The organism is Idiomarina aquatica, from assembly GCF_004362895.1.
Classification (GTDB): Bacteria; Pseudomonadota; Gammaproteobacteria; order Enterobacterales; family Alteromonadaceae; genus Idiomarina.
Genome location: NZ_SNXI01000004.1, coordinates 57672 through 173014, shown reverse-complemented (window position 1 = coordinate 173014; position 115343 = coordinate 57672). Strand labels below are relative to the sequence as shown.

Here is a 115343-nt window from a genome sequence, read left to right as displayed (position 1 = left end):
CGAAGCGCTACAACGCTTACACAGCTACCGTCCACAACACAAAGGTTAACTCATCATGGGATTTCGCTGTGGTATTGTTGGCTTACCCAATGTTGGTAAATCAACGCTTTTTAACGCACTAACCAAAGCCGGCATCGAAGCCGCTAACTTCCCGTTTTGTACCATCGAGCCCAACACCGGGGTGGTACCGGTACCCGATCCACGCTTAGATAAGCTCGCCGAAATTGTTAACCCTCAGCGGGTGCTGCCAACAACGATGGAGTTTGTCGACATCGCTGGTCTGGTAAAAGGCGCCTCCCAGGGTGAAGGGCTGGGCAACCAGTTTTTGGCTAACATCCGCGAAACCGATGCAATTGGCCACGTGGTACGCTGCTTCGAAGACGATAACATCGTGCATGTTGCCGGTGGCGTAAACCCGGCTGATGATATCGATACCATTAATACCGAGTTAGCACTGGCGGACTTGGATTCGGTAGAGAAATCACTCCACCGTTTAGGTAAAAAAGCCAAAGGCGGCGATGCGCAGGCAAAAGCCGAAATCGCGGTACTGGAAAAATTAAAGCCGGCACTTGATGAAGGCGAAATGGCACGCTCGGTCGATTTAAGCAAAGACGACCTGGCCACCATCCGTTCATATAACCTGCTGACGTTAAAGCCGACCATGTATATCGCTAACGTTAACGAAGACGGTTTTGAAAACAACCCGTATCTGGATAAAGTTCGCGATATCGCAAGTAAGGAAAACGCAGTAGTGGTAGCGGTTTGCGCAGCGATAGAATCTGAAATTGCGGAACTCGACGATGCCGATAAAGAAGAGTTTTTATCTGAGATTGGTCAGGACGAACCGGGTTTAAACCGCGTAATCCGCGCTGGTTATGAACTACTTAACCTGCAAACGTATTTTACCGCAGGACCTAAGGAAGTCAGAGCCTGGACCGTTAAAGTGGGTTCAACGGCACCGCAGGCAGCGGGTCGCATCCATACTGACTTCGAAAAAGGTTTTATCCGTGCCGAGATTGTTGGTTATGACGATTTTGTTACCCACAACGGCGAACAGGGTGCCAAAGATGCCGGTAAGTGGCGTTTAGAAGGCAAGGAATATATCGTTAAAGACGGTGATGTGATTCACTTCCGTTTTAACGTATAAACCCCAACCGCAAACAAAAGCTGCTCATGGCTAATCACCAGAGCAGCTTTTTTGCTTTTACTGGTTGCTTATTCTTGCACGATATCTTCGTACATGGGTGCCAGAGCCGCTAACAATTGATTTTGTGCAGCAACCGGTACCTCGTGTTTCTCCATCGCTGCAATCAGGTGTTCCACCAATGCATTGAAGTCCGCGTGCGTCACGCCCATGCCTTCGTGCGAAACCTGCATTGTTTCCCCTTTGTACTCACAGGGGCCACCAACCACGTCACAAACTTGCAGGGTGATTTGCTCGTGGACGTGGACAATATCGACGCCATCAAAATGGTGCACAATCCGCTCATCGCCGCCCACGCGGTAGAGCATCTCTTCGACTATTGCCGATATCCCCTCTTTTTCACCGAGTTGTTGATAAACGCTTTCTCCCGCCGCCAGCGGCGCGGTTAACAGTAACAACGAAAATAATAACGTTTTCATCATCATTCCTTAAAATGCGGCCTGCACTGACAGGTACCAGCCGCTTTGATTATCAAGTCCGGCAATGCTGCCAAGATCGGTATAGGCGCCAACCAACGACACACGCTTAGAAGGAAAATAAGCGACAAAAATATCACGCCAGTCTTGTTCCTCAGCAAATGTCAGGTTATCAGGCTTTTGCCGGTACTCTGCACCGACAGCCCAGTAGCGATTAATAAACATTGCCACAGACGCTTCAGCTACCCACCTCGAGTCAGCCTCATCATCGCCGCCAAAACCCAGTAACCCAAGTTGGTTTGCGCGGGTATTGCGCGCTGTCACATTGGCCACCCAGGTGCGGTGAAACGGGCCATCTAACCAGGCCTTGGCCGCGCTCACGTACCAGTCTGTATCACTATCATCTAAAGCGCCGACGGCGCTCGGCAGCGCGAAGCTCTGATTAATCTTATGTTGCGCGCCGACACTGATCTGGGGCAAATCACCGTAAACAAGGTCGCCGACAACACGTACCTTGGCACCAACAATATTTTGCTCCAGCTCACCGCCAATGGTGGATAAATCAAAGGTCTGGCGCGCGTAAGATACTTCGATGCGATTGTTCCAGGAGGCACTTATTCCCTTAACGCTTAAACGAAAATCGTCAACACTAACTTCGCTTAGATTAACCGTAGCGCCCCACTCGCCGGTATCAGCGTACGAACTCAGTGTAGCCCAAGGCACAATTCCCCCGCCTCCGGCGCCCTCGATGGTCGATGCACCACCGGTTGCCAAAAGCTTAGAGCCCGGCGTCTTGGCATGCACACTGCTGGTCAGTGCCACCGCCATGGCGCACGCACAGGCTGCTACCGACAACTTAGTTTTCATTCGCTTCATCCTCTAATCGCTGTTTAAATTCAGCCACGGCTATCGGCTTGCTAAAATAAAATCCCTGCAGTACATCGCAGCCTTGTTGTTGTAGAAGCCGCCAGCTGGACTCGTCTTCGACGCCCTCTGCAACGACTGATAGATTAAGTTCATGGGCAAGCTGAATAGTCGAACGCACAATCGACTGATCAACTACACTGTTCGCTAACGGTTGCACAAAGGCACGATCAATCTTCAACTCGTTTACCGGCAGGTTGCGCATCTGTGCCAGCGACGAGTAGCCAGTTCCGTAATCATCAATGGACACCCTAAAGCCCCGCTCTCTTAGCCAGTTTAAACGACTAATTGCGGCCTCCGGGTCGGTTACAATCGCACTTTCGGTGACCTCAAGTATTAAGTACTGATGAATGTCGCTTTGTAGCTGTTTGAGATCATCAAATAATCGCAATATCTCATCGCTAAGCAAATCCACTGCAGACAGATTGACACTTAGGCTGAACGCACCATCCCGCAGCGTTAGCGACTGTATGATCTCGAGCGCTGTTTCACACACCCAGCGGGTCAGCTGCTTTATCAGTCCGGACTGCTCTGCCAACGGAATAAACTCATCGGGTCCAACAAAGCCGAGCACCTGACTATGCCAGCGCAACAGTGCTTCTGCGCCGATTGTTTTGCCTGTTTGGCAGTCAATTTTTGGCTGCAGCAGAAGCTTTAATTCATTGCCGTCACAGGCCTGCTGTAACTGCTCGAGGATAGTTAACTGACGCAGATGTTGTTCATCCATTCCATGTCGGTAAAAGCTGACAAACGCGTGCTCCGACTTCGCCCGCTGGACAGCCACTTGCGCCCGCCGCAGCAACGTATCGAAGCCGTCTCCGTGCTCCGGAAAAACGACCGCTGCGCAATTAAATGCGATCGGATAATCACTTTCACCAACTTTTACCGGCGCCGCCAACTGACGGGACAATTCATTGACCTGACTACTGTCCTCAGTCAATAACGGGGAATATAACAAGGCAAATTCATCCCCCCCGACACGGGCTACGAACTCGATGCCACTTTGTTCTGATAAGCGCTGAGCAATTTGCGCTAACACCTGGTCGCCAACTTTTTGCCCGAGGCTGTCATTCAACGTTCTGAATTGATAGATATTTACCAGTAGTAAGGTGCCGCTACGTTGTTCCTTTAACCACTGCCCCAGATAATCAGCAAAATAACGGCGATTGGGCAAGCCTGTTAATTGATCGTGCATGGCCTGAAACGAGATTCTTTGCTCACGTTCGGATATCGCGGTGCGCATCGAATCAAAGGTCACCGCCAATTGACCAAATTCATCATCACGCTGCTCTAAACGCAGTTGACCATAATCACCGCGTTGTAATTGTTGTGCTGCCTTAATCAATCGCTCCAGCGGTCGCGAGACACTGCGCGACATCAATATCGCCACGACCCCAGCCAGTAACATCGCAATTAATGCGATGACGGCAATATGCCATTGCAGTTGATTAAACTCCTGCAGGGCTTTTTCTATCGATGCCGACAGCAATACGTGAACCTGTTCATCCGAATCGGTGCTGAGTAATGCCTCTTTACCCACCAGCGATTGTGTTTCGAGCCATGTTGACAGGTCTTCGCCGTTCTTTAATAACTGACTTAAAGCCTGCTGTTCGCGAGCCGACAGACTTGATGCCAACACACTGCTATTAGATTCTTGCCAAAGGCTAATATCGGCGTTGGCCAAGCTCTGCAATTCAGTAGCCAGCGATGAGTCGATAGTAAACCCCAGGGTCGCATAGGCAATCAGTTGTGGCGCCCGTACCGGCACCGTAATTAATTGAAACAACTCGCCTCCAACCAACGCTAATTGCTGGCCCGCATTAGCCGAGTCGATTGTATTTGTGGACGCTGGCAAACTGTGAGTTGCAGCAATTTCAGCGCCGTCGGGACCCCGTAATACCATTAACTCTGTGCCAATACGGTCACCATGATTAACCAGTGCAGAAACTATCGTCTCACGGTCGCCGGTAGCCACTGCACGCTTAAAGCCAAAGTCATCAGTCAGTACTTCCGCTGCCTGTTTTAACAATTGGCTGCGGTTATCCAGTAGCTCCCTAAACACCCGATCACTGACCACCAGCTCCTGACTCACCGAGCGCTCGACCTGCTCCTTTACCGCTACGCCCATGGCCGCCAGGGATATCGTCAGAGCGCCTGCGACCAACAATAATAAAATAATCAGTAAGCGTGTCCTGAAAGTGCGGATCATAGCGAACCTGTGCGATTAAACCGTTGTTGCAGGCGAGATTTCGGTTTTTCTTCGCGCTGCGGCGGCGTCACTTCAAGGGTTAGCGTGTTGCTGGTGCCAGGTTCGATTTTGATAGTTCTTGCAGTAGCCAGGTCAGTGCCCATCCAGGGGTGCCAAATGGTGACTGCTACCGATCCGTTGGCGGCCACTAACGGCAGCTCAACGACGCCGGCTGCGTTACTTATCCACGCCGATTCGCGTTCGGTGATAACGATATGCGCTATCATTTGATCATGAATATTGCATCCCAGCGTGACTAAACCGGCTTGTTCGAAAGCCAAAGTCGGTCGCTCTTCATTGGCATATAACTTAATTTCGAACGGTTTAGGCTCAGAAAATGAATAAACGTGATGGCGAATATTGTCACTATTAGGGAAAGTTACTTCGCTGCCTTTGCGAATAACCGTCATAAACGGCGTAAACTGACGGTTAACCTGGTCAATATTAACCTGCTGCGGGGTCATCCGCGCCCCCGATTTAACAGCATCGTCAGCAGCCCAAACCACAGCATTGGGTAGTTCGTTACCGGCGCTGTCGCGTAACTTAATTGTTGTTTGTGCCTGAGCTTGCAATGCAAACGGCAACAACAGAGTAGCAATAATGGTTAAAATTAACTTCACAGAACTATCCAATTTATTGATTAATAATTCTAGATTACTTGATGTCGCCATTTCTGCAACCATGATGTGATCTTGGCAATCGACTTCGCGTAATCTGTTATAACCACTGCTATAACTACAGCAACGCTGATAAAAGAAGGAGTTTTGGTATGAGTAACGGATATCGCACCGAGCAAGACAGCATGGGCGAGATACAAGTACCTGCTGATGCGCTGTACGCGGCGCAAACCCAACGCGCTGTTAATAACTTTACGATCAGTGGCCTGACTCTGCCATTGCCCATGATCAAAGCCATCGCCCGGGTAAAAGCAGCAGCGGCCACGGCTAATGCCGAGGTCACCGGTTTAACCGCACAACAACGGGACGCGATCCGCGCCGCCGCGGAGCAAATAATTGATGGCCAACACCAGCAGCAGTTCCCCGTGGATGTATTCCAGACAGGTTCGGGCACCAGCTCTAATATGAATGTTAACGAGGTCATAGCTAATCTCTGCCAACAACAAGGCGTAGAGGTTCATCCTAACGACCATGTTAATCAAAGCCAGTCCAGCAATGATGTTATTCCGACGGCGCTGCAGATAGCCAGCGTGCTGATGATTGAACAACAACTGCAGCCGGCGCTCAAGCACCTTATCGATGTTACCCGCAACAAAGCGATAGCGTTACGTGACGTGGTTAAAACCGGTCGTACACATTTGATGGATGCCATGCCAATGACTATGGTGCAGGAGCTTGATGCCTGGGCCGGGCAGCTGGATCAAAGCGCCGGCCAATTGCCGCAGTTACTGCAACACAGCAAGGTCCTGCCACAAGGCGGTACCGCCATCGGTACCGGTATTAACGCACCGAAAGCATTTGCCGATGCCTTCGCCCGCGCATTGTCAAATGATTGTGGTAGTGATTTTAAAGCCTCGCCCAATCCATTTACCGGCATTGCCGGCCAGGAATTAAATTTACAGTTGCACGGGCAACTCAACACGCTCGCAACCACCCTGCTCAAAATCAGCAACGATCTGCGTTGGATGAACAGCGGACCGTTGGCGGGCTTGGGCGAAATTCAGTTAACAGCACTGCAGCCGGGCAGTAGCATCATGCCGGGCAAGGTCAATCCGGTCATTCCCGAGGCAATTGCTATGGTGGCGGCGCAAGTTAATGGCAACCACACAACCATAACCACCGCGGCGCAACAGGGCAACTTCCAGCTTAACGTGATGTTACCGGTGATTGCTTATAACCTATTACAATCCATCGAATTACTCAGTAACAGTTGCCTCAGCCTTGCTGACAAGGCGATTAAAGACTTTGAAGTTAACCATGATCGGTTGAACGAAGCGCTGGCTAAAAACCCAATTCTGGTAACCGCACTAAACCCGGTGATTGGTTACAATAAAGCCGCAGAAATTGCCAAAAGAGCCTATCAAGAGGGGCGCGCCATTATAGACGTGGCCGATGAAATGACTGATTTGGGGCGCGATAAGTTGCAACACTTGTTAGATCCTAAAAAATTAACCGAAGGTGGCATCAGCGATTAACCGCCACCGCAGCAAACTGAGGTATAAAATGAAACACGTCGTTATTACAGGGGCTAATCGCGGTATCGGCTTTCAATTTGCGAAGCAATACAGCAAAGCCGGCTATAAAGTCACCGCGGTCTGTCGCAATAATTCCAAACAACTCACCGCACTGGACGTTGATATTATTGAAGGCATTGACGTGACCAAGGAGTCAGACCTGCTGCGCATGAAAGAATCCATAGGCAGCAAGCCAATTAATATCCTGATTAACAATGCCGGACTGCTTAACAATGATCAGCTTGGCGATATTGATGGCGGCAGTCTGCGCGCGCAGTACGAAGTCAACGCCATCGCGCCACTACGGGTGACTGATGCATTGCTGGATAATTTATCCGACGGCAGTAAAGTCGGCTTGATTACCAGCCGCATGGGGTCAATTGCTGATAATGGCTCCGGCAGTCGTTATGGCTACCGTATGTCTAAAGCCGCACTCAACGCTGCCGGTAAGTCACTGGCGCTGGACTTAAAAGACCAGGGCATTGCGGTGGTATTGTTGCATCCGGGCTACGTACAAACCGACATGGTTGGAAATCGAGGCGATATCACTGCCGAAGAGGCAGCTGGACGTTTAATTAAACGTATTGCCGAATTGACGCTGGAAAAAACCGGACATTTTTACCACAGCAATGGTGAAGAATTACCCTGGTAAGCCTCGGTGCCGAGCAAAAGCGTGTGATTATTCAGCGTTTTTGCCGTTTTTTAACCAGTTAAGCTCAAAAGCGTGTTTTTTTCTCAAAAAGAGGTTGACGGTTAGCGAAGCGATTTGCATAATACGCGCCGCACTCACAGAGAGATGCGCAATAAAAAGTTAGGTAGTGGCTACGTAGCTCAGCTGGTTAGAGCACAGCACTCATAATGCTGGGGTCGCAAGTTCGAATCTCGCCGTAGCCACCAAACTTAGCCTCCTTGTTGTGCGGACGTGGTGGAATTGGTAGACACGCTGGATTTAGGTTCCAGTGCCTCACGGCGTGAGAGTTCAAGTCTCTCCGTCCGCACCAATCTCTCTTTTCAACTGACAATTGGGGCATAGCCAAGCGGTAAGGCAGCGGGTTTTGATCCCGCGATTCCCAGGTTCGATCCCTGGTGCCCCAGCCATCAGTTGTTCGCTGTTACAGTGGTGAGTCGGTCCAAAGTTGGATGGGGCATAGCCAAGCGGTAAGGCAGCGGGTTTTGATCCCGCGATTCCCAGGTTCGATCCCTGGTGCCCCAGCCACACTTTCCCAGTCTGCGGTGGTGGCGGAATTGGTAGACGCGCTAGCTTCAGGTGCTAGTGTCCGAAAGGACGTGAGGGTTCAAGTCCCTCCCTCCGCACCATTGATTAAATGCTTGATGATTAAATCATGGTGCCCACGCAGATTAAATTAACCACCTTAATGGTGGTTTTTTTATGCCTGCAATTTATGTCTGCATCGCCCGCGCTATAACCTGTTGCTTTAGTCCCAGTACCTCAAAGCCTTTAAAAGCCGCCCGCAAACCCAGTTTTAGCAATGGGTTCTGTGATCGAAAGCCCCAGTTAATCATATCCATTGCCCGCATCATGCGCTGATTCTCAGTTTTGCGCGCCTGTTCATAAGCCGCTATATCGCTATTGCAGTTAAGCCAACTGCGAATATCGGCAAAGCCCAGGTTCACGCCCTGCCCCGCTAACGGGTGAATGGTATGTGCCGCATCCCCCATCAATACGACCGACTGACCGTCGCTATAATTAAGCGCGTGTTTGCGCTGCAACGGAAAGCTCGCATGAGACAACAGCTCAAACGCACCAATACGATCAGCAAAGGTGTGATGCAAGGCTTTAACCAGGGTGTTTTCATCGCGGCTGATGCAGTTAATCTCGCCGCTGCTGCGATAATCAATTAAACAGGCTTGTTGGTCGGTTAATGGTAATAACGCAAACGGTCCCTGCGGCCTGAACACTTCCCAGGTTGCAGCCGCCTGCGGCTGCGACAATCGTACATTTGCCAGCAAACAGCGTTGGCCGTAATCCCAACCGCGATAACTGATATTAATCGCCTGAGCAACCTGCGAGTTGGCACCGTCGGCGCCAATCAAAACATCATAATCACAGGCTTCGCCACTTGCTAAAACCAACCGTTGCTGAGCAAGATCGAATTCTGTAATACGTTCGGGGACTTTTAGGCTAACTCGCGGATGTTCGGATAGTAATTCCCACAGTGCCCGCTGCAGCGTATTGTTCTCGACCATAACGCCCAGTTGCGGCAGGTTAACGTCAGTAGCACCAAAGCGTAGCGTATCGCCGGACTGGGTGGTAACCGACAAATCCGTATAAGGCATCACTTTTTGAGTATCTATGGTTTGCTCAAGACCCAGGCTGTTTAACCACAACCAGTGATGCTGATTAACCGAGGAGATGCGTAAATCCCAGGCGGGCCGTGCAGCACCCGGGGGTTGCAGATCAACCAGGGTTACCTGATGACCCTGCTCTGCCAGCGCCAATGCCGCCGCCGCACCAACCATGCCACCACCGTTAATCACATACTGCTTCATGTCCGACTCCATAACTTGCCATGCTCTTGCCTGCTATCGCGTTACAAATACCACAATTTACATGCAATTTCCGTTATCATAGTCATATCATACCAGCGTTAGAGCGAGTAATGGGCAACCGATTAAGTGATACATCTCCTCATGCCGTCGTTTGGGCATCACTATTACTGCTATCGGCAGAAGCCAGTTTTGCCGGCGTTAGTGCGCTGGTTAAACACCTTTCGGCAAGCCAGAACTTTGAACAACTGGTGTTTTTCCGCAATGTGCTAGCTTTTCTGGTACTTGCTCCCTGGCTTTGGCGCAGAGGTGCCGGCGCCCTCAAAACCCGGCGGCTTAAACTACATCTGATCCGTGGTGTAGCCGGTATCAGCGCGATGTATTTGTTTTTTTACGCCATTGCCACTATCCCGTTGGCGCAAGCCACGCTGGTGCTGCTGTTGTCGCCGTTTTTAATTCCTGTCATTGGTTGGTTGTGGTTAAACGAATACGTGGCCCGACAAACCTGGCTGGCGATTGCGCTGGGTTTCGTCGGCGTGTTTATTTTCCTTGATCCACTGGGTAGCGATATTTCGCCAGTGGTGGGTGTCGCATTTATTGCTGCCGCCCTGGCTGCGTTCACAAAAACCGTCATCAAACGCATGTCCAGCACCGAATCAACCAGTAAAATTGTGTTTTATTTTTCCGGCTTTGCCACCGTGGCATCGGCGATTCCCCTTATTTGGTTGTGGCAACCGATTCCGGCTGATAATTGGTGGGGGTTAGCGCTAATGGGCAGCCTGGCGGTCTATGGTCAGCTGGCCATGACTAAGGCTTTTTCTATTGCACCCGCGGCAAAAATTGGTGTTTTTACCTATAGTTCCGTGATATTCGCCGCTATTTTAGGCTATTGGTTCTTTGACGAAGCGGTTTACTGGCATATGTTGTGGGGAACATTAATCATTATGACGGCCGGCTATTTTGCCATTCGCAGCCGGCGTAAAAATTAACCATAAGCTGTTGGCTTTACCCCCTTAAGCGCGGTAAAATACGCGCCCTTTTTAGTACAAACGTTCGCAGCAAGCATTGAGAGACCATGAGTAAGAAACTGTATGTAAAAACCTGGGGTTGCCAAATGAACGAGTATGATTCAGCTAAAATGGCGGATCTGCTTAACGCAACTCACGGCTACGAACTTACCGAGGAAGCCGAGAACGCTGACCTCATCCTGTTAAATACCTGCTCCATTCGTGAAAAGGCACAGGAAAAGGTCTTTCATCAGCTGGGGCGTTGGAAGAACCTGAAAAAAGATAATCCGGATCTGCTGATCGGTGTGGGTGGCTGTGTTGCGTCACAGGAAGGCGATGCCATTCGCGCCCGTGCTCCTTTTGTCGACGTGGTGTTTGGCCCGCAAACGCTGCATCGTTTGCCGGAAATGATTAAACAGGTGGGTGATAGTCATCAGCCCATGATCGATATCTCGTTCCCGGAAATCGAAAAATTTGACCGCTTACCCGAGCCCAAAGCAGATGGTGCCAGCGCCTTCGTTTCAATTATGGAAGGCTGCTCAAAATACTGCTCGTTCTGTGTTGTGCCTTATACCCGTGGCGAAGAAGTCAGCCGTCCGGTCGACGACGTCATTTATGAAATCGCACAATTAGCCGAGCAAGGCGTGCGCGAAGTCAACTTACTGGGTCAAAATGTTAACGCCTACCGCGGCGAAAACTTTGACGGCAGTGTGTGTCGGTTTGCCGAGTTGCTGCATATGGTCGCAGCCATTGATGGCATTGACCGTATTCGCTACACCACCTCGCACCCGGTCGAGTTTACCGACGATATCGTTGAAGCTTATAAAACTATCCCGGAATTAGTCAGCCATTTGCACCTGCCGGTGCAGAGTGGTTCTGACCGTGTATTAACGATGATGAAACGCGGCCATACGGCGCTGGAATATAAATCAAAAATCCGTGCACTGAAAAAAGCCCGTCCTGACATTGCCATGTCGTCGGACTTTATTATTGGCTTCCCGGGTGAAAGCGACGCCGATTTTGAAGCGACTATGGATTTAATCCAGGCCATTGATTTTGATATGAGCTTTAGCTTTATCTACAGCGCGCGTCCGGGTACACCGGCCGCGGACTTGCCTGACGATGTCAGCGAGGCAACCAAAAAGCAACGCCTGCAATTATTACAGCAGCGCCTTAACCAGCAATCGATGGCACATGCGCGTCGTATGTTGAATACCGAGCAACGTATTCTGGTTACCGGCCCGTCGAAGAAAAACCCGATGGAGTTGTCTGGACGTACTGAGAACAACCGGGTTGTAAACTTTGTTGGTCAGCCCCATATGATCGGTCAGTTCGTTGATGTCAACATCACCGAGGTGCTGCCTAATTCCCTACGCGGCGAATTGCTGCGCGAAGAGGCAGACATGGGTCTGCGTGTTGATACCGCGCCGGAAACTATTTTACAGCGTGGCCGAGCTAACGAACCCGACGAACTGGGTGTTGGCCGGGTTACGCCTGTTTAACAACATAACGAGGATTGGATTGAGTCCACAAACTGAAACTTTAGAATTTGATATCGAGCCGACCGATTTGCGTCGGCTTTCGGATCTGTGCGGTCCGTTTGACGAAAACCTCAAACACATTGAGCGCCGACTGGGCGTCGAAATTACCCACCGAGGCCATAACTTTCGCCTTATCGGGCCCGGAGACACGGTCGCCGCGGTGCAAAATATTCTGCGCGACCTATATGTCGAAACCGCCACCGTTAAGGGCCAGGCAGGTACCATTGAACCACAGCAGGTGCACTTAGCAATCCAGCAGGCGAAGGTACTGGAGCAGGATAGCTCTGACCCTGCAGCCGAAAAAATGACCCACATCAAAACCAAGCGCGGTTTAATTAAACCTCGCAATCATAGCCAGGCCGGCTATGTACGGGCTATTTTGGCGCACGATGTAAACTTTGGTATTGGTCCTGCCGGTACCGGTAAAACCTATCTGGCAGTCGCCTGCGCCGTTGATGCGCTGGAACGTCAGGAAGTCCGCCGTATTTTGCTTACGCGCCCGGCTGTTGAAGCAGGTGAGAAGCTCGGCTTCCTGCCGGGCGATCTGGCACAAAAAGTCGACCCTTACTTGCGCCCGCTCTATGACGCATTGTTCGAAATGCTGGGTTTTGAAAAAGTCGAAAAGCTGATTGAGCGTAACGTTATTGAAGTGGCACCGCTGGCCTACATGCGCGGGCGCACGCTCAATGATGCGTTTATTATTCTGGACGAAAGTCAAAATACCACCATGGAACAAATGAAGATGTTCCTGACCCGTATTGGCTTTAATTCGCGTGCGGTTATCACTGGCGATATCACCCAGATTGATTTACCGCGTGGACAACGTTCCGGACTGCGCCATGCCATCGAAGTATTAAGCAAAGTCGAAGCTATAAGCTTTACCTTCTTCCAGGCTGGTGATGTGGTTCGCCACCCGGTGGTGCAGCGTATTGTCGAAGCCTACGACGATTTTGACAGTAAGAAGTCCCATGCCGATCGCGATTGATTACCAAATCAATACCGACAACGACATCGGTTTACCCAGCCACCAACAACTACAGAGCTGGGTTGGCGCTGCACTCACGCATGCTGCCGCCGACACGCCACACAAATTCGCTGATGCCGAGCTGACGATACGTGTAGTCGATAAGACAGAAGGTCAACAGCTTAATAACGAGTTTCGTGGCCGCGATTATGCGACCAATGTCTTATCCTTTCCTTTTTCTGCACCGGTAGAATTACCGATCCCCCTATTGGGCGATCTGGTGGTTTGCGCGGACGTGGTAAAAGAAGAAGCTGAACAGCAGCATAAAGCCCTGATTGATCACTGGACGCATATGGTGATACACGGTACGCTTCACTTGCTGGGGTATGACCATATCGAAGACGATGAAGCCGAGCAGATGGAACAGCTGGAACGCGAGATTTTAGCTGCGCTCAACATCGCTGATCCATACCAAGTATCAACTAACACGGAGCACAACGCTTAATGAGCGACGACAACCCCCACTCAGCCAACGGCTCTTCACAGAAGTCCTGGGCAGCACGATTGCTGCAAGTCTTCACCGGGGAGCCGAAAAGCAGAGAAGAACTTGTCGATTTAATTCAGGATGCAGAGGAACGCGACCTGATCGATAACGATACCAAGGAGATGATTGAGGGTGTCTTAGACGTAGCCGAGCTTAAAGTTCGCGACATCATGATCCCCCGCTCACAAATGGTGACCATCGACATAAATCAAGGTGTTGAGGATTTCCTGCCCATCGTCATCGAATCACAACATAGCCGCTACCCGGTTGTTACCGATAACAAAGACCATGTAGAGGGTATTTTGTTGGCAAAGGATCTGCTGAGTTATGGCTTTAACTTTACCGATGACGAATTCTCGTTATCAAACGTGATGCGTCCGGCTGTGATCGTACCTGAAAGTAAGCGGGTCGACGTATTGCTCAAAGATTTTCGTTCTAACCGTTATCACATGGCAATTGTGGTGGACGAATACGGCGGCGTATCGGGTCTGGTCACCATCGAAGACATCCTCGAAGAAATCGTCGGCGAGATTGAAGATGAAACCGACCACAACGAAGACGAAAAAGCTAACATTAAGCGCCTAAGCGCCAGCCGTTATTCGATAAAAGCACTAACCACCATCGAAGACTTTAACGATTACTTTGGTAGTGATTTTAGCGATGACGAAAACGATACCGTCGGCGGTTTAGTAGCCCACGGTTTTGGTCACTTACCGCAAGCCGGCGAAGAAATCACACTGGAAGGTTTTGTATTCCGTATTACCAGTGCCGATAAGCGCCGTATTCAACAATTGCAGGTCAGCATTCCAGAAACCACCCAACAGGACGAGGATGCTGCTGAGTGATTGCGTCCGTGCTGACACGCATTAAACAGATTGCGTGGTTTAGGCAAATTATTCTGCTGGTGCTGGGCGGGCTGTTATGCTTTGCCTACGCACCCTATTCTGTCGCGATTCTGCCATTTTGGATCTTACCGTTAGTCGTCTACTTGATCGGCTCATTAACACCCAGACAAGCGTTTAATAGTGGCTTTGCATTCGGTTTTGGCTGGTTTGGTGCCGGCCTTAGCTGGATTTATGTCAGCATCGATCAATACGGTGGCATGCCTGACGCCGTCAACGTTATTGTGTTGGCGCTATTAGTCGCTTACCTGGCGCTCTACCCTGCCGCAACCTTTGCACTGTGGCGCAAGCTTTGTTTACGCTCTGGTTACTGGCTGTTTAGCCTGCCGCTGCTGTGGTTGGTCGCAGAAACATTACGCGGTTGGCTGTTTACCGGCTTTCCCTGGCTGGGACTGGGTTATACACAAACCGACGCACTACTCGGCGGTTTAGCGCCGGCAGTGGGTCAACCCGGTATTACCGTCGCCCTTTGGTTTATCGCACTGGCGATTGTTACGGGCATACAGCAGGCGCGCCCGCAAAACGCATTATTGGTGGTCGTGTTCATTGTGTTAGGTTGGTTAACGCCGATGTTACAGCCACTGAAGCGCTCGCCGGAAACGACATCCGTGTTGCTGGTTCAGGGTAATATTCAACAGTCCCTGAAGTGGCAGGCCGATCAGCAATGGCCCAATATTTTGCGCTATCTGGACCTAACGCGGCCGCAATACCAGCATGACATTGTAATATGGCCTGAATCAGCGATTACGGCGCTGGAACCCTATGCCGACGATATTCTTTATAATATTGACCAGGCAGCAAGTATCAATGGCGCCGGTTTAATCACCGGTATTATCGATTACGATGCGAACAATGACGCGTTTTACAACAGTGTTATCGTATTAGGCCAGGAGCAACAACAACTGGATAGTGACTACCAGTACGGCCACGACAACCGTTACCGTAAACACCAGTTATTACCTATTGGCGAGTTTGTGCCTTTTGAGGACGTACTGCGGCCACTGGCCCCCTTGTTTAATCTCCCCATGTCGTCTTTTGCCCGTGGCAGCGAACAGCAACCTAATTTGGTTGCTAACGATCATAAATTAAATACCGCCATCTGTTATGAAATTGCTTTTAGTAACCAGGTCCGCCTGAACACTCAGGCTGACACCGACTATTTATTAACTGTCAGTAACGACACTTGGTTTGGTGACTCACATGGCCCCTGGCAACACATGCAAATAGCCCAAATGCGGGCTAAAGAACTGGGCCGCCCGCTATTAAGAGCAACCAACAACGGCGTTTCTGCTATTACTGACGAGCATGGCCACATCATTGCCGATGCGCCACAATTTACCGCCACCACGGTATCAGCGGAAGTGCCTCAAGTCAGCGGTCAAACCTGGTTTGCCCGCTTCGGTCATTCTTTTACCTGGCTACTGGCAGCACTGGGACTTTTGCCCTGGCTCAAGGCCGCAAGTAACAGACGTGGTCAGCCACCACAAAAATAAGTACAATAACAGCGATCTTTATCTTCACAGGAATTTACATCATGGAAAACATCTTCGATGCTCTCTTATTTGCAGTGTTAGTTGCCGCGGGCGGTTTAGGATTAAGCAGTTGGCTTATGTTTTTCATTCCGGCAGACACGGACGATCGCCAGGCAGTGCAACGCCAGCGTTTTGAGAATATTTTCTTCGGTCTGGCCGGTATTATCATCATGTTAGTGATGTGGTACGCGATTAGCTAAACGACCTAACGCTTCATTTTTGCAAACCGGATGTAATCAACACTATGCAAGAACAATACAGTCCTTCGGCGATTGAACAGGCCATTCAGCAGCGGTGGCAACAAGACAAGGTATTTGAAGCCAGCGAACAGCCCGATAAAGAGAAGTTCTATTGCTTATCGATGTTCCCCTACCCAAGTGGCAAACTCCACATGGGTCACGTGCGCAACTATACGCTGGGTGATGTGATTTCCCGCCATCAACGTATGCAGGGTAAAAATGTCCTGCAGCCGATGGGTTGGGATGCCTTTGGCCTACCGGCAGAAAACGCAGCTATTCAAAACAAAACAGCGCCGGCTAAATGGACCTATCAAAATATTGATTACATGCGTGATCAGCTTAAAAGCCTCGGTTTTGGTTATGACTGGAACCGTGAGGTTGCGACCTGTTCGCCTGATTATTACCGTTGGGAGCAGTGGTTCTTTACTAAGCTCTACGAAAAAGGCCTGGTGTATAAGAAAAACGCCACCGTTAACTGGGACCCTGTTGATCAAACCGTATTAGCTAACGAACAGGTTATCGATGGCCGCGGCTGGCGTAGTGGCGCCATCGTCGAGCAAAAAGAAATTCCACAGTGGTTTATTAAAATCACTGATTACGCTGACGAGCTGCTGCAGGATCTGGAGCAACTTGATGGCTGGCCAGAGCAAGTCAAAGCCATGCAACGCAATTGGATCGGTCGCTCAGAAGGTCTGCAAATTGAATTTGATGTCGCTGACCATAGCGACAAACTGAGTGTTTACACCACCCGTCCTGACACCTTATATGGTGTCACCTACATGGGCTTGGCAGCACAGCATCCATTGGCGCTGGAAGCTGCAAAAACAAATCCACAACTGGCTGAGTTTATCGAAAGCTGTAAGAACAGCAAGGTCGCTGAAGCTGATTTGGCAACCATGGAAAAACTCGGTATGGATACCGGCCTTAAGGCTGTGCATCCATTAACCGGTAAAGAGATTCCTATTTGGGTCGCTAATTTTGTGTTGATGGATTACGGTTCGGGCGCTGTCATGGCAGTACCTGCACATGACCAGCGCGACTGGGAATTTGCAACCAAGTACGAGTTACCCATTACTGCTGTCATCGAGCCTTTCAGCGGCGAGGGTGATTTAGCTGCTGGTGCGATTACCGAAAAAGGTACGGTCATTAATTCTGACCAATACAACGGTATGAGCTCGCAGCAGGCATTTGATGCTATTGCCGAAGTTATCGAGCAACGCGGTATCGGTGAGCGTACGGTTAATTATCGGCTGCGTGACTGGGGCGTTTCGCGTCAACGCTATTGGGGTACCCCTATCCCCATGCTGAACCTCGAAAACGGCGAGTCAGTGCCCGTGCCTGAAGAACAGTTACCGGTTAAACTGCCGGAAGACGTGGTTATGGATGGCGTTAACTCACCGATTAAGTCCGATCCGCAGTGGCGCCAGACAAGCTACAACGGCCAGCTGGCAGAACACGAGACCGACACCTTTGATACCTTTATGGAGTCATCCTGGTATTACGCGCGCTACTGCAGTGCGCAAGACGATCAAGCGATGCTGGATCCGGAAAAAGCCAACTACTGGTTACCGGTCGATCAATACATTGGTGGTATCGAGCACGCCATTCTGCATTTGTTGTATGCGCGCTTCTTCCATAAGCTATTGCGCGACACTGGCCTGGTTGAATCTGATGAACCCTTTAAACGGTTACTGTGTCAGGGCATGGTGCTGGCCGATAGCTACTATCGCGAAGACGAGAAAGGCGGTAAGCAATGGATTTCACCCTTGGATGTCGAGTTAGCGCGAGACGACAAAGGCGCTGTTGTTGGTGCCACGCATAAAGACGACGGTCAGCCCGTAAAGATCGCCGGCATGAGCAAGATGTCAAAGTCTAAAAACAACGGCATTGACCCACAAACCATGGTCGAGCGCTATGGCGCTGATACCGTGCGTTTGTTCATGATGTTCGCAGCACCACCGGAAATGACACTGGAATGGTCAGATTCAGGCGTTGAGGGGTCACAACGGTTCCTGCGTCGGGTTTGGAAACTAACTTACGACTTCATTCAGGCAGGTGGCTACGCGCAAGCCGCTGAGCTAAACAAAGCACAAAAAGATCGGCGTCGCGAATTACACAAAACCATCGCTAAAGTGTCTGACGACATGGGTCGCCGGCAACATTTTAATACCGCCATTGCAGCCATAATGGAGTTGCTTAATCACCTGCAAAAAGCACCGCTGGAAAGTGATGCTGACCGTCAGGTTATGGGCGAAGCACTGGATGCGATGATTAAAATGTTAGCGCCAATTACCCCGCATATTTGTGAGCAGCTTTGGCGTGAATTAGGCCATCAGGACGATTTAATCTTTGCCCCCTGGCCAGCGGTTGATGACAGTGCGCTGGTCGAAGAGGAAAAGCTGATCGTAGTGCAGGTTAACGGCAAAGTACGGGCTAAATTAACAGTCGCTGCTGACGCTACTGCCGAACAAGTTGAAGAACAAGCGTTTAGTGATGCTGCGGTGAAGAAGTATACCGACGGCAAGACGGTGCGGAAGAAAATCTACGTACCGGGCAAAATCTTCAATATTGTGGTGAGCTAACTACTCATGTCCAGCTTCCGTCTCATGCGTCAAAGCTTACTGAGCGTGATTGTTATGATCACGCTCAGTGCCTGTGGCTTTCAGTTACGCGATAACTATCAGCTACCGGCAACCTTGCAGCAGATGCAACTGCAGTCGGTCAGTTCACTACAACTGGAAGCCAGCCTGCGTCAGCGCTTACTTACCGCGGGTATCCAGTTAAGCGACCAGGCAGCAGCCGATGTCGCACAATTACGGGTGCTTTCAGACCAACTTGAACGCCGTACACTAAGTTTGTTCGAGAGTGGTCAGGTTGCCGAGTATGAGCTGTTATACCGGGTTAATTATCAGGTTATCAGAAATGGCGAACTGATCATCGAGGATACGATTGAGGTTGCCCGCGACTATCAGGACGATCCAAACTTCGCACTGGCGAAAACGCGTGAACGCGAAATGCTGGTAGCCGAAATGCGTGATGACGCAGCGCGGCGTCTGGTGCGTCAAATGATTAGTGAGTTTGCTGACGACTAATGAAACAACTCTTCGCCGAACAACTAACGCAACATCTGCAGCAACATCCCCTGCCGCCCGTGTTGTTGTTATTTGGCGAAGAATTATTGCTACGCCAGGATGCCCTGGCGTTATTACGAAAACACCTTAAGCAACAATTTGGCGACGAATTAGAACGCCAGAGCCTGCAACAGCAACCTGATTTTGACTGGCAACAGCTGCATGACAGCGGCCAGTCTATGAGTTTATTCAGTCAGTTTACGCTGCTGGAGCTAACTCTGCCGGAAAATAAACCCGGTCGGGACGGCTCTGATGCACTAACGGCTTACGCCAAATCACCACCTGCCGAACAATTACTGGTTGTGATCGGTGATAAACTGAAAAAAGAACAACATAACAGCCGCTGGTTTAAAGCGCTTAGCCAACAAGGTTGGTTAGTTCGCACCCCGACACCCGATAAAAGCCGCCTGCCCCGCTTTATTCACCAGCGGGCACAGCAGCATGGATTACAACTAACTGCCGACGCTACCGAATTGCTGGCGTTATGGTTTGAGGGCAATTTACCCAGCCTCGATCAGGAACTGCAAAAATGGGCGCTGATGCATAGCGACCAAGCGCTGAACGCCGATGCGGTAAAACAAGCAATGCGTGACGTGAGTCATTTTGACGCCTTTGCACTGCAAGACTCATTATTACGCAATGACTGGTCCGAGACAGCCCACCGGCTTCATCGCCTATTTGCCGAGGATGTCGACCGCCATCAGTTATTGTGGGTGGTGCAGCGCGAAGTACAGGTGTTGAGCCAGTTAAAAACAGCATTGACGCAGCAACTGGATGCCAATTCAATTTACCGTCAAAATATGATTTGGAGCTCGCAGCAACAGGCCTATCAATCTCGTGCCCAACAATTAACTGCGGAGTCATTGCGACAGGCACAACAGTTATTGCAGCGACTGGAGTTAGCACTAAAAAATGATTCAGGCGAAAACGCTGATATCCTGTTTACTCATTGTGTGGCATTAATCTGTGTGGGCCCTCACCAAGGCTATTTGCCGCAGCAGCTGCAGGCAATGGCATGAGTATTCGAGCATTATTCGGCGGGACTTTCGATCCCATTCATCAAGGCCACATCGATACCGCGTTGGCACTGCTCGATGAGTTGAATATCGACGCACTACACCTAATGCCCAATTCAGTTCCGCCCCACCGGCCGCAACCCGCCGCGACCGCGGCACAGCGTCTGGAAATGGTTAAACTGGCCTGTAACACAGATAAGCGACTGGTCGCCGAAGATTTTGAGTTACGCTCACAGCAACCCTCCTACACCGTTAAAACGTTGCAAAATTTCAAACAGCAGTACCCACAGGACACTTTACTTTTTGTCATGGGCATGGATTCACTGGTGTCGTTGGATAGCTGGTATCAGTGGCAACAACTCACAGATCTTGCGCACCTGGTGGTAATGCCACGCCCGGGCTATGAGTTAGCACAAGCCTCGGAAGCCTTAGGTCACTATATTAAGCAACACCAATGTCAGCAGCCAGGTCATTTGCATCAGCAGTCTGAGGGTTATATCTACCTGGCTAATACGCCGCTTCGCGACATTTCGGCCACGGCTATCCGTAACGGCTTGCACACAAAAAATCATCACGATACCGTACCGGCCGCCGTTGCTGAGTATATTGAGCAGCAACAGCTGTATCGTTAACGTAATTCTGCTAAACTAACGCCGTTTAATTTTATGGAGAATACCAGATTGCAAGCTGAACAATTGCGCCAGTTCGTTATAGATAAAGCTGATGATATGAAAGCACGAGATATTGACGTGTTAGATGTAAAAGGCAAAACCGATGTTGCCGATTTTATGGTTATCTGTTCAGGTAACTCAAAAACTCACGTCCGTAGTATTGCTGAGCACGTTGCAACCGAAGCCAAACATGCCGGTATTCCGCCATTAGGTATTGAGGGTGGCGAGCAGTCAGAATGGGTTTTGGTTGACTTAGGTGACGTCGTTTTACACGTGATGCAAGAGTCTATACGCGACTTTTACCAGTTGGAAAAGCTCTGGAGCCAGTAAGTGCAAATACAGCTACTTGCAGTGGGCAATAAAATGCCGGGCTGGGTTAGCGAGGGCTATCAAGAGTACGAACGCCGATTCCCAAACGAATGTAAACTCAGCCTACACGAAATCAGCCCACACAAACGCGGCAAGAAGGCCGATACCCGCAGGCTTACCGAGCTCGAAGGCGAGGCCTTGTTGAATGCGGTACCTAAGGGAAACCGCATCGTGACACTGGAAGTACACGGCAAACCATGGACGACTCACCAGCTTGCGCAGCAGTTAGAGGGTTGGCAAATGGATGGTCGCGATGTATCGTTGTTAGTTGGTGGGCCGGAAGGGTTATCATCGACGTGTTTAGCCGCTGCTGAACAACGTTGGTCGTTATCCCCGCTCACCCTGCCACACCCGCTTGTCAGGGTTATCGTTGCAGAAAGCCTTTATCGGGCGTGGAGCTTAAATAACAACCACCCCTATCACCGAGAATAACAGCAGAGACCGCGTTAGCTGATGCGAACCCGAACGCCGATTCGAGACACCGAGAGCGAGTCCAGTCTATTTGCCAGGCGGGTGTTCGTTGCTATCGGTATTATTGCCGCGGTTTTTATTTTACTTATCGGTAACCTCTACAATCTGCAAGTTAAAGAACATACCGAACTGCAAACCCGTTCTAACGACAACCGTATTAAACTGCTGCCGTTGGCGCCAAACCGCGGGTTAATTTATGATCGCAACGGCGTGCTGCTGGCAGAAAACCTGCCGATTTTTAGCTTAGATATTATCCCCGAAGAAATTAAAGATCTTGATACAACCATTGCCGAACTGCGACAGATTCTCACCATTAGCGACGATGATATAGCGCAGTTTGAACGCAACCTGCGGGGGCAGCGACGGTTTAGTAATGTGACGCTGCTGGATGATATCAACGAGCAACAGGTTGCTACCTTTGCCGCTCATCAACATAAATTCCCAGGTGTCAGTATCGAAGCCCGCCTGGTTCGCCACTATCCGTACAAAGAACTTCTGACCCATGTGGTCGGCTATGTCGCCAAGATTAATCGTCGCGATGTTGAACGACTGAAGCAAAATGATGAACTCGCAAACTATGCAGCCAGCCGTACTATAGGCAAACTCGGTATCGAAAAATATTATGAAAGTGAATTGCATGGTGAAGTCGGTTATCAGCGAGTTGAGGTTAATAACCGCGGACGCGCGGTGCGCACGCTCAGTACCGAGGCACCGGTGCCGGGCCAGGACATCGTGCTGGAACTTGATATTGAATTACAGCGTAAAGCAACCGAAATACTGGGCGAACGACGAGGGTCAATCATCCTGATGGATGCTAAAACAGGCGGTATCTTAGCGATGGCAAGCACGCCAAGTTATGACGCCAACTGGTTTGTTAATGGTATCAGCGTTAAACGTTATCAATCGTTACTTAACTCCAAAGATAGCCCCCTGCTTAATCGTGCAACTCAGGGCGGTTACCCGCCGGCTTCGACAATCAAACCGCATATAGGCTTACTCGGATTAGAAGAAGGCGTTATTACCCCGACCAGTCGAATCTGGGATCCGGGCTGGTTCGAAATAAAGGGCGTTGATCGCCGTTATCGTGATTGGCTGTCCTGGGGGCATGGCTGGGTTAATATTAATACTGCGATCGCAGAAAGTTGCGATACGTTTTACTATGATTTAGCACTTAAACTCGGGGTCGATAAAATTTCCGGATTTATGACACAGTTTGGCTTTGGTGAAACCACAGGTATTGATATTAACGAGGAAATTCCCGCGCTAATGCCGTCTCGTGGCTGGAAGCGAGCACGCTACAATCAGCCCTGGTATGCCGGCGAAACCCTTTCAGTCGGGATTGGCCAAAGCTATTGGACGGCAACGCCGATGCAATTAGTCAGTGCCACCGCAGCACTGGCCAATCAGGGCGAACACCTGGTGCCACGCCTGTTACGCGGATTTGGCACGATTGGCAGACTAACGCTTGCTGAGCCGGCGTACAAACGACCCATCGTATTAAAAGACGAGAGCCACTGGCAGGTCGTTAAACAAGGCATGGAAGATGTTAATATGGGCGCTAAAGGCTCGGCACGACGCGCTTTCGCCGACGCCCCCTACACGTCAGCAGGCAAAACAGGTACCGCGCAGGTAGTCAATCTGGCAGAAGATGCCGAGTACGTGGCCGAAGAAATTGCTGAGAAGTACCGCGATAACGCCATGTATGTTGGCTATGCGCCGGCCGATGACCCGCAAGTCGTCATCTCGGTTGCATTAGAAAACGTGATTGGCGGTGGTGGCAGCGTGGCAGCACCTGCAGCGCGGGAGATGCTTGACAGTTGGTATCAACGCTACATGCAAGTTACAGAACAGGGGTTAGCCAATGCTGACGACTGAAGAGCGGCAACGCAACCCAATATTAAAGAAGTTACACCTGGACGGCCCATTGTTATTGGGATTGTTGGCATTGGCCGTTACCAGCCTGTTTGTCGTTTATAGTGCCAGTGGCGAGAGTGAAGCCCTGGTTTGGCGTCAGGCCATTCGTGTGAGTGCGGCATTCGTAGGGTTATTTATTATAGCCCAGTTCCCGCCGCGCTTTTTTGAACGGTTCTCACCCATTTTATTCGGCTTTGGGCTACTTTTATTAGTCGCCGTTTTACTTTTTGGCGAGGTTGGCAAAGGCGCACAGCGCTGGCTGGATATTGGGCCTGTCACCATTCAGCCGTCCGAAATAATGAAGCTTGCTGTACCCATGATGATAGCCTGGTACGTTAATCGTCGCGCCATCCCCATCCGCCTGGGGCGGCTGGTTATCGCGCTGACGCTAGTCCTTATTCCCGTATTGTTAATTGCAAAACAACCCGACCTGGGCACCTCGTTATTAGTTGCCAGCGCCGGTATTTTCGTTATTTTTCTGGCTGGCTTAAGTTGGCGCCTGATCACGGTTGCCGTAGCATTAGTCGCTGCATTTACGCCCATCCTGTGGATGTACCTGATGCATGACTACCAACGCCAGCGGGTACTAACATTCCTAAACCCGGAGCGAGATCCGCTAGGTTCTGGCTACCACATTATTCAGTCAAAAATAGCCATTGGTTCCGGCGGTATTGACGGCAAAGGCTGGCTGCAGGGAACCCAGTCACAACTGGAGTTTTTGCCCGAGCGACATACCGATTTCATTTTTTCTGTGTTTAGCGAGGAGTTTGGCTTAATCGGCGTCACCCTGCTATTGGCACTGTATGGCTTTGTCATTTTACGCGGCTTAATTATCTCGCTGCGAGCCCAGGATATTTTCAGCAAGCTGTTGGGCGGTGCGCTTACCCTCACCTTTTTCGTTTACGTGTTTGTAAATATTGGTATGGTCTCTGGATTACTGCCGGTAGTCGGGGTACCTTTACCACTGATTAGTTATGGTGGTACATCGATGGTCACAATTTTAGCGGGTTTTGGCATTTTAATGTCAATTGCTACACACCATCGATTAATAATAAACCAATAGATAACAACAATTAAAAAGGGCTTATTATGCGATTCTTGGCCGGGTTAGCACTGATTAGTTTAAACGTGGCGGCGATGCAAAACGAGCCGGCGACGACGGAGCAAGTCGATGCCTTTGTCGACGAACAGGTAGAAAAGTACGAATTTAGCGAACAGCAAGTCCGCGAATGGCTCAATCAGGCGGAAAAAAACGAGGACGTGCTGGCCGCGATTCAACGTCCTTGGGAAGCCAAACCCTGGTATCAATATTACCCGATCTTTTTAACTGACAAACGACTGGACGCTGGTAAACGCTTCTGGGCTGAGCACAGCGACACTTTGCAACGAGCACAACAAGAGTTTGGTGTTCCGGCCGAAATTATCGTCGCTATTATCGGTATAGAAACGTTCTACGGCAGCTATCTGGGCAAGTACCCGGTACTTGATTCATTGTATACGCTGGCCTTCCATTATCCGCCCCGGGCTAAATTCTTTCGTTCCGAATTAAGCGAGTATTTACGTCTGGCAAACGCCGAACAATGGCAGGTAAAAGAACAACTTGGCTCCTATGCCGGCGCGATGGGTCTGGGCCAGTTCATATCGTCCAGCTACCGTCATTATGCCGTTGATTTCGACGATGATGGCAAGCGTAACATTATTAGTAATCCGGTCGACGCTATCGGCAGTGTTGCCAATTACTTTGCCGAACATCGCTGGAAGGCTGGCGAACCGATAGCATATAAGCCAGCTCAACAACAAGATTGGGCCGCTGTAAGCAGTGACGGTATGAAACCGGATACCACGGTTGGCGCGCTGCGGGAACGTGGATTTAGCATTGCTTCTGACTATAGCGATACATTGGCAGTAAAAGTACTGCAGTTTGAAACCGAAGACGGTTACGAATACTGGCTCGGTTTTGATAATTTTTATGCCATAACGCGTTATAACCACAGCCCCTTGTATGCAATGGTTGCTTATCAGTTTAGTCAGCAATTACGCCAGGCTAATTCGGCAGCTACGGGAAACTAACCGATGCGTGTCGTATTACCAATAGCTGTAGCCCTGCTCGCATTAGTATTGGCGGGCTGCAGCCAAACGCAAAGCCGTTACAGCCAGCGCCATGACAGTGCTCCTACCCGACTGCCATCGGACGCAGAACTACAAGATGCCATACCGGTGCAAGAACCACCCAGCCCGCAAGGCAACGCCGACTACCAGGTGCTGGGCCAGCGCTACCAGGTACTGGATAGTGCAGCAGGTTTTGTCGAACAGGGTATTGCTTCCTGGTACGGCAACAAGTTCCATGGTCACTTAACCTCTAACGGCGAATATTACGACATGTACAGCATGACTGCTGCACATAAGCATTTACCACTACCGAGCTATGTTCGGGTTACCAACCTGGATAACGATAAAAGCGTTGTCGTGCGCGTTAATGATCGTGGCCCGTTCCACCCCAATCGCGTCATCGACCTGTCCTTTGCTGCAGCTTACAAACTTGACATGCTCGACCAGGGTACCGCCCGTGTTCAGGTTGAAGCCATTGACTTCAAAGCCCCGCTGCAGGCAACCGAATTTTACATCCAATTAGTGGCTTCCTCTAACCCCGACAAACTGCAGACAATAGCACAGCAACTTCCCACGGCCTGGCGCAGTGATGCAACTACCGAGCAAAATGGTGGTCTATATAAACTGATGCTCGGCCCCTACCCGCAGGCAAAGGCCAACCGACATTTGCAGCAGCTAAGGCAACAGGGTTTCCCGCGTGCATTCCGGGTAAAAGTTGAATCTGCTAAAAATCTGCAAAATAGTCCACGCTAGCCTGACGCTGCTGGGTAGAAGTGATATAATCCGCGCTTAAATTTTAGTGTTTACGTTAACGCAATTAACCGATAATAAAAGATGATAAAGCCCATGCATAAATTAGTAACTGCTCTTGTTTCGACCGTCATTTTTGCTGTATCTACGGTAACACACGCGCAATCTTTTGTGCCTGATCCGCCGGCGGTCAATGCTAAGGCCTATATCCTGATCGATCACACGACCGGCAAAGTTTTAGCGCAAGGTAATGCAGATGAGTCATTACCTCCGGCAAGTCTGACCAAAATGATGACCAGCTATATTATCGGTAAAGAAATTCTGGAGGGTCGTATTAGTCCCTCAGACCAGGTCACTATCAGCGAGAACGCCTGGGCGAAAAATTTTCCTGAGTCGTCAAAAATGTTTATCGAAGTCGGTAAGCAAGTCTCGGTGGCAGACTTAAACAAAGGCATTATCATCTCGTCGGGCAATGATGCCTGCGTTGCAATGGCAGAACACATTGCCGGTAGCGAAGATGCGTTTGCATCGTTGATGAACACCTACGCGCAAGAACTGGGCATGAGCAATAGCCAGTTTGCTAACAGCCATGGCTTACCGGATCCTGACCAGTATGTATCGGCCCGCGACATGGCAACTCTGGCTAGTGCCTTGATCACAGAGACTCCGGATGAATATGAAATTTACGCCGAAAAGTCTTTTACTTATAACAATATCAAACAATATAACCGTAACTCACTGTTGTGGGATCGGAGTTTAAATGTCGATGGTATTAAGACAGGCCATACTAACGAAGCGGGCTATAGCCTGGTCACCTCGGCTGTTGAAGACGGCACTCGCTTGATTTCTGTGGTCATGGGCACCAGCAGTGAGCAAGCACGTAAAGTGGAAAGCAAAAAGCTATTAAACTATGGCTTTCGTTACTTTGAAACAGTTACTGCCTACGAGGCAGGTGAAAGTTTTGTTTCACACCGTATCTGGGGCGGCGACGCCGACCAGGTAGAACTGGGTATTAGCGAAGACGTGGTAATTACGTTACCTAAAGGGCAACGTGAGCAACTAGACGCTAACTTTGAATTGAATCAGGAATTGGAAGCGCCATTAGCTGCCGGCGAAGAAGTAGGTACTGTATTCCTACAACTTGGCGGTGAAGACATTGCATCGTTCCCGCTGGTTACGTTGCAGTCAGTTGAAGAAGGCGGTTTATTTAAGCAAGCAATGGATTACGTTAAACGTAAGTTTTCAGAAGAGTAAGGTCCTAATCGATGCAAAAAACACGCTTTGATGAATTAGTTGACTTCCCCTGCCACTTTACCTTTAAGGTGATGGGGGTTGCCACAGCCACATTGCCGGATCAGGTTGTGGAAGTGTTGCAGGAGCACGCGCCGGGCGATTATAGTCCGTCAGTAAAACCCAGCAGTAAGGGTAACTATCATTCCGTTTCGGTCTCGGTAAAAGTCGAAAGCCAACAGCACATCGAAGTGCTGTATCGTTCACTTGCCGACATCGATGATGTCCGTTATGTCTTATAACCCTAGCGCCTAACGTGGCGCTAGCCCTGCCCCCTGCAAATACGATATACTACGCGCATGTCTGACCAATTAATTATTCGCCAGCTGGGTCGCCAGGCCTACGAGCCGATCTGGCATGCCATGCAACAATTCACCGATCAGCGCGATGCTCAAACGGTCGATGAGTTATGGATTGTTGAGCATGAGCCCGTGTTTACACAGGGCCAGGCTGGTAAAGCTGAACACGTGTTAGCCCCGGGTGATATACCGGTGGTACAGGTAGACCGCGGCGGACAAGTAACCTACCACGGCCCGGGACAGCTGGTTATTTATTTTTTATTAGATATCCGGCGTCTTACCATGGGTGTTCGTCAGTTGGTCAATAACATCGAAAATACCATTATTGACGTATTAGCTGATTACGGCATTGACGCTAATGCACGACGCGATGCGCCGGGCGTTTACGTTAATGGCGATAAGGTTTGTTCACTGGGCTTACGCATCCGTAAAGGTTGTTCATTCCATGGTCTGGCATTGAATGTCGATATGGATATGGAGCCTTTCTCGCGCATAAATCCGTGCGGATTAACCGGCATCAAAATGGTGCAAACCCGAGAACTTGGTGGGCCAGCAAATTTTACAGAGGCATCCGAGGTGGTAATCAATCACTTTATAAAGCAGATTGGTTACCGAAATACTCAAACTCAAACAGGACTCGCAGAAGATTATGTCAAAGCCAGTTAGAGTAGAACCCGGCGTTAAAATGCGTGACGCCGACAAGATGGCACTGATACCGGTACAAATCGTGCCGACAGAGCGCGACAAAATGTTGCGTAAACCGTCCTGGTTAAAAGTTAAATTACCATCCAATACCCAGCGTATTGATGAAATCAAACAAGCCATGCGTAGTCATGGTCTGCATTCGGTTTGCGAAGAAGCCTCGTGCCCTAACCTGCCGGAATGTTTTAACCATGGTACCGCCAGCTTTATGATTTTGGGCGATATCTGCACACGCCGTTGCCCTTTTTGTGATGTTGCTCACGGCCGTCCTCTGGCGCCGGACCCCGAGGAACCAGAAAAACTCGGCAAGACAATTCGCGACATGAAAGTAAAATATGTTGTTATCACGTCAGTCGACCGAGATGACTTACGCGATGGCGGCGCACAGCACTTCGCCGACTGTGTACGCGAAATTCGTCGTTACAGTGATGGTATTCAAGTAGAGATATTGGTACCTGACTTCCGCGGCCGGATGCAGGTGGCACTGGATATTCTTAGCGATGAAGCACCCGATGTATTCAATCACAACCTGGAAACCGTGCCCCGTTTGTATAAAGCTGCACGCCCGGGTGCTAATTACCAGTGGTCACTGGACTTACTGAAAAATTATAAAGCTGCACGACCTGACGTTCGAACCAAGTCAGGCTTAATGGTTGGCCTGGGCGAAACCAAAGAAGAAATTCTTGAGGTAATGCGTGATTTACGCGCGCATGACTGCGATATGCTGACCATCGGCCAGTATCTGCAACCCAGCCGTCATCACATCCCGGTTGACCGTTATGTGCATCCGGACGAGTTTGAAGAGCTTCGCCAGGCCGGTGTTGAGATGGGCTTTAGCCATATCGCCAGCGGGCCGCTGGTGCGTTCGTCTTATCACGCCGATTTACAGGCGGCTGGCGAAAAAGTGAGCTAACCATGAGTGTGTTGCTGTGGTGTTTGTTGATAGCAGGTTTGTTGCCGATTCTGGCTAAAGCCCCTGTGGTTTACTTTCAGAATCGTGATCGCGGCTATGACAACAAGCACCCTCGCGCACAACAACAGCGACTAACCGGCATTGGCGCTCGCGCCGTTGCCGGTCATTACAACGCCTACGAAGCTTTCCCGTTATTTGCTGCGGCAGTTTTAGCTACGCTGGCTACCGACGCGGTGACCGAGCGCAGCATACAGTTGGCGGTAGCCTTTATCGTATTGCGCGTTACTTACCACGTGCTTTACTTATTAAATGCCGACAAACTGCGCTCGTTAGTATGGTTTTTTGCGTTGCTGTGTCCGGTCTTGATGTTGGCTCAGTTAGCCATCAAGTTCTGATTTATTAGCTTGATATAAAGCGCCGGCCAATGGTCGCTTTGGTGACGCTCCATCGCGGTAATTTCGGCTACCGGTTTCCAGGCATAATAGCCGGGCAAATAGTCACACGTTGCCGCCTTATACAAGCCCACCGATTGTTGCTGACTACCTAACTGCCAGCTATCATTGTCCCGCTTTACCCCTAGTTGACGCCAATCCTTAACCGCATCACGCCACGGCAGACGTTGCCAAAGCGATTTCAATTCAGCCTTAGACATGATCTGCTGCCGTGTGATCACCAGGTTACGTGCGTCAAAATTATAGTCACCGCGACAAAACTGTTCAGCCAGCGGGCGTGACATAGCATACTCGTCAGCTAGACCCAGCCAATGGCCAAGCTCATGAGCCAGCACCTTGCGCTGACTACTTTGCGTTAATGTTATGCGATTAGTGGACGAGGACGCCTTACCCTGCCCTGCAAGAATAATGGTGCGCCCGGTCGTATCAACGTCACACTGGGCACGGGCAATACCGTCCGCTGACTGACAGCTTAGTTGCGGCTGCGTTTGCCAGTTAAAACACCATTGTGAAGTAGGCAACGGCAGCTGCTTAAGCTGTTGTAACAAAGCCAGGTAGCGGGCTTTATCGGCATGGCTGGCTCCCGTCACAGTGACCTGCTCGGTACAAACAGTCGGTTGCCCCTGCAGTGCGGCAATGTCACCGAATTCCGGCTGCAGTGCGCTTTTGTATTCGGCTTGCCACCAACGCCTTTGCCAGTCCTGCCAGTTAACCTGAGCATCAGTCAGTTGATAACGTGCCAACTGCTTAATAGCTAACGCACTGCCTTGTTCTACGCCAAGTTTTAGCCATTGTTGGCGATTGCCCGGGAAATACTCAAGCAGCCTATTAACAGCGCTTACAGAACCCGCTTTGGCTGCGCGTTGCCACCAGTACAAAGCATTACTTTTTTGGTGTTGCAGCCAAAAGCTCCGGGCTAGCTGGTTTTGTGCTTCTGGTTGCCCGGCGAAAGCTTCATACCAGCGTTGCTGCGACTCTGTCGGCCGCGCCGATCCAGTTAAAGTCAGCACCAGAAGCGCCGCTAACAGTAACCTTGTCATTGGCTGGCAAGCTGCTCCCGGCTACGCTCAAGTTCGATACGGGCATACCGATGTTCGACAAATTCATGTACATTGGTCGTCAGCGCCAATTTAAAGTAGTTCATGGCTCTGGCCCAGTTACCTTTTATTTGCTGCTGCTTGCCCAGATAAAAATAGGCTTCGCACAGGCGTTCGGTCAGTGTTTCGTTGGCGCGTAAATTGTCAGTCATACGCGACAGAAAGTGTCGCTCAGACATGTCTCCCAGGTACAAAGCGACCAAATCGTTAGCCCAGTCGTCGGCAGCAATAGCTTCGGCATTTTCGCGTAATGTCGTCTTAGCCTGCTGCGGCTGCGTTCTGTGCTGAGCTAAAAACAGCCATAGCACGCGATACGGATCGCCGGGATCAAGTGCAAGATGTTGCTGTAAATCGTCGACAGAAAATTTTAATCGGCGGTCATAATATTCGGCAATGCCGCGATTAAGATAAGCGTAGGGATGCTCTGGCTCCAGTTCAATTGCCGAGTCCAGGGCTTCATAGGCATAATCGAATTCCTGTAATTCGGTGTACTGGATGCCCAAAAAGTTGTACGCATCGGCTAACCGGGGCTGGTAATCAATAGCGCGGGTAAAGTCCATTCGCGCCAGTGTGCGCAGGCCTAAGGCATCGTATAACGCACCGCGACGATAATACGCCATGCCCAATTGTTCGGCGTCTAGATCTTGCTGCAACACCTGATTCAATTTTGCCAGTTCAATTTCGTAGCGAAACTCTGCACGCTCAGGTTCAGCAATAACCAGATGGGTCATCGCAACATTATCATTTGCAGGTTGCATGGCGCAGCCTCCAAGTAACCCCGAAAGCAGAATACCGGCAACCCAAGCATGCTGAAAGCGCATAGTGATTTAATTCCTCATTTAAATGAGGTTCTATTACAACATAAAAAAACCCCGCTGAGCTAGCGCACAGCGGGGTTTGTTAGCGTAAATTAACGATTATTCGTTATTGCCGTCAGCATCTTCGTTGCTTTCAGCTTCCGCTTTAGGTTCTTCTTTTTTCTCTGCTGCTTCTTTCATGCTAAGACGCACGCGACCCTGACGGTCGATTTCCAGTACTTTAACCGGCACAATATCACCGACTTTCAAGTACTCATTTACGTCGTTAACACGCTCTTCAGCGATCTGAGAAATATGTACCAAACCATCTTTACCCGGTAATACCGTTACAAAGGCACCGAAATCGACGATGCGAGCAACTTTACCCTGGTAAATTTTGCCGACTTCGACGTTTGCCGTAAGCTGCTTGATTTTCTCAATCGCAGCATCAGCATCAGCCTGGTCACTGGCAGCAATCTTGATAGTACCGTCATCACCAATTTCGATATTGGTGTTGGTTGATTCAGTCAGTTCACGAATCACCGCACCGCCTTTACCGATAACGTCTTTGATCTTGTCCTGATCAATTTTGATGGTGCTGAAGCGAGGCGCGTAGCTTGAAAGCTCTTCACGGTGGCTACCGATAGCTTCATCCATCACTTTCAGGATATGTAAGCGAGCCGCTTTTGCCTGTGCCAGCGCACTTTCCATGATTTCACGGGTAATGCCGTCGATTTTGATATCCATCTGCAGTGCAGTAATACCATCAGTGTTACCCGCAACTTTAAAGTCCATATCACCTAAGTGATCTTCATCACCCAGAATATCAGACAAGACAACGTGCTTGTCGCCTTCTTTTACCAGACCCATAGCGATACCGGCAACCGATGACTTAATCGGTACACCCGCATCCATCAATGCTAACGACGATCCACATACAGATGCCATTGAGCTTGAACCGTTAGATTCGGTAATTTCAGATACCACGCGAATGGTATACGGGAATTCTTCGTGGCTTGGCATAACTGCCTGGATACCACGTTTTGCCAAACGCCCGTGACCAATTTCACGACGCTTAGGTGCGCCAACCATACCGGTTTCACCAACACAGTACGGAGGGAAGTTATAATGCAGCATAAAGCGACTGGTGTTAGTACCGGTCAGCTCGTCAATCATCTGTGCATCACGTTCAGTACCTAATGTTGCAGCGACTAACGCCTGAGTTTCACCACGGGTAAACAACGCAGAACCGTGAGTGCGCGGCAATACGCCGGTAGCAACACTGATAGCACGAACCATGTCCGGGTCACGCCCGTCGATACGCTTTTCACCAGCAATGATACGACTACGAACAACATCACTTTCCAAATCATGGAAAATTTCGCCAGCAGCTTCCAGGTCAACGTTTTCGTCTTCCGCTACCAGCTTTTCAGTCATCGCTTGTTTTACTTCATCAAGCTTGCCTTTACGCTCGGCTTTATCAGTGATGCGGTATGCTTCGCCGATGCCCTGCTCTGCCAGTTCACGGACTTTATTTTGTAAAGACTCGTCTTTGGCAGGTGCCTGCCAATCCCACTTCTCTTTGCCGGCTTCAGCCGCAAATTCATTAATGGCACCGACTACGGTTTGCATTTGTTCGTGACCGTATACAACAGCACCCAACATTTGGTCTTCAGACAGCAGTTCCGCTTCTGACTCAACCATTAATACGGCTTGCTCAGTACCTGCAACGACTAAGTCAAGCTGTGAGCTAGCCAGTTCGGTCATGGTCGGGTTTAAGACATATTCGTTATCAACCACACCAACGCGTGCGGCACCAATAGGTCCGGCAAAAGGAACGCCTGAAATAGCTAATGCAGCTGATGTACCAATCAACGCAACGATGTCAGGGTTTACTTCAGGATTTACCGAAACCACGGTAGCCACAACCTGAACTTCGTTCATGAAGCCTTCAGGGAACAGTGGGCGGATTGGGCGGTCGATCAGGCGCGAGGTTAATGTTTCGTTCTCGCTGGGGCGGCCTTCGCGTTTAAAGAAGCCACCCGGAATTTTACCTGCGGCGTAAGTTTTTTCCTGGTAGTTAACGGTTAGCGGGAAAAAGCTTTGTCCCTCTTTCGCGTCTTTTTTTGCTACCACGGTCACCAACACTGTGGTGTCGTCCATGCTTGCCATTACAGCGGCTGTCGCCTGACGTGCAATAACGCCGGTTTCTAAAGTGACAGTGTGCTGACCGTATTGAAATTGTTTAGTTATCGGATTCACGATTTGCTTTCCTTTACCTTACTGAATGTGAGCACCCGGATTGGTACTCGTCTTCTCTCTTTTTTTACTCGCGCCATAGTATAAGGCATCAATCACAAAATTAAGACCCTTTGCTTAAAAAAAGCCGTAAATTGGGCGAAAAAAAGACAATAAAAAAGGGCCTGACGGCCCTTTTTTACGAAATCTGCTCAACGCATGTCTTAGCGACGGATGCCTAGCTTTTCTACAACCGCCAGGTAACGCGATTGATCTTTCTTTTTCAGGTAGTCCAACAATTTACGACGTTGGCTAACCATACGCAACAAACCACGACGTGAGTGATGGTCTTTTTTGTGCGCTTTAAAGTGACCCTGCAATTCTGCCAGGTTCTTAGTCAGCAGTGCGATTTGCACTTCCGGTGAACCGGTGTCGTTTTCGCCGCGACCAAATTCTTTCAGAATTTCTGCTTTCTGTTCTACAGTTAGTGACATAGTGTACTCCTAATTAAAAAATAACCTTGCCTCCGATCACTAATTCAGCGGCAAGCCGAGCGGGTATTATATAGCGCTAACCTACAAAATCAATGATTAAACCAAATCAGCCAGGGTAAAATCACAAAAATCCAATGCCAATACCCGTTTAGGCCAGAACTGATTGTCTTTACGCAATGCGCCGACCCCGATAAAGGCATCCTTACCCGAGCTATGTTTCGCCACCATACGACACTCTTCGCCCTCGCTAGTCAACTCGGTGTTGTTAGCCACCGGCTGGCCATGCAGTAAGTCACGTGCTTGTGCCTGAGTAATGCTTTGTTGAGGCAAGGCTGATAGCAAACAATCTACCGGCTTTAACAAGGCATCGAGCTGCGCTTCGCCATCCAGTGATTCCAACTGCTCGACTGTTACCATCTCGTTTGCATCTAAATCTGCTACGCCATTACGGTGCAACAACGTCACGTGAGCACAACAGCCTAGCCGCTGCCCCAAATCATCAATTAACGTACGAATATAGGTGCCTTTAGAGCAACTAACCTGTAGCTCGAGTAAATCGCCTTGCAGCCCAATAAAGTCAATTTTATGGATGGTAATTGAACGCGTTTTACGGGGGACTTCGATGCCTTTGCGGGCATAATAATATAGTGGTCGCCCTTCGTATTTTAAGGCCGAATAAATCGACGGCGTTTGCTCTTGTTCACCAATAAAACCAGGCAGTATGGCGTTTACATCGTCAGCAGTAACTGCAACCGGATGCGTTTCTACCACCTCGCCTTCAGCATCACTGGTAGACGTGCGCACACCAAGCTGAGCCTGAACCCGGTACGCTTTGTCCGCATCCAGCAGGTACTGAGAAAACTTGGTTGCTTCGCCTAAACACACCGGTAGTAAACCGGTAGCAAGTGGATCCAGAGCGCCGGTATGGCCCGCCTTTTGTGCGTTATACAGGCGTTTTACACGTTGAAGGGCATGGTTTGAACTCATGCCCTTCGCTTTATCTAATAACACCACACCGCTGACCGGACGGCCTTTACGGGGTTTTGCCTTAGCCATTAAACTAATCCTCTGACGAATCGTTACGGTCGCGTTTACGCGCTTCGTCCACTAATCGACTCATACGGATACCCTCGTTTAACGAAGTATCGTGATGAAACTTTAACTCCGGAACAACCCGCGCTTTAATTCGTTTACCTAACAGCGAACGAATAAAGCCCGATGCGTCGTTAAGGATTTTAATAGCCTGCTTTACTTCACTATCGTCATCGTTAAAAAACGTGACGAAGACCTTGGCGTAAGCAAGATCGCGCGACACCTCAACATCCGATACGGTAACCATGCTAACGCGAGGATCTTTGACCTCGCGTTGCAGGATAACCGCTATCTCGCGCTGTAGCTGGTGTCTTACGCGTTCGGTACGACTAAAATCTTGCGGCATAAATTTCCTATGGTCTCTTATACTCTGGCGCCGATCTTATAACGTACGCTCAACCTGAATGGTCTCGAATACTTCGATCTGGTCGCCTTCTTTAACGTCATTGTAGTTCTTAACACCGATACCACATTCCATACCGTTGCGAACTTCCTGTACGTCATCTTTAAAGCGACGCAATGATTCCAGCTCGCCTTCGTAAATCACCACGTTGTCACGCAATACACGAATCGGTGCAGAACGCTTAACAATACCCTCGGTAACCATACAACCTGCGATGGCACCCAGTTTTGGCGACTTAAAGACGTCACGAACTTCTGCCAGACCAATAATCTGTTGCTTGAATTCAGGCTGCAACATACCGGTCATTGCCGCTTTAACTTCGTCAATCAGGTCATAGATAACGCTGTAGTAGCGTAGATCCACACTTTCCTGTTCAACCAGCTTTTTAGCTGCGGCTTCGGCACGAACGTTAAAACCAACGACGATAGCGTTTGACGCGCTGGCCAGCGACACATCAGTTTCGGTGATACCACCAACACCGGAGCCAATAATATTAACTTTGACTTCGTCAGTCGACAGCTTAACCAAAGCATCTGAGATCGCTTCCAGAGAGCCCTGTACGTCAGACTTCAACACGATATTAAGCTCAGAAACGTCGCCTTCAGCCATGTTTGCGAACATGTTTTCCAGCTTCGCTTTTTGCTGTTTAGCCAGCTTCACTTCGCGGTATTTACCCTGACGGTAGTTAGCTACTTCGCGCGCTTTACGCTCATCTTTAACAACCGTTGCTTCATCACCGGCTTGTGGTACACCGGATAGACCCAGGATCTCGACCGGAATAGACGGCCCCGCTTCTTTAATTTCTTTACCGGTCTCGTCACGCATCGCACGGATACGGCCATATTCGAGGCCACACAATACAACATCACCCTGCTTCAGCAAGCCACGTTGTACCAATACCGTTGCTACCGGTCCGCGGCCACGGTCGAGTCGGGATTCAACCACGATACCCGATGCCATGCCGGTTTTTTCCGCTTTCAGGTCAAGTACTTCTGACTGCAGCAAGATGCCTTCCAGCAATTCATCAATACCCATTCCGGAATGCGCAGAAACAGGAATAAACATCACATCGCCACCCCAGTCTTCAGGGATAACATCAATTTGTGCCAGCTCGTTTTTAACCCGATCCGGATCCGCTTCTTCCTTATCCATCTTGTTGATAGCTACAATCAACGGAACCCCGGCAGCTTTTGCGTGTTGTACCGCTTCTTTGGTTTGCGGCATAACACCATCGTCAGCAGCGACAACCAGAATAACCACGTCAGTAGCACCTGCACCACGTGCACGCATTGAGGTAAAGGCAGCGTGTCCCGGCGTATCCAGGAAGGTCACCATACCTTGGTCCGTTTCGACGTGGTAAGCACCGATATGCTGGGTAATACCACCGGCTTCGCCTGACGCAACTTTCGCTTTACGAATGTAATCAAGCAGTGAAGTTTTACCGTGGTCAACGTGACCCATAACAGTAACAACCGGTGCGCGAGGCTCTTCTTCGCCACCTTCGTGACGATCAGACAGCACCTCTTCTTCCAGCGCGTTATCTTTAACCACAACCGCTTTGTGACCCAATTCTTCGACCACCAGCGAGGCAGTTTCCTGGTCAAGGATCTGGTTGATGGTGACCATTTCACCCATCTTCATCATGGTTTTAATCAGCTCGCTGGCTTTAACAGCCATGCGGTTAGCTAATTCACCTACGGTGATGGTCTCGCCAATTTTAACTTCACGCTCCACCGGCTGTGCTGGCTTATTAAAGCCTTGCTGCAGCGTAGAAGGACGGCGACCGCCTTTGCGACGTTTCTCACGACGCGGTGTGCGCTCGTCCGCTTCTTCTTCCTTGCGACGGCTTTTCTTACTGCGACGACGGCTTTTACGCTCTTCGTCAAAATCTTGCGCATCTTCAGCTTCCTGAGCCGTTGAAGAGGTTGTAAAGTGCACGTCTTCTTTCTCTTGCTCTTTACGTTTTTTCTCTTCTTCTTCCCAGCGTTTGGCATTTTCTTCTGCCAGTTTGCGCGCTTCTTCGGCCTGCTTTTCAGCTTCTTTCTCGGCTTTCTTACGCGCTTCTTCTTCCTGCTGACGTTTAAGTTTTTCGGCTTCAGCTTTGGCTTTGTCAGCCGCTTCGCGTTCTTCCGGCGTCATCGCCGCACGCTTTTCAGCTTCCGCTTTTTGGCGCGCTTTTTCTTTCTCTTTTCGCGCCTTTTCTTTCTCAGCTTTTTCCTTTTCAGCCTTCTCGCGCTCTTCCTTCGCCTTAGCTTCTGCTACTTTGCGCTGCTCTTCTTCAAGCTTCTGCTGCTCTTCGCGACGTTTCGCTTCTTCAGCTTCGCGCTCCGCCTGCAGACGCTCTTCTTCCTGACGCTGAGCCTCTTCAGCCGTTGAGCGTTTGACATAAGTGCGCTTTTTGCGTACTTCGACTTGCACAGATTTACTGCCGCCACCGCCAACACTCAGTGTGCTTTTGGTTTTGCGTTTAAGTGTCATCTTGCTGGGGCCGGCACTACCGCCACCGCCATGCTGTTTATTCAAATGTGCAAGCAGTTTTTGTTTTTCGTCTTCAGTGACACCGTCACCGGGTTGCTTTTTCATGCCCGCTTCAGCAAATTGCTGAATCAGACGATCAACTGTTGTACCGACATCTTTGGCCAGCTTATCGAGCGTTACTTCTTCCATAGTCTGTTGTACCTCCGCTGATCGTTACTGTTCTTCGCTGAACCAGCAAATATTGCGGGCTTTCATGATCAATTCGCCAGCTTGCTGTTCATCCAGCTCTTCTATATCGGCCAAATCATCAATACCCTGTTCGGCCAGGTCTTCCAGCGTGGCTACGCCTTTACTCGCTAATACATAAGCTAAGTGGCGATCCATACCTTCTAAGTTCAATAATGATTCATCCGGTTCAGCTGACTCGAGTGATTCCTCGTTAGCCAGCGCTTTAGTGGTTAAGTACGCCCGCGCACGGCCACGCAACTCTTCCACAATATCTTCGTCCATACCTTCGATTTCGAGGAACTCAGCTACCGGAACATAGGCAACTTCTTCCATCGACGAGAAGCCTTCGTCCACTAATACAGCGGCAAAGTCTTCATCGATATCAAGGTTATTCATGAACAAGTCCAATAAACGTTGCGCTTCGGCTTCGTTCTTTTCATTGAACTCGTCTTCGGTCATTACGTTAAGCGTCCAACCACTCAGCTGACTGGCTAAACGCACGTTTTGACCACTTTTACCAATCGCCTGAGCCAGGTTATCGGCCGCTACGGCGATATCCATGGTGTGTGCATCTTCATCCACGACAATCGATGCAACTTCGGCCGGCGCCATGGCGTTAATCACGAATTGCGCCGGATTATCGTCCCATAGCACGATGTCGACGCGCTCGCCGCCTAATTCGCCCGATACTGCCTGAACCCGTGCTCCACGCATACCAACGCAAGCGCCAACAGGGTCAATCCGACGGTCGTTACTTTTAACTGCGATTTTAGCGCGTGAGCCGGGGTCACGTGCTGCACCCTTAAGTTCAATCATTTCTTCGCCAATTTCCGGCACTTCGATGCGGAACAGCTCTAACAGAAATTCTGGATGCGTGCGGCTAACGAATAACTGTGCCCCACGAGCTTCCGGACGTACATCATACAATAATCCACGTACACGGTCGCCGAGCCGCACAGATTCACGCGGCAACATTTCGTCACGGTAAATGATCGCTTCTGCGTTATTACCCAAGTCCAAAATGACATGCTCGCGATTAGCGCGTTTAACAATACCACTAACCATTTCGCCAACCTGGTCGCGATATTCATCGACAACCTGTGCACGTTCAGCTTCGCGAACTTTCTGCACGATGACCTGCTTGGCCGTTTGTGTAGTAATACGGTCAAACTGTATCGATTCTATTTGCTCTTCAACGTAATCACCCGCGTTAAGCGACGGGTCTTCGTACTGCGCTGCTGACAAACTGATTTCGCGGTATGGATGCTCCAACCCTTCGTCACTATCTTCTACAATTAACCAACGACGATAGGTGTCAAATTCACCGGTTTGACGGTCAATATCAATACGGACGTCAATGTCGCCGTCGTATTTTTTCTTAGTTGCATGCGCAAGAGCCGACTCCAACGCTTCAAAAATTTTCTCGCGCGGTACTGCTTTCTCGTTTGATACCGCCTCTGCGACTAACAGTATTTCTTTACTCATGAGTGCTGCCTCGCCACCGCAATCCTTTAATCAAATGTTGGAACCAAGTGAGCTTTCTTTACATCGCGCATGCTCACCTGAAGCGTTTCGTTATCTACTGTCAACGTCAACTGGTCGCCTTCGACGGCATCCAATTGCGCTTTAAATTTGCGTTTATTCTGCTGCGCCACATTCAATTCAACAGCCAGGGTCTCGCCAATGTATGGCGGTAACTGTTCAGCATAAAAAAACGGTCTTTCCATGCCCGGCGACGAAACTTCCAGGTTATATTCGGTGGTAATTGGATCTTCAACGTCCAACAGTGAACTCACCTGATAACTCACATCTCCGCAGTCATCTACGTTAATGCCGTTAGGGCTATCAATATAAACCCGCAACGTCGAAAACTTGCCTGCACGGACGAACTCAACACCCCATAACTCAAAGTCCAACGCTTCTACCGCCGGACGGATCATGTCGGTTAACCGTTCTTGTAAACTTGCCAAACTGCCTCCTGAAACAAAAAAAGGGCGCAAGCGCCCAGTGTTGTGGCTATCCGCGGATAGCTTAGGCCACATAGCAAAAAGCCCCGAGCTGCTGCGGGGCTTTTAAAACACTGGACCCTTTGTCAGTCATTTTAACAAAAGCGCCGCTATTTGCTAACGCTGCTGCCAAAATTGGTTGCGGGGGCAGGATTTGAACCTACGACCTTCGGGTTATGAGCCCGACGAGCTACCAGACTGCTCCACCCCGCGTCCGAAACTTGTGACATATTATAGGGATTTTCTTTGCATTTTCAAGTGCTAAAGCACTTAATTTGGTGCGGATGGCGGGACTTGAACCCGCACGCCCGAAAGCACTACCCCCTCAAGATAGCGTGTCTACCAATTCCACCACATCCGCATTAATTTCTGCCACTAACTTAGTTAGTTGGCGGTACGTCCGAACCAGAGTCTTCTTCAGTCGGAGTCTGCATCTGTTCTTCTGCCGGCACTGACAAGTCAGAAAAATCTTCGCCACTGTCCGAGCTATCGGTCGATAAATTACCCAACACCAAACTCAAAATAAAGAACACCACAGCCAGTGCTGCCGTTGTACGAGTCAAAAAGTTACCAGAACCTCCGGAACCGAACACGGTATTAGATGCACCCGCACCAAACGAAGCGCCCATATCAGCGCCTTTACCTTGTTGGATCATGATAAATCCAATCAGGACAATAGCCACCACTAAAAAGGCGACAAGTAACACTTCATACATAATAACTTACCCTTGTGCTGCTTGAACAATGGCCACGAACTGGTCTTCTTTTAAGCTCGCCCCACCGATCAAACCACCATCAATGTGTTGTTGCGCGAATAATTCGGCGGCATTATCCGCTTTTACTGAGCCGCCGTAAAGTATTTCTATTTTTTCGCCAATGGCTGCAAAACGTTTTACCAGCCACTGACGAATATTTGCGTGAACTTCTTCTGCCTGAGCCGGCGTCGCAGTTTCACCCGTACCTATCGCCCAAATCGGCTCATAGGCAACCACCAACTTAGCGGCCTGCTCCGGCGTAAGCTCAGCGCATGCCGCCTGCAACTGTTGCTCGACGACCTGCCAGGTATTACCGGCATCATACTGCTGTTTGTCTTCACCGACACATAACACAGCATTTAGCTTTGCCTGCGTCACAGCAGTAACCTTGGCGGCTACAGCACTGTTGTCGTCACCGTACATCGCACGACGCTCTGAGTGACCGACAATGACATATTCCACGGCTAATTCTTTTAACATCGTTAGCGAGACTTCACCGGTATGCGCACCATTTTCGTTCGCATTGACGTTTTGCGCACCCACAGCAATGCCATCGTAGTAACAATGACGCGTGAGCTCTGCCAACAATGTATATGGAGGACAAACAACAACCTTGGTATCACCGCATGAAGGCACCGCTGCACGCAGCGCATCTGCCATTGAACGCGTTAGCGCCTGGCTACCGTTCATTTTCCAGTTACCGATGACTAAGGATGCATTGGCCATGTCAACTCCCATCGTTAAAGCGGCGGGAATAGTAGCTGAACGCCGACGCAGTTACAAGCGCCAATTTCTGCTCTCCCGCCTAAGTGTTTAATTTGTAGCCGCTTCGACCTCGTTGGCGATTTGTTGCGCAAAGGTTCGGACAACTTTTTCGTCCTCGCCTTCCACCATAACGCGAATCAAGGGTTCAGTGCCTGACTTACGTAACAATACCCGGCCCTTGCCGGCCAACGCATTTTCGACCTCAGCCACGACCGCTTTTACTGCCTCTGATTGCAACGGTTTTTCGCCCGGACTAAAACGCACATTAACCAAAACCTGCGGTAGTTTATGAAAGTCTTTGCTTAATTCATGCAACGACTTGCCTTCAAACTGCATTGCCGCCAACACCTGCAGCCCGGCGATAATGCCATCGCCGGTGGTGTGATATTGCCGATTAATAACATGGCCCGAGTTTTCACCGCCAATATACCAATCACGCTTAACCAATTCTTCAATCACGTAACGGTCGCCAACTTTTGCCCGCACGAACGGAATATTGCGGCGTTCACACTCTTTCTCTAACGCAAAGTTAGTCATCAACGTGCCCACCAGACCGCCTTGCAACTGCCCCTGATGCTGCGCAGTAACCGCCAGAATATAAAGGATCTCATCACCATCGATAACGCGGCCTTTTTCCGTCACCATCATGATCCGGTCACCGTCGCCATCCAGTGCCAGCCCGCAATCGGCTTTTACCTTAACGACAGTCTCTTTAAGCGCATCAAGATGCGTTGCACCGCAATCTTTGTTAATGTTTAAACCATTTGGCTGGGTGCCAATTTCGGTGACCTGAGCGCCCAACTCGCGCAACACATTGGGAGCGATGTGATAAGTCGCGCCATGAGCACAGTCAACCACAATATGCAGCCCCTGTAACGATAGCTCTGACGGGAACACGCCCTTACAAAACTCAATATAACGACCCGCCGCATCGGCGATACGGTTAGCACGCCCCAATTGTTCCGAGCCGACACAATCCATCGGCTGGTCAAGTAAACGTTCTATTTCGAGTTCCGTTGCATCGGGTAATTTATGACCATTGTCGGCAAAGAATTTAATACCGTTGTCATAATATGGATTATGCGATGCACTGATGACGATACCAGCCGCAGCCCGAAAAGTTCGCGTCAGGTAAGCAATACCCGGTGTCGGCATCGGCCCTAAAAAGTCGACGTTAACACCCGCTGCAGCCAAACCAGCTTCCAGCGCCGATTCCAGCATGTAACCCGAAACCCGGGTGTCCTTACCCACCAGTACCTTACGCGTGCCCTTAGCAGCCAATACCCGGCCCGCAGCCCAGCCCAGCTTTACCGCAAATTCAGGGGTAATCGGATACTCACCGACACGTCCGCGCACACCATCAGTACCGAAGTATTTCCTTTCACTCACAAATATTCTCCTTCCAGCGTTGCTGCGACAACACGCATCGCATCAACGGTTTCCTTAACATCATGGACCCGAATTATACGGGCTCCTTTGAGCGCTGCAATAGTTGCCGCAGCCAAACTGCCCGGTAATCGCTCACTAACGTCTCTTCCGGTGACATGACCGATCATGGATTTACGCGACATACCGACCAGCAAAGGCAATTGCAGTTCGTGGAACGCCTGCATCCGCTGTAATAGTTGATAGTTGTGGCGCATTGATTTGCCAAAGCCAAAGCCCGGATCCAGCCAAATGCGGTCGCGAGTAATCCCGGCTGCCTCACACGCGGCTACACGACGCTGTAAAAAGGCTTTAACGTCACACACGACATCGTCATAACGCGGCTCATGCTGCATAGTACGGGGTTCACCCTGCATATGCATAACACAAACCTCAACATTGCTGCCAGCCACCGCCGCAAGCGCCCCATCCGCCTGCAAAGCCAGCACGTCATTGATCATATCAGCCCCTGCACCAATAGCAGCGCGCATCACCTCAGGCTTGGTCGTATCCACCGATACGCAAACATCAAAGCGCTGTTTAATCGCCTCCAGCACCGGCACCACCCGCTGCAGCTCCTCCTCCGTCGCCACAGCCTCCGACCCCGGCCGCGTAGACTCCCCGCCAATATCAAGAATATCAGCCCCCTCGTCCAGCATCCGCGCCGCATGATCCACCGCTTTATCCACCGACTGATGCCGGCCCCCGTCACTAAACGAATCCGGCGTCACATTCAAAATCCCCATCACCCGCAACGGCAGTGTTTGTTTGTTCATTTCGTTTTCCTCGTCACATTCAGGGCTCGGGAAGGACGGGGACGTAACTGGCTTTACCTGATCATTGGGGGGCCTTTGCCGGGGGACGCTGCAAGTACGTCCGTGTACGCTTGTTTCCGGCCATCCATGGCCTCCAACACCCCCGGCAAAGGCCCCCCAACGCTCAGCTACACCAATTACATCCCCACCCTTCCTTCACAGAAGATCATTTGACTAATTAGCTATTAGCGACTTTCTCTATCTACGCAGTGAGAAGCCGGGCGGTAGTGCCGCCGTGGTTGAATATCGCGGGTCGTTTCAGGGGGTGTTGGAGGCCATGGATGGCCGGAAACAAGCTTACAGGGATGTACTTGCAGCGTCCCCCTGAAACGACCCGCGATGTTCGACTAAAGGCGGCACTTCCGCCCGGCTTTTCACTGCGCTAGTCCGAACACAAAAAACCCGCCGGCGGCGGGTTTTTATTATGGGCCAGGTTATGACGTGGCGTCACCTGGCTTTTCGACGTTGATGGGGCGCTCGGGGCGCTCTTCGGTGTTTTCAGCTTTTGCTGAACCACCGCCGGTGTCACCACCGTCGTCGCGGGAGTCGTCCCAGCCTTTCGGCTTGCGCACATCGCGACGGTTCATCAGATCGTCGATTTGATCGGCATCGATGGTTTCGTACTTCATCAACGCGTCTTTCATCGAATGTAAGATATCCTCGTTTTCTTCCAGGATCTTCTTCGCGCGTTGATAGTTCGAATCGATAACTGACTTAATTTCTTCGTCAATTGCACGTGCCGTGTCGTCGGACATGTGCTTATGCTGTGTTACTGAGCGACCTAAGAACACCTCGTTCTCGTCCTCGGCGTACAGCAATGGACCCATTTTGTCCGACAAGCCCCATTGCGTCACCATCTTACGGGCGATTTCGGTTGCTCGCTCGATGTCGTTTGACGCTCCGGTCGTGACTTTGTCAGAACCATAGATAATTTGCTCTGCCAGACGGCCACCAAACAAGCTGGATATCATGCTTTCCAACTGTTGCTTGCTGTGACTAACCCGATCCTGTTCCGGCAGGTACATGGTCACACCTAAGGCACGGCCGCGTGGGATGATCGATACTTTATAAACCGGATCATGCTCTGGTACTAACCGTCCGACGATTGCGTGGCCGGCTTCGTGATAAGCGGTCATCGCTTTTTCGTCGTCGGTCATCACCATCGAGCGACGTTCTGCGCCCATCATGATCTTATCTTTGGCTTTATCGAATTCTTCCATGCTGACGGTACGCTTGTTACCGCGTGCAGCGAACAGGGCTGCTTCGTTAACCAGGTTAGCCAAATCGGCACCAGAGAATCCTGGAGTACCACGTGCGATCAACTCAGGCTTAACATCGTCGCCCAACGGCACTTTGCGCATGTGAACTTTTAGAATTTGCTCACGCCCGCGAACATCGGGTAGGCCAACAACAACCTGACGGTCGAAACGTCCCGGACGTAGTAACGCCGGGTCTAGTACGTCAGGACGGTTAGTTGCAGCGATAACGATAATACCTTCGTTACCTTCAAAGCCATCCATTTCGACCAGCATCTGGTTCAAGGTCTGTTCACGTTCATCGTGACCACCACCAAGACCGGCGCCGCGTTGACGACCGACGGCATCGATTTCGTCAATAAAGATGATGCAGGGTGCTGATTTTTTAGCCTGTTCAAACATATCGCGTACACGAGACGCGCCGACACCGACGAACATTTCGACGAAGTCAGAACCTGAAATACTAAAGAACGGAACTTTTGCCTCACCCGAGATGGCTTTCGCCAGCAGCGTTTTACCGGTACCCGGCGGTCCCACCATCAGCACGCCTTTGGGGATTTTACCGCCCAGGCGCTGGAATTTAGAAGGGTCTTTTAGGTAATCAACCAGTTCCACCACTTCTTCTTTGGCTTCGTCGCAACCGGCAACGTCTTTAAACGTTGTCTTCATTTGCTCTTCGTTCATCAGGCGCGCTTTGCTTTTACCGAAAGACATCGCACCTCGGCCGCCGCCACCCTGCATTTGTCGCATGAAGAAAATCCATACGCCAATCAACAGCAGCATCGGGAACCAGGAAATAAAGATAGAGGTTAGAATACTAGGCTCTTCCGGCGGAGTACCCTGTGTCTGTACATTATTTGCCAGCAAATCATCCAGGATTTTCGGGTCATACTGGGTTGGAACAACGGTCTTAAATGATTGACCATTGTTTGTCATGCCGTTAATTGTGCGTCCATCTTCGCCAAAGTCAGCACGGCGAATATTGCCATTGTTCACCTGGCTTACAAATTCACTGTAGGCCATTTGTGAACCTTTGGTTTCACCCGGACTGAAGCTCTGAAAAACGCTCATCAGCACAACGGCTATTACCAGCCACAAGATGAGATTTTTTGCCATATCGCTCAAAGCCTATTACCTCTAATAAAATTAAAAAAATTACAGCTTTTGACAGGGTACTATAGTTTGTAGTCTGTCGCTACCAAGTAGACTTCGCGAGATCGTGACCTCGATGAGTCTGGCTTTCGGGTTTTCACTTGCTTAAACGCGGCGCGAACGTCTTGTAAAAACGTTTCGAACCCTTGCCCCTGAAATACTTTGACCGCAAAAGAGCCGCCAGGTTTCAAGACCTGATGACACATGTCCAGTGCCAACTCCACCAGATACATGGAGCGCGCCTGATCGACAGTGCCGTTACCACTCATATTGGGCGCCATATCCGATAATACAACATCTACGTTTTTACCGCCGATTCGGGTCAATAGTGCATTTAATACAGCTTCTTCCCGAAAGTCACCTTGTAGAAAATCTACACCGGCGATTGGGTCCATCGGTAAAATGTCACAAGCAATAATCTGGCCGTCGCCATTAAAGTAATCGGCAACGTATTGTGACCATCCGCCGGGTGCAGCGCCCAGATCGACTACCGTCTGGCCTTTTTTAATTAAACGATCGCGTTGCTGGATCTCTTCCAGTTTAAATACAGCGCGCGAGCGTAGCCCCTGCTTTTGCGCTTTTTGCACAAAATGGTCTTTAAAGTGTTCATCAAGCCAGCGACGGCTGCTGGAACTCCGCTTTTTTCCCATACTTTATTCCCATACTCTTTCGCCACATCAATGGTGGCTTTGCGTTGTTTTTTCTGGCTTGCTAACCCTAGATGGCGTTACAATGGTCAAAATTCAAGTCAAACGTAACGGTATTATCTAATGTCATTAAGCAATAAGCAAAAGCAGTTCCTGAAAGGCAAAGCACACAGCCTTAAGCCGGTGGTTCTATTAGGTGCCAATGGCCTGACCGAAGGCGTGCTGGCTGAAGTCGAGCAAGCCCTGCACGATCATGAACTAATTAAAATCAAGGTGCCTGAAGAGGAGCGTGAGTTGCGCCAGCAAATTATGGCAACTATTGTAGCCGAAACTGGCGCGGAAAAGATTCAGGTAATTGGTAAAACACTGATTATATACAAGCAGGCAGACGAACCGGTTATCCATCTGCCGCGCGGCTGAACTAGCCCTGCATCGCCAGGTCACGGGCGACCGGCTCTATCGCCGTGGCTCTGGCAATATAGGACAACGAACTATCTAAACTCATCCATCCCTCAAATGCGTGAAAGTACGCGCCAACTAATTCACGTCGATTGTGCTCTATATTACTGAGATTATTTTGTTCCAGTAACGGTTCAATTTTTTTAATCGCTTTCATATAGTGGCGGTACTGCTGTTGTTCTTCCTCTACCATCGGCGATTGCATCGGCGTACTAACCAACGGCGGCGGATAAAATAGCTTTACCCCGGGCGCAAATAACCAGTCGACTGAATAACCTACCTGTAACAGTTTCGGCACGATTAAGCTGTATGGAATAATGCCGCGATGTTTCCAATTTTTGTAATGTTGGTAATCGACGCCAAGCCAGTGCACAACCTCTTTTATGGTGCTGGCATTAATAACAGATTTTAATCGGTGCATGCACTCAGTGACCCCCAGCGGCACTGATGACGCACTGTACGGATAACGTACGGGCTTCATATATGGATTCCCTTCCATGGTTATTAGCCTGGGACAGCCCCAGCGCTTTCTGTGATTATTTATACAAAATAGGATTTTATTAAACAAGGCGAGAACAACTTAAATTGCTGTAAAAATAAAAAAACCAGCGTTAAACGCTGGTTTTTTGAGCAAATAAGTGAAATATGTCGTTAAATGTATTTAACTTCTACGATTTCATACTCAACTTCGCCGTTAGGTGTCGTCACTGTTGCAACATCATCCACCTCTTTACCGATAAGTGCCCGGGCGATCGGTGAGTTAACGCTAATCAAATTAGATTTGATATCAGCCTCATCGTCTCCGACGATTTTATAGCTGACTTCTTCGTCAGTTTTGGTGTTGTAAACTGTCACTGTCGAACCAAAAATGACTTTACCGTTATTCGGCACTTTGGTTACGTCGATAATCTGCGCATTAGACAGTTTCGACTCGATTTCCTGGATTCGACCTTCGCAAAATCCTTGTTGCTCACGCGCCGCGTGATACTCGGCATTTTCTTTAAGATCGCCGTGTTCACGTGCGTCAGCAATGGCTTCGACAATGCGTGGTCTGTCGATCGTTTTTAAACGCTTCAATTCATCTCGTAATTGCTGCGCACCACGTTCCGTCATTGGAATCTGGTTCATAATAATTCTACCCTTTTATGTAACTCCTGCACTGAGCTTACTCGCGCACGGTCATCGGCCGTATTGGCTTTAACCGTGGCAAACGCAGCATTCAATGTGGTGGTGTAAATCACTTTATTCAACAGCGCTTCGCGACGAATATAGACTGAGTCTTCTATCGCCTGGCGCCCTTCAACCGTATTAATAATATAACTGTACTCACCATTTTTAATGGCATCAACTATATTTGGACGGCCTTCCTGCAGTTTATTAACCACCGAGCAGTCGATGCCGTCCTCGGCCAGCATTTTGGCAGTACCGCGGGTGGCTTCTAATTTAAAGCCTAACGCTAACAAGCCTCGCGCCAGATCCATCAACCGACGTTTGTCGCTGTCTTTAACCGATATCAGCGCTTTGCCTTTACGCGCTAACTCTTCACCGGCTGCCAGGTTGGCTTTTGCATACGCTTCTTCAAAGCTCTCGCCAACCCCCATAACCTCGCCGGTAGAACGCATCTCCGGACCACGAATGGGATCAACGCCCTGGAACTTGGCAAACGGGATTACCACTTCTTTAACTGAATAATAAGGTGGGATAATTTCTTTAACGTAGCCCTGTTGCTTCAGCGACTGTCCCACCATCACCCGTGCTGCCACTTTAGCTAACGGCACACCTGTGGCTTTAGACACAAACGGCACCGTACGGGCGGCACGCGGATTCACCTCAATTAGATAAATCTCGTCGTCTTTAACCGCAAACTGTGCATTCATCAGTCCTTTTACATTCAATTCAAATGCTAGCTTGCGCATTTGTTCGCGCAGCTGGGCCTGAATGATGTCGCTTAACGAATACGGAGGTAACGAGCAGGCCGAGTCACCTGAGTGAACGCCTGCTTCTTCAATGTGCTGCATGATACCGCCAATTAGCACGTCTTCACCGTCACAAATAGCATCAACGTCCACTTCAATGGCATTGTCCAGAAAACGGTCCAGTAGCACCGGAGCTTCGTTGGACACTTTAACCGCTTCGGTCAGGTAACGATTAAGGTCCTGCTCGTCGTATACGATTTCCATCGCCCGGCCGCCCAGCACGTATGAAGGACGCACTACCAGCGGGTAACCAATTCGTTCAGCTTCGGTTAATGCCTGCGAAATACCGGTAACCGTTGAGTTCTCCGGCTGCTTTAAGTTCAAGCGACGAACCGCAGCCTGAAACCGTTCACGGTCTTCAGAGCGATCGATGGCATCCGGTGACGTGCCAATAATGGGTACGCCGTTAGCTTCTAATTCACGTGCCAGCTTCAATGGCGTCTGCCCGCCGTATTGTACGATCACACCCTTAGGCTGTTCGATGCGCACAATTTCCAGCACGTCTTCCAGCGTAATTGGCTCAAAGTACAAGCGATCGGAGGTATCGTAATCAGTCGACACGGTTTCCGGGTTACAGTTGACCATAATAGTCTCGTAACCATCTTCCCGCATCGCCAGCGCCGCGTGCACACAGCAATAGTCGAACTCTATACCCTGACCAATACGGTTAGGTCCGCCGCCAATCACCATGATTTTATCGCGGTCGCTAACGTCGGCTTCGCATTCTTCGTCATAACTTGAGTACATGTAGGCAGTACTTGAAGAAAATTCCGCAGCACAGGTATCTACCCGCTTGTACACGGGGTGGATATCAAACTGATAGCGCTTTTTACGTACTTCAGACTCACTCACATGCAACACGTCTGCAATGCGTTTGTCAGAAAAGCCACGGCGTTTTAATGCTGTCATGACCTCTGCAGTAAGACCGGCTAGCCCCAGCTCGTCGACTTCACGCTCCAGCAACACCAATTCTTCTAACTGAATCAAATACCATTCATCGATGTGGGTCAGTTCGAATACTTCGCGCACTGTCATGCCTAAACGGAACGCGTCGGCAATATACCAAATACGCTCGGCGCCCGGCTCTTTCAATTCACGAATGACTTTACCGCGGGCATCGTCAGCTTTTGGGTCCACCAGCGGGTCAAAGCCGTTAGCGCCCAACTCAAGCCCACGCAAGGCTTTTTGCATCGATTCCTGGAAGTTACGACCAATGGCCATCACCTCACCCACCGACTTCATTTGGGTGGTCAGGCGATCGTTACAGTTAGCAAATTTCTCAAAGTTAAAGCGCGGTATTTTGGTCACCACGTAGTCCAACGCCGGTTCAAACGACGCCGGTGTTACACCACCAGTGATTTCGTTTTCTAATTCATCCAGGGTATAGCCAACCGCCAATTTGGCAGCCACTTTGGCAATCGGAAAGCCAGTCGCTTTTGAAGCTAATGCAGATGAACGCGAAACCCGCGGATTCATCTCGATAATCACCATGCGGCCAGTATCGGGGTTAACACCAAACTGTACATTAGAGCCGCCGGTTTCGACGCCGATTTCGCGTAATACCGCCATCGCGGCGTCACGCATAATCTGGAACTCTTTGTCAGTCAGTGTTTGTGCCGGCGCAACGGTAATAGAGTCACCGGTGTGAATGCCCATGGGATCAAAGTTTTCGATGGTACAAACGATAATGCAGTTATCGCTTTTATCGCGCACCACTTCCATTTCATATTCTTTCCAGCCCAGCAATGACTCGTCGATCAACAGCTCATTGGTGGGTGACAAATCCAGCCCGCGGCGGCAGATTTCTTCAAATTCTTCGCGGTTATAGGCGATACCACCGCCACTTCCGCCCATGGTAAATGACGGACGAATAATGCACGGAAAGCCCAATCGGCTCAGCACGTCAAAGGCTTCTTCCATGCTGTGCGCCATTTCTGCGTTGGGTGTTTCTAAACCAATCGCCTTCATGGCTTTGTCAAAACGGTCGCGGTTCTCGGCCTTGTCGATAGCATCGGCATTAGCACCAATCATCTCGACGTTGTACTTATCCAATACCCCGTGGCGGTCAAGATCTAACGCACAGTTAAGTGCGGTTTGCCCACCCATGGTCGGTAAAATAGCGTCTGGTTTTTCGCGGTCGATAATTTTTTCGACCACTTCCCAGTGAATCGGCTCGATGTAGGTCGCATCGGCCATTTCCGGGTCGGTCATGATGGTAGCCGGGTTGGAGTTAACCAGGATCACGCGGTATCCTTCTTCGCGCAGGGCTTTGCATGCTTGGGCACCGGAGTAATCAAACTCACACGCCTGGCCGATAACAATCGGTCCTGCGCCAAGGATCAGGATGCTGTTAATGTCTGTACGTTTTGGCATAAATTCGCTCTATCCTCTTCCTGTACCCAATCAGGCTGTTGCCTGAACTCGCTTTTGCATGCTGTCAATAAACTGGTCAAATAACTCAGCGGCATCGTGCGGACCCGGACTCGCTTCGGGGTGTCCCTGAAAACTAAAAGCGGCTTTATCGGTACGCTTCATGCCCTGCAAAGTGCCGTCAAACAACGACACGTGCGTTACTTCAAGGTTGCTTGGTAAACTGTCGATGTCTAATGCAAAACCATGGTTTTGACTGGTTATCATAACCCGTTTGGTGGCGGTATCCTGAACCGGGTGGTTGGCGCCGTGGTGACCCAACTTCATTTTTACTGACTTGGCGCCACTGGCAAGGCCCAGTAACTGGTGACCCAGACAAATCCCAAAAATAGGAATATCGTTATCTAACAGCTCCTGAATCGCCTTAATCGCGTAATCACAAGGTTCGGGATCGCCGGGTCCGTTGGACAAAAACACACCATCAGGATTCATTGCCATGACCTCACTGGCCGGTGTCTGTGCCGGAACCAGAGTAATCTTGCAATCGCGGTCAGCAAGTAAACGAAGAATGTTGTGTTTAACGCCATAGTCGTATGCCACAACATGATATTTAGACTGAAACGGTTTGGTGTGCCCCTCGCCAAGCTTCCAGCTGCCGCCAACCCAAGGCTGAATTTCTTTACAGCAGACTTCTTTAGCCAAATCCATGCCCTTCAAACCCGGGAACTGCTGAGCAAGTTGCAATGCTTTCTCATCGTCCAGTTCACCGGCCATAATGCAGCCGTTTTGTGCGCCTTTTTCGCGCAAAATACGCGTTAACTTGCGGGTATCGATATCAGCAATCCCCACCACGTTATGACGGCGAAGATATTCATTTAATGTTTCTTGCTTACGAAAATTACTGGCTTTTAATGCGTTATCACGAATGATTAAGCCTTTTGCCCAAACGTTGTCAGATTCTTCGTCTTCGTCGTTGGTGCCGGTATTTCCGATGTGGGGATAAGTGAGTGTAACGAGTTGTTCTGTATAAGATGGGTCGGTGAGAATTTCCTGGTAGCCGGTCATGGCAGTGTTAAAGACAACTTCCCCGACCGCGGAGCCTTCGGCTCCAATAGCGGTACCACGAAAAATAGTACCATCAGCTAGAACCAGTATTGCTCGGTTAGCGGATTGACTCGCTAAAATACTCAAGGGCAACCTCCGTACATAAAAAAACGGGTGAATCAATACAATGTTGACTTCCCCGTTTAAGGTCTTGAACCGCGCAGTCTTTGCCGAAAAACTTTTGTTAGGCAAATTGCGCTTATTGTACGAATTTTTTTAGATTTCGTCCAGCGCTATTATCTCTGCTCATTGACTGTCGAGTAGCCGCGCCAGCGTCTGTTTTAAGTTGAGCGTATCCTGCATGGTATAAAATCCTGCTTCCCGGCCTGCCAGCCAGGTTGCTGCACTCAGTGCACCGCGGGCAAATATGTTGCGATCACTCACTCGGTGAGTCAGCTCGATACGCTCGCCGGGCTGCGCCAACATCACCTGGTGTTCGCCAACAATATCAGCTGCGCGCATAACCGCAAAACCGATACTATCCGGCTGCCGTTCCCCATCGCCGCGTACACCGGCATTAAGCTGGTCAAACGACTGTTGTCGCCCTTGTGCGGCAGCTTCGCCTAATGCCAGTGCAGTACCGGAGGGGCCATCTTTTTTATATTTATGGTGTGCCTCAAGAATTTCGATGTCGGCATCCGCCATTGCCGCAGCACTTAAGGCCACTAATTGTTCCAGTAACGCAATGCCAACACTGGTGTTGCGCGCATAAAGCACGGGGATCTCGTTTGCTGCATCTGTTAATAAACGTTGCTGCTGGGCACTTAAGCCGGTTGTACATACCACGATAGGCGTTTGCGTACGCTGCGCAAATTGCAGGTTTTCAGTTAGCGCCTGCGGCAGGCTAAAATCGATGAGCACGTCCACAGCCGCTACGACTTCATCAAGCGACTGATAGCGGACGCCGGCTACGGATTCGCCTTTGCACGGGCTTTGCTTGCTGACAACAGCGGCTGCTAATACCGCATCCGTATGCTCCAGCAGACCAACCACCGTCTGCCCCATTCGCCCTGATGCGCCAATAATTCCTACCTTCATGCTTTTTCCTCTACCAACTCGTCTTCCACTAACAAGTTTTCACTTTTTGCGACTACCCGGGCCACCATCATATCACCGGTAACATTGGTTAGGGTACGGACCATATCGATAATGCGGTCGATGGCAGCAATAAACGCTATCCCCTCCAGCGGCAATCCCACGACGTTAAGTGTAACAGTAAGCATCACTAATGCGGTACCGGGAACCCCGGCAGTTCCCACAGAGGCAAGCGTTGCCGTCATCATAATCAGCACATAGTCAAACGCTTCCAGCGGTATTCCATACAAATTGGCGATAAAAATAGCAGCCACTGCAGGGTAAATACCACCGCAACCATCCATGTTAATGGTGGCCCCCAACGGCAACACAAATGACGCGTAATCTTTAGATACTTTCAAACGTTCGGTGACCGCGCGGTGCGCTGCCGGCAACGAGCCAAACGAGCTACAGGTGGTAAAAGCAACCACCTGCGCATCAAATACCGATTTGAAAAAGTCGCGCGGGCTCAGTTTACCGAAAAAGCGTACAAAGCTGCCGTACACAAAAATAATCTGAATAGCAGCAGCCAGATAAATCACGCCGACAAACTTCGCCAACGGTAACAGACTGGAAAATCCATATTCACCAATAACCCAGGACATCAATCCCAGCACACCAATGGGTGTCAGTTGCAATACCATGCGCGTGATTTCATACATCACTTCGGCACCCGCTTTAATGGTCTTGCGCAACGGTTCAGCTTTAGTGTTAAGGCGCTGAATGGCAATACCAACGACAGCAGCAAACACCACAATCTGTAAGACATTGCCTTCGGTTAACGCAGCAAACGGGTTGTCCGGTACAAAGTTTAACAGCACCTGACTAACCGATGGTATTTGCTTTTCTGCCTGTTCGGTCGCAGTGAGTGTGGTGGCCGGGCTCATATCAATGAGGGTGGCCAACGTCAGACCTATAGCACTGGCGATAACAGCGGTTAGCATGAACATGCCAATGGTTTTTGCACCCAGTCGGCCGAGCTTCTGGCCATCATTGAGATCGGTGATCGCACTGACTATGGCACAGAATATTAGCGGTGCCACCAGCATTTTTATCGCGCGGATAAACAAATCGCCAAGCGGCTTTAAAGACACACCAACCTCGGGTGCGACGGCGCCAATCAGCATACCCAATACAAAGGCACCTAACACGCGCTGCCAAAAAGGAATCGCGAACCACGCTCTTAGCATAAAACCCCGCTAGTCTAAAAAAGAGAATAGTTTACGGGGCTTTATACGTTACGAAAGACGATTTGGATATATGGTATGCCAGACTACTATTTCAGCCTTAGCTTAGCGCTGGCAATTGGGTGTTGAGCTCGCAACGGTTAATTGCGGAATGTAATTATTGATCGCATCAATACGTGATGACGGTGCCGGGTGAGTCGACAAAAACTCCGGCGGGTTAGTGCCGCTGTTCGCTGACATGTTACGCCACAACTGCGCAGCCTCATCTAATTTAAAACCAGCATCGGCCATGTAATCCAGTCCCAGCCGGTCAGACTCCGACTCATGCGTACGCGAGTACGGCAGTAAAATACCAACTTGCGCTCCTATCCCTAACGCTGCCATTAATAACGCTGCGTTTTCCTTGTCAAACTGCGTATCAGCAATAATAGCGCCAACCTGCAAGCCTAAGCCCACCATCATATTGCTCGATACGCGTTCATTGCTGTGTTCGGCAATCACGTGGCCAATTTCGTGACCAATGACAGCGGCCAGCTGGTGTTGATTTTCGGCAACATCCAGCAAGCCGGTGTATACGCCAATGTTATGGCCGGGCAATGCAAACGCATTAGCGGCTTCATTTTCGAACACCGTCACCTGCCAGTCGGCACTTCGATAGGGTTCAGGCAAGGTCGCGATCAGCGCGTCGCTAACACACCGCACGTACGCGTTAGTCGCTGCGTCGGAACTTACGGTAAGCTCCTGCTTCATTTGCTGGTAGGATTGATCTCCCATTTGCTCAAGCTGTTGTGCCGGCATCAGCATCAGTTGTGAGCGCCCGGTAGGCGACTTAGAACAACTGACCAACGCCAGTGTAGCCAATAACGAAGCAGCAACGGTAGCTAAACGCATACGTGGTTCTCCTTTTTTGATAGTCCTTACAGTAAAGCTAATTTAGCTACGTAAGTCATCAAAAAATTGTTTTACGCCGTCAAAAAAGCCTTTTTCTTTGGGACGAAATTTAGCGGCTTCATCGCCCTCGCCCATCGAATTTTCCAGCTCTTCCAGCATCTCACGCTGTTTTGCCGAGAGGTTAACCGGTGTTTCGATAACGACCTTACAAATTAAGTCGCCTGTCGCGCCCGTACGCACCGATTTCACGCCCTTGCCACGCAAGCGGAAGTGCTTTCCGGTTTGTGTTTCTTTCGGCACTTTCAGTTTAACCTTGCCTTCCAGAGTCGGCACTTCGATGTCGCCACCCAGCGCGGCTTTAGTAAAGCTCACCGGCACTTCGCAGAACAGGTTATTGCCATCACGGGCAAAAATAGGATGCTCGCGAACATGCACTTGCACGTATAAATCACCCGCTGGTGCACCATGCTCTCCGGCTTCGCCTTCGTTAGCCAGGCGAATACGGTCACCGGTATCAACCCCGGCAGGAATTTTAACGTTAAGGGTTTTGGTTTTTTCAACGCGGCCCTGACCGTGACAACTACGGCACGGATCCTTGATAATCTTACCTTTACCACGACAATGCGGACACGCCTGCTGCACCGCGAAAAACCCTTGGCGCATTTGAATTTGACCGGCACCGTGACAATGGCTACAGGTTTCTGGTTTGCTGCCTTTTTTGGCACCGCTGCCGTCACAGTCTTCACATTCAACCAGGGTTGGAATCTGCAGTTCAACGTTTTTGCCGCGAACTGCGTCTTCCAGCGACATTTCCAGGTTGTAACGCAAATCTGCGCCGCGTTGCGCACGCGCCTGACCGCGACGCCCGCCGCCGCCAAAAATATCACCGAATACATCGCCAAAGATATCAGCAAAATCAGCACCACCGCCGCCGAATCCGCCAGCACCGTGGCCACCGCCCTGACGCGCTTGTTCGAACGCTTCGTGCCCATATTGGTCATACATCTGGCGCTTTTGCGGGTCAGACAAGACCTCGTAGGCCTGTTTGATCTCTTTAAACTTTAGCTCGAGCTCTTTATCGCCTTTAGTACGATCCGGGTGGTACTTCATCGCCATGCGTTTGTACGCTTTTTTGATGTCCCGCTCGCTGGCATCTTTCGAGACCTCAAGAATCTGATAAAAATCTTGTGTCGCCATAGTGTTACGTCTTCTGTCCTACTCTGATACGAATACACGGGTATTACCTTGCGGCAACACCCGTGTTAATTAAGCGAAGTTGCCTTTGTGCTTACTTCTTATCGTCGTCTTTGACTTCTTCAAATTCAGCATCGACAACATCATCATCGGCTTTCGAGGAAGACTGTTCGCCACCTGCAGCGTCTTCAGCACCTTGCTGAGCTTGTTGCTGCTGCGCCGCTTCCATCAGTTTTTGCGAAACTTCCATCAGCGCTTGAGTTTTGCTTTCGATAGCTTCTTTATCACCATCTTTAGCTGCCTGTTCTAACTCTTCACAGGCTTTCTCAATCGCATCTTTGTCGTCTTGAGCTAAGGCATCGCCGACTTCTTTAAGCTGGTTACGGGTAGCGTGAACTAAGCCGTCAGCCTGGTTACGCGCCTGTACCATCTCTTCGAACTTCTTGTCTTCTTCAGCGTGCGCTTCAGCGTCTTTAACCATTTTCTCGACTTCTGACTCATCTAAGCCTGAAGACGCTTTAATGGTGATCTTCTGCTCTTTACCGGTGTCTTTGTCTTTCGCCGATACGTGCAGGATACCATCCGCATCAATGTCGAAGGTCACTTCGATTTGCGGCACACCGCGGGCTGCCGGACGAATACCTTCTAAATTAAATTGACCCAATGATTTGTTATCAGCTGAACGTTTACGCTCACCCTGAATCACGTGAATCGTTACCGCAGACTGATTGTCTTCAGCTGTTGAGAACGTTTGCGATTCTTTGGTAGGAATCGTGGTGTTTTTCTCAATCAACTTAGTCATTACACCGCCCATGGTTTCGATACCCAGTGACAGCGGACATACGTCCAGTAGCAATACGTCTTTAACATCGCCGGAGAGCACACCACCTTGAACCGCAGCGCCCACTGCAACAGCTTCGTCCGGGTTCACGTCACGGCGTGGCTCTTTACCGAAGAAGTCAGTAACCGCAGCACTTACCTTAGGCATACGCGTCTGACCACCGACCATGATGATGTCGTTGATATCGCTAACCGATAGATCAGCATCTGCTAATGCTTGTTTTACCGGCTCCAGTGACTTCTTGATCAAGTCTTCTACCAGCGATTCCAGCTTGGCGCGTGTTACTTTGATGGCTAAGTGTTTCGGACCGGTGTTATCTGCCGTGATGTAAGGCAGGTTAACTTCGGTTTGTTGCGCCGAAGACAACTCGATCTTCGCTTTCTCAGCCGCTTCTTTAAGACGTTGCATCGCTAGCGGATCTTTACGCAGGTCAATGCCTTGATCTTTCTCGAACTGCTCTACCAGGTAATTAATCAGACGGTTGTCAAAGTCTTCACCACCTAAGTGGGTATCACCGTTGGTTGCCAGTACTTCAAAGGTGTGCTCGCCTTCAACTTCGTCAATTTCGATAATAGAGATATCGAAAGTACCACCACCTAAGTCATACACGGCAATAACGTTGTCGCCTGACTTTTTATCCATACCATAAGCCAATGCTGCCGCAGTCGGCTCGTTGATGATACGTTTAACTTCTAAGCCCGCGATTTTACCGGCGTCTTTGGTTGCCTGACGCTGCGCATCATTAAAGTAAGCGGGTACGGTAATAACCGCGTCAGTGACTTTTTCACCTAAAAATTCTTCCGCGGTTTTCTTCATTTTCTTCAATACTTCGGCAGAGATTTGCGGTGGTGCTTTTTTGTCACCATCCACTTCTACCCAAGCGTCGCCATTGTCAGCTTTGACAATTTTGTACGGCATGATGCCGATGTCGCGCTGCACTTCTTCGTCCTGAAAACGACGACCAATTAAGCGCTTAATCGCGAACAGAGTTTTGTTCGGGTTGGTTACTGCCTGGCGTTTAGCCGGTGAACCTACCAAAATTTCGCCGTCATCGGTAAATGCCACAATTGACGGTGTAGTGCGGTCGCCTTCGCCGTTTTCAATAACACGTGCTTTACCGCCATCTAGTACAGCCACACAAGAGTTGGTTGTACCTAAGTCAATACCAATAGTCTTGCCCATAATCTTTCTCCAACTTCAAATTCAGGAAACGTATTTCGTTATTCTTTAAGTAAGGTCTCTTTCGAGAATTTCAATGTCTCAGTGACAATTTTTTTAATCGGCTATGCATCGGTATCGACTTTATTCGTGTTACCGTTGCGAGCCACCATCACCATAGCCGGACGCAGTAAACGCTCGTTTAACACGTAGCCTTTTTGCATCACCGCAATAATGGTGTTGTTGTCATGTTCCGGCGATTCCTGCATCGACATAGCCTGATGCTGATCCGGATTAAATACTTCGCCTTCCTGACCAACGGCTTTAACACCGAACTTCTCTAACGTCGTCGTTAGGCTCTTGTAAGTCAGCTCGATACCCTCTAAGAAAGTCTTATCGACAGTCTCACTGCCCTCAGCTGCTTGCATTGCGCGTTCTAAGTTATCGACGCTGGTTAGCAGTTCATTGGCAAACTTCTCCAATGCAAACTTATGCGCTTTTTCCACGTCCTGGCTGGCACGTCGGCGCACGTTTTCCATTTCTGCCTGAGTGCGCAGTACCGATTCTTTTTGTTCGTTAGCTTTGGCTTCTGCTTTGCTCAACGCCAATTCTAATTCGGCAATCCGATCCAGTTCACTATCGGCCGCTGCAGCGGTTTGTTTTTGAGTTTCGGGCTGGCCTTCATCACTCACAGTCTGCTCTGCTTCAGCATGCGCCTGTTCGTCCGCCGCCTGTTGCTTAGCCGCTTGCTCGGCTTGCTGCTGATACTGCTCTGCATTCGCTTGTGCTTTTTTATCCGCCATAATGACTTCTCTCTTAATTCAACTCATCAAAATAGGTTAACCAATGCCAGCAGAAATGGGGATTAATGATCACGGATTCAAGGCCTTTTTACGCTTGATTAAAAATTTAAAGCAACGTAGCGTAACGCTAATAATTAGAGCTACACAGTCGGAATTAAATCGGTAATGGCTAAAGCACCATTCAAAAAGGTCGGATTACTGGGCAAGATTGATGATCGCGGCGCACGCCAAACGCTGGAAACCATCATTAATGCACTGACCCATCGCGGCTATGATGTTGCGGTAGAACAACGTTGCGCAGACCAAATAGGCGACGGCTATGGTCCGCAGACACTGTCACTAAGTGAAATCGGTGACTGGGCCGATTTAGTTGTGGTTGTTGGCGGTGACGGCAATATGTTGGGGGCCGCGCGCGCATTGTGTGAACATGACGTCGGCGTAATCGGCGTTAACCGTGGTAATTTAGGCTTTTTAACCGACTTAGATCCGGATGAAGTAATGACTCCCCTGCTGGCGGTTCTGGATGGTGATTACTCTATCGAGGAACGCTTTTTGCTCAATACCGAGGTGGTCAGTAATGGCGCCGTAGCGGGACAAGGCTCAGCCATAAACGAAGTGGTTCTGCATTCCGATAAAGTCGCGCATATGATCGAGTTTGAAGTCTATGTCGATGACCACTTCGTTTTCAGCCAACGCTCCGATGGATTGATTGTAGCCACACCAACCGGCTCCACCGCTTATTCATTATCAGGCGGCGGTCCAATCCTGCACCCTAACCTCGACGCGATTACGCTGGTACCGATGTTTCCACATACACTCAGTAGCCGTCCTATCGTCATTGACGCCAACTCAGAAGTTCGCTTACGCGCCGCTTATGATAATGACCTGCTACAAATTAGCTGTGATGGTCATGTGCGTATGGCTGTACATCCGGGCGATGATATTGTGATAAGCAAACACAGGAAAACACTGACGCTGATTCATCCGGTCGACCACAACTACTATCACGTATTGCGTAATAAACTGGGCTGGGGTAGCCGCCTGTTTTAATCTGTGCCCGAAGATTTTTTAGCGCTGACGTTGCATTTTTGCACAACTACTGTATAACCACTGTATAAACTGTACAGATACACAGTGTTTTGTGGAGGAATGGCATGCTAACCGAGCTACATATTCGTCACTTTGCGATTGTTAAATCACTTGATATCGAGTTTCGCAATGGAATGACCGCAATTACCGGAGAAACCGGTGCCGGTAAATCAATCGCGCTCGACGCGCTTAGCCTGTGCTTAGGCAGCCGGGCTGACGCCAGCCTGGTCAGACCGGGCTGCGATAAAGCGGAAATTACTGCGTGTTTTGCAGTCGCTAAGGATAGTCCGGCGGCACGTTGGTTAGCAGAGCAGGATCTCGATGCCGAAGACGAGTGCGTGCTGCGGCGCATTATCAATAAAGATGGACGTTCCAAGGCCTGGATTAATGGCTCGCCGGTGCCGTTGGCGCAACAAAAATCGTTGGCGCCCCTATTAGTCAATATACATGGGCAGCACGAGCATCAATTACTAACTCGCGACGAACACCAGCTGCATTTACTTGACCAGTTTGCCCGCCACAACCATTTACTGGAAGCAACTAAAGCTCACTACCGGCAATGGGCAGATACCGAAAAACAATACCGCCAACAACAACAAGCCAAAGCTGATCGCGAAGCACAGCGGCAACTGCTTGAATATCAAGTGGGTGAACTGGACGAGTTTGCCCTGGCCGAAGGCGAGTTTGAGCAGCTTGAGGCGGATCATAAACGCTTATCTAATCACCGCAGTCTGGATGAAGCCAGCCTGTTTGCGTTAAATGCCTTGTACGAAGGCGAGCACAACAATGCTAACGGACTAGTACAAAGTGCTGGCCAACGTTTGCAGGAATCGGTCGATATGGATCCACAGCTGGGTTCTATCAACGAGCTGCTAAAGCAGGCTATGGTTCACATCGAGGAAGCAGCGCTGGAATTGCGCCACTATCAGGATCAGATGCACATCGATAGCGCAGAGCTCGAAACCATTGAACAGCGCATGACGCAAGCGCTTAAGTTGGCTAAAAAGCACCAATGCAGCGCCGCCGAACTGTACCCCTTACATCAACAGCTTAAAAGTGAGTTGCAGACACTGATCGCCACCGATGAGGCCAGTGAACAGTTGGCCGAACAACGTCAAACGCTTCGGCAGGCCTACCGTGAGCAGGCTAAAAAGCTGTTTGATAGCCGCCAGCGGGCCGCCAACCAGCTGAGTGACAAAATTACCTCTGCCATGCAGCAACTTAATATGCCTCACGGCCGCTTCGAAATTAGCGTGGACCACGATAACCAGGCGCCCGCGACGGCTAAAGGTACTGACCAGGTACAGTTTTTGGTTTCTGCCAACCCGGGACAGCCATTGCAACCTATCAGTAAGGTTGCGTCGGGCGGTGAACTTTCCCGTATCAGTCTTGCCATACAGGTGATGAGCGCAACGCAACAAACGGTACCGACAATGATGTTTGATGAAGTCGATGTTGGCGTGAGCGGACCGACCGCTGCTGTTGTCGGTTCAATGTTGCGCGAACTGGGCGGACAGTGCCAAATTATTTGTGTCACTCACCTGCCCCAAGTCGCTGCCAAAGCCCATCAGCAGTTGCAGGTTGCCAAGCACACAGACGGTAAAGAAACACAAACCGATGTGCGGGCATTAAACAATGACGAACGAGTTGTTGAACTTGCGCGGTTACTGGGCGGCGATAAGGTCACCGATTTGACCAAGGCAAATGCTAAAGAGTTGCTTGCGAGCTAATAGTGCCTGACAAGATAAAGCACAGAGCGCTGGTAACCAGCGCACCGATTGTTTATCATCATTGTCAGAGCGTATTGCATACGCAACCCGATAAAATAAATTCAACAAATTAAAGGTTGTTAATGAAAGACACCGTGATAAAACTCTCTGCCGTCGCCGCCATCGTACTGGGTGTGGCAAGCTGTTCAACATTAAACGAGATGGTTTATCGTATCGATCTGCCGCAGGGAAACTACCTTGAACAACGTGACGTCGAAAAACTCCGCGTCGGTATGACGCAGGAGCAAGTCGCGTTTGTATTAGGTCGTCCCGTTGCTCAAAACGCTTTCGATAATGACCGTTGGGTGTACTTATACGAGATGAATCCGAATAGTGGTAAAGTTTTCCGAAAGGAATTGATTCTTGATTTTAATGCAGGTTTACTAGTGGATATGACGGGTGATTTTGAAAAGCCCAGCGATTTTGATACGCCACTCGATTCATAAGGAAACCGTCAATGGCGAGCTCATCAACTGTTGACGAGGTCGTCCATATTGTCCGCAGTCCCAGGGACAAAAGGGACTACCGCGCTATAACGCTCAACAATGGCCTGCGGGCTTTGCTGGTTCACGCACCAGACAGTCACAAGGCCGCTGCTGCATTTGCCGTTAATGCGGGTCATTTTGACGATCCCGTACATACGCAGGGTCTCGCCCACTTCCTTGAACATCTGCTGTTTTTAGGCAACGAAAAATATCCTTCGCCGTCGGCATTTAGCGACTTTTTAAATGCCTATGGCGGCCAGCAAAATGCCTGGACCGGCACCGAGTATGCCAATTATTACTTTGACTGCCACGCTCACGCGCTCGAGCGCGCGTTGGATTATTTTTCGGCAATGTTCAAACAACCGCTGTTCGCTCAAGAGTGGATTGATAAAGAGTTACAGTCGATCGAGTCAGAGTTTCGGTTAAAACAACAAGACGAGTTACGGCGGCTGTACCAGGTACACAAAACAACGTCCAATCCGGAGCATCCATTCTGTAAATTTTCAGTCGGCAACCTGACGACGCTAAAAGATGACGACAACGGCACCCTCGCCGATAAGCTGCGACAGTTTTTTAACCAACATTATACGGCCGACAACGCCAGTTTAGTAATCGCCGGGCCACAGTCGCTGGACGCATTAGCGGAGCTGGCAGATAACCACTTTAACGATATCGCTGGTTGTGGTGATAACCGGCCATCACAACGCAAAGTTGTCGAAGTGCCGCTTTACCTGCCGGAGCAACTGGGGGTGAAGTTACAGGTAAAACCGGTTAAACCCGCACGACGCTTAATTATCACGCTGCCGCTACCGGCTATTGATGATGATTATGCGCATAAAACAACCAGTTTTATCGCCCACCTGCTCGGTTACGAAGGCCCCAACAGCTTATATGCCTGCCTGCGCAAAAAGGGTTATATCAACAGTCTGTCTGCCGGTGGCGGTATTAGCGGTAGTAATTTTAAAGATTTCAATATCAATATCCAGCTAACCGAAACTGGCGAACAGAACCTGATAAGCGTCGCGCAGTGGGTATTCAGCTACCTGAATCTCATCCAACAGCATGGCATCGAAGACTGGCGTTATGCTGAACGTCGCGTTAACAGCGAGTTAAGCTTTAACTATCAAGAGGCTACGCCGGTTGGCGAGCTGGTCTCGCAGTTAGCAATCAATGCTCATCATTACCCGGTAGCGGATACCGTTTACGGCGACTACCGCATGGACTGCCTTAATAACATCCGCGCGACCGAATTGTTAAACTTGATGCGTCCTGAGCGCGCCCGTATCACGCTGGTGAGTAGTGATGCTAACACCGATCAGGAAACCGCCCTCTATCAAACACCGTTCTCGATAAGGCCGCTCAAGAACGATGAGTTAACACAACTTAATCAGCAGCCGGCCGATTTTTCGGCTCAGTTACCGGGACGAAACCGTTTTATTAGTGACCATTCGCAACCTTATCCGCTGGAGGTCGCAGACAAAAAGCTTCCGACCGCGCTGGTCAGTAACGAAGCGTTGGACTTGTGGCACCTTCAGGATCCTGACTTTAGAGTACCTAAAGGACATATTTACCTTAATTTGCAAGCGCCTGCAGTCACCGCATCAGCAGAAAATTTTGGTTGTTCACGGATCTGGGCTGAGCTGATGATTGATGCGCTGAACGAAGATTTATACGATGCCGAAGTGGCTGGGTTACATTTCAATATTTATCCAACGCAAACCGGCATTACTATACATACCACGGGTTTATCTGCCGGCCAATTACCGCTGTTAAGTTATCTGATGCGGCAGGCCTGGAGTGTTCGTTTTGAACGTCAACGCTGGCAAGCAGTCAGCCAGCAGCTGATCAATAACTGGCGCTCTGCACACCAGCATCAACCGTTAAACATGTTGTTCTCCGAACTTAACCTGGCATTGCAGCAAGGACTATTTCGTTTAAGCGATATGGCTGCAGCTTGCAGCCCGTTAAGCTATACCCATTTTGCCCGCACCGTCAGCACGCTCTTTGACTCGTTGCATATTAGTGCGTTTATTCATGGTGACTGGCAACGACAACATGCTGACCAACTACACACCTTAATTCATGCTAATACGCCACTTAAGTCAGTTTCTGTTAAACCACAACGCCAGCAGATTAAACGGCTTGTTCAGGCAGCATCTCCACAGGTAATCACGGTGCCAACCGAACATGATGACCATGCAGCATTGTGTTATTTTCAGGGGCCATCCGATAGCCCATCTGACCAAGTCGCGATGATGCTACTACAGCAATTAATTCATCAATTTGTCTTCGATCAGCTGCGCACCCAGCGGCAACTCGGTTATATGGCAGGTAGCCAGTACTTTGGTTTACAACGCATTCCGGGGATTATTATATTTGTACAATCCCCTTCCACGCAGCCAAGTGACCTTCAAACACATATCCTGGACGTAACCCGGGCAGCAGCTGATAAACTCAATACGCTTAGCTTAAAAGAGTGGTCACACACGAAGTCGGTACTTGAGCAACAACTCGCCGTTGATGACCGCAGTTTGCGGGTACGAAGCCAACGTTTGTGGGGGGCCATTCAGTTGGGCGACACACGCTTTGATCGAGCAAAACAATTACGCGCCGCTTTAGCTAATTGGCAACTCGACGAATGGCTTAGCTACGTCAACCGATTATTGTTTGAGCAACCCGCCAGTTTACAGCTTCAAACCCGCGCCATTGGCAGGTAGAATTACTTTACATCACTGCTTGTTTTGGTTAGCTTAACGTTTAGTTAACAAATAACAAGAGCTGTAGCAACAGCCCCATCAGGACGTCTGAATTACCGTGACATTTATGTACAGATACGCCTTTGCGTTGGGCGTTCTTTTGTCGTTATTACTGTTTAGCCAATCAACGGCTGCTGCTTCGCCTCCTGCGTCTTTGGCGCAGGCTCAGCACTGGGCGATTAGCGAGGGCATGACCAGTCACACAGTCACCGACCTGCTGCAGGATAATCATGGTTTTTTATGGATTGCCACACGCAATGGCCTGCAACGGTTTGACGGCGTCTTATTCGAACATTACAAGGCGGGTCGGCAACCCTTCCATCTGCCCAGCAACCATATAATTGACCTTTGGTTTAATGACCATCAGCTTTGGGTGGCAACGGCTAAAGGCGTCGCTTACTTTGACTATCAGCAGAATCGCTTTTATCGACATCCTGACTTTACCCCTAAAGACGGCATCCTGCCGCCACAGGTTTCGCGTATTGTCGCCAGCCCTAGTAATGACTTACTGTTGTTGGCCGAACAACGCCTGTGGCGCGCAACTAAACAAGATGCTACGCCGCTGACACTGTCGTATAACGGCGATCCGCTGAGCGCTATTGTCAATATTCACATGGGTGAACGCTGGATTTGGTTAGCCGAAGCGGATGGCAGCATCTATGTCTGGGACGGCCAAAGTTTTGATGTCTTTAAAATCACTCAGCAAAACCCGATTACCGAACAACTGCCTGCCGTTGGTTTTAACCACATATTGCAACGGGATAATGAAATTTGGCTTGCTCACGATAATGGCCTGCTGTTACTCGACAGCGATTATCGACTGCAGCAGACGCTGGATAACCAAACCGACTTAAACAGCAGCACCGCGATTAATAGAGTCGCCTATGTAGACAGCGGTCATTTGCTGCTCGGTACCGGTAGCGGTATCAAAATCCTCGAAACTAACGGCACTAAGCCGGCCTATTTAAGTGATCAACACGAACTATCGCTGCCTCCCTTACTGCTGGTTAATGCATTTACGGTAGATCACCTCAAACGGTTATGGGTCGGTGCTGAAAATGGCGGTTTGTATCAATTCTCTATGCCGCGCTCAGCACTAAATTTTGATATCTTAATGGATGTCAGTTTAACCAATGAATTAGCCGGACTGGCGCTACCCGAAACGTTAAAACACTATACTACCGTGCTTAAAGACTACGATGGTTTTTTCTGGCTGACTAGCGAAGTCGGACTGGTAAAGTACGACCCTCAACTACAACGAATGGTAGAAGTTTATCCACTACCCGCATCGCCTCAACATAACGTCGTGCAAATCGAATTATTTGCCGAGCAGTTATTTTTAGTTGATCAAAAGCAAGGCCTGTTAATTTTTGATATCGGCGAAAAGCGCTGGCGATCTCCGCCAAGCAACCGCAGCTTCTTTGCTCAGGAAAACCTGAGGCTAGCACTTAATGATGACTTAATTTGGGTTGCCGACGAGCACAACGCCGTGGCTATTGACGAATTCTTCAATCTCGTCAAGCAACTGCCGTTAGAGCAAAGCGCAAACTTAACTGATTTACGGCCATTGTTTGTAAGCAGCGAGCAACGTCAACAAACACTCCACGTCGACTTTGTCAGTCCGCTAGCCCCTGACCCTAAACAAGTTCAGTATCGCTACCGACTATTCGACATCATGGACGAATGGCAATATACCACTCGTCCGTTGCAGCCTATTACTTTTGAGCGGCTACCTGCTGATACTTACGAATTACACATCCAGGCATCAACAAACGGCGCTAAGTGGGGACCCAAGTATCAACAGCAAGTTGTAATTGAAGGCCCGTGGTGGCAGTCGACCTGGGCGATCGCCGGCTATATTCTGCTATCTATCGCTCTGGCATTTTTAGGCGTCGCCTGGCTGCTGCGACTGCATCAACATCAGCGTCAGCAACAACAGCTTAATCAGTCGCTCTCCCAGGCTGTTCAATGTTCCGGCGATCAATTCTGGGACTGGCAGATTCAGGCTCACGAACTGACCCGCTATAACATTTGGTCAGATTGCCCCGACTTCCCGGTGGACGGCATCCGCAACGGTTTTATTAGCAACACCAATATCCATCCCAATGACCTCGAGCGCGTGCAACAATTTATCAACCCCTTAGTAAACGGAGCGGCAACGCACTTTGAGACCAGCTACCGTATTAAAAATAATGATAAATGGCTTTGGGTTATGGATCGCGGACAGGTTTCTGAGACCACTGAGACCGGTATACCAATCCGTATTCAGGGCGCACTGACTGATATTAGTGGCATGATTAACAGTGAAGAACGTTTAAATATGTTAGCGCTGTCACTCACCAATATATCCGATGGTATCTGTATCTTTGATCGCTTTTTCCGTAAGCGTGAGGTCAACAAAGCCTACGAGAGCATAACCGGCTATCAACGCGAGCAAGCACTCGACCAGCCGTTTGTTCTTGCTGCTTATGACCAGGAATTCACCGACCAAATAAAACGCAGTGTTTTTAAAGAAGGCAGCTGGCGTGGCGAATTATCAGATATTCGCGCCGACGGCAGTGAATTTTTAATGGAACTGACACTGGATACCGTTAATAACGAAAACGGCGAAATCGAGTTAATTGTAGCCAGCTTTTCTGACATCACCGAGCGTCGTGACACCGAAAACGAGCTGCGCCGGTTATCCAATACTGACAGTTTAACCGGTTTACCTAACCGCTCTTATTTCCAGGTCAGCCACTCCAATTTGGTTCGCAAAAAGATCCCCCATGCCCTACTGGTATTTGATCTCGATGACTTTAAAAAGATCAATGACTCTATTGGGCATGAGGTCGGTGACGAGCTGTTGTGTCGGGTGGCGGAGCGACTTACCGACATTGGCCGGCGCCAGGATACATTATACCGACTCGGCGGCGATGAATTTGGCTTGTTAGTTGAGGACAGTACGGATATCAACACCATCAGCCTGCTGGCCTCGCAAATAAACAACGAGATAGCGCAGCCATACGAAATTCAGCAGCACGAAGTGGTTATCGGCAGCTCTATCGGTATTGTGTTCTACCCGCATGACGCCAGTACCTCTCAGGAGCTTCTGCAAAAGGCTGACACTGCCATGTACCATGCCAAACAACGTGGTGGTAATTGCTACCAGTTTTTCAGTCAGTCAATGAACGAAAACGCGATTCGCCGGCTACATATAGAGCATGAATTGCGCAGCGCCATTCGTGACAACCGGGTCGAAGTGTTTTATCAACCCAAGATAGAAGTGGTGAGTCAGCACATAGCCGGTATTGAAGCACTGGCACGTATTCGCCGCGAGGACGGAACTATCATGAGTCCTGCTGACTTTATTCCGCTGGCAGAAGAAACCGGCTTAATTGTGCCGTTAAGTGAGCAAGTACTGCGCCGTGCCTGCCGGGATATGAAAGAATTTTTAAAACTTCCGGGTTCACCGCGTCATGTCGCCATCAATTTATCTGCACGCCAGTTTTTAACCTCAAGCCTGGCATTTCAGGTTGAGTCTATTCTAGCTGATGAACAGATGCATCCGCGTCATATCGAGTTTGAAATTACCGAGGGTATGGTCATGAGCGACCCTGAGCGCGCCATCACCATGCTTGAAAATCTCGCCGACATGGGCGTTCAGTTAGCGCTGGACGACTTTGGAACCGGCTATTCATCGCTCGCTTATTTAAAACGTTTTCCGTTACACACGCTTAAAATTGATAAGGCATTCGTTGACGACATTAGCACCGATGACAAAGACCGAAACATGGTCGCGTCTATCGTGGCGATGGCGCATAACCTTGGTTTGAAAGTCGTTGCGGAAGGGGTTGAGAGTAAAACACAGCTCGAAATTCTTAAGACGCTGCGGTGTGAGTTTATTCAGGGATTTTACTTTTCTGAGCCGATGCAAGCGGATGATTTCATCCGCTACATCGAACAACACCAAACGGCAACGACGTTTTAATAAAAGCGGCGTTGCTGTTCAGCCATTTCGACCAACAATGGTGCGGGCTTATAGCGGTCGCCCCGTTGCTCAGCCAGCTTCTCTAACTTAGCCACTAGTGCACCAATGCCCATTTCGTCCATGTATCGGAATGGGCCGCCCCTGAATGGCGGAAAACCAATGCCAAACACCGAACCAATATCACCATCGCGTGGACTGCGGATAATGCCTTCCTGTAAGCAATAAGCTGCCTCGTTAAGCATCGGCAACACACACAGCTCGGCAATCTCTTCGCGTTCCAGCTTCTGTTGCGGCTCAATATTCAGCAAACTATACACCGACTTATCGACCGGCTTACCTTTAACGCCTTTACCGTATTGATAAAAGCCTTTCTGGTTTTTCTTACCTTTACGGTCGTCGTCAATTAACTTATCAAACGCTGCCGGCGGCTCGAACCGTTCGCCTAACTCTTTACGTAAGATCGCGGCTACTTTAGCACCAACATCGATACCAACCTCGTCAAGCAGCGTCACCGGGCCAACCGGGAAGCCAAATTTAAGCAGCGCTTTATCGACATGCTCAATCGGTTCACCCGCTAACACCAACCGCGCCGCTTCGTTCATATATGGCGCTAAAATTCGGTTGACGAAAAAGCCAGCGCCATCTTTTACCACAATCGGCGTCTTACCCTGCTTTTTGGCTAAGGCAACGGTTGTCGCTATGGTCTCGTTTGACGTGCCTTCGTGCGTGATAATTTCCGCCAGCGGCATTTTGTCGACCGGCGAGAAGTAATGCAGACCAATCACGTTCTCTGGTCGTTGCGCCTTGGCAGCAATCTGCGTAATCGGCAACGAACTGGTGTTGGTGGCAAAAATGGTCTCTGGTTTTGCGTTTTGCTCAATATCAGCAACCATTTTCTGCTTAAGATCAAGATCTTCAAATACCGCTTCGATAACAACATCAACACGCTCAAAGCCAGAGTAGTCCAGTGTTCCGCTAAGCGATAACATGGTGTGTTCCATCTCGGCGCGACGCATATGACGGCGTTTAACCTTTTTGTTTAACCGTTCATAGCTGTAATGCAGCGCATGGGTGATGCCCTCATGCGAGATATCTTTGATGCGTGCCGGCAAGCCCGCTTTTGCAGCAGTTACATAGGCAATACCACCGCCCATTAAGCCGCCGCCGAGTACACCGACACGATGAATATCTGCGGGCTTAACACCGTCAGCGCCGGTTTCTTTTTTCATTTCGGTAGTGGCAAAAAAGATCTGACGCAACTGGAAGGATTCACGCGTCATAGCCAGCTCACCAAAGCTGCGGGCCTCTTTATCCAGACCGGCTTCGCGGCCTTTTTCTACGCCTGCACGCACCGAATCGATAATTTTATCGATGGCCGGATAATTACCCTGGGCTTTTTTCTGTGCCTGTTCAGACGCTTTTTTGTAAATAATATTGCGGCCGTAGGAGGTAGCTTCCAATACTTTACTAATACCCTTCAGCTGCGCTTTTTTCGCTTTCGGTTTTGCTTTTAACGCATGCTTAATCGCCGCGTCCAGCAAAATCGACTCAGGCACGACCTCGTCAACCAAACCGGCTTTTTGCGCCTGTTTCGCACGCAATTGCTTGCCGGTTAACATCATCGTAATACCCTGCTGCACACCAACTAACTGTGGCAAACGCTGAGTACCACCAGAGCCCGGTAGCAGCCCCAGCTGTACCTCGGGCAAACCCAGTTGGGTTTTACTGTTGTCAGTAGCCACACGCACGTGACAAGCCATTGCTAACTCAAGTCCACCGCCCAGGCAGGCACCGTTAATCGCGGCTACCACCGGAACCTTCAGCTGTTCAATACGATCAAACATGGCCTGTCCTTTGCGCGCCAAACTCTCGGCATCGGCAGCCGTGTCACAATCGTTGATCATGTTAATATCCGCGCCGGCAATAAACGAGCCCGGTTTGCCGCTGATAAACACTACACCCTTAACATCACTGTTGCTTTCCAGCTGGTTCATCAGCCGGCCTACTTCATCAGCAAAGGTGTCTTTTAGGGTGTTCATGGACTCACCCGGTACATCAATGGTGATGACCGCAACGCCGTTATCTCTAATTTCTAATGAGAATGCATTCTGTTCGCTCATTATTCACTCTCCAAAATCATTGCAGCACCCAGGCCACCGGCAGCACAAGCCGTTGTCAGTGCGGTACCACCGCCTCGACGGCGTAGTTCGTGTAGCATCTGTGTAATCATTCGCGCACCCGTTGCGGCAAACGGATGGCCATAAGCAATCGAGCCGCCCAAGACGTTAAATTTAGCCGGATCAATTTCGCCAATGGCTTCGCTACGATTCAGGTTCTGTTGTGCAAACGTCTTGCTGGCAAACATTTTCATGTTAGTCAGGGTTTGCGCAGCAAAGGCTTCGTGCATATCGATCAAATCCAGATCCGCCAGCGTCATGCCGGCACGGTCAAGCGCTATCGGCGTAGCATAGGAAGGTCCCATCAACATGTCTTTTTCGACGCCAATCGCACTAAAGGCATAACTACGGATGTAACCTAACGGCTCATAGCCTAATTCTTTGGCGCGGCTTTCGGTCATCAACATAACCGCGGATGCGCCATCAGTCAGCGGCGTACTATTAGCCGCAGTTACCGTGCCATGCTTGCGATCAAAAACCGGCTTTAATTTCGCCAGTTTGTCGATTTGGCTATCGCCGCGCACGTTGTTATCGCGGCTAATATGCTTTTTATAGGGCTCAGGATAAGCGGTCATCACTTCAGCATCTAACCAGCCGGCTTCCCATGCCTGATGCGCCTTTTGATGCGAATCTACGGTCAGCTGGTCCTGCGCTTCGCGCGAAATATGATGAGATTTAGCCATTTGCTCAGCCGTTTGCCCCATACTCAGGCCGGTGCTGTATTCGGCGACCGCAGGCGGCAACGGCAACAAGTCTTTTAAGCCTAAGCGGCGCAAAATACTGAGCCGTTGGCCCAGACTTTTGGCTTTATTCAGGTCCACTAACGCCCGTCCCAGCTTTTTGCTGACGCCAATGGGCAGCACCGAGGAAGAATCGGCACCACCGGCAATACCCACGGTAATGTTACCGGCCAGCATGGTTTCTAAGACGTTAACCGTGGTTTGAAAGCTGGTCGCACAGGCGCGGCTCACGCTGTAGGCATCAACATCAACGGGCAACTGGGTTCCCAAAACGATTTCGCGGGCAATATTTGGCGCTTCCGGCATTTGTACAACCTGCCCAAATACCAACTGCTCTACTAATGCCGCGTCAATGCCTGTGCGGTTAATTAATTCCTGCACCACCATTTTGCCCAAGTCGACCGCCGGCACGCCGTGGTAATCGGTCGCCTGCCGTGCAAACGGGGTTCGCAACCCTGCGACGATCGCGATTCTATCCCCATTTGGGGTACGCAACGCTTGTGTTGCTGCCATAGCTTTTCTCCAATATGATTAAGGCCAAGCCAATACTGGTCTGACCACAATAGATTTTGTTACAAATTCTAGCGGTTTATCCTGCAGATTAAAACCATCGTTTTGTTTAAAGTGTTACTATCTATGACTTTAAAAATTTAATGACTACCCCAAAAATAGCATAAGTAGAGGGTACAAACAGTAAGCAGGAGTCCCATGGCCGCCTCACAATTTAACGCATTACATGAGTTTCTCGACCGTCAGGTATTGGGTCAGCCCGAGTTTACCCGTAATTTGCTGCTCGCCGTGCTGGCGGATGGCCACTTATTGGTCGAGGGTCCGCCTGGTTTGGCAAAGACTCGCGCGGTACAAGCGCTGGCTAAAGGTATCGAAGGCGACTTCCACCGCGTACAGTTTACGCCGGACTTATTACCCGCCGATTTAACCGGTACTGATATCTATCGCCCCGAAAATGGGACCTTTGAATTTCAGCAGGGGCCGTTATTCCATAATTTGATTCTGGCTGATGAAATTAACCGGGCGCCGGCGAAAGTGCAGTCAGCACTGCTCGAGGCTATGGCCGAGCGGCAAATCACCGTCGGCCAGCGTAGCTACCCGCTGCCGGACTTATTCATGGTATTGGCAACACAAAACCCGCTGGAGCAAGAGGGAACCTATCCCTTACCAGAAGCACAGTTAGACCGCTTTTTAATGCACCTGAAGCTCGACTACCCTGACGCGGAAACCGAGCAAAAAATTCTCCGTTTAACGCGTGGCGAGGTGATTGAAGGTGAAGAAGCAATGCCAACGCCGTTAACCCAGGCACAACTGTTTGCTGCCCGTAAGCAGGTGATGCAAATTTACCTGGATGACGCGGTAGAAAACTACCTGGTGCAACTGGTAATAGCGACGCGTCAGCCGGCCAATTACGATAGCGAATTAGCACGTTGGATAGCCTATGGGGCAAGCCCACGGGCCACCATTGCGCTGGAACGTTGTGCTCGCGCCAGTGCCTGGCTGGATGGCCGTGACTTTGTTACGCCGGACGATATCAATAGTGTCGTGCACAACTGTTTGCGGCATCGTATTATTATTAGCTACCAGGCCGAAGCCGATGGCGTAACACCGGACCAAGTGATCGATAAGATCGTGACATTGGTGCCGGCACCCTAACTATGTTGTCGCTTGAGCAGTCTCGGTTTTGGCTGGATAAACTCCACAGTGATGGTTTGCAGCCGGGTATACAGGAACTTATGTATTACCGGACAAAGCTGCCGGCTTTCGCCAAGCATCGTCGCCACCTGCCGGCGGTAAGCCAAAGTGGCCCGTTGCTGAGTAAAACTCGCGGCCGCGGTATGGAGTTTGACGAAGTCCGTCACTATCAGGCTGGTGATGATATTCGCTCGATCGACTGGCGGGTAACGGCACGCACGGGCAAACCACACACCAAGCTTTATCGGGAAGAAAAAGAACGGCCGGTATTTTTAGTTGCCGACCTGGCGCTTACCCAATTATTTGGCAGCCAGCTGTTGTTCAAGTCCGTGCAGAGCTGTCATTTACTCGCTGCTCTGGCGTGGCAGGCACAACAGCGTGGTGACCGGGTTGGCGGTATCATCAGCAATGGCTGGATGCACCGCGAACACAAACCGGCAGCCCGGCAGGCGGGTGTTTTACACTTTTTACACAGTGCTGTCGACATTCACAAAGACAGTTACCACCGTTGGCAACAGCAACAGCGTCCGCATGACGCACCGTTAGCGGACTCCTTGCGGCGCTTACAGCAGCTGGTCAAGCCCGGCAGTTTAATCAATATCATTAGCGATTTTCGCTACATTGATGAGGAACTACTTGAGCTGTTAGCGCGTCTTAACCGACGTAATTCGGTGCGTTGTTTCTGCCTGTATGATCCGATGGAGTGTGAATTGCCGGCGGGCTATTCCAGTCAGCCATTAGCGGTATTTGACGGCCTTCAGCAAGCACAAATCAATTTGGCCGACTCACGCCAGCGGCAACGTTATCACGATAGCGCTAAACAACGTCAGCAACATCAACAACAGCAATTCGAACAGTATGGTTTAGCGCTGACCTATGTCAGTAGTGCCGAGGCACTTGAGCAACAATGGCAATCTCTGCGTTAACAGTTAAAGGATATAGGTAGTCGATTCATGCAACAGGCATCTTTACAACAACTCAACGATATCGTCGAGCCCGGCGCTGCCAGTTGGTGGCCGCCGGCCTGGCCTGTTGTTGCCATTGGCATGGTTATACTGGTCGTTGTCGCTGTTTTATTGTGGTGGTTGTGGCGTCAACATCGGGCACGAAAGCCACAACGCATCGCGTTAGCTAAATTACAACAGCTACAACGTCCGTCAGCCAGTGATATTACGTTGTTATGCAAGCGGGTAGCTCTGGTCTACTTCCCCCGCCAAACTATCGCCAAACTTAATGGTAAAGATTGGCTGACTTTTATTGATGCGCCGGCGGAGTTAGTCACACAACACGATCAATTGCTTTACCAGCCAGCCAATCATGAACTTATCAACGCCTACAAGAACGTGGCGATGCAATGGATTAAGCAGGTTCGCAGCCAGGCGCGCTCGCAGACAAAAAAACAACACCGAGGTGAACATGTTTGAGTTTGCCTGGCCATGGTTATTTATTTTGTTACCCCTGCCCTGGTTGATCCGCTATTTATTACCGGCGGGTTCACCGGCATTATCGGCTATTCGTATCCCCTCACTGAACGGCCTGGCTAATGCGCAACACAGTATGCGCACTAAACCATGGATGTGGATATTGCTGTCGTTATGTTGGCTGTTAGTGCTGGCAGCCGCCGCCAGGCCGCAATGGCTGGGAGAGCCTTTACCGGTGCGCTCCGAAGGCCGTGAGATCATGCTGGCTGTCGATTTATCCGGCAGCATGGAAATTGCCGATATGCAGTTAGACGGCGATAACGTCGACCGGCTGACTATGGTTAAATCGGTGTTGGGCGACTTTATCAGCCGCCGCGAGGGGGACCGACTAGGACTTATCTTTTTTGCCGATACGGCGTTTTTGCAAACCCCCATGACCTACGACCGTGAGACAGTTCGGCAAATGTTGCAGGAATCGGTACTGGGATTGGTGGGCGAGCGCACCGCTATCGGTGATGCCATCGCTTTATCGGTAAAGCGCTTTCGCAGTAAAGAAGAGACCAACCGGGTGCTGGTTTTATTGACTGACGGCCAAAACACCGCTGGTAATCTAACTCCGGATCAAGCATTAGAGTTAGCCGACGCCTTTGACGTGCGTATTTATCCCATAGCCGTGGGTGCCGAAGAAGTCGTGGTCGACAGCTTTTTTGGCCAACGTCGGGTTAACCCAAGTCGCGATCTGGATGTGCCGCTAATGCAGCGGATTGCCGAAACCACCGGCGGCCGCTATTTTCGCGCCCGCAGCACCGAAGAACTTGAGCAAATTTATCAGCTGCTTGATGAGTTAGAGCCAATTGCCGGCTCACCACAGCAGTTGCGACCGCGGCAGGCACTATTTTTCTTGCCTCTGGCCGCGGCATTACTGGTTATGATTATTATTGCGTTGTTGCATCACCGTCCATGGAGGCTTCGCCGTGGCTGACTTTCATTTTTTACGCCCCTGGTGGTTATTGGCACTGTTGCCACTGGCCGCTTTCTATTGGCGGTTATTGGTGATACAAAAAACACAATCGGGTTGGCATCAATGGCTGCCTAATCATTTGGCACAAGTGTTAGTTGCTTCAGGAGGCAAACAAACACCCTGGTCGGCCCACCGCCTGGGCCTATTTTGGCTGATTAGCTCGGTCGCGCTCGCCGGGCCAACCTGGGAACGTTTACCACAACCCGTTTACCAGCTGGAGACCGGACAAGTCGTCATTATGGACATGTCGCCCTCTGTACTTGCCTCCGATATTCAACCCAGCCGCTTAACCCAGCTGCGTTTCAAAGCCATGGATTTGGTCAAGTCCGGACTGGATGGCGATACCGGTCTCATTGCTTATGCCGACGACGCGTTTATTATCAGCCCGCTGACTGCGGATAATAACAACCTACTAAACTTAATTCCGTCATTGTCGCCGGAGATTATGCCGCGCTCAGGTAGCGAGCCGTTACGTGCGCTTAAGTTAGCCGACGAATTGCTACGCAATGCCGGCTATGCCGAAGGTGACATCTACTGGCTAACTGACGGCATAGCAACCAGTGAACTCAATGCCTTGACTCAATACCTGCGTCAACAGTCACACCGGGTCTCGATACTTGGCGTTGGCACCGAGCAAGGCGCGCCAATCCGCGACAGCGACGGCAACCTGCTTAAAGACCGCTTTGGACAAACGGTAATCGCCAAATTAGTACCGTCACGTTTAAGCGATTTAGCACGTTTAACGGGCGGGATTTATGAAACCGTGCGTGCCGACAATAGCGATATTGCCCAATTTGTTCAGCAACCGCCGTTGACTCGGGAAGGCAAGGACGGAGACCAACAGCAACAAGGTGACCAGTGGCGCGACAACGGCCCTTTTTTGGCATTGCTACTGATACCCATTATGCTGTTTAGCTGGCGTCGCGGCGGCAGTTTAGGCACATGGTTGGCGCTGGCTCTGTTACCGTTGCTGTCCATGACGTCAACTCAGGTTATAGCGCAAGAGCAAAAAAGTGCGCCGTCCTGGTGGCTTAATCAATCGCAGCAGGCGCAGCAACTGTTAATGCAAGAGGATTATCAGGCAGCGGCTGAACTTAGTCGAGACCCACTACGCCGCGGCGTAGCGCAATACCGCGCTGGTGATTATAGCGCCGCCGCGGACAGTTTTGCCCAACTCGACAGCGCCGAGGGTTGGTATAACCGCGGTAATGCGCTGGCACAACAGCAACAGTTTGAAGCCGCTAAAGAAGCCTATCAAACCGCTTTGGATAAAAAACCAAACTGGACCGAAGCCGAACAAAATTCAGCATTAATGGACGAGCTTTTACAGGAGCAACAGCAGCAACAACAGGGCGAAAACGACCAGCAGGATGGCGAGCAGGAGCAAGACGACAGCCGCCAGCAACAGGGCCAGAATCAGGATAACCAAAACCAAAATAACGATGCCGGCAATAATCAGGGTCAACAAGGCGAATCGCAGCAAAGCCAACAACAAGATCAGTCAGACGACGGCAAGCAAGAAGGCGAAGCCGAACAAAAACCGCAGCAACAACAGCCACAAAATCGCGAGCAACAGGCGCAACAAGACGGTCAACAAGATGCTAACCCGCAACAGCAACAACGTAATAGCCAGACTCAATTTGCTGACGATATTGACCCTGAACGCGCGCAACAACTGGAGCAATGGATGAACCGTATTCCGGACGACCCGAGTATTCTGCTGCGCAATAAAATGTTACTGGAAAGCCAACGACGGAATCAACGGCGGGCATCACAACCCGAGGGAGTAAAACAAAAATGGTAAGGTCGATAAAGCAACTAACCGGCTTTATACTGCTAAGTGTCAGTACCCTGTTTGGTACTTTATGTGCTACACCGGCCTACGCTCAGGTCACTACTATCGAAGCCTCGGTCGACAAAAATCCGGTTATCGTCGATGAATCTTTTGTGCTGACGGTAACCTTTAATGATGATGTCGACAGTTCAGCCTTTCAGCCACAGCAATTACTCAGTGATTTTATCGTCGGTCGTACCTCAGTCAGCCGACAAACATCTATCGTCAATGGTGACCTGAGTAAATTAACGCGCTTTACCACCGTGCTAATTGCCAGACAACAAGGTGACTACACCATTCCGGCGATTATGATGGATGGCGCACAATCGCAACCAATCACTGTGGAGGTGCTACCTGCAGGGAGTGACACCAGTTCCCGCTCGGATAAAATCGCCTTTATCGAAAGCACCCTAGACAGTCAGTCGGTATTCCTGCAACAACCATTTACCTATATTGTGCGGCTTTATCTGGCGGCAGATTTAAATAAAGGTAACTTGATGCCGCCGAAAATGGAGCATGCTGACATTCGTCAGATAGGTTCTGACGAAGAGTCCACGAAAATGCTCAATGGACGGCGTTATAAGGTTTATCAACGAACCTACCAGATAACCCCCAACAAGTCGGGGGAGTTTGACATTGAGGGCGCACGGTTCGATGGTGAGGTCTATGCCGAAGGACAGCGCTCTATTTTCTCATCCTTCTCCAATACACAGCCGGTAAGTACTATCGGTAAAACGGTTTCGGTACAGGTCAAGCCGGTACCGGCAAACTGGCAGGGCCATTGGTTGCCCAGTGAATTAGTCACTATTTCGCAATCACTGACGCCGGAAAAATCCAGCATCGATGTAGGTGAACCCATTACGCTGAGTTACCAATTAACTGCTGTTGGTGTGAAGCCCGAGCAATTGCCGGCAATTCAACCGCAATTCCCCGATTCGGTAAGGGTTTATCCAGACAACGAAAAAACAGACCAATTTGTCCGCAACGGCGTAACCATTGCCCAAAAAACCATGAGTTATGCAGTGGTTCCCAATGAACCGGGCAGTCTGCAATTACCTGCACTTGAGATCCCATGGTTTAATACCAAGCGGGGTCAACGTGATATTACCCGTACCGACGCTGTCAACCTGACGGTTAATGGGGTTGTTAACGAGCTGAATGATACAGACTCGCAGGCAGAGCCAGAGCCGAAAACTGAGACTCCTGCTAAAGATGATCAGGCCGGCTCAGCGCAGAATCAAAAAGACACGCTCACAGAGTCCGCTGGTCAGCGTGTTATTAGCGTACTGGCGGCATTATTGGGTATATCACTGCTGGGCAACCTGGCGTGGTTCTGGCGCCGCAAAAAGCGTCAACCAACGGAGGTGCCAAACCGCCGTAGTGCAGAGAAACCGCTAACCGACAATCAGCAGTGGCGTAACTTCCAGAAAGCCTGTGCCGACAACCACGCCCGTAAAGCAGATGAATTCCTGCGCAAGTGGGCACAGCAGCGCTTTAATAAACGGCTGGTCGCGTTGGGTGATTTGGCACGCTGGGTGGCGCAAGGGAACAGTGTCGATGAAAATTTACAGCAGCAATTAAATACCCTGCAACAATCGCTTTTCAGTGCAACAAAACCAAAATGGACGGACGGCAAAACACTGTATCAGAGCTTGCGCAAAGCTCTGGACAAACAGCCTAAACCTCGCCGCAACGACCTACCCTCGTTGTATTAACCGCGTGGTTTCGAAAGAACCCGCAGGCGAATTTATACGTTGCGTCCCGCCGGTGCGTTCACCCGTAGGCGAAGGGTGTTATGCCCCGCCGGTGCGCACACCCCAGGCGGCGGGTGGTTCTGCCCCGACGGTGCGCACACCCACAGGCGGCGGGTGGTTCTGCCCCGCCGGTGCGCAAACCCGCAGGCGGCGGGTGGTTCTGCCCCGCCGGTGCGCTCCCTTCGGTCGCTAAACCGGCGGTTACACACGATCTGCCATGATTAAACAGCCGAGCGAGCCTCATCGCATTGAATGCTATTTTGCGTAAATCCCTAAAAAGAATTCAACCGTTAAACGATAAAAATGAAATGGCTCTGTCGTTGCAACGAAGCCATGGAAGATCGTAAGTACCCGTCGGTTTAGCGACCGCAGGGAGCGTAACGGCGGGGCTGAGCCACCCGTCGCCTGAGGATGAACGCACGGGCGGGGCTGAGCCACCTATCGCCTGAGTATGACCGCACGGGCGGGCCTGAGCCCCCCATCACCTGCGGATGAACGCACTGACGGGGCGCTGTGCCCAAAAAAAACCCCGGCGAAAGCCGGGGCGTTTGTAGCTATTGAGGCTGTTTTCGCCTAATTATCTTTACGGATAATATCAGCGTCCTGCTTCAGCGTATCAATGAACGCCTGTAGCATGATTTGTGCCTGGCGGTTGCTCAGCTGTTCACGTACTTGCTGAGATTGCTCACCCAACTCTGCATTACCTTCAGTAACATTGGTCAGTGCAATAACTGCCGCATCACCATTTGGCAACTCGACTGCCTGCATCGCAAGCTCTTCACCGGCTTTAGGTGCCATCCGGAAAACGTTCTGCAGCACACCACGAGGGTGTTCTTGCGAACTCATACCGATGCTGTCAAACCAAACCACTTTATCGTCTAACTCGCTACTACCCTCAGACCACTGCTGTTGCCACTGTTGTGCTTGTTCCAGTGCCATCTGCTGTGCCTTTTCGGTGCGTAACTGTTGTTCGATTTGCGCACGCACATCTGCTAACGGACGAATCTGCTGCGGCTGATGGTCTACCACACGAACAACCAACGAACGATCGTCCGAAGTCTCGATAATATCGCTATTTAAGCGCTCATCGATCAATTGCTCAGCAAAGATATTATTCAGAATAACATCGTCACTCAGTGGCGTTGGAGCGCGTTCACGGGCAAATAAATCGGTAGTACGCACGGTCTCGCCAATAGCTTCCGCTGCCGGCTCCAGAGTGTCAGGTTGCTCAAAACTGATTTCAGCTAAATCCTGTTGTAACTGGAAGTAACGGTCTTCTAACTGTTGCTCAACCAGTTGCTGACGAACCTCGTCCCTTACCTCTTCAAACGGAGTCACTGAGCCCGGTCGCAAATCCGTTAACTTGATAATGTGATAACCAAAACTGGTCTCGACGATACCCGTGATATCTCCGACTTCTTCCAACGCAAACGCCGCCGCATCGAAGTCTTCGTCCATCATGCCACGTTCAATCCACTCCAGGTCACCACCAACTTCTGCTGAGAAGGTATCATCAGAGTATTCCATCGCAACATCGCCAAAGTCACCGCCCTGCTCCAGTGCTGCCAGCGCCTGCTCTGCTTTTTGCTCGGCATTATCGGTTGAGTGTTCAACCAGGATGTGTGAAATACGGCGCTCTTCTTCGGTACGATACTGGTCAATGCGGTTATCGTAAAATTCGCGCACTTCTGACTCGGCAATATCAATATCAGCCATCAAATCAGCTTTAGATAGTTCGACATAAGCCACCTGGATGCGCTCCGGCGCCTGAAAAGCCTGACTGTTATCTTCGTAGTATTGCGTGATTTCCTGTTCACTCAACTCAACCTGATCGACATAGTCGGCATTACGGGCAACTAAATAACCGCCTGAACGCGTTTGTTGCTGTAAACGCAGTAGCGCCAACACTTCAGAATCGAGTGCAAATTCGCTACCTGCCAGCGCCTGTAAAAGCTGACTACGTAATAGATCGCTTTGCATTAGAGTGGCAAAGCTTTCCGGTGTGTAGCCGGCATTACGCAACGCCATCAGGTACACGTCATTGTCGAATTGACCGGCGGTACGAAACGCCGGGATATCGCGAATTTCTTGTTTTACCTGGGCAGAAGAAATGCGCATGCCGTTATTTTGAGCGTACTGAACTAATAGTTGCTGCTCAATTAACTGATTCATGACATTGGCGCGCACAGTCTGCATATAGCCAGGATCAGAACTGATGGCATCGAACATGTCGCCAAATTGTTGCTGCAATCGGCTACGCTCATTCTCGTATGCCCGGTCATATTCCGTTTGTGTTATTTCAGCGCCGTTTACTTCGGCCACCGTGGTATCAGCACCGCCGGTTACATAGCTACCCACCCCTGCTAACGCAAAGGTTAAAATAATCAGCACCAGAACGGCTTTCGCAGCAAAACTCTGCGATCCTTCTCGTATCCGCTCTAACATAATCAGAACTTCCTTCGTGGTTTAATTATCGACGGCACATTATAGCGAAAACGCACTAAAACTCACCCTTTCGACAAAAAAATAACCCGGAGCTTCTAAACTCCGGGTTATTATTTACTCAAAATCTTTTATAAAAAAAGCGCGTTAGCGCCTCAATTAATTTACTGCGTCTTTCAGTGCTTTACCGGCTTTGAAAGAAGGTACTTTTGCAGCAGCGATTTGAATAGTTTCACCCGTTTGTGGGTTACGACCCGTGCGCGCAGAACGCTCACGTACGCTGAATGTACCAAAACCAACCAATGCTACTTGGTCGCCTTTTTTCAGAGCTTCGGTTACTGCATCAGTCATCGAGTCCAGAGCACGACCAGCAGCAGCTTTAGAGATATCTGCACCTGCCGCGATTTTGTCAATTAGCTGAGACTTATTCACAGTATCATCCCCTTCGATTGTTATTATCAAATTTCCGTGGTTCCATTCGGATTTTTTAAATGGGCCGAAGTTGTTATATCAAGCTTAGTTTGAATGTTCAACACCATTGTTACCGAACTTTTCCTGTCCAGCTGCCCGGCTACCACTTGTGCCATAGCAAGCTTTCACACTTAGGCTACCACAGTCGTTACGTTTGAAAACCCTTTTTTCCACATTTTTAACGAAAAAATGCGGCCTGTAGGCGTATTTCTATGCCATAGACCGCATTCTGCCGTTTTCGATACAAAACGCTATACGACTTTTGTACTATTAAGCCATCGGATTTTTTTCCAGCGCTACTGCCAGCACCTCGTCAATCCACTGCACAGGCTGAATTTTAAGATCTTGCTTAACGTTATCAGCAATCTCTTTTAAGTCACGCTCATTGTCTTTGGGAATCAACACGTGCTTGATACCACCGCGATGGGCTGCCAGCAGCTTCTCTTTCAGGCCGCCGATAGCTAACACCTCGCCACGCAGCGTAATCTCGCCGGTCATCGCAACTTCTGAACGAACCGGGATTTTGGTCAATGACGAAACTAATGCAGTGACCATTGCAATACCGGCGCTGGGCCCATCTTTGGGTGTTGCGCCCTCAGGCACGTGCACGTGAATATCACGTTTCTCGTGGAAGTCATCGGCAATACCCAGCTTATCCGCACGGCTACGAACCACCGTCAATGCGGTTTGAATCGACTCTTGCATAACATCGCCCAGTGAACCGGTCGAGGTGATTTTACCCTTACCGGCAACATTGGTCGCCTCAATGGTCAGCAGGTCGCCGCCTACCTCGGTCCATGCTAAACCAGTAACCTGGCCGATTTGGTTTTCTTCCTCGGCTTTACCGTAGTCAAACCGTTGCACACCCAGGAAGTCACTGAGGTTGTCATCTGAGATCTCGACATGTTTAATCGACTTATCCAATAAGATGGTTTTAACCGCTTTACGGCACAGACGCGATAATTCACGCTCTAAATTACGCACACCGGCTTCGCGGGTGTAATAACGAATAATGCCAATAATGGCAGAGTCATTAACCGTAATTTCTTTAGCTTTCAGACCATTACGTTCGATTTGCTTCGGTAGCAAGTGGCGTTTAGCGATATTCAGTTTTTCGTCTTCGGTATAACCTGATAAACGGATCACTTCCATCCGGTCCAGCAATGGCGCCGGAATATTCATACTATTCGAGGTTGCCACAAACATCACGTCAGACAAATCGTAATCAACTTCCAGGTAATGATCGTTAAAGTTGATATTTTGTTCCGGATCCAGCACTTCGAGCAACGCCGATGCCGGATCGCCACGCATATCAGCAGACATCTTATCGATTTCGTCCAGCAGGAATAGCGGGTTGCGTACCCCGACTTTCGACATCTTCTGAATCAGTTTACCCGGCATTGAACCAATATACGTACGGCGGTGACCACGTATTTCGGCTTCGTCACGTACGCCGCCTAACGCCATGCGAACGTACTTACGTCCGGTTGCTTTGGCAATTGATTGACCCAGCGACGTTTTACCCACGCCCGGCGGGCCAACTAAGCACAGAATAGCGCCTTTAACCTTGCTGGTACGTTGCTGCACCGCAAGATACTCAATAATGCGCTCTTTAACTTTTTCCAGTCCATAATGATCGGCATCAAGAATTTGTTCTGCATTGGCCAGATCTTTCTTAATACGCGATTTTTTCTTCCACGGAATGGATACCATCCAATCGATGTAACCACGCACAACGGTCGCTTCTGCAGACATCGGCGACATCATCTTAAGTTTAGACAGCTCTGCTTCGACTTTTTTGCGGGCTTCCGCCGGCATTTGCGCATCATCAATCTTTTTCTGTAGTTGCTCGAACTCATCGACGCCATCTTCGCCCTCACCAAGTTCTTTCTGAATAGCCTTCATCTGCTCGTTCAGATAGTACTCGCGCTGGCTTTTTTCCATCTGCTTTTTAACCCGGCTGCGAATGCGCTTTTCGACCTGCAGAATATCGATTTCGCCTTCCATTAGCGCCATCAGGTATTCGATACGCTCGCGCACATCGGTAATTTCCAGCACGTGCTGTTTATCCGCCAGTTTTAACGGCATATGCGCTGCCATAGTGTCAGCCAGGCGGTCACAGTCATCGATGCCCGACAACGAGGTCAGTACTTCAGGCGGAATCTTCTTATTCAGCTTTACGTAGCCTTCAAATTGATTCATCGCCGAGCGCAACATCACTTCCTGTTCTTTTTCCGGCAATTCTTCCGAGGCCAGGTAATGGATGCTGGCTTTAAAGTAATCGTCGTCATCCTGCAACTCATCCAGTTGCGCACGCTGTTGTCCCTCGACCAGCACTTTAACTGTACCGTCGGGCAGTTTCAGCAATTGCAGCAAGGTGGCTACCGTTCCCACGCGATAAATATCGTCTTCTGTCGGTTCGTCGACAGACGCATCTTTCTGTGCTGCCAAAAACACTTTTTTGTCCGCATCCATTGCCGCTTCCAGGCAACGGATAGATTTTTCGCGGCCAACAAAGAGTGGAATAACCATATGCGGGTACACCACTACGTCTCGTAACGGCAGAACAGGCATTGATAATTGTTCTGTACGTTCTTCGCTCATTAATTTCTCCCGACCTTAGTTATAACTGTTATATGCGGTCTGCTCGGCAAAGTTCAATGTCTGACAGAAAAAAAGGGCCAAACGGCCCTTTTTTGCACACTTTTTGGGCTAAAAGTCGCCTTTTATTCACCAGAAGCTTGTTTTTCCTTGTTTTGATTTGCATAAATCAAAATAGGATCCGACTCACCGGCAATCACCGATTCATCGACAACAACTTTGGCAACGCCCTCGATAGACGGTAAATCGTACATGGTGCCAAGTAACACGTCTTCAACGATAGAACGCAGGCCGCGCGCGCCGGTACGACGAGACATCGCTTTTTTCGCTATCGCATGCAGGGCATCGTCACGGAACTCAAGCTCTACGTCTTCCATTTCGAATAATGCAGAGTATTGCTTAGTTAAGGCATTTTTCGGCTCTTTCAAAATCTGCACTAAGGCATCTTCATCCAGCTCATCCAGTGTCGCCACAACCGGCAGACGTCCGATAAACTCAGGAATTAAGCCATACTTGACCAGATCTTCCGGCTCCACCTGTGCAATAACTTTACCTTCTTCAGCACGGTCTTTACTTTTAACTTCGGCACCAAAGCCAATGCCGGTACCGGTTGCCAGGCGTTGCTCAATAACTTTACTAAGCCCCGCAAATGCACCACCACAAATAAACAGAATTTTCGAGGTATCAACCTGCAAAAACTCCTGTTGAGGATGCTTGCGACCACCCTGCGGTGGCACTGACGCTACCGTACCTTCAATCAGTTTTAACAGCGCCTGCTGTACGCCCTCACCGCTGACGTCACGGGTAATGGACGGGTTATCTGACTTGCGCGAAATCTTGTCGATTTCGTCGATATAAACAATACCGCGCTCGGCTTTTTCAACGTCGTAGTCACATTTTTGCAGCAGCTTCTGAATAATGTTTTCGACGTCTTCACCAACATAACCGGCTTCAGTCAGAGTCGTCGCGTCGGCCATAGTAAATGGCACATCCAGGTAGCGCGCCATAGTCTCTGCCAGAAACGTCTTACCCGAGCCTGTTGGACCAATCAGCAAAATATTACTTTTGCCAAGTTCAATCTGATCTTTACCCTTACCACTATTGCGCAGTCGTTTGTAGTGGTTGTATACCGCTACCGACAGCACGCGCTTAGCGCGATCCTGACCAATAACATAATCATCCAGGTTGCCACGGATCTCTTTCGGAACCGGCAGTTTCTCTTCGGCCGCCGCCGGTGCTATATCCTGAATTTCTTCTTTTAAGATGTCATTACACAGATCCACGCACTCATCACAAATAAATACAGATGGACCTGCAATCAGCTTTTTAACCTCGTGCTGACTTTTACCGCAAAAGGTGCAGTACAACGGCTTTTCGCCTTCACCTTCGGTTTTATCAGTCATGCTGTTCTCCTACTGCTCTTCGCCACGCTGATTCAGAATACCGTCGACTAACCCGTAGTTAACCGCTTCTTCTGCTGCCATAAAGTAATCGCGGTCAGTGTCCTGTGCGACTTTGTCATAATCCTGACCGGTGTTCTCTGCTAGCATACGGTTTAAACGCTCTTTAAGATCCAAAATCTGTTTAGCGTGAATCTCGAAATCAGACGCTTGCCCCTGGAAACCACCCAGCGGCTGGTGGATCATTACCCGCGAATTAGGCAAACAATAACGCTTACCCTGAGCACCACCGGCTAACAAGAATGCACCCATACTGGCTGCTTGCCCCATACAAACGGTACTCACGTCCGGTTTAATAAAGCGCATGGTGTCGTAAATGGCCATGCCGGCAGTTACCACGCCACCCGGCGAGTTAATGTACAGATAAATGTCTTTATCCGGGTTATCCGACTCTAAAAATAATAACTGAGCAACGATAAGATTAGCCATGTGGTCTTCCACCTGGCCACAACAAAAAATCACGCGCTCTTTAAGCAAACGTGAATATATATCATATGAACGCTCGCCCTTAGCAGTTTGTTCTACCACCATTGGGACAAGCTGTGCCATCGGATCCTGAATATCACTCGACATTAATTTAATGCTCCTGAAATAAAAATGGCTCGTATGAGGTCATACGAGCCATTAAACCAAGCACAGACGGCGTCCGTCAAGGACGACGTCAGCTAATTACTGCTTCGGGTTCATGATGTCGTCGAAGCTGGCTTTCTTTTCAGTGACCTTAGCCTGCTCCAGTACGTAATCAATGGCTTGTTCTTCCAGAGCCAGATTGCGCACTTGCTGCATCATATCGTTGTTTGACTTGTAGTAAGCCACAACTTCTTCCGGATCTTCATAAGCTGAAGCTGCGTTAGCAATGATGGTGTCGACTTTTTCATCATCAGGCTTCATCTCGTTTTGACGAATAACTTCACCTAATAATAAACCGACTTTAACGCGCTCTTTGGCTTGTTCTTCGAACAACTCTGCCGGTAAATCAGGCATTTGTTCAGCATTACCACCAAAACGTTGAGCTGCTTGCTTACGCAACGCGTCAATTTCCTGATCGATCATTGCTTTTGGCAATTCGACTTCATTCTGTTCAACAATTCCTTTCAGGACTTGATCTTTGATCTTGCCTTTCAGAGCATTGTTTAACTCGCGTTCCATGTTCTTACGCACTTCGTCTTTAAGTGCGTCAACACCGCCTTCTTTAACGCCGAACAAAGCAACAAACTCGTCGTTCAGCTCAGGCAATTCACGCTCTTCAACTTTGCTCGCGGTAACCACGAACTGCGCTTCTTTACCTTTAAGGTTTTCAGCGTGATAGTCTTCCGGGAAGGTGACTTCGATAGTCTTCTCTTCGCCCGCTTTAATGCCTTTGATTTGGTCTTCAAAACCAGGGATCATGCGGCCTTCGCCAAGCTCCAGCTGGAAGTCTTCGGCTTTTCCGCCTTCGAACTCTTCGCCGTCAATTGAGCCGACAAAGTTCATGGTAACGCGGTCGCCTTTTTTCGATTTACGCTTAACTTCTTTCCAGCCCGCATGTTGCTTACGCAGGGTTTCCAGCATGTTATCAACGTCTTCTTCTGTCACTTCGACAGCAGGCTTTTCGATGGCAACTTTATCTAAGTTCTTAACTTCAACTTCTGGGTAAACTTCAAAAGTTGCAGTAAATTCAAGATCTTTGCCGGGTTCATTCACTTTAGGTTCAATCGCCGGAGCGCCAGCAGGGTTAATTTTTTCCTGCATTACCGCTTCATAGAACTTGCTTTGCATAACGCCAGAAGCGGCGCGCGAGCGTGCTTCACGGCCAAATAGCTTCTGCAGCACGTGCGGCGGGATTTTACCTTTACGGAACCCGTTAACGCGACGGTGACGATATTCTTCTTTCAGTAAACGTTTGACTTCGTTGTCAATAGTGTCCGCCGGGACCGAAATTGTCACGCGACGTTCTAAACCTTGAGTTGTCTCTACAGAAACCTGCATTGCTTCATTACCTCGGTTTCAATCAATGAATGTTGTTTGCCCATAAAGCCTTTATTTATCATTTAGGTGCCGGGCGCAACAACGGCGTTGACCTTTAAAAATGACGCAGCATTATAGCGGGCTAACCGGTCGGAGTCGAGAGGGTATTAGGAAAAAACGTAGAGAACGTGCGCAGATGCGCACGTGGGTGTTCAGATTACTCTTCTAACTGCAGAATTAAGTTATTGATTTCGCCTAATCGGTCAGGCTTGTCAGCACCCATATTTTCCTGGTCTGCCACTTCGGTTTCGTATTCGTCGTAACGCCACTGCTTTAGAATTTTCAGTTTTTGCTCTTTACTGAAATCGCTGCGGTTAACGACGTCCTCGGGCTGTCCAAAGGCGCCTGCGGGATTGCGCATACAGGTTTCAAAATCTGCCATGACTAAACCTCCGTTTTGCTCACGCGTAGTATTGTCGCTGATCCTATTATAAAGGATAGTCCTACTGCGAAATTACGCAACCAATAGAAGATTTGATCAGAATTGTAATAAATGGTCGGCGAGACTGGATTCGAACCAGCGACCCCTTGGACCCAAACCAAGTGCGCTACCAAACTGCGCTACTCGCCGATGACCTTATTATACGCTGGAGATAAAAGAAGTGGGGTGGATGATGGGACTTGAACCCACGACAACCGGAATCACAATCCGGGGCTCTACCAACTGAGCTACACCCACCACTGAGTGATTTCTTCTTGGCGCGTTCTGGCGCACCCGGCAGGATTCGAACCTGCGACCGACGGCTTAGAAGGCCGTTGCTCTATCCAGCTGAGCTACGGGCGCAATCGAACATTCCTGCTACCGCCTGCTTTAACGAATGGTCGGCGAGACTGGATTCGAACCAGCGACCCCTTGGACCCAAACCAAGTGCGCTACCAAACTGCGCTACTCGCCGAACTTACGATAAAGCTGTGACGGCCTTGGTGGCCGACAACGGGGGCGAATATTACCTGTTGAGGTCACTATCGTCAAACATTTTTTGCGAATGTATCGCTAACTGCCTACTTTTGCAACAAGCTGTCTATTTTTACCACAATAGTCACTGCGGTTGCTATCATAATAAACCGTTTTGGGTACGCCGTGTTACAGTGACAAGCTCGGCTAAAACTCGTAAACTATAGCGCCATAAGTAACGTACAGAAACACATTCACGCACAGCGATTGGGGAATCACAACAACATGCCCGCACAAATCATCGATGGTAAAGCCATTGCCGCAACTGTCAGAGAACAAGTTAAGTCACAAATAGCAGAACGGGTTAACACTGGCCTGCGGGCGCCGGGATTAGCCGTAGTGTTGGTCGGCAGCGACCCGGCTTCGGAAGTTTACGTCGGCAACAAACGCCGCGCCTGCCAGCAAGTTGGGATAAAGTCTTTTGACTTTAATAAGCCGGAGACTACGTCACAGGCTGAATTAGAAGCGTTAATCGACCAGCTTAACGAAGATGATGCGGTCGACGGTATTTTGTTGCAATTACCGCTGCCGGCCGGCCTTGATCCAACGCCCATTCTGGAACGCATCCGCCCGGATAAAGACGTCGATGGCTTTCATCCCTATAACATCGGCCGCCTTGCGCAACGCATACCGGCCTTGCGCCCATGCACGCCTAAAGGTGTGATCACCTTATTGGAAAGCACCAAAGTCGACTTACACGGCCTTAATGCGGTGGTTGTTGGCGCTTCTAATATCGTCGGCCGCCCGATGAGTCTGGAGTTACTGCTGGCCGGTGCTACCACCACAGTCTGCCACCGTTTTACCAACGATCTTGAGAAGCATGTGCGCCGCGCTGATATTGTCGTGGTTGCTGTGGGTAAACCTGAATTTGTTCCGGGGGAATGGATCAAGCCGGGTGCAATTGTCATCGATGTAGGCATGAATCGTCTGCCGGATGGCCGCCTGACCGGTGATGTTGAATATGCAGCCGCTGCCGAACGCGCTGGCTGGATAACACCGGTACCCGGTGGCGTTGGCCCAATGACCGTCGCGTCGTTAATCGAAAACACCCTGCAAGCCTGCGTCGAATACCACGATTAAACCGGTTACTTACGGTAGCCACTTAACATTTCGTGTTCTGCACTACTGTTGAGTGGCCACTGCGGCTGACCCGCACTATTCCCCAACAGGCACTCTCCCCGCCGTTTTGCGATTAGGCTGAGAAACTCGGCCGCCAGCGGGATTTTTAAATTTTCGCACCACTGAGTTTCGATAACCAAGCGCCTGGCAGCAGCCCACTGATCGTTGTTTTGTTTTGCTTTACGAGCTGCATAGTGGTCTACCGGGATTTCGGTCACCCATTGCTGTTGTTCAACGTTCCAGCGCCGTTGTGAGAATTGCTTAAACTGCTCGTCTGTCGGCTGACGTACTTTGATACTGCCATACAAACTATAATGTAATGTTTGTTCGGCAACCGCTGCCAGCGACGCCACTAACGGTTGCTCGTGGTTTAGCTGCGGCTTGATCCCGGCCATAGCACCAATCAGGGTCATACGCATTTTTTGCTGACTACCGTGATTAATGGCACCGGTGCGCGCGGCGTATTGGGTCGCCGTGTGCAGCGTTTGCTGCGCCCACCATAACCAAAAAAGTTGCACCACAAAGCAAATCGCCAGCAAAATAATCGGCCAGGCGATGATGAATTCGGTCACCGCCTGAGCCTGTTGCCGTTTGTGGCTGCTCTGCGGCCTATTAGTTAACATAACCTATCACCTTGACGGTTAACGTCGGCGGTTGCCAATTATAAGCCGGCGGATTACCCGCATCCCCCAGCAGTAACCGCGGTGCCGCTAAAGCCACCTCGGTTTGCATGAGCAACACGTGTTGCTGGGGCTGAAAACGCCACTCTGCTGTTTCCGGAAAACTTAGTCGATGCGGCAGCAAACCGGCGCTGAGTAGTTCATCCTGATTCAGCGCAAACCGTTGTTGCTGTTTAAAAAATGCTCGCTGCGCCTGTTTTAGTTGCAACAACGCGTGCTGCCATTGCTGCATCCGCTGCAATTGCTGTTGCTGCTGCCATAAGTTAATCCACACCAGGCTCAGCGTTGCGGCAACTGCCAGCGCCGCAACACTACTTATTAAGGTCATCCCGCGGGGCATGTTAGCCCTGGAAGGTGATTGTTAGGGTATCAGTCATATAACTCGCAACCACCGCAAGATCTGTGTATTCCTTAACCATACGCTCACCCTCGGTCGAAGATGTGACCCCAGAAAAAGTCACCGTATACCTTGTTAAATCTCCAACATCGGCACTTACACTGACATCACCACCCCAGGGATTCTTCTCCACTCCGTCACCCCAGGTTTCCGGCACTGCACCGATCGCACTTAACTCACTAATACTAATGCCGGTAAAAACACCGGTATTCGGGCGCCACATTTGTGCCCCCGACTGCAGCGTCGTAATCATGCTCTTGGCTTCCGATATCCGCGAGTTGGATACCGCCCAATCGCGCAATACCAATGTGCCCAGCGTAGCAATGGCAATAATACTCAATACTGCCAGTACTTCGATAAAGGTGAATCCGCTTACCCGCGGTAGTGTTGTACGTCCGGTCATTGTTAACTCTCCATGTTGATAAAAATAACGATTAAAACGTTTCCTGCGACCATTATTTAGCCTCACCGTCAGGCCATCAGTAACTGCTGCATAATTTGCCCTGCAGCCTGTATCAGTAGCATCAATAATCCGACAATAGCCAGGTACACCAAGCCCAGTAGTAACCGTTGCCGGCTCATAATTTCAGCACGTATCGCTTTGTCACTGCGCAGCGCGGTGCGCCACAAACCGTCTACGGCCTGCCCCAGCTGACTGCTATTGTGTAACCGAAACAACAGTTGTTTGGGCAATAGCCCCGTGCCCATCACCTCAGCCAGCTGCCTTTCGCCCCGCGCTAAATGCTGGCTCATGGTCTGCAAATGACAGCGGACGTAGGTATTTGCCAGCGGCTCCAGTTGTCGCAGGCCATCCTGTAAGCTCAAGCGATGACGTAACAACAGCGCCAGCATCTGCGTTACCCAGACGGCTCCCATTGCCCGCGTATACCCAAACATACCCAGTCGTTCCAGCCGTAACCGCCAGCGCCCGGTCCAGTGCTGGCCCAGCCAACGGTAAACAAGCCCGAGAGCAACCCCTGACAGTAGCCATAAAGCGCCCCAGTTAACCAATAGCGACGACAGCAAGCTCACCGCATTAACACTCCAATGCTCAACCGCGGCGGGACTGTATGCCAGCAGTCGCGGGAAGTAAGCCTGCCCGGCCACTGCCGTAGCAACTAATACCAGCAACAGCACAAACAGCGGGTAAACGCGCTGCTTCCACAAACTCATGACCAGCCGGTAGCGTCTGCGCTCAAAGGTTCTGAATTGCTGCAGCAATTCAGTTAAACAATCCTGTTGCTGCCCCAGCGTGAATACATCCAGCAACCCCGGATGTAACCAGCCCTTTAAGGCATCAGTCATCGGTAATCCGGCACGCAGGCAGTCGGCCAAACGTTGCGCCATCTGCTGTTCCGGAACCAAGTTGTAGTGTGTTGCACTTAACCGCATGGCTTCCGCTGCCTGTAACGGGCTACAGCCGTCATCAAGCCAGTGGCAATAATCTTCGACCCATTGCCACTGGCGATTTTTAGACCAGCTGAGCCGTCGCAACTGATTAACCGGCACAAGGACCCTGCGCACTGTACTGGTAAACTTGATTAGGTTCGTGCAGGCTGGCTAGTGCAGGATGTTGAGCGCGCCAGCGGTCAGCCATCGACTGCCAGCCTTGTTGCTGTAAATGTTCACGCCAGCCACTGTAATCCTCGCGTCGAAGATAGCGTCGCGCGGGATAATCTATCAGCACGTATTCTGCGATCAGTACACTGTCATCCTGTCGATGCACCAAATGTTGCGCGATAATGCCCTGCAATACGCCGCCGGCTATTAGCTCATTCACACTAACCCCAAGATTAGCCAGGCGTTGGATCGCGCCGATGCAATCATGCGCATGCAGGGTTGCCGTAACCACATGACCGGTCAGTGCCGCCATCACCGCCGCTTTGGCGGTTGCTGTATCGCGAATTTCGCTAATCGAAATGACATCGGGATCTTCACGCAGCGCTATTTTTATATGCTCAGCAAAACTGTCATGCTGACCATCGACCCAACGCTGCTCAACATCGTCCTGCACAATCTCTATGGGATCCTCCAGCGATATAATCTTCTTTGCCTCGCCAAACAGTCGATTGATTGCTGCCAGTGTGGTCGTTTTACCCTGTCCGGTAGCGCCAACAATCAAAATCAGCCCATGCCGTTGCTTTAACAGTTCGTCAATGCCCGCCCGAACATCAACCGGCATCGATAAGTCTTGCAGGTTTAAGGCCTGTTGCGGCAGCTCCGGAAGTAACCGCAAGGTTACCGAAAAACCATGATTAAGTGGTGACTTCTGCAATCGTAAACGGACTTGTTGCGCCGAGCGCTCGGTAGTCGCCGGTAGCTGTAACTCGATACTGGCACTATCGCTGCGTTGCTCGTTAAACACTTCGCGGTAGTCGTCACTGTAGGTATTAAGCGCAGCGGCAATAGACTCCAGCATGGCCTCGCGACTGCGGCACTGGGTGCCTACCAGGCGTCCTTTTACGCGAAATTTTATCCACGCCTGCACGTGGGTAAAACGCAGATGAATATCACTGGCTCCCATAGTCAGTGCCTCGCTGACTAGGTCGGTCAGGGTTTGCTGAGCCCGCGTAACGTCATTAACCAGCGCATTGTCGGCGCCCTTACCGGTGCCATTGGCGCGGTCGGCCTCGGTTAGCAACAGACGGATGTTGGCGGCACTCGAGTAAGCCACAACCACTGCGTTCTCGATACGCTCCTGCAACAGCTGTCGCACGTTATTCATTTCGGTGTTACCGCGGTGAGCAACCGCAGGAGAGCAAACCAACATACCTGACTCGGTCGCTAAAATGGCTAAATCCGAATCACCGCGCTGACGCCAACGCTCAGTCACTTCCAGACAATATTGCAGAATCGGTGACGGGATCACGCAGCCCTGCAACGCCTGGCTATCCATCAACGGTTCAGTCATTAGGCGAATCCTTATTGGTTTTTTGTAGTCGCCATTGCGGCTGTTCCCCGCCTAACCACTGCAACCGCATATGCGAAAAATTAACCTGACTGATAATTTGCAACGATGCACCAGCTTCCGGCTGCGATGCTGTTGTCGCAGTAGTGTTAGCAGGCGTGCTGTCCAGTTGGCGTAATTCTGCGTTCATATCGGCATAAGCCAGGCGCAAGCGCATCAGTTCGTTGTCGAGGCGTTGTTGCTGGATTTGCAGCTGTGTCTGCTGATGGTGCTGGTTCAATGCGGCTACGGCGGCATTATCATCGCGCCCGGACGTATCCACCGATGCTGTTGTTTGCGGCTGTACTTGCTGCGCTGCACTTAATAACGGCAACACCATAGATGATAGCAGCAGCAAAAGTAGTCGCTTAAAAGGATAGTTTTTCATGGCATCACCTTAGGTGGGTTAGTTAACGTTAAATTGCCATTCCAGCCTTGTTCAGACGGTATCAGGGAAAGCTTTTGTAAATGCAGTGGCACCGCCGCTAAGCGCTGGCTCAACTCACGCAGTTGCGGCAAAGACCAGTGTTGCCAGTTAAATTGCCACTGACTACCCAGCCTTTGAATTTTTAGGCCGGGCCGGTTTTCGGTCAGTAACGCTCGTAATAACGCATCGGAACGCCAGGGACTAAGCTGGTCTGCTGACGGTTGCTGCACCGTCGATATATCCTGCACCTGGCTGCGCGTGATCGGCTGTTGCTGATTCGCCCCGCTATTAATAACGTCAGTCTGTTGCATTGAATAGAGCGCTAACGGCGCATAGCCATGGTAACGCGTGGTTAGGTGCGTGCCCTTTAATTCCACTGACTGTAATTGCCAGGCTCCCTGCCAGCGCCGCATTGCCAGGTGTTCGACCTGTTCAAAAACCGCCGCCAACGGCAACCGCTGTCGTCCGCCTTTAGCGCCGGCATTGACCGCTTCAAGCTGAGCCTTGCTGTGTTCAGTGTCCACTGGCGCCAACATCCACCAGCCGCCGGCAGCTGCCGTTAGCAGCAATGCCAGAACCACCAGCCATTGCCATCGCCGACGCGGCTTTCGGTATAACGCCAGTTGCGGCAGTGACTCAAGTGCGACCAACCGCTGGCTGCGATCGTAATCAACGTCAACTGCGTCAGCCCATGGTTCCGGTAACGGCTCTACCCAGCCATGTTGTAAATATTGCTGCTCCTCGACACAGGCACCAGCCGAATTACATTCTGCAACACAATCGGTCAGCGATTGTTGGCACACCCGGTGCAGCCGCCCCTGCTGCCAAATAATCAGCAAGGGCCCATTGCCGTGTTTTACCAGGATCCAACATTGCGCCTGCGGCCGCACTTTTGCGGAAATACCCAATACCGCGTCAGCACAGGCGGCCATAGCCAATGACAGCCACCAGTTACCGGCAATAAAATAGAGCTGTGCATACCGATACCCCAGGCTTTTGGCTCGCTCCTGCACCGCTTTAACGGGTGGTCTTTTGACCCCCCAACATTCTCTGAATACACCAACAGCCGCCTGCATCAGCCTTCAACTCCAATCACGTGCGGTGTTAACAACAGTAGGGTTTCGCTATTACCCAGTGATTGTTTGACATCTCCGCCGGCCAGCCAGCTAAATAATCCCTTACGCTCGCCCGATTCGCTGCGGGCATGTTGCAATCCGGATAACAACAAAGTTTGTTGGTGACCGACCATGGCTTTCAAAAAGAAGGTTTTACGCGACGTGCGTGGCGTTTGAATTTGCTGTGCGCCGGAACTGACCATGTCGAGCCCGCGCAATGCGCTAAGACTGGAAGATAGCTGCAAAATAACTTGCTGTTGTTGAATTTTGGGCAACAAAAACAGTTCAAAACCGGTGGTCACTTTTCCCGGCAACAGTAATTGCTCGGTACCCACGTTAGGGGTGCTGGTGGAGCCCGCAGACGCCAGATAGGTGGTTTCGTCCTCAACCAGAATACGAGCCACCTGATTATTCAGTGTTAACACCCGCGGTTGATGACTGACTCGCACTTCGCCCTGTTGTTGCAAGGCATCGATCAGTATTTGCGAGCCGGCAAATCGTCCCGTGGTCTTTTGCAGACCCAGTGATAACACTGATTGCGCCGCAGACATCCCGGACGAGCTCAGCGCAGAAATCGGGCCCAGTTCCTGCATGTTGCGCATCAATTGCCAATCAATCGCGAACTGCTCGCTATCATTAAAGGTAACCTCAATCACCTGCACATCAATGGCTACCTGCCGGGTAAGTTGCCGGTTCAGATCGTCAATATAATCGGCGACGGTGGCGATGACGGTTGGGGTATCTTTGACCACTACAGAGGTCGAGCTTTGGCTGATAGCCAGTTCGCCGCGCTCTGATAACATTAACTGCAACGTTCGCTCCAGATCCTGCCACAGCGACAGTTGTTCTGAGGCAAAATTGAGATACTGATTACCCTGCTGAGAAACTGAATTTTGCTGCTGTGTGGACGGCAGTCGTGATGTATTGCCCTGATCGCCTAGCATAAAACGGGTATCGCCGGACAAAAACGAGACATCAAAACGTCGTACCTGCAACTGCTTAACCTCAACCCGGGCCGCGTGGGGTTCCACAAGTAACTGATTTGCGTTAGCGATCCATTCAAGCAACTGCCCTACGGTGCCCTTGTGGTCAGCGTAAACTAAGGTGTGAGTGTCGACTTCATCGGCAAAACTGACGCGCACATTCAGCGGGCTCAATATTTGATGCAATGCATCCTGCAGCGGCAATCCGCGCATATCAGCAGTTACCTGGCGACTATACCAGGCTGGTTTGGCCGCCAGTCGGGCATCCAGTTTCGGTACATAAAATTGTTCACTGACTACAACGGTATCAACCGGCTTAGGCAGCCTTTGATGCGGATACTGGTGGCTTAATTGCTGATGCTGCTGACGTTGCAGGGCATCCGCTTGCAACAGCAATTGTTGCGGGCTTTGCATACACCCGGTCAGCTGCATGCACAGTAGCAGCACCACAGGCAAACGCCGGAGGTTTAATAACAACATCGGTATTACAGCGTTCGATATCGAACAACAGCACTATGATTGGGGTGCATCACTAATTGCAGTTTGTAAGGCTGTAAAATGCGGCGCAGTAACTCAGCCCAGCTGTCAGCACTCACTTGGTGCTCGGTGGGCCATTGGTGATGCGGGGATGCCTGCCAGTCAAGCACTTTTATCGCCAGATGCTCTTTTAACAGACGTCTAATCTGCGGCTCTAACTGGCCCGGATAAAGCTCGGTAACAACAGCAGCTGACGGCGCCGGCAGGTTGGCTTCGCGCGGCAAGGCGCTGGCCACTGCCGGTTGGTTAAGTAATAGCGGCTGACAGGAAGAATTCCCGGTTGCTGCAGATGCAGCAACCGGGAGTGCCAACATAATGAAACAACCGAGCTGAGAGAGGGAAACGTGTTGCGACATTATTGGATCTCCTTATCCTGTTGACGTGTCGTCCTGACACTCCCAACTGTAGAAAGAAGATCCGTGACTGCCTAGTGGTTATAACCGACAACCGCTGTAAGCAATTGACTACTTACTATCAATCTCCCAGCGGCCATTTTTATAAAACGCTTTCCAGCCGGTTTGCTTTTTATTCACCTCGGTAACAACGTACTGCTCTTTAGTTTTACGCGAAAACCGCACAATTGCTTCGTTACCATCATCATCCTGCTGCGGTGCCTCTGCCAGGTATTTAAACTTAGCCGGCAGGCGATCTTTAAAGCGCGCTAGTTCCTTGACCGTGACCGCACGTGTTTCGCGCGATTTAGGGAAGGTATTGGCCGACAGGAAAATACCCGACGCACCATCACGCAACACAAAGTATGCGTCAGAATTTTCGCAGGGTAACTCCGGTAACGGTACCGGATCTTCTTTCGGTGGCGCCGGCTCGCCGTTGCGCAATAACTTACGGGTATTTTTACAGTCTTCGTTAGTACAACCAAAGTATTTGCCAAAACGTCCGGATTTAAGCTGCATTTCCGAGCCGCATTTATCGCACTCGATAGTCGGGCCGTCATAGCCTTTAATCCGAAACTCGCCCTGCTCGACTAAATGACCGTCACAGGTCGGATTATTACCGCACACATGCAGTTTACGTTTTTCGTCAATGAGGTAACTGTCCATCGCCGTACCGCACTTAGGACAGCGTTTTTTAGCGCGCAGCGCCTCGGTTTCTGCTTCGTCATCGTCAGAAACTTTAATCGCGTCCTCACCCGGCACCAGGTTCAGCGTCTGAGTACAGCGCTCTTTCGGCGGTAAGTTGTACCCGGAGCAACCTAAGAACACACCTGTAGAGGCCGTTCTTATGCCCATTTTGCGGCCACATTTAGGGCAGTCAATGTCAGTCAGAACGGGTGGATTGCCGCGCATACCACCGGCAGTGGGTTCCATTTCGGCTTTTTCCAGCCGCTCTTTAAAGTCCTCGTAGAACTTATCCAGCGTCTGCTTCCAGTCACGCTCACCGGCGGCGATATCATCCAGCGCCTGTTCCATCTCGGCAGTAAAGTTGTAATTCATCAAGTCGGTAAAATTCTCGAGCAACCGATCGTTGACGATTTCGCCCATTTTTTCGGCATAAAAACGACGGCTTTCGACCTTCACGTAACCGCGATCCTGAATGGTCGAAATAATCGACGCATAGGTTGACGGTCGGCCAATGCCCCGCTTTTCTAACTCTTTAACCAGCGACGCTTCGCTGTACCGTGCCGGCGGCTTGGTAAAGTGCTGCTGCGGATCCAGCTTTTGCAAATCCAGTACATCGCCTTTATTCACGTCCGGCAAAATTTGGTCGCCGTCTTTTTTGCTGCCTGACGGCGGCATAACCTTAGTCCAACCGGCAAACTTCATTACCCGGCCACGGGCTTTTAATTCAAAATTACCGGCCTGCGCGGTTAACGTGGTGCTGGTGTATTTAGCCGGCACCATTTGGCACGCCACAAACTGCCGCCAAATCAATTCATATAAACGTTGCGCGTCGCGCTCCATCTGTTTCAGCTGGTCGGCTTTGACCTTAACATCGGACGGTCGGATCGCCTCGTGCGCTTCCTGCGCGCCCTCTTTCGAGCCATAGCGATTAGGCTGTTCGGGCAAATAATTCTTACCAAACTCTTTTTCTACCAAGGCACGACAAGCGCTGACAGCGTCGACACTCAAGTTAGTCGAGTCAGTACGCATATAAGTAATATGACCGGCCTCATACAACCGCTGTGCCAGGGTCATGGTCTTTTTAACCCCAAACCCAAGCCGGGTACTGGCTGCCTGCTGCAGGGTAGAGGTTATAAAAGGTGCTGACGGCTTACTGCTGGTCGGTTTATCTTCGCGGGCAACAACCTGATAGTCAGCGCCTTTTAACTGATCCAGCGTCTGCTGTGTTTGTTGCTCATTGGCCGGACGAAAATTATTGCCATTTTCTTTGGCCACCTGCATCCGCAATGCGTCAGACGATGGCGTGGTTAAATCAGCAAATACGTCCCAGTACTCTTCCGGCACAAAGGCTTTAATTTCGCGCTCTCGCTCTACTACCAGGCGCACCGCAACGGACTGTACCCGCCCGGCCGATAAGCCACGAGCGATTTTCTTCCACAATAGCGGCGACACCATAAAGCCCACCACACGGTCCAGAAAACGGCGGGTTTGCTGCGCATTAACGCGGGCCGTGTTGAGCTCTGCCGGATGCTTAAAAGCTTCCTGTATGGCCGACTTAGTAATTTCGTTAAACACCACGCGTTTGTAGCGTTGGTCATCACCACCAATAAGTTCTTTTAAATGCCAGGCAATCGCTTCCCCTTCGCGGTCCAAATCCGTCGCCAGAATAATCGCATCGGATTTTTTTGCTAATTGCTGCAGTTCTTTAACGACCTTTTCTTTGCCCGGCAGTACTTCGTAGTGGGCTTCCCAATTGTGCTCAGGATCAATACCCATACGTGCTATCAGACGCTTATAGTCGCGCTGCTTTTGGTAACGTTCTTTTTCTTCCGGCTCCATTTTGCGGATTTCCGCCGCCGGTTTAGTCGGCACTTTCTCTACTGCTTTGGTTGGCAGGTCACGCACGTGCCCCACACTCGACTTAACTACAAAGTCGTTACCCAGATACTTGTTAATCGTTTTTGCTTTTGCCGGGGACTCGACAATAACGAGCGATTTAGCCATAGACGTTAGCTTCTCTTAATGATGATTGACCGACGATATAAGTATTCGATAGCACAATTGCAAGTGCTAAGCGGCCGGCATTTCCTTTTTTTAGGTATATCGGTAATTGCCAACAGAAACAACCGTTGTCGATGAATTTGATAAAAATTCGCACAAAGAACATAAACAATCAGTTCCTGACCGCTTTGCCAAAAGCCCCAAAATTAAAGGCTTACAAGCGCATTAATACAACGTATAATGGCGTTAAATCGATCCATTCGACGCACTAATTTACAGGAGCGCCTGAACGTGACCATGCAACATTTTGAAGTTAACTACGACGGCCTGGTTGGCCCTACCCATAATTATGCCGGCTTATCGTTCGGCAATGTGGCCTCGCTGGCGAATGCAAAATCGTCGTCCAGTCCCAAAGATGCTGCGCTTCAGGGTTTGGCTAAAATGAAGGCGTTACACGACATGGGCATGAAACAAGGCGTTCTGGCACCACAAGAACGCCCCGATGTTTATGCGCTGCGTCGGGTAGGATTTTCCGGTACCGATGCCGAGGTGCTGTACAAAGCAGCGACCCAGGCACCCGCTATTTTCCAGGCGGTCTGTTCAGCATCAAGTATGTGGACAGCCAATGCAGCAACGGTATCACCCAGCGCTGACACAGCGAATGGCAAGGTTCACTTTACCCCGGCTAACTTGACCAACAAGTTTCACCGTTCGCTGGAGCCGGAAACCAGCGGTCGTATATTGCAGGGCATGTTCGCCAACGAGCGTTACTTTGAGCACCACACCCACTTGCCGGACAACGAACACTTTGGCGACGAAGGCGCTGCTAACCACACCCGCCTGTGCCGTGAGTATGGTCATGCCGGGGTCGAGGTGTTTGTTTATGGCCGCCATGCGTTTGATTCGTCAAAGCCGGCGCCGACTCGCTACCCTGCGCGGCAGACACTGGAAGCCAGCGAAGCTATCGCGCGCCTGCACGGACTGGACGAAGGCAACACCGTTTATATTCAGCAAAACCCTGACGTTATTGATCAGGGCGTATTCCATAATGACGTTATCGCTGTGGGCAATCAAAACGTGCTGTTTTACCATGAGCAGGCGTTTGCCGATACCGAAGCGAAGCTGGCCGAAATCCAGCAAAAATTCGGCGACAGTGAATTACACTTTATTAAGGTAGGTACGGACCAGGTCAGCGTGCAGGACGCTGTTAGTACTTACTTATTTAACACCCAGTTGATCACCCCGCCAGACGGTAAGATGACCATTATCGCACCGACAGAGTGCCAGGAAAACGAGCGCGTGAAGGCTTATCTTGATTCACTGGTTGCCAGCGGTGGACCAATCCAGCGGGTTGAGTTTTTTGACGTAAAACAAAGCATGCGCAACGGCGGTGGCCCGGCGTGTCTGCGCTTACGTGTGGCGTTAAACGACGAAGAGCTGGATGCGGCCAACCAACATTGTTTAATGTCTGACGAGCTGTTTGCGCGCTTAAATAAGTGGGTTAACAAGCATTACCGTGACGAACTGGCGGTCGATGATTTACGCGATCCGGCGTTACTGGAAGAGTCGCGCACTGCGTTGGACGAACTAACTCAAATCCTCAAAATAGGCTCGGTCTACGCGTTCCAACGCTAGACGCCACCTGCGGTGGCTTGCAGCAAGGCGCGAAGCGCCGCCAAGCAAGGCACCGCGGAGCGGGTGCCGCCCAGCAAAGCGCGGCGAAGCCCGCGCTGCCTGGCAAGCGGGCGTATGCCCGCGCCTAGCGTGCCGCCGCAGGCGGCACTTAGTTAATCGTTGTCGTTGTGGAGTTCGAGGTTGGCGTCTTCGCTGCTGGCATTTGCCGCTTTCGCCGTATCATTACGGGCAGCATCTAATTGATCCAGATATTCCTGGCTAATATCGCCGGTTACGTATTCACCATTGAATACCGAAGTTTCGAAGCGCTGAATGCTTGGGTTTTGTTGCCCTACCGCAGCCACTAAGTCTTCAAGTTCCTGGTAAATCAAACCATCCGCCTTGATCATATCGCAGATTTCCATCGATTCACGGCCATGACCAATCAACTCGTTCGCACTTGGCATATCGATGCCGTACACATTCGGGAAGCGAATTTCCGGCGCCGCTGAGGCAAAGTAGACTTTCTTCGCACCAGCTTCACGGGCCATCTCAATAATTTGCTCTGAGGTGGTGCCGCGCACAATCGAATCGTCGACCAACAGCACGTTTTTATCCTTAAATTCAGCACTAATCGCATTGAGCTTGCGACGCACCGATTTACGCCGTTGCGTTTGTCCCGGCATGATAAAGGTACGACCGATGTAACGGTTCTTAACAAAGCCCTGACGATAAGGTAAGTCCAGCTCACTGGCTATTTCCAGCGCGATATCGTTACTGGTTTCGGGAATCGGAATCACCACGTCTATGTCGAGATCGGCATAGTCGCGTTTAATCTTCTCGCCCAGCTTGCGGCCCATATTAACCCGCGACGCATAAACCGAAATACCGTCAATAAACGAGTCCGGACGGGCAAAATAAACATACTCAAAAATACACGGACAATGTTTTGGCTTGTCGGCGCATTGACGCGAATAAAGCTTGCCGTCGTTAGTAATATAAATGGCTTCGCCGGGTTCGACATCACGTACGTATTTGAAACCCGTACCATCAATAGCAACACTTTCTGAGGCGACAATATATTCCTCGCCGTCAGCAGTTTCGCGTTTACCCAATGCCAGCGGGCGAATACCCCAGGGGTCACGAAAGGCCACTAAACCATGCCCGATAATCATCGCAACAACGGCATAAGCACCGCGAATTTTGCGGTGTACCGCGGTAATGGTACGGAAAATATCGTCGTCATTAAGGCGCAGACTATCGTTTTTATCCAACTCGTTAGCAAATACATTAAGTAAGATTTCAGAGTCTGAGGTGGTATTAATATGGCGACGGGCGGTTTTGAATAAGTGGTTATGAACATCACCGGCGTTGGTTAAATTACCATTGTGCGCCATGGCGATTCCAAACGGTGAATTCACATAAAATGGCTGCGCCTCAGCGGAGCTCGAACTACCTGCCGTCGGATAGCGGACATGGCCAATACCAACGGTACCGGCTAAACGGTGCATGTGACGCGTATGAAACACATCACGTACCAAGCCATTGGCTTTGCGCAGACGCAGCGTCTGGTGTTCATCCACCGTCATAATGCCGGCGGCATCCTGACCCCGGTGCTGAAGCATAGTTAACCCATCATACAACGCCTGGTTAACGGGCTGCTTGCCTACGATACCAACAATACCACACATAAAAAGATAACCTCTTAAACCGGTTTCGGGACAATAAAACTCGAGCTGGTTTCCAGATATTCAAAAAACCACTGAATGAAAACGCCAAAATGGGGAATGAGCACCGAGTCGTGCCACCACTGGCTATCGGACAGACCGGTAAAAGAATCCATGAAAAATAGTAACGCACTAACAATTAGAATTCCGCGCAGCGCGCCAAATACTAGTCCCAGCACGCGATCTGTCCCTGACAATCCGGTGGTCTGTACCAATTTTGATAAAATATAGTTAATGATGGCGCCCAGGATTAAGGTCACCACAAAGAGCGCGGCAATCGCCGCCGCATTGCGGAGCATTTGATCCTGAATTTGGGTAAAATAAACGGCAAGATCCTGGTAGAACTGACTGGCAATAAAAAATGCAGCTACCCAGACGGCAAGTGAAACCGCTTCTTTTACAAAGCCGCGGATCAAACTCACCAACGTTGATATGGCAATAATGCCAAGAATGACGAAATCTATCCAGAGCATAAGCACTCGTTAGCCCATCAAAAGTGGGCGAATTTTAACAGAAAAACAGCGCCGATGTGGCTTTTTTTACGACGGATTATAAGTTAAAACCTTACCACTCAGTCCGGTCAGTTCTTTCAATATCGGCAACTGCTTTTCTAGTTCGGCTTTGGAGGTATCCGGGCCTACCATCAACTTGGTCAGGTTACCGGAACGCTGCGCATAAGCAGCAAACCCTTTTTGTTTAAGCTGTTGCACTATTTTTTCGACACTGCCGGCCTGGCTAAACGCGCCTAGCTGGATTACATAGGCATCGCCGTCCGCAGCGAACTCCTGCGGTTCACGAGGTGGCGCCTGTAACGACTCGGCCTGCACTTTGTCGGCTGCAATCGGCTGCGCTTCGGTAGCGTCAGCTGTGTCGCTGGTTGCCGCCTCATCGCCGCTTTGCGATTGCTGTTGTAACTGTTGTTTAGTTGCCTCAGGCAACGGCTGTGGTTGCTGCAAACTGGCTTGTTGCTCAGGCTGCAAAGGAATGGTTTCGAACTGCTCCACCGTTTCGGCCTTTTCGCCGTCTAACACGTCCGGCAGAATGATGACTGCCAGAGCCACTAAGATGATGGTTCCAACCAAGCGATTTTGAAGAGGGCTGGCCACACTTAGCTCCTTATTTGCTGGTTAATTCTGCCGACAGTGTAAAACGAGCCAAATACGAACACCAGCGGCTTTTCGATTTGTATTGCCTGAGCATCCGCAAGCGCCTGTTCAAAGGCCGCCTCGACACTATCAAACTCACCCGTTGGTTCGATATAAAGCGGCGTTAGTCCGGCTTTTAGCTGCACCGCCGTATTCCCCCTGGGCTCATTCAAGGACCCCAGGTACCAACGCGATACGCAACCAGCCAGGGCCTTAAACACGCCGCCATGGTCTTTGTCTTTGAGCATTCCCACCACCGCGTAAACCGGACGATTTTTAAACCGTTTGGGAATTTCTTCAGCCAGATATTCCGCGGCCTGCGGGTTATGCCCCACATCTAACAGTAGCTCGCAATCGCGATACAGCAGCTGCTGCATACGGCCGCTCAGTTGCGCCTCGCTAAGACCCTGCGCAATGGCGTCAGCGCTAACCGCTAAGGGTAAACATTCCAGCGCAGCCAGGCTGGTTGCCGCATTTTGCAATGGCAGTTGCGGTAACGGCAGGTTCATCAAATTCGAGTCAATGCCCCGATAATGCCAGCCCGCAGCATGTTCGCTAAAGCTAAACTGGCGACCTCGTTGCATCAGTCGCGCACCGATATCACGGGCGTGGCCGGCGATGCTTTTAGGCGGATTAGGATCACCGCAAATCAGGGGTTTATCGGCGCGCGCAATACCGGCCTTTTCATAACCAATATGTTCACGGTTATCGCCCAGGAAAGCGACGTGATCGATGCCAATACGGGTGACTACAGCGACATCCGCATCAACAATATTGACCGCATCCAGGCGCCCACCCAGGCCGACTTCTAAAATGGCGACGTCGAGGGGCTGCTGTTGCATCAGATAAAAGGCTGCCAGGGTGCCGAATTCGAAGTAGGTTAACGAAGTTTCGCCACGAGCTTGTTCGACCGCATTAAAGGCGCCCACGTGAGCCTGCTCAGACAACATTTGGCCATTAACAAGCACCCGCTCGCGGTAATCAGTCATGTGCGGCGACGAATAAACGCCGACGTTATAGCCGGCTCGTTGCAGAATTGTCGACAGATAACAAACCGTGGAGCCTTTGCCGTTGGTGCCGGCTACCGTTATAACAAAACGCGCCGGCTTGCGTCCCTGGCGCAGATTGGCATCGACTTTGCCCAGCCGTTGCAGGCCTAAATCAATCTCGCTGCTATGCAACTGCTCAAGATAGCTAAGCCAATCAGCAAGCGCCGAGTCGAGACCCGGCGCTTGTGGTGGTGTTCCTAAGTCCTTCCCTGCTGTCATAGCCGTTTCCGTTTATGCTTCAACTAACGGCTGGTCCGACTCATCACCCGCAGCCGGTGAGGGTAAATTCATCATCTTCGCCAACAGTCGGGCAATGGTCGCACGCATCTGACGGCGATCAAGGATCATATCAATCGCCCCGTGCTCCAGCAGAAACTCTGCCCGCTGGAACCCTTCCGGCAATGTCTGACGCACAGTCTGTTCGATTACCCGAGGTCCGGCGAAACCAATTAACGCTTTCGGTTCAGCAATATTAACGTCGCCTAACATCGCCAAACTGGCCGACACACCACCCATGGTTGGATCGGTCAACACCGAAAAATAAGGCAGGCCCTCTTCACTCATGCGAGCCAACGCTGCCGAAGTTTTTGCCATCTGCATCAATGACATCAGCGCTTCCTGCATACGCGCGCCACCGGATGCCGAAAAACATACCAGTGGCAGACGGTGAGCCAGACACTCTTCCACGGCTTTGACAAATTTTGCCCCAACCACGGAAGCCATCGAGCCGCCCATAAAGTTAAAGTCAAACGCAACCGCTACTACCGGCACACCTTGCACCGTGCCGCGCTGCGCAATCAGTGCGTCTTTTTCGCCACTGCTTTTTTGCGCCGCAGCAATACGGTCTTTGTACTTTTTCGAGTCTTTAAACTTAAGGATATCTTTGGGTTCTAACTCGGCCGCAATCTCGCTAACACCTTGTTCGTCTAAAAATAGCGCTAAGCGTTCGCGACCGGTTAAACGCATGTGGTGATCACACTTCGGACACACGCTTAAGTTACGATCTAAATCATTGCGATAAATAATCGCGTCACATGCCGTACATTTGCTCCAAACGCCCTCAGGAACGTTTTTACGCTTATTTGATTTTGGTTTGGCAAGAATTCGTTCAATCCAGCTCATATCGGTCTGCTTCTTACACTCGGTGTATTAATTGTCGGATAGCTTACATGGTAGCACAACTGGGTCAAGCAAAGAGGTCATTCCACAAATCGTATTACTCAACAAACCACAGTGGTCCCGGTTCAGGTTGCGGAATATTGCACGACTCGGGGTAATCGACAGCCACTAGATACAAACCGCCCGGTTTGGCCGTCGCTGCCGCTTGAGTGCGGTCACGACAGGCTAACAGCTCGCCTAGCCATTCAGGTGGCTGCTGATGTCGACCTATCACAATCAGACTGCCGACAATGTTACGTACCATGTGATGCAAAAATGCGTTGGCTTTAATATCAACGATAATAAACTCGCCGCGGCGGCTCACTTGCAGGTGGGTGACCTGACGATGCGCTGACTTAGACTGGCATTGCGCGGCCCGGAAGCTACTAAAATCATGCTCACCGAGCAACGCGGGCGTCGCCGCCTGCATGGCTTGTTCGTCTAACGGATGGTGATAGTGGCTCACGCCATGGCTGTGAATGCCGGGGCGTAAACGGGTATTGGCGATAATATAACGATAGCGTCGTGCCGTTGCGCTAAAGCGTGCACTAAAATCATCAGCTACCGGCTGCGCCCAGCGCACCGCAATATCGGCGGGTAAATTACTATTGATGCCAAGCGTCCAGGCGGCTGCCCGGCGCGGCTGCGATACATCAAAATGAACAACTTGGTTGGTGGCATGCACGCCGGCATCGGTGCGGCCGGCACAAACGGTCTCGATTGGCTCGTCAGCAACCTTACTGAGCGCCGCCTCTAATCGCTGTTGTACTGAGTCAACGTGCTGTTGTCGTTGCCAGCCGTAATAACGACTGCCGTCATATTCAAGGCCTAAAGCCATACGCATAAATCAACTTCCTTAACTGCTAATGCGTGACAACAAGGCCTTGGCGTCGGCTGACAGTGACTCATCCTCACCATCGATCAACTGCTGTAATATCTCTTTGGCTTCGTCTTCTTCACCCATATCGATGTAAGCACGTGCCAAATCGAGCTGTGCTGAGGCTTCTTCATCGACGTTGTCATCAGTGCTGTCGTCGCCGAGGTTATCAAGTTCCTCGTCATTAAGAAGATCTTCAACCGCTGAAGCCTGGTAGTTGTCCTGCTCTTCGCCATCACCCTCGGCATCTTCCATCAACTTATCGATATCGACATAACCGCCGTCTTCGTCGTCTTCAGCTTCCGATGGCTGTTGCTCTTCAGCATCTGTACTTCCGGCTTCAGTTCTTTCGGCGTCAGCATCTTCGGCGTCGGCATCTTTTTCATCAGTACCGAAGAAATCATCCAGTTCGTCGTCAGCTTGGTCTTCGGCCTGTGCCAGGGCTTCGTCATCTTCAGGCAACTCTTCTTCAATCTCATCCAGTTCCGATAGTTCGGACTCGAGCTCTTCAGATTCGCGTAATAGACTGTCCAGATCCTGCTCATCAGTCGCTGTGTCGTCTTCTTCATCGCCCTCCTGGACGCCTAATTGTGCCAGTGCCTCCTCGGCATCGTCGGGATCTTCAAAAGCATCGTCCTGCTCATCCTCGTCTTCAGCGGTGGTCGCCTCAGTTTCGGGTTGTGGCTCGGACTCTGGCTCTGGTTCTTGCTCCGATTCTGGTTCAGGCTCTGGTTCTGATTCGGGCTCGGGTTCGGGTTCTGATTCAGGTTCAGCGTCTTGCTCAGTATCGAGCTCGGGTTCGGGTTCGGCTTCAGAAACTAACGCATCATCGTCTGGTTGAGCGTCATCCTCGTCATCATCGAGCGATAGATCTAATGCCGGCTCGTCATCGTCATCACTTTCAGCAAATAACCGGTCGAGTTCTTCCTGCGACAATTCGCTGTCGCCCTCCTCCTCGTCATCAGCCGGTTGCTGCGGTTCTGCCGCTGGTTCCGGTTCCGGTTCCGGTTCCGACTCCGACGTCAACTCATCATCATCCGGCAACAGGCTGGCATCATCTTCGTCCAGTTCATCGTCGCCGGCATCGTTATCTTCTTCGTCATCGAGTCGAATGCTAAAATCGTCATCATCGTCGGCCTGCCCGGTTTGCGTTAATTCGGCTTCCAACGCGCTCAAGTCATCGCCCAAATCATCATCGTCTTCATGACCCACGTCACCGTCCAAATCAAACAAGCCATCGTCGTCGCTATCCTGGCCTCCTTCCATCAGCTCCCGGTCCAGCGCTTTAGATGCTTCCTCGTCATTCAGCTCAGTGTTCTTTTGGGTCGCCGACGGCGTGTCATCATCAGCAGTGGACTTGCGGCGGAAGAACAATAGGTATAAGGCTACAATGATCAATAAAGCCGGCAGAATAGCCAATAACGCTAAATTAAGCGGATTTTTTAACCAGTCTAAAAATCCCGAGCTTCGCTGTTGTTGCTCTTGCTGCTGCATTGCCATCAGTTGTTGCTGTTGTTGCAACAACTGATCAAATTGCTGTTCCAGTTCACCTGTTTGCTGTAATCCGGCAGATAACTCTTCGATGCGGTCGGCCAGCGCATCCAGACGCTGCTGAATTTGTTCGTTCTCGTCGTAAACACGCTGCAGCGCCTGCATTGACTCGTTAACTTCGCTCTGCAACTGACTAAAACTTTGCTGCTGTTGCTGTCCAACCTGCTCAATAACCTGTTCTGCACGCTCGCGGGCCTGTTCCAACAACTGTTGCTGTTGTTCACGCGTGTTTTCGGTTTGCTGCTGTGCCTGCGACAAGCGCTGTTGCTGAGATTCTAACTGTTGATCGGCTAACACCCGGCGACGTGCGGTTTCCGGGTTAATCATCTGAATTTCCTGCAGGCTCGGAATGCGTAAATAAAAGCCATCCAGCATGCGGTTAATATTGCCATCGACAAAGGCGCGCGGGTTCGCCTGTGCAATGGCGATCATGGTCTGGTATTGAGTAACACTGGAGTGTGGACGGTACTCGCTGGCAATCGCCCATAGCGTATCAGCCGAGGTTATCGGGCCGTAACGCTCCTGCCCTTCGCGTACATCCGTCGCTTCGGAGCCTTTCTCGCCCTTAATGATGACACCATCATCCTGTGCCAAAGCCGGAGCCGTTAAGCCCGCCAGGCTCAACACTAAAGCGGCAACACCAAGATAGTAATGTAAGGGTCGATCTGTGCGTCCGATAGTGGTTTTTTTCATCCTTTAATCTCTGCCCGCGCTTTACTGTTATTATTAACGGCGTACGTTATAAAAACTTTATGACATAAGCGCCGTGTTTTTACCACCGTCTTTTATGCTTTTACAATTTTTGCATAGCGCCAGTACTTACCAATAGTCGCGAATCAAGTGCTCAGCAATTTGAATTGAATTGGTCGCCGCACCTTTACGGATGTTGTCAGCAACCACCCACAGGTTTAAACCCTGCGGATGACTAATATCTTCGCGAATACGACCAACAAACACATCGTCATGGCCGGCAGCGTTACCCACCTGCGTAGGGAACTCTTCGCGGGTTTCGAACAAGGTTACGCCCGGTGCGTCAGTTAGTAACTGTTTGGCATGTTCGGCGGTAATCGGCTGTCGCGTCTCTATGTGTATGGCCTCGGCATGGCCAAAGAACACCGGTACGCGCACCGCTGTCGGATTAACCCGAATGGTTGGGTCATTAAAGATTTTGTGGGTTTCCCACACCATTTTCATTTCTTCTTTGGTGTAGTCATTTTCCATAAAAATATCGATTTGCGGAATACAGTTAAAGGCGATCTGGCGGCTAAAGTTAGCCACGGTTGGTTCTTTGCCATTCAGCAGTTCTGCCGTTTGCTTAGCCAACTCCTCCATCGATTCTTTTCCCGCACCGGATACCGACTGATAAGTAGCAACGTTGATCCGCTCAATGCCAACGGCATCATGAATGGGCTTTAACGCCACCAACATTTGAATGGTTGAGCAATTGGGGTTAGCAATAATATTGCGGTTGCGAAAGTCGGCCAGTGCATAACTGTTAACTTCCGGCACCACTAGCGGGATATCCGCTTCGTAACGGAATTCAGAGGTATTATCAATAACCACACAGCCTGCTTCGGCAGCTTTTGGCGCAAGCTCCCGTGAGATGCTGCCGCCGGCAGAGAAAAAGCCAATATCCGCTTCGCTCCAGTCAAATTCATCGGCATTCAGTACTTCGATCTCTTCACCGGCAAAATTGACCGTGGCACCGGCTGAGCGCGCACTGGCAAGCGGGAATAATTGACTGACAGGGAATTTTCGCTCTGCCAGGATCTCGATCATTTGCTGACCCACTAAACCAGTAGCACCTAAAACGGCAACGCGAAATCCTTCAGACATAACAGCTCCTGTCACTAAAAAATGGCTGCAGCGATTGGGTCTGCCTTAACGCACTGATCCGAGCACGCTAAACCCAAGCTGCGAAAATTGTTCGACTTGCTGCCTATTATGACATGCAATGCGTTGATTGTTGAACTGTCTACGCGGATTATCCTTACGATAACCTTTGCGCAACTGATCAAAACCCGCAGCCGTTGTACCATGCTCGCGCATCAGCGCATCGTCATGCCAGATGTTGTAGCGGTGCAGCGCCAGCGCGGCCAGATCATCCAGAGTTTGCAGACGATTGGCGTCATAATTTGGCCAGGGGCATGCGGGCAGCACGTCATCGATACTCCCGTCAAAAGGTAACTGCAAAAAGTCATGCAGTGCGCGCGCGGCAATGATTGCACCACCGACCTTGCCCTCGGCACTATGGCCGGCAATATGCGGGGTCGCGATAGCGGCGACATCCAGTAACTGTGTGCTTATCTGAGGTTCACCCTCCCACACATCCAGTATCAGCGACGGGCAATCACCCTGCGCACAAACATCGGTTAAGGCGCGGTTATCAACCACCGCACCACGGCTGGCATTAATCAGCACTTGCTCTGCATGCAAAGATTGCAGCGCCTCGATATCAAACAGGTGGTGTGTGGGATGTACGCCGTCCTTTATCAACGGCACATGGCAACTGATGATGTCAGCGTTTAATACCCGTTGCCAGTGGTCATGAAGATCAAACGGCAGTTGCGGATTAGACTGTAACAACGGCGGGTCGTAGTAATGTACGTTAACACCCAGTGCCTGCAAGCGTCGACCTGTAGCACGGCCAGTATTACCGGCACCGACAATGGCAACTTCCATATCGGCGAGCGCAGCTAATTGCTGACGTCGCTGAAACAGTGCTAATACCGCCGTTAACACATACTCGCCGACTGAATCAGCATTGCCGCCGGGCGCACTGGCAACGGTAATGTTGCGGGCGGCCAGCGCATCTAAATCCAGGTGTTCGGTACCAATAGTTGCTGTGGCAACAAATTTTAGCTGCGGCGCCTTGGCCAACAAGGCCTCGTCAACACGGGTTACCGACCGCACTAACAGCGCCTCGGCATCAGTTAGCAGCTCATCGGGCGGGCACCGATCGGCATACAGAGACAAACAACCCGCATCCGCCAATAATGACGACAATGCGGGTATATTTTGATCAGCGACAATATGCACGTAATCGTCAGCTTATGCAACTGAGTTTAGTCGGCGTATTCACGCAGCACCAGGCTGGCGTTAGTACCGCCAAAGCCAAAGCTGTTCGACATTACCGTTTTCAGTTTAGCCTGGGTTGGCTCACGCACAATATGCATACCTTCAGCCGCGTCATCGAGGTTTTCGATGTTGATGCTAGGCGTTACAAACCCATGCTTCATCATCAATAGCGAATAAATCGCTTCGTGCAC

General features: G+C 50.4%; 99 protein-coding genes and 11 tRNA genes (2 of these 110 cut by a window edge). 45 read left to right on the top strand and 65 right to left on the bottom strand.

Going from position 1 to position 115343, the window contains the following annotated elements:
• Together pth and ychF are read left to right on the top strand one after the other, a co-directional pair.
• Positions 1-49, top strand: the 3' portion of a protein-coding gene (pth, locus tag DEU29_RS04995) for an aminoacyl-tRNA hydrolase (RefSeq protein ID WP_133539150.1). It extends 548 nt beyond the left edge of the window; the window shows 49 of its 597 coding nt (coding positions 549-597); the start codon falls outside the window, past its left edge; it ends in the stop codon at positions 47-49.
• 6 nt (positions 50-55) lie between these two features.
• On the top strand, positions 56-1147 hold the full coding sequence (gene ychF / locus DEU29_RS04990; protein ID WP_133539149.1) for a redox-regulated ATPase YchF: 1092 nt from the start codon (positions 56-58) through the stop codon (positions 1145-1147).
• A 68-nt stretch (positions 1148-1215) separates the two neighbouring features.
• On the opposite strand, the gene DEU29_RS04985 is transcribed toward ychF, so the two are convergent.
• Genes DEU29_RS04985 through DEU29_RS04970 form a run of 4 tightly spaced genes read right to left on the bottom strand, consistent with a single transcriptional unit; the run spans position 1216 to position 5412 of the window.
• Positions 1216-1623, bottom strand: coding sequence for a group I truncated hemoglobin (locus DEU29_RS04985; protein ID WP_133539148.1), 408 nt, complete (start codon positions 1621-1623; stop codon positions 1216-1218).
• A 9-nt stretch (positions 1624-1632) separates the two neighbouring features.
• On the bottom strand, positions 1633-2487 hold the full coding sequence (locus tag DEU29_RS04980; protein ID WP_133539147.1) for a DUF3034 family protein: 855 nt from the start codon (positions 2485-2487) through the stop codon (positions 1633-1635).
• Positions 2477-4753 (bottom strand): putative bifunctional diguanylate cyclase/phosphodiesterase, encoded by a 2277-nt coding sequence (locus tag DEU29_RS04975; protein ID WP_133539146.1) that lies wholly within the window; start codon positions 4751-4753, stop codon positions 2477-2479. Before DEU29_RS04975 ends, DEU29_RS04980 begins: the two co-directional genes overlap by 11 nt.
• Positions 4750-5412: a methylamine utilization protein gene (locus DEU29_RS04970; protein ID WP_133539145.1), complete on the bottom strand. Its 663-nt coding sequence runs from the start codon at positions 5410-5412 to the stop codon at positions 4750-4752. The genes DEU29_RS04975 and DEU29_RS04970 overlap by 4 nt, the downstream gene beginning before the upstream one ends.
• Positions 5413-5561: 149 nt before the next feature.
• Between DEU29_RS04970 and DEU29_RS04965 the strand changes: the two genes are divergently transcribed.
• The 7 genes from DEU29_RS04965 to DEU29_RS04935 all read left to right on the top strand — a co-directional run bounded on the left by DEU29_RS04965 (position 5562) and on the right by DEU29_RS04935 (position 8300).
• Positions 5562-6944, top strand: coding sequence for a class II fumarate hydratase (locus DEU29_RS04965; protein WP_133539144.1), 1383 nt, complete (start codon positions 5562-5564; stop codon positions 6942-6944).
• A gap of 28 nt (positions 6945-6972) precedes the next feature.
• Positions 6973-7635: an SDR family oxidoreductase gene (locus DEU29_RS04960; protein ID WP_133539143.1), complete on the top strand. Its 663-nt coding sequence runs from the start codon at positions 6973-6975 to the stop codon at positions 7633-7635.
• Positions 7636-7803: 168 nt separating this feature from the next.
• Positions 7804-7880 (top strand) — tRNA-Met (locus tag DEU29_RS04955).
• Between the two features lie 19 nt (positions 7881-7899).
• A tRNA-Leu gene (locus tag DEU29_RS04950) sits at positions 7900-7984 on the top strand.
• Between the two features lie 22 nt (positions 7985-8006).
• Positions 8007-8081, top strand: a tRNA-Gln gene (locus DEU29_RS04945).
• A gap of 43 nt (positions 8082-8124) precedes the next feature.
• A tRNA-Gln gene (locus DEU29_RS04940) sits at positions 8125-8199 on the top strand.
• A gap of 14 nt (positions 8200-8213) precedes the next feature.
• Positions 8214-8300, top strand: a tRNA-Leu gene (locus DEU29_RS04935).
• 84 nt (positions 8301-8384) lie between these two features.
• On the opposite strand, the gene DEU29_RS04930 is transcribed toward DEU29_RS04935, so the two are convergent.
• The gene (locus DEU29_RS04930; protein ID WP_166635879.1) at positions 8385-9494 is read right to left on the bottom strand and encodes an FAD-dependent monooxygenase; all 1110 of its coding nucleotides are present in this window, start codon (positions 9492-9494) and stop codon (positions 8385-8387) included.
• 110 nt (positions 9495-9604) lie between these two features.
• Between DEU29_RS04930 and DEU29_RS04925 the strand changes: the two genes are divergently transcribed.
• The 22 genes from DEU29_RS04925 (at position 9605) to DEU29_RS04820 (ending at position 30250) form a co-directional block, all read left to right on the top strand.
• Entirely contained in the window at positions 9605-10480 is an 876-nt protein-coding gene (locus tag DEU29_RS04925) for a DMT family transporter (RefSeq protein ID WP_133539141.1), read from the top strand.
• 86 nt (positions 10481-10566) lie between these two features.
• Complete coding sequence (miaB, locus tag DEU29_RS04920; RefSeq protein ID WP_133539140.1) at positions 10567-12000, top strand: tRNA (N6-isopentenyl adenosine(37)-C2)-methylthiotransferase MiaB; 1434 nt, start codon at positions 10567-10569, stop codon at positions 11998-12000.
• Between the two features lie 19 nt (positions 12001-12019).
• The gene (locus tag DEU29_RS04915; RefSeq protein WP_133539139.1) at positions 12020-13024 is read left to right on the top strand and encodes a PhoH family protein; all 1005 of its coding nucleotides are present in this window, start codon (positions 12020-12022) and stop codon (positions 13022-13024) included.
• Positions 13008-13508, top strand: a complete 501-nt coding sequence (gene ybeY, locus DEU29_RS04910) for an rRNA maturation RNase YbeY (RefSeq protein WP_133539138.1) — start codon at positions 13008-13010, stop codon at positions 13506-13508. The genes DEU29_RS04915 and ybeY overlap by 17 nt, the downstream gene beginning before the upstream one ends.
• Positions 13508-14392: a CNNM family magnesium/cobalt transport protein CorC gene (gene corC, locus DEU29_RS04905; RefSeq protein ID WP_133539137.1), complete on the top strand. Its 885-nt coding sequence runs from the start codon at positions 13508-13510 to the stop codon at positions 14390-14392. The genes ybeY and corC overlap by 1 nt, the downstream gene beginning before the upstream one ends.
• Complete coding sequence (lnt, locus tag DEU29_RS04900; RefSeq protein WP_243734483.1) at positions 14389-15942, top strand: apolipoprotein N-acyltransferase; 1554 nt, start codon at positions 14389-14391, stop codon at positions 15940-15942. Before corC ends, lnt begins: the two co-directional genes overlap by 4 nt.
• Before the next feature lie 41 nt (positions 15943-15983).
• A complete protein-coding gene (locus DEU29_RS04895; RefSeq protein ID WP_133539136.1) occupies positions 15984-16181 on the top strand; it encodes a hypothetical protein in 198 nt (65 codons plus the stop codon).
• Positions 16182-16225: 44 nt separating this feature from the next.
• On the top strand, positions 16226-18802 hold the full coding sequence (leuS, locus tag DEU29_RS04890; protein WP_133539135.1) for a leucine--tRNA ligase: 2577 nt from the start codon (positions 16226-16228) through the stop codon (positions 18800-18802).
• Positions 18803-18856: 54 nt separating this feature from the next.
• Positions 18857-19312 (top strand): LPS assembly lipoprotein LptE, encoded by a 456-nt coding sequence (gene lptE, locus DEU29_RS04885; RefSeq protein WP_243734480.1) that lies wholly within the window; start codon positions 18857-18859, stop codon positions 19310-19312.
• Entirely contained in the window at positions 19312-20370 is a 1059-nt protein-coding gene (gene holA / locus DEU29_RS04880; protein ID WP_133539133.1) for a DNA polymerase III subunit delta, read from the top strand. Before lptE ends, holA begins: the two co-directional genes overlap by 1 nt.
• Complete coding sequence (nadD, locus tag DEU29_RS04875) at positions 20367-20999, top strand: nicotinate-nucleotide adenylyltransferase (RefSeq protein ID WP_133539132.1); 633 nt, start codon at positions 20367-20369, stop codon at positions 20997-20999. Before holA ends, nadD begins: the two co-directional genes overlap by 4 nt.
• A 33-nt stretch (positions 21000-21032) precedes the next feature.
• Positions 21033-21368 (top strand): ribosome silencing factor, encoded by a 336-nt coding sequence (rsfS, locus tag DEU29_RS04870; RefSeq protein WP_432206868.1) that lies wholly within the window; start codon positions 21033-21035, stop codon positions 21366-21368.
• Entirely contained in the window at positions 21369-21839 is a 471-nt protein-coding gene (gene rlmH, locus DEU29_RS04865) for a 23S rRNA (pseudouridine(1915)-N(3))-methyltransferase RlmH (protein ID WP_133539130.1), read from the top strand.
• A gap of 21 nt (positions 21840-21860) precedes the next feature.
• On the top strand, positions 21861-23753 hold the full coding sequence (gene mrdA / locus DEU29_RS04860) for a penicillin-binding protein 2 (RefSeq protein WP_133539129.1): 1893 nt from the start codon (positions 21861-21863) through the stop codon (positions 23751-23753).
• Entirely contained in the window at positions 23740-24855 is a 1116-nt protein-coding gene (gene rodA / locus DEU29_RS04855) for a rod shape-determining protein RodA (RefSeq protein WP_133539128.1), read from the top strand. Before mrdA ends, rodA begins: the two co-directional genes overlap by 14 nt.
• Positions 24856-24881: 26 nt before the next feature.
• Positions 24882-25862: a lytic murein transglycosylase B gene (mltB, locus tag DEU29_RS04850; RefSeq protein ID WP_133539127.1), complete on the top strand. Its 981-nt coding sequence runs from the start codon at positions 24882-24884 to the stop codon at positions 25860-25862.
• Between the two features lie 3 nt (positions 25863-25865).
• The gene (locus DEU29_RS04845; RefSeq protein WP_133539126.1) at positions 25866-26654 is read left to right on the top strand and encodes a septal ring lytic transglycosylase RlpA family protein; all 789 of its coding nucleotides are present in this window, start codon (positions 25866-25868) and stop codon (positions 26652-26654) included.
• A gap of 93 nt (positions 26655-26747) precedes the next feature.
• Positions 26748-27905: a D-alanyl-D-alanine carboxypeptidase family protein gene (locus DEU29_RS04840; protein WP_243734478.1), complete on the top strand. Its 1158-nt coding sequence runs from the start codon at positions 26748-26750 to the stop codon at positions 27903-27905.
• 11 nt (positions 27906-27916) lie between these two features.
• A complete protein-coding gene (ybeD, locus tag DEU29_RS04835; protein WP_133539125.1) occupies positions 27917-28183 on the top strand; it encodes a DUF493 family protein YbeD in 267 nt (88 codons plus the stop codon).
• 57 nt (positions 28184-28240) lie between these two features.
• Positions 28241-28906: a lipoyl(octanoyl) transferase LipB gene (lipB, locus tag DEU29_RS04830; protein WP_133539124.1), complete on the top strand. Its 666-nt coding sequence runs from the start codon at positions 28241-28243 to the stop codon at positions 28904-28906.
• A complete protein-coding gene (lipA, locus tag DEU29_RS04825; RefSeq protein WP_133539123.1) occupies positions 28890-29855 on the top strand; it encodes a lipoyl synthase in 966 nt (321 codons plus the stop codon). Before lipB ends, lipA begins: the two co-directional genes overlap by 17 nt.
• A 2-nt stretch (positions 29856-29857) precedes the next feature.
• Positions 29858-30250: an MAPEG family protein gene (locus tag DEU29_RS04820; RefSeq protein ID WP_133539122.1), complete on the top strand. Its 393-nt coding sequence runs from the start codon at positions 29858-29860 to the stop codon at positions 30248-30250.
• Here the strand turns inward: DEU29_RS04820 and DEU29_RS04815 are convergent.
• The 17 genes from DEU29_RS04815 to rlmE form a co-directional block, all read right to left on the bottom strand.
• On the bottom strand, positions 30229-31347 hold the full coding sequence (locus DEU29_RS04815; RefSeq protein ID WP_133539121.1) for a hypothetical protein: 1119 nt from the start codon (positions 31345-31347) through the stop codon (positions 30229-30231). The two genes, DEU29_RS04820 and DEU29_RS04815, sit on opposite strands and share 22 nt — an antisense overlap.
• Positions 31344-32225 (bottom strand): lipoprotein NlpI, encoded by an 882-nt coding sequence (gene nlpI / locus DEU29_RS04810; protein WP_133539120.1) that lies wholly within the window; start codon positions 32223-32225, stop codon positions 31344-31346. Before nlpI ends, DEU29_RS04815 begins: the two co-directional genes overlap by 4 nt.
• Before the next feature lie 96 nt (positions 32226-32321).
• Positions 32322-34463: a polyribonucleotide nucleotidyltransferase gene (gene pnp, locus DEU29_RS04805; RefSeq protein ID WP_133539119.1), complete on the bottom strand. Its 2142-nt coding sequence runs from the start codon at positions 34461-34463 to the stop codon at positions 32322-32324.
• 200 nt (positions 34464-34663) lie between these two features.
• Positions 34664-34933: a 30S ribosomal protein S15 gene (rpsO, locus tag DEU29_RS04800; RefSeq protein ID WP_133539118.1), complete on the bottom strand. Its 270-nt coding sequence runs from the start codon at positions 34931-34933 to the stop codon at positions 34664-34666.
• A gap of 96 nt (positions 34934-35029) precedes the next feature.
• The gene (gene truB / locus DEU29_RS04795) at positions 35030-35989 is read right to left on the bottom strand and encodes a tRNA pseudouridine(55) synthase TruB (protein ID WP_133539117.1); all 960 of its coding nucleotides are present in this window, start codon (positions 35987-35989) and stop codon (positions 35030-35032) included.
• A 4-nt stretch (positions 35990-35993) separates the two neighbouring features.
• On the bottom strand, positions 35994-36371 hold the full coding sequence (gene rbfA / locus DEU29_RS04790; protein WP_133539116.1) for a 30S ribosome-binding factor RbfA: 378 nt from the start codon (positions 36369-36371) through the stop codon (positions 35994-35996).
• Between the two features lie 36 nt (positions 36372-36407).
• Positions 36408-39095 carry a translation initiation factor IF-2 gene (infB, locus tag DEU29_RS04785; protein WP_133539115.1) on the bottom strand — a complete coding sequence of 896 codons (2688 nt, stop codon included), beginning with the start codon at positions 39093-39095 and terminating at the stop codon, positions 36408-36410.
• Positions 39096-39119: 24 nt separating this feature from the next.
• A complete protein-coding gene (gene nusA / locus DEU29_RS04780) occupies positions 39120-40619 on the bottom strand; it encodes a transcription termination factor NusA (protein ID WP_133539114.1) in 1500 nt (499 codons plus the stop codon).
• A 26-nt stretch (positions 40620-40645) separates the two neighbouring features.
• Positions 40646-41104 (bottom strand): ribosome maturation factor RimP, encoded by a 459-nt coding sequence (gene rimP / locus DEU29_RS04775; RefSeq protein ID WP_133539113.1) that lies wholly within the window; start codon positions 41102-41104, stop codon positions 40646-40648.
• 172 nt (positions 41105-41276) lie between these two features.
• A tRNA-Met gene (locus DEU29_RS04770) sits at positions 41277-41353 on the bottom strand.
• Between the two features lie 63 nt (positions 41354-41416).
• Positions 41417-41501: transfer RNA gene (locus DEU29_RS04765), tRNA-Leu, on the bottom strand.
• Between the two features lie 19 nt (positions 41502-41520).
• Entirely contained in the window at positions 41521-41856 is a 336-nt protein-coding gene (secG, locus tag DEU29_RS04760; RefSeq protein WP_133539112.1) for a preprotein translocase subunit SecG, read from the bottom strand.
• Between the two features lie 6 nt (positions 41857-41862).
• Positions 41863-42621, bottom strand: a complete 759-nt coding sequence (gene tpiA, locus DEU29_RS04755; protein ID WP_133539111.1) for a triose-phosphate isomerase — start codon at positions 42619-42621, stop codon at positions 41863-41865.
• 87 nt (positions 42622-42708) lie between these two features.
• Positions 42709-44049 carry a phosphoglucosamine mutase gene (glmM, locus tag DEU29_RS04750; protein WP_133539110.1) on the bottom strand — a complete coding sequence of 447 codons (1341 nt, stop codon included), beginning with the start codon at positions 44047-44049 and terminating at the stop codon, positions 42709-42711.
• Positions 44046-44861, bottom strand: a complete 816-nt coding sequence (gene folP / locus DEU29_RS04745) for a dihydropteroate synthase (RefSeq protein WP_133539109.1) — start codon at positions 44859-44861, stop codon at positions 44046-44048. Before folP ends, glmM begins: the two co-directional genes overlap by 4 nt.
• A 473-nt stretch (positions 44862-45334) precedes the next feature.
• Positions 45335-47281, bottom strand: coding sequence for an ATP-dependent zinc metalloprotease FtsH (ftsH, locus tag DEU29_RS04740; protein WP_133539108.1), 1947 nt, complete (start codon positions 47279-47281; stop codon positions 45335-45337).
• Between the two features lie 50 nt (positions 47282-47331).
• Positions 47332-47958, bottom strand: a complete 627-nt coding sequence (rlmE, locus tag DEU29_RS04735; RefSeq protein WP_133539107.1) for a 23S rRNA (uridine(2552)-2'-O)-methyltransferase RlmE — start codon at positions 47956-47958, stop codon at positions 47332-47334.
• A 120-nt stretch (positions 47959-48078) separates the two neighbouring features.
• Here rlmE and yhbY point away from each other — a divergent pair, with 120 nt between their 5' ends.
• Positions 48079-48375: a ribosome assembly RNA-binding protein YhbY gene (yhbY, locus tag DEU29_RS04730; protein ID WP_133539106.1), complete on the top strand. Its 297-nt coding sequence runs from the start codon at positions 48079-48081 to the stop codon at positions 48373-48375.
• Between the two features lies 1 nt (position 48376).
• On the opposite strand, the gene DEU29_RS04725 is transcribed toward yhbY, so the two are convergent.
• The 10 genes from DEU29_RS04725 to grpE form a co-directional block, all read right to left on the bottom strand.
• Positions 48377-48895 carry a hypothetical protein gene (locus DEU29_RS04725; protein WP_133539105.1) on the bottom strand — a complete coding sequence of 173 codons (519 nt, stop codon included), beginning with the start codon at positions 48893-48895 and terminating at the stop codon, positions 48377-48379.
• A 170-nt stretch (positions 48896-49065) separates the two neighbouring features.
• Positions 49066-49542 (bottom strand): transcription elongation factor GreA, encoded by a 477-nt coding sequence (gene greA / locus DEU29_RS04720; RefSeq protein ID WP_133539104.1) that lies wholly within the window; start codon positions 49540-49542, stop codon positions 49066-49068.
• Positions 49539-52763, bottom strand: a complete 3225-nt coding sequence (gene carB, locus DEU29_RS04715; protein ID WP_133539103.1) for a carbamoyl-phosphate synthase large subunit — start codon at positions 52761-52763, stop codon at positions 49539-49541. Before carB ends, greA begins: the two co-directional genes overlap by 4 nt.
• Before the next feature lie 30 nt (positions 52764-52793).
• Complete coding sequence (gene carA / locus DEU29_RS04710) at positions 52794-53951, bottom strand: glutamine-hydrolyzing carbamoyl-phosphate synthase small subunit (RefSeq protein WP_133539102.1); 1158 nt, start codon at positions 53949-53951, stop codon at positions 52794-52796.
• 159 nt (positions 53952-54110) lie between these two features.
• A complete protein-coding gene (gene dapB / locus DEU29_RS04705) occupies positions 54111-54902 on the bottom strand; it encodes a 4-hydroxy-tetrahydrodipicolinate reductase (protein WP_133539101.1) in 792 nt (263 codons plus the stop codon).
• Positions 54899-56128 carry a dicarboxylate/amino acid:cation symporter gene (locus tag DEU29_RS04700; RefSeq protein ID WP_133539100.1) on the bottom strand — a complete coding sequence of 410 codons (1230 nt, stop codon included), beginning with the start codon at positions 56126-56128 and terminating at the stop codon, positions 54899-54901. The genes dapB and DEU29_RS04700 overlap by 4 nt, the downstream gene beginning before the upstream one ends.
• A gap of 102 nt (positions 56129-56230) precedes the next feature.
• The gene (locus DEU29_RS04695; RefSeq protein ID WP_133539099.1) at positions 56231-57016 is read right to left on the bottom strand and encodes a M48 family metallopeptidase; all 786 of its coding nucleotides are present in this window, start codon (positions 57014-57016) and stop codon (positions 56231-56233) included.
• A gap of 42 nt (positions 57017-57058) precedes the next feature.
• On the bottom strand, positions 57059-58213 hold the full coding sequence (gene dnaJ, locus DEU29_RS04690) for a molecular chaperone DnaJ (protein ID WP_133539098.1): 1155 nt from the start codon (positions 58211-58213) through the stop codon (positions 57059-57061).
• A gap of 91 nt (positions 58214-58304) precedes the next feature.
• Positions 58305-60233, bottom strand: coding sequence for a molecular chaperone DnaK (gene dnaK / locus DEU29_RS04685; RefSeq protein WP_133539097.1), 1929 nt, complete (start codon positions 60231-60233; stop codon positions 58305-58307).
• Between the two features lie 101 nt (positions 60234-60334).
• A complete protein-coding gene (gene grpE, locus DEU29_RS04680; protein ID WP_133539096.1) occupies positions 60335-61012 on the bottom strand; it encodes a nucleotide exchange factor GrpE in 678 nt (225 codons plus the stop codon).
• A gap of 165 nt (positions 61013-61177) precedes the next feature.
• Between grpE and nadK the strand changes: the two genes are divergently transcribed.
• The 5 genes from nadK to DEU29_RS04655 all read left to right on the top strand — a co-directional run bounded on the left by nadK (position 61178) and on the right by DEU29_RS04655 (position 71081).
• Positions 61178-62062, top strand: a complete 885-nt coding sequence (gene nadK, locus DEU29_RS04675) for an NAD(+) kinase (protein WP_133539095.1) — start codon at positions 61178-61180, stop codon at positions 62060-62062.
• Positions 62063-62166: 104 nt separating this feature from the next.
• Positions 62167-63831, top strand: coding sequence for a DNA repair protein RecN (gene recN / locus DEU29_RS04670; RefSeq protein WP_133539094.1), 1665 nt, complete (start codon positions 62167-62169; stop codon positions 63829-63831).
• Between the two features lie 122 nt (positions 63832-63953).
• A complete protein-coding gene (locus tag DEU29_RS04665; protein WP_133539093.1) occupies positions 63954-64316 on the top strand; it encodes an outer membrane protein assembly factor BamE in 363 nt (120 codons plus the stop codon).
• An 11-nt stretch (positions 64317-64327) separates the two neighbouring features.
• Positions 64328-67072 (top strand): insulinase family protein, encoded by a 2745-nt coding sequence (locus DEU29_RS04660; protein WP_133539092.1) that lies wholly within the window; start codon positions 64328-64330, stop codon positions 67070-67072.
• A 106-nt stretch (positions 67073-67178) separates the two neighbouring features.
• The gene (locus tag DEU29_RS04655; RefSeq protein WP_133539091.1) at positions 67179-71081 is read left to right on the top strand and encodes an EAL domain-containing protein; all 3903 of its coding nucleotides are present in this window, start codon (positions 67179-67181) and stop codon (positions 71079-71081) included.
• Here the strand turns inward: DEU29_RS04655 and fadJ are convergent.
• Together fadJ and fadI are read right to left on the bottom strand one after the other, a co-directional pair.
• Positions 71078-73201 carry a fatty acid oxidation complex subunit alpha FadJ gene (fadJ, locus tag DEU29_RS04650; RefSeq protein WP_133539090.1) on the bottom strand — a complete coding sequence of 708 codons (2124 nt, stop codon included), beginning with the start codon at positions 73199-73201 and terminating at the stop codon, positions 71078-71080. The two genes, DEU29_RS04655 and fadJ, sit on opposite strands and share 4 nt — an antisense overlap.
• Positions 73201-74511, bottom strand: coding sequence for an acetyl-CoA C-acyltransferase FadI (gene fadI / locus DEU29_RS04645; protein ID WP_133539089.1), 1311 nt, complete (start codon positions 74509-74511; stop codon positions 73201-73203). The genes fadJ and fadI overlap by 1 nt, the downstream gene beginning before the upstream one ends.
• Before the next feature lie 195 nt (positions 74512-74706).
• Here fadI and DEU29_RS04640 point away from each other — a divergent pair, with 195 nt between their 5' ends.
• The 6 genes from DEU29_RS04640 to DEU29_RS04615 are packed head-to-tail and all read left to right on the top strand — an operon-like array spanning position 74707 to position 81693.
• Positions 74707-75663, top strand: coding sequence for an AAA family ATPase (locus tag DEU29_RS04640; RefSeq protein WP_133539088.1), 957 nt, complete (start codon positions 74707-74709; stop codon positions 75661-75663).
• Positions 75664-75665: 2 nt separating this feature from the next.
• On the top strand, positions 75666-76628 hold the full coding sequence (locus DEU29_RS04635; protein ID WP_133539087.1) for a DUF58 domain-containing protein: 963 nt from the start codon (positions 75666-75668) through the stop codon (positions 76626-76628).
• A 27-nt stretch (positions 76629-76655) separates the two neighbouring features.
• A complete protein-coding gene (locus tag DEU29_RS04630; protein WP_133539086.1) occupies positions 76656-77126 on the top strand; it encodes a DUF4381 domain-containing protein in 471 nt (156 codons plus the stop codon).
• On the top strand, positions 77119-78105 hold the full coding sequence (locus DEU29_RS04625) for a vWA domain-containing protein (RefSeq protein ID WP_133539085.1): 987 nt from the start codon (positions 77119-77121) through the stop codon (positions 78103-78105). The genes DEU29_RS04630 and DEU29_RS04625 overlap by 8 nt, the downstream gene beginning before the upstream one ends.
• Entirely contained in the window at positions 78098-79948 is a 1851-nt protein-coding gene (locus tag DEU29_RS04620; protein ID WP_133539084.1) for a vWA domain-containing protein, read from the top strand. Before DEU29_RS04625 ends, DEU29_RS04620 begins: the two co-directional genes overlap by 8 nt.
• Positions 79942-81693 carry a BatD family protein gene (locus DEU29_RS04615; protein WP_133539083.1) on the top strand — a complete coding sequence of 584 codons (1752 nt, stop codon included), beginning with the start codon at positions 79942-79944 and terminating at the stop codon, positions 81691-81693. Before DEU29_RS04620 ends, DEU29_RS04615 begins: the two co-directional genes overlap by 7 nt.
• Positions 81694-82305: 612 nt before the next feature.
• Here DEU29_RS04615 and DEU29_RS04610 read toward each other — a convergent pair.
• The 11 genes from DEU29_RS04610 to DEU29_RS04560 all read right to left on the bottom strand — a co-directional run bounded on the left by DEU29_RS04610 (position 82306) and on the right by DEU29_RS04560 (position 91609).
• Entirely contained in the window at positions 82306-84177 is a 1872-nt protein-coding gene (locus DEU29_RS04610; protein ID WP_133539082.1) for a SurA N-terminal domain-containing protein, read from the bottom strand.
• Between the two features lie 156 nt (positions 84178-84333).
• Positions 84334-84630: a nucleoid-associated protein HU-beta gene (gene hupB, locus DEU29_RS04605; protein ID WP_279513219.1), complete on the bottom strand. Its 297-nt coding sequence runs from the start codon at positions 84628-84630 to the stop codon at positions 84334-84336.
• 285 nt (positions 84631-84915) lie between these two features.
• On the bottom strand, positions 84916-87249 hold the full coding sequence (gene lon, locus DEU29_RS04600; RefSeq protein WP_133539080.1) for an endopeptidase La: 2334 nt from the start codon (positions 87247-87249) through the stop codon (positions 84916-84918).
• A 122-nt stretch (positions 87250-87371) separates the two neighbouring features.
• Complete coding sequence (clpX, locus tag DEU29_RS04595; protein ID WP_133539079.1) at positions 87372-88649, bottom strand: ATP-dependent protease ATP-binding subunit ClpX; 1278 nt, start codon at positions 88647-88649, stop codon at positions 87372-87374.
• 9 nt (positions 88650-88658) lie between these two features.
• On the bottom strand, positions 88659-89279 hold the full coding sequence (gene clpP, locus DEU29_RS04590; RefSeq protein WP_133539078.1) for an ATP-dependent Clp endopeptidase proteolytic subunit ClpP: 621 nt from the start codon (positions 89277-89279) through the stop codon (positions 88659-88661).
• 96 nt (positions 89280-89375) lie between these two features.
• The gene (tig, locus tag DEU29_RS04585) at positions 89376-90674 is read right to left on the bottom strand and encodes a trigger factor (protein WP_133539077.1); all 1299 of its coding nucleotides are present in this window, start codon (positions 90672-90674) and stop codon (positions 89376-89378) included.
• 196 nt (positions 90675-90870) lie between these two features.
• Complete coding sequence (locus DEU29_RS04580; RefSeq protein ID WP_133539076.1) at positions 90871-91095, bottom strand: hypothetical protein; 225 nt, start codon at positions 91093-91095, stop codon at positions 90871-90873.
• Positions 91096-91207: 112 nt separating this feature from the next.
• Positions 91208-91284 (bottom strand) — tRNA-Pro (locus tag DEU29_RS04575).
• 32 nt (positions 91285-91316) lie between these two features.
• Positions 91317-91392: transfer RNA gene (locus DEU29_RS04570), tRNA-His, on the bottom strand.
• 28 nt (positions 91393-91420) lie between these two features.
• Positions 91421-91497: transfer RNA gene (locus DEU29_RS04565), tRNA-Arg, on the bottom strand.
• Between the two features lie 35 nt (positions 91498-91532).
• Positions 91533-91609, bottom strand: a tRNA-Pro gene (locus DEU29_RS04560).
• Between the two features lie 284 nt (positions 91610-91893).
• Here DEU29_RS04560 and folD point away from each other — a divergent pair.
• Positions 91894-92748, top strand: a complete 855-nt coding sequence (gene folD, locus DEU29_RS04555) for a bifunctional methylenetetrahydrofolate dehydrogenase/methenyltetrahydrofolate cyclohydrolase FolD (RefSeq protein WP_133539075.1) — start codon at positions 91894-91896, stop codon at positions 92746-92748.
• A 5-nt stretch (positions 92749-92753) separates the two neighbouring features.
• Here folD and DEU29_RS04550 read toward each other — a convergent pair whose 3' ends face one another.
• The 10 genes from DEU29_RS04550 to topA all read right to left on the bottom strand — a co-directional run bounded on the left by DEU29_RS04550 (position 92754) and on the right by topA (position 102956).
• Positions 92754-93410, bottom strand: a complete 657-nt coding sequence (locus DEU29_RS04550; protein WP_133539074.1) for a TadE/TadG family type IV pilus assembly protein — start codon at positions 93408-93410, stop codon at positions 92754-92756.
• The gene (locus DEU29_RS04545) at positions 93400-93807 is read right to left on the bottom strand and encodes a hypothetical protein (protein ID WP_133539073.1); all 408 of its coding nucleotides are present in this window, start codon (positions 93805-93807) and stop codon (positions 93400-93402) included. The genes DEU29_RS04550 and DEU29_RS04545 overlap by 11 nt, the downstream gene beginning before the upstream one ends.
• Position 93808: 1 nt before the next feature.
• Positions 93809-94267, bottom strand: coding sequence for a prepilin-type N-terminal cleavage/methylation domain-containing protein (locus DEU29_RS04540; protein WP_133539072.1), 459 nt, complete (start codon positions 94265-94267; stop codon positions 93809-93811).
• Between the two features lie 68 nt (positions 94268-94335).
• Positions 94336-95388 carry a type II secretion system F family protein gene (locus DEU29_RS04535; RefSeq protein WP_133539071.1) on the bottom strand — a complete coding sequence of 351 codons (1053 nt, stop codon included), beginning with the start codon at positions 95386-95388 and terminating at the stop codon, positions 94336-94338.
• Positions 95363-96775 carry an ATPase, T2SS/T4P/T4SS family gene (locus tag DEU29_RS04530; protein ID WP_133539070.1) on the bottom strand — a complete coding sequence of 471 codons (1413 nt, stop codon included), beginning with the start codon at positions 96773-96775 and terminating at the stop codon, positions 95363-95365. The genes DEU29_RS04535 and DEU29_RS04530 overlap by 26 nt, the downstream gene beginning before the upstream one ends.
• The gene (locus tag DEU29_RS04525) at positions 96768-97199 is read right to left on the bottom strand and encodes a hypothetical protein (RefSeq protein ID WP_133539069.1); all 432 of its coding nucleotides are present in this window, start codon (positions 97197-97199) and stop codon (positions 96768-96770) included. Before DEU29_RS04525 ends, DEU29_RS04530 begins: the two co-directional genes overlap by 8 nt.
• Complete coding sequence (locus tag DEU29_RS04520; protein WP_133539068.1) at positions 97196-98314, bottom strand: hypothetical protein; 1119 nt, start codon at positions 98312-98314, stop codon at positions 97196-97198. Before DEU29_RS04520 ends, DEU29_RS04525 begins: the two co-directional genes overlap by 4 nt.
• Positions 98314-99816 carry a hypothetical protein gene (locus tag DEU29_RS04515; protein WP_133539067.1) on the bottom strand — a complete coding sequence of 501 codons (1503 nt, stop codon included), beginning with the start codon at positions 99814-99816 and terminating at the stop codon, positions 98314-98316. Before DEU29_RS04515 ends, DEU29_RS04520 begins: the two co-directional genes overlap by 1 nt.
• 5 nt (positions 99817-99821) lie before the next feature.
• Complete coding sequence (locus DEU29_RS04510) at positions 99822-100229, bottom strand: hypothetical protein (protein ID WP_133539066.1); 408 nt, start codon at positions 100227-100229, stop codon at positions 99822-99824.
• Positions 100230-100337: 108 nt separating this feature from the next.
• Complete coding sequence (gene topA, locus DEU29_RS04505; protein ID WP_133539065.1) at positions 100338-102956, bottom strand: type I DNA topoisomerase; 2619 nt, start codon at positions 102954-102956, stop codon at positions 100338-100340.
• A gap of 294 nt (positions 102957-103250) precedes the next feature.
• Between topA and astB the strand changes: the two genes are divergently transcribed.
• Positions 103251-104588: an N-succinylarginine dihydrolase gene (gene astB / locus DEU29_RS04500; RefSeq protein WP_133539198.1), complete on the top strand. Its 1338-nt coding sequence runs from the start codon at positions 103251-103253 to the stop codon at positions 104586-104588.
• Positions 104589-104740: 152 nt separating this feature from the next.
• On the opposite strand, the gene purF is transcribed toward astB, so the two are convergent.
• From purF to fabB, 10 genes are all read right to left on the bottom strand, one after another.
• A complete protein-coding gene (purF, locus tag DEU29_RS04495; protein WP_133539064.1) occupies positions 104741-106258 on the bottom strand; it encodes an amidophosphoribosyltransferase in 1518 nt (505 codons plus the stop codon).
• A gap of 14 nt (positions 106259-106272) precedes the next feature.
• The gene (locus DEU29_RS04490) at positions 106273-106767 is read right to left on the bottom strand and encodes a CvpA family protein (RefSeq protein ID WP_133539063.1); all 495 of its coding nucleotides are present in this window, start codon (positions 106765-106767) and stop codon (positions 106273-106275) included.
• 66 nt (positions 106768-106833) lie between these two features.
• The gene (locus DEU29_RS04485; protein ID WP_133539062.1) at positions 106834-107400 is read right to left on the bottom strand and encodes an SPOR domain-containing protein; all 567 of its coding nucleotides are present in this window, start codon (positions 107398-107400) and stop codon (positions 106834-106836) included.
• A 2-nt stretch (positions 107401-107402) separates the two neighbouring features.
• On the bottom strand, positions 107403-108707 hold the full coding sequence (folC, locus tag DEU29_RS04480) for a bifunctional tetrahydrofolate synthase/dihydrofolate synthase (protein WP_133539061.1): 1305 nt from the start codon (positions 108705-108707) through the stop codon (positions 107403-107405).
• Between the two features lie 12 nt (positions 108708-108719).
• Positions 108720-109610, bottom strand: a complete 891-nt coding sequence (accD, locus tag DEU29_RS04475; protein ID WP_133539060.1) for an acetyl-CoA carboxylase, carboxyltransferase subunit beta — start codon at positions 109608-109610, stop codon at positions 108720-108722.
• 94 nt (positions 109611-109704) lie between these two features.
• Complete coding sequence (gene truA, locus DEU29_RS04470) at positions 109705-110490, bottom strand: tRNA pseudouridine(38-40) synthase TruA (protein ID WP_133539059.1); 786 nt, start codon at positions 110488-110490, stop codon at positions 109705-109707.
• Between the two features lie 12 nt (positions 110491-110502).
• On the bottom strand, positions 110503-112767 hold the full coding sequence (locus DEU29_RS04465) for a FimV/HubP family polar landmark protein (protein WP_133539058.1): 2265 nt from the start codon (positions 112765-112767) through the stop codon (positions 110503-110505).
• 126 nt (positions 112768-112893) lie between these two features.
• Positions 112894-113910 carry an aspartate-semialdehyde dehydrogenase gene (locus DEU29_RS04460; protein WP_133539057.1) on the bottom strand — a complete coding sequence of 339 codons (1017 nt, stop codon included), beginning with the start codon at positions 113908-113910 and terminating at the stop codon, positions 112894-112896.
• A 45-nt stretch (positions 113911-113955) separates the two neighbouring features.
• Positions 113956-115113 carry a 4-phosphoerythronate dehydrogenase gene (locus DEU29_RS04455; RefSeq protein WP_133539056.1) on the bottom strand — a complete coding sequence of 386 codons (1158 nt, stop codon included), beginning with the start codon at positions 115111-115113 and terminating at the stop codon, positions 113956-113958.
• Between the two features lie 26 nt (positions 115114-115139).
• Positions 115140-115343, bottom strand: partial view of a beta-ketoacyl-ACP synthase I gene (fabB, locus tag DEU29_RS04450; RefSeq protein WP_133539055.1) — the final stretch only. It continues 1011 nt past the right edge of the window; the window shows 204 of its 1215 coding nt (coding positions 1012-1215); its start codon lies off the right edge, out of view; the stop codon is at positions 115140-115142.

Coding starts and splice junctions, on each gene's coding strand:
- ychF (WP_133539149.1), top strand. CDS start 56: ATGGGATTTCGCTGTGGTATTGTTGGCTTACCCAATGTTGGTAAATCA.
- DEU29_RS04985 (WP_133539148.1), bottom strand. CDS start 1,623: ATGAAAACGTTATTATTTTCGTTGTTACTGTTAACCGCGCCGCTGGCG.
- DEU29_RS04980 (WP_133539147.1), bottom strand. CDS start 2,487: ATGAAAACTAAGTTGTCGGTAGCAGCCTGTGCGTGCGCCATGGCGGTG.
- DEU29_RS04975 (WP_133539146.1), bottom strand. CDS start 4,753: ATGATCCGCACTTTCAGGACACGCTTACTGATTATTTTATTATTGTTG.
- DEU29_RS04965 (WP_133539144.1), top strand. CDS start 5,562: ATGAGTAACGGATATCGCACCGAGCAAGACAGCATGGGCGAGATACAA.
- DEU29_RS04960 (WP_133539143.1), top strand. CDS start 6,973: ATGAAACACGTCGTTATTACAGGGGCTAATCGCGGTATCGGCTTTCAA.
- DEU29_RS04930 (WP_166635879.1), bottom strand. CDS start 9,494: ATGAAGCAGTATGTGATTAACGGTGGTGGCATGGTTGGTGCGGCGGCG.
- DEU29_RS04925 (WP_133539141.1), top strand. CDS start 9,605: ATGGGCAACCGATTAAGTGATACATCTCCTCATGCCGTCGTTTGGGCA.
- miaB (WP_133539140.1), top strand. CDS start 10,567: ATGAGTAAGAAACTGTATGTAAAAACCTGGGGTTGCCAAATGAACGAG.
- ybeY (WP_133539138.1), top strand. CDS start 13,008: ATGCCGATCGCGATTGATTACCAAATCAATACCGACAACGACATCGGT.
- corC (WP_133539137.1), top strand. CDS start 13,508: ATGAGCGACGACAACCCCCACTCAGCCAACGGCTCTTCACAGAAGTCC.
- DEU29_RS04895 (WP_133539136.1), top strand. CDS start 15,984: ATGGAAAACATCTTCGATGCTCTCTTATTTGCAGTGTTAGTTGCCGCG.
- leuS (WP_133539135.1), top strand. CDS start 16,226: ATGCAAGAACAATACAGTCCTTCGGCGATTGAACAGGCCATTCAGCAG.
- lptE (WP_243734480.1), top strand. CDS start 18,857: ATGATCACGCTCAGTGCCTGTGGCTTTCAGTTACGCGATAACTATCAG.
- holA (WP_133539133.1), top strand. CDS start 19,312: ATGAAACAACTCTTCGCCGAACAACTAACGCAACATCTGCAGCAACAT.
- nadD (WP_133539132.1), top strand. CDS start 20,367: ATGAGTATTCGAGCATTATTCGGCGGGACTTTCGATCCCATTCATCAA.
- rsfS (WP_432206868.1), top strand. CDS start 21,033: ATGGAGAATACCAGATTGCAAGCTGAACAATTGCGCCAGTTCGTTATA.
- mrdA (WP_133539129.1), top strand. CDS start 21,861: ATGCGAACCCGAACGCCGATTCGAGACACCGAGAGCGAGTCCAGTCTA.
- rodA (WP_133539128.1), top strand. CDS start 23,740: ATGCTGACGACTGAAGAGCGGCAACGCAACCCAATATTAAAGAAGTTA.
- mltB (WP_133539127.1), top strand. CDS start 24,882: ATGCGATTCTTGGCCGGGTTAGCACTGATTAGTTTAAACGTGGCGGCG.
- DEU29_RS04845 (WP_133539126.1), top strand. CDS start 25,866: ATGCGTGTCGTATTACCAATAGCTGTAGCCCTGCTCGCATTAGTATTG.
- DEU29_RS04840 (WP_243734478.1), top strand. CDS start 26,748: ATGCATAAATTAGTAACTGCTCTTGTTTCGACCGTCATTTTTGCTGTA.
- ybeD (WP_133539125.1), top strand. CDS start 27,917: ATGCAAAAAACACGCTTTGATGAATTAGTTGACTTCCCCTGCCACTTT.
- lipB (WP_133539124.1), top strand. CDS start 28,241: ATGTCTGACCAATTAATTATTCGCCAGCTGGGTCGCCAGGCCTACGAG.
- lipA (WP_133539123.1), top strand. CDS start 28,890: ATGTCAAAGCCAGTTAGAGTAGAACCCGGCGTTAAAATGCGTGACGCC.
- DEU29_RS04820 (WP_133539122.1), top strand. CDS start 29,858: ATGAGTGTGTTGCTGTGGTGTTTGTTGATAGCAGGTTTGTTGCCGATT.
- DEU29_RS04815 (WP_133539121.1), bottom strand. CDS start 31,347: ATGACAAGGTTACTGTTAGCGGCGCTTCTGGTGCTGACTTTAACTGGA.
- nlpI (WP_133539120.1), bottom strand. CDS start 32,225: ATGCGCTTTCAGCATGCTTGGGTTGCCGGTATTCTGCTTTCGGGGTTA.
- rpsO (WP_133539118.1), bottom strand. CDS start 34,933: ATGTCACTAACTGTAGAACAGAAAGCAGAAATTCTGAAAGAATTTGGT.
- truB (WP_133539117.1), bottom strand. CDS start 35,989: ATGGCTAAGGCAAAACCCCGTAAAGGCCGTCCGGTCAGCGGTGTGGTG.
- rbfA (WP_133539116.1), bottom strand. CDS start 36,371: ATGCCGCAAGATTTTAGTCGTACCGAACGCGTAAGACACCAGCTACAG.
- infB (WP_133539115.1), bottom strand. CDS start 39,095: ATGGAAGAAGTAACGCTCGATAAGCTGGCCAAAGATGTCGGTACAACA.
- nusA (WP_133539114.1), bottom strand. CDS start 40,619: ATGAGTAAAGAAATACTGTTAGTCGCAGAGGCGGTATCAAACGAGAAA.
- secG (WP_133539112.1), bottom strand. CDS start 41,856: ATGTATGAAGTGTTACTTGTCGCCTTTTTAGTGGTGGCTATTGTCCTG.
- tpiA (WP_133539111.1), bottom strand. CDS start 42,621: ATGGCCAATGCATCCTTAGTCATCGGTAACTGGAAAATGAACGGTAGC.
- folP (WP_133539109.1), bottom strand. CDS start 44,861: ATGAACAAACAAACACTGCCGTTGCGGGTGATGGGGATTTTGAATGTG.
- rlmE (WP_133539107.1), bottom strand. CDS start 47,958: ATGGGAAAAAAGCGGAGTTCCAGCAGCCGTCGCTGGCTTGATGAACAC.
- yhbY (WP_133539106.1), top strand. CDS start 48,079: ATGTCATTAAGCAATAAGCAAAAGCAGTTCCTGAAAGGCAAAGCACAC.
- DEU29_RS04725 (WP_133539105.1), bottom strand. CDS start 48,895: ATGAAGCCCGTACGTTATCCGTACAGTGCGTCATCAGTGCCGCTGGGG.
- greA (WP_133539104.1), bottom strand. CDS start 49,542: ATGAACCAGATTCCAATGACGGAACGTGGTGCGCAGCAATTACGAGAT.
- carB (WP_133539103.1), bottom strand. CDS start 52,763: ATGCCAAAACGTACAGACATTAACAGCATCCTGATCCTTGGCGCAGGA.
- dapB (WP_133539101.1), bottom strand. CDS start 54,902: ATGAAGGTAGGAATTATTGGCGCATCAGGGCGAATGGGGCAGACGGTG.
- DEU29_RS04700 (WP_133539100.1), bottom strand. CDS start 56,128: ATGCTAAGAGCGTGGTTCGCGATTCCTTTTTGGCAGCGCGTGTTAGGT.
- DEU29_RS04695 (WP_133539099.1), bottom strand. CDS start 57,016: ATGCGTTTAGCTACCGTTGCTGCTTCGTTATTGGCTACACTGGCGTTG.
- dnaJ (WP_133539098.1), bottom strand. CDS start 58,213: ATGGCGACACAAGATTTTTATCAGATTCTTGAGGTCTCGAAAGATGCC.
- dnaK (WP_133539097.1), bottom strand. CDS start 60,233: ATGGGCAAGACTATTGGTATTGACTTAGGTACAACCAACTCTTGTGTG.
- grpE (WP_133539096.1), bottom strand. CDS start 61,012: ATGGCGGATAAAAAAGCACAAGCGAATGCAGAGCAGTATCAGCAGCAA.
- nadK (WP_133539095.1), top strand. CDS start 61,178: ATGGCTAAAGCACCATTCAAAAAGGTCGGATTACTGGGCAAGATTGAT.
- recN (WP_133539094.1), top strand. CDS start 62,167: ATGCTAACCGAGCTACATATTCGTCACTTTGCGATTGTTAAATCACTT.
- DEU29_RS04665 (WP_133539093.1), top strand. CDS start 63,954: ATGAAAGACACCGTGATAAAACTCTCTGCCGTCGCCGCCATCGTACTG.
- DEU29_RS04660 (WP_133539092.1), top strand. CDS start 64,328: ATGGCGAGCTCATCAACTGTTGACGAGGTCGTCCATATTGTCCGCAGT.
- DEU29_RS04655 (WP_133539091.1), top strand. CDS start 67,179: ATGTACAGATACGCCTTTGCGTTGGGCGTTCTTTTGTCGTTATTACTG.
- fadJ (WP_133539090.1), bottom strand. CDS start 73,201: ATGAGCGAACAGAATGCATTCTCATTAGAAATTAGAGATAACGGCGTT.
- fadI (WP_133539089.1), bottom strand. CDS start 74,511: ATGGCAGCAACACAAGCGTTGCGTACCCCAAATGGGGATAGAATCGCG.
- DEU29_RS04640 (WP_133539088.1), top strand. CDS start 74,707: ATGGCCGCCTCACAATTTAACGCATTACATGAGTTTCTCGACCGTCAG.
- DEU29_RS04635 (WP_133539087.1), top strand. CDS start 75,666: ATGTTGTCGCTTGAGCAGTCTCGGTTTTGGCTGGATAAACTCCACAGT.
- DEU29_RS04630 (WP_133539086.1), top strand. CDS start 76,656: ATGCAACAGGCATCTTTACAACAACTCAACGATATCGTCGAGCCCGGC.
- DEU29_RS04625 (WP_133539085.1), top strand. CDS start 77,119: ATGTTTGAGTTTGCCTGGCCATGGTTATTTATTTTGTTACCCCTGCCC.
- DEU29_RS04615 (WP_133539083.1), top strand. CDS start 79,942: ATGGTAAGGTCGATAAAGCAACTAACCGGCTTTATACTGCTAAGTGTC.
- DEU29_RS04610 (WP_133539082.1), bottom strand. CDS start 84,177: ATGTTAGAGCGGATACGAGAAGGATCGCAGAGTTTTGCTGCGAAAGCC.
- lon (WP_133539080.1), bottom strand. CDS start 87,249: ATGAGCGAAGAACGTACAGAACAATTATCAATGCCTGTTCTGCCGTTA.
- clpX (WP_133539079.1), bottom strand. CDS start 88,649: ATGACTGATAAAACCGAAGGTGAAGGCGAAAAGCCGTTGTACTGCACC.
- clpP (WP_133539078.1), bottom strand. CDS start 89,279: ATGTCGAGTGATATTCAGGATCCGATGGCACAGCTTGTCCCAATGGTG.
- tig (WP_133539077.1), bottom strand. CDS start 90,674: ATGCAGGTTTCTGTAGAGACAACTCAAGGTTTAGAACGTCGCGTGACA.
- DEU29_RS04580 (WP_133539076.1), bottom strand. CDS start 91,095: ATGGCAGATTTTGAAACCTGTATGCGCAATCCCGCAGGCGCCTTTGGA.
- folD (WP_133539075.1), top strand. CDS start 91,894: ATGCCCGCACAAATCATCGATGGTAAAGCCATTGCCGCAACTGTCAGA.
- DEU29_RS04550 (WP_133539074.1), bottom strand. CDS start 93,410: ATGTTAACTAATAGGCCGCAGAGCAGCCACAAACGGCAACAGGCTCAG.
- DEU29_RS04545 (WP_133539073.1), bottom strand. CDS start 93,807: ATGCCCCGCGGGATGACCTTAATAAGTAGTGTTGCGGCGCTGGCAGTT.
- DEU29_RS04540 (WP_133539072.1), bottom strand. CDS start 94,267: ATGACCGGACGTACAACACTACCGCGGGTAAGCGGATTCACCTTTATC.
- DEU29_RS04530 (WP_133539070.1), bottom strand. CDS start 96,775: ATGACTGAACCGTTGATGGATAGCCAGGCGTTGCAGGGCTGCGTGATC.
- DEU29_RS04525 (WP_133539069.1), bottom strand. CDS start 97,199: ATGAAAAACTATCCTTTTAAGCGACTACTTTTGCTGCTGCTATCATCT.
- DEU29_RS04520 (WP_133539068.1), bottom strand. CDS start 98,314: ATGCAGGCGGCTGTTGGTGTATTCAGAGAATGTTGGGGGGTCAAAAGA.
- DEU29_RS04515 (WP_133539067.1), bottom strand. CDS start 99,816: ATGTTGTTATTAAACCTCCGGCGTTTGCCTGTGGTGCTGCTACTGTGC.
- DEU29_RS04510 (WP_133539066.1), bottom strand. CDS start 100,229: ATGTCGCAACACGTTTCCCTCTCTCAGCTCGGTTGTTTCATTATGTTG.
- topA (WP_133539065.1), bottom strand. CDS start 102,956: ATGGCTAAATCGCTCGTTATTGTCGAGTCCCCGGCAAAAGCAAAAACG.
- astB (WP_133539198.1), top strand. CDS start 103,251: ATGCAACATTTTGAAGTTAACTACGACGGCCTGGTTGGCCCTACCCAT.
- purF (WP_133539064.1), bottom strand. CDS start 106,258: ATGTGTGGTATTGTTGGTATCGTAGGCAAGCAGCCCGTTAACCAGGCG.
- DEU29_RS04490 (WP_133539063.1), bottom strand. CDS start 106,767: ATGCTCTGGATAGATTTCGTCATTCTTGGCATTATTGCCATATCAACG.
- folC (WP_133539061.1), bottom strand. CDS start 108,707: ATGACAGCAGGGAAGGACTTAGGAACACCACCACAAGCGCCGGGTCTC.
- accD (WP_133539060.1), bottom strand. CDS start 109,610: ATGAGCTGGATTGAACGAATTCTTGCCAAACCAAAATCAAATAAGCGT.
- truA (WP_133539059.1), bottom strand. CDS start 110,490: ATGCGTATGGCTTTAGGCCTTGAATATGACGGCAGTCGTTATTACGGC.
- DEU29_RS04465 (WP_133539058.1), bottom strand. CDS start 112,767: ATGAAAAAAACCACTATCGGACGCACAGATCGACCCTTACATTACTAT.
- DEU29_RS04460 (WP_133539057.1), bottom strand. CDS start 113,910: ATGTCTGAAGGATTTCGCGTTGCCGTTTTAGGTGCTACTGGTTTAGTG.